The sequence below is a fragment of the Bacteroides sp. An51A genome, assembly GCF_002161565.1.
GTDB classification, from domain to species: Bacteria; Bacteroidota; Bacteroidia; order Bacteroidales; family Bacteroidaceae; genus Phocaeicola; species Phocaeicola intestinalis.
Window position 1 is genome coordinate 346029 of record NZ_NFIC01000003.1, and the last position, 115343, is coordinate 461371.

Consider the following 115343-nt stretch of genomic DNA (forward strand, 5'->3'; position numbering starts at 1 on the left):
TTCTTCGCTGCCTTTGTTTTTGGCGTATACTTGAATCATATAGACACCTGCGTTGCCTTTGATAGGTGCCGATACCTTTTCTACGTCGGTTTTCGAAGCGTAAGCACTGATGGCAGGTTCGCTGGCATGTGTAACAGAAATGTATGCCGGGGCATTGAACGTTACGTGTTTTACGCTGTCGCTTACGGCATCTTTCATTTCTTTTATTTGTGCCAGGCTGTTGAAGTCCTTCATTTGTCCCATCAATTGTTCGGCTTTCTTGTTGCGGATGATTTCGTTACGCAGCATGTTTGCTACTTTGTTGATGTTGACGTAACCTTTTTTGTTGATGGCTTCTACGCCTACCATAATCATGTGATCATTGTCTCCACATTCGTAAAGCGGAGAAACTTCGCCAGCTTTAGCGTTGAAAATCCATCTCAAGGCTTCCTGGGTAGAGTGGATGTTGCCTACGTAGTGTGCATCGCTGGTGAAATCGGAACGTGGAATTACTGTGTAACCGGCTTCTTCTGCGTTCTTTTTCATGTCTTCCAGCGTTGTGTTCTGTGCTACGAACTGGCTGAATTTGTTATAAGCATCATTGTATGTTTCTTTGCTGAATTCAACCGGGCATTTGATAACGGCTACATCATATTTCGGTTTCATAGCCTTTTTGCTCATTACCTGAAGAATCAGGTTGGCTTGTCCTACTTTCAGGTTCTTCAGTTCGTTTACCGGCTGGTTGATAAGTGTCTGGATGTACTTCAAGTTGTCAGCATCCAATGCAGCACCTTCCCAGCTCATGGCATTCACCCATGTAGCTTCGCCTGTCTGTCCGTATGCTTTTGCCACTTCTGCAAAGTCGGCACCTCCCTTGATAGCATTGAAAATGCTGTCTGCCAGTTCGGTACGTCTTGTTTCTGTGTCTGCCATTACCTGAATCTGACGGAATTGGATAGAGTCGGGAGCCGTAGTCTTGGCAAGAATCTTGAACGTGTTGTACGAGTCATCGCCCGCATTGTAATAAGGACCGTATACTTCGTTGACTGACGCAGAGTCAAGACGGGCTGCTACATCTTGTGGCAGTGAAGTCTTGTTGATGGCTACGCCTGTATAGTTGACGGTAGAACCGGTAGAGCGGACAAATGAAGCATAGTCTGTAGTGGTTTTGTCCAGTTGGTCTGTAAATTCGGTTACTTCCTTCAATACGGCACCGCGGTCTTCGGCAGAAGGTACTACATGTACATCGATGTACTGGATGTCACGGGTCTCGACCGGTTGTTTGTAAGATTCCTTCCGTTCGTTGTATAAGTTCTTGATTTCTTCATCGGATACGGTGATGGTAGAATCGCTGATGCTGGCATAAGGAACCCCAGCCAGAAGCAGGTCGCTTTGTTCGGTGCGTCCCTTGAAAGCATCTTCTGCTGCCACCGGGTTCGAAATCAAGGATTTTGCAATCAGATTCTGGTATTTGGATGCCAGCAAAGATTGTCTCAATGTCTTTTCTACAAATGTCCAGAAGTTACCCAGTTTTTGGTAATACTCTACATATTGTGCAGGCATTTGTGATGAGCCCAGGTTGGCATATTCTACCAGGAATTTTTTCAGCATATCCTTGTCGAATGCTCCTGTCTGTGGGTTACGGAACGGAGTCTGCATCAGCAGCGGGTTCGTACCTTCATCGATGACTGCCTGAAGTTCTTTATCGGTAACAGTCAGTCCCAGTTTCTCTGCTTCTCCTGCTATCAGCTGGTTGGTGACATAAGTGTTCCATACCTGGTCTTTGACGTTTGTCAGCTGGTCTTCGTTCAACGAGTTCAGCCCGTTGGTCAGCTTGATGACTTCGCTGAATTCATCTACCATTTTTTGATACTCTTGTGCGGAGAGTTTTTCTCCATTGACTTCTCCGACGTCTTGTCTTCCCTGATGCGGCTGGAGAACTTTCCATGCATCACCCGCAATGAAAGCGAATAAGGCAAGACCGATTACGATGACCAAAAGTGGTCCTTTGCTTCTAATTGATTGTAAAGTTGCCATTTAAAGTTATTATTTTGTTTATTGTTTTTCCTTTTAGCGCACGAAGATACAAAAAATGTACGTAGCAGTGTCGTTTTTCCTCAAAAAAAATGATGTTTTCCTTATGTTTGAGGCATAACTTTCAGTTTGACCAGCTCTATTTTCGTAGCTGTGACCTTGATTATCTTGAAATGAAAATGGTTGATGTTTACTATTTCATGAGGTTTGGGAAAGCTTTGGAATTCGTGGAGAATCAGCCCTCCGATGGTTTGGTATTCGTCGCTTTCGGGCAGGTTGAGTCCGAATTCCTCGTTTGCCTTTTCAATTTCAAGCCGTCCGGAGAAAATGTATTCGTTGTCACCGATGGCTTTGGCTATGGTAGATTTGGTATCATGTTCATCTTCAATGTCACCCAGGATTTCTTCTACCAGATCTTCCATGGATACAATACCTGATGTACCTCCGAACTCATCGACTACTACGGCAAGTGACCGTTTTTGCTGCATCAACAGTTTCATCAGTTTATGGGTACTCATCGATTCGGGTACGATAGGGATGCGGCGTATGTTTTTGTGCCAGTCGGTGAGAGGCTTGAACATTTCAGAGGAATGGATATAGCCTACGATATTGTCAATGCTTTCTTTATAGACGATGATTTTACTGATGCCATGCTCGATAAATGTTTCTTTTAGTTTTTCGAGTGGAGTATCGAGTTCTACAGCTATGATTTCGGTACGGGGAATCATGCAGTCGCGTACCTTGATATTCGTAAAGTCGAGGGCATTGCGGAACAGTTCGATTTCGGTGTTGATGTTCTCCGGGTCATTCGTGTCTTTCAAGCTGTTTTCAATAAATGTGTCGAGGTCGACTTTGGTGAATGCCTTTTCTTTTACTTTTTTATCGACTTTATGTCCGGATATGCGTAAAATGCCGGTGGAGAGTGATGCCACAAGCCAGCTGATGGGATACAGGATTATATAGAAGATGAAGGCGGGTACGGCAAAAAGTCGCAACATGTGTCCTGGAAACATCTTGAACAATGTTTTGGGGATAAATTCGATGGTGAGAATCATGATTGCCGTAGAGGTCAGGATTTCGATGATTATTATCCAGGCAGCAGGCAGGGATGTACGGGGGAATGCATATTGCCCGAACAATTGTGTCATCCCGATGCAGAACATTACCAACGAGAGGTTGTTTCCTACCAGCATGGTAGACACGAAGTGATTGGCATCGTGGTAAAATTTGGAAAGAATCTGTGCCGACAAGCTATTGTCTTTCCTCATCTCGAAGCGTAACTTGCTGGAGGAGAGGAAAGCTATTTCCGTCCCTGCGAAAAAGACGGAAAGTGTCATGCATATGATTAGGTTAATGATAAGGCTCGTCATGTCACTTAATTGGTTTTCGGTTGTTGGACGGTATCTGCCGGTGCTGTATCTTCTACGGTAAAGATACCGGTATTATTGAATATTTGGTATTCGGTCATTTGCTGATTCGATTCGAATCCGTATCCGGTTAGTATTTTGTCGGGCTGTTCGATCCGGATATAGCGGTCGGAATAGATTCGTTCTTTGCCTTGGTCCCAATACATCAGTTGGGTGTCGAATTTGTCGCCCCGTTGGCTACGTATATGTACATTGCCGCGAAGTTCCCATAATTTCTTGGGTTCGTAATAAAAAGCCGTATCTGCTTTGATGCTGGCGTCTATGTGGAACAGGGTATCGAACTTTTCCAGGTAAATGCCTTTCTGGAATGCCCAATACGGGGTGTCTATCCGGCTGTAAACAAGCCATTCGGCTGTAATGATTTTATAGCGTATCATTCCAGAGTCGGAGATGTAGGTGGTTACTCCGGTGGTGCGCATGTCTGGGATGGAGTCTCCTTTTCCTACAGCTTCTGCCAGATTTTCTTTTTTCCCGCATGAAGGCAGTAAGACAACCATTAAAATTGCCCATACGGCAATCGTCAGGCACAGCGGTATCATGTATTTCTTTTGGTTCGGTTTATGTTGTATCATGTCGGTTTATCTTAAGATTATGGTTTCGTTTATCCATCCGCCCAAAATGACGGCGTTGCCTTTCTTCAGTCCCAAGCCGGCAAGTGCTTTTTCGGTAGGGATATGTTTCTGGTAGGTATTGATGAGCTGGGTTGCTTCATCGGCTGTGCTTGTATCGACTGATTGGGCTTTTTGCAGCTTGTCGATTACGGCAAAGTAAGTGCATTGGTTCAGGGTAGCTTCTTTGCACCAGTTGGGGTTCGAAGCATACATTTGCGCAATCAATATGTACGGTTTACCTTCGTCTTTATCAAGGGATATGGATTTGAGTGCATATTGTTTTGCCCGTTTCCATTGTTTGTCTTGAAACAAGACTCTTGCCGCGCGATAGCAATATTCGGCTTTGTCCGCAGGATTGGGGGCCAGCATTGCCGCCTCGTCAAAGTAGGTTATGCTTTCTTCTATTTTGCCCCTTTGATAGCATAAGCGTCCACATTCTGCTGCAAGTCCAGCTGTAGGCGTTAAGGTATAGGCGGCTTCTGAAGCCGTCAGATATACTTCTTCACCCGTGCACTTCAGTTGTCTCAGGGTAGAAAGAACCAGATTGATATATGCCAGGTCGGTTCTATGCTGTTCTATTTTGGGGGCATATAGTTTTTGTAAGTCCTCACAGGTTACACATCTGCTCTCGATAAAGCGGGTGTCTATGTAGTCTTTTGTTATCGACCATAGATGTTGCTTCTGTGGGTCGTTTATGGTGCTTTCCAAACGGAAGCGGATGTAGCGGGATGCCTTCAGGTAGTCTTGGATAAACTGTTCGATGTGTCCGGCATTTGTTTTCAACTTTTGCAGCGACAGGTCCATGAGGTCTTCCAGCATATAATAAGTGGACTTCTCTTTTTCCATGCCGATGGCTTCTTGTTCTTTTCTGTATGCCTTGTCTATATTGATGTCGGTACCCGAGAACATGACATAGTCGTGTATCTTCATCCCCAAGACGAATCCGGGGGTAACCGGTGTATGGGTCAATGTGTTCAATGAATCCAGATATTGTATGTGCTGGTCATGTATATTCATCAATTCTGTCAAGTAATCCTCTTCCTTTGTTTCGTTATCCGAATCGGCAATCAGTGCACGCAGGATTTGGGTGCCATCGGTGTAGATATTGGGAGATGCCCAGGGGGCTTCGGTAAATACTGATTTCCATGGGCTGTAGGCTTGGGCAAAATCATTTTTTTGCAGATATGTTTTATACAGGGCAATATGCTGTATGCACCGGACACTATCTTCACCGTGTCCGAAGCGTGAACCATCTTCTATTCCTTTTTGTGCATTGGCTGAAAGGGAACAGAGGAGCCATATTACCAATAAACCTGCATACTTCATGGCATTGCGGATAACCGCTTCCTTAGTTGACTTTCCATTTCATGAACCAGCGTTCGTTGAAGGTCAGGCCCAACTTGATGACAAAGCGGTTCTCTGATAATACATTGGCAACTGAAGGCTGCACGCGTACATATTCTCCTGTCAGGCTTAAGACAGTCTTGTATTGAAATACATTGAGAGGGAATCCGAATCCGGCACTGACACTGTATTCGGAAGGACCTTCGAATTGGGGAAGCTTCAGGTAAGGAGTGGCATAATTGAAGCCTACGCGGTAACGTACCCGTGCCAAGTAGTTTCTTCCGATGGGGTTGGGCAGGTATTCGGCTCCTATCGCGATTTTGCTGCGGTCTTTATACATATCGGTCTGGTTGTTGTATTTTACCGAACCCCATTTTTGCAGGGTATAGTCGGCACCGATGGTCAGCCTGTTTTTATGCATATATGCCACACCGGCACCGAATGTGTGCGGAATGCCATACGAATCGTATATGTTCGTTTCGTTTGTTGTAGAATAATTCGAATTGTCGGTAACTTGAATGCCTCGCGTGTCGGTCGAGTTCAGGGTATGTCCCAGTTCGTACACCAAGCCCAGTGTCAGGTTGTCAGTCTTGTTGATCTTCTGGGTGTATTGCAAGCCAAAATTGGCCACATAGCTTTTTACCCTGACTTCGTTGTAGACAATGGTCTGGTCGCTGGTAGTGTTGAATCCTACACTGGACTGGTAATTGAGCGAGCCGTACATGTATCCGGCACTTGCTCCGATAGAAAGGTTATCCAGTATCTTGAATCCCAGCCCTGCGGTAATCTGTTGCAGACCTCCGTCGCCATAAAATGTATTGGTAGCCGTATAGCTTTCGCTTCCTTCTACAGGGGTAGTGGTCGAAAAGTTATATCCTACGTTCGAAAACGGAGTGAATCCGACGGCAATACCCAAGCGCTTGTGCAGGCGGAACTGCATGGCGATATAGTCAAAGCTGGAGTTCTTGGCATTGGAACTGATGCCGTTTTCCTTGTAGTTCGAACTTTTCAGGCTCATTCCCATATCGAACATGAACGAAAGAGAGTCGACCGAAGATATGGATGCCGGATTGGTCAGGTTGATGTGTTCGCTGTAACGCAGGCCGTAACCGATGCCTCCCATGGCTGCATTGTTGGCAAAACCGCGGTCGGACAAGTCGCCCAGGCCATATCGTGTATAAGGAGAGTTCGTGCTTGACTGGGCAGAGGCCGTCAACCAGCTTCCTATCATCAAGACGCTGAGTAGAAGTGCTTTATTTCTTAACATTATAATTCAATATTCTGTTTAAACCTTTCAATACTAAAAATCTGTCTGCAAAGATGATACTTTTTAAGTTTGTATCAAAAGAAAATTTATCTCCTCCGGTTAAAAAAACCAAAAGGTCAGGGTATTTTTTTTGCATCAGACGGATATAGCCCATGATTTCGAACTCGATGCCTTTGATGACACCTGCGCGGATTGCGGTTTCGGTACTGTAGCCGAACTCGGGCAGGTCGCCTCCTTTTTCTATCAGAGGAAGCTTGTCGCAACAAGCGTTCAAGGCTTTGAAGCGGGTATAGATGCCTGGCGAGATGTTTCCTCCCCAGTAGCATCCTTGTGCATCGATGAACTCATAGGTGAGTGCCGTACCCGCATCGACGACCAGCAGGTTCTTGTCCGGACATAGGTAATTGGCTCCTACTACCGCTGCCAGCCGGTCCATGCCCAGTGTTTTCGGGGTTTTATACATATTCCGGATAGGTACAGGGGTTTCGTACGTCAATTCCAGAATGGGCAGGTCTATCTTCTTCAGCTGCCTGCGTATCGTATTGCTGAGCGAGATGACAGATGCAATGATGATGTGTCCGATGGGGTATTTGTGGCATAGCATGGGAAGATAGTCCAGCGAATGGTTTGACCCGCGGAGCACTTCTACCATCTCTTCTTTGTCGAATACGGCAAGTTTGGCAACAGTGTTGCCTATGTCGATAACTAAGTTCACTTCTTTTCGTTTTTTGCGGTGCAAAGTAAATTAAAAAATGAATAGGTCACGCAATAAAACTCATAATTTCTTTCGAACATCTGAATTATTCCTTGTATTTTTGCATCCGGATTGAGACAGAAACGAATATAGAATGAAGAGGAAACTCATATACTTGCTCTTGGCGTTGCTTATAGTCGGGTTTGCCCGCGCAGCCAGCTTCAAGTCGGACAGCATACGGTTCAGCTTGCTTACCTGTGCGCCGGGAAGCGAAATTTATGCGCACTTCGGGCATACGGCTATCCGGTACGAGAACTACACGAGGAAGATTGACCTGGTATTCAATTACGGGATGTTCAATTTCCGTGAGCCGCATTTCGTGTGGCGTTTCGTGAAAGGAGAGACCGATTATCAGCTAGGTATTACACCTTATATATATTTTAGGGCTGAATATGCCATGCGTGGCTCTTCGGTGTATCAGCAAGTGCTGAACCTGACACAGGAGGAAAAGTTGAGGCTTCTGGGATTGCTCGAAGAGAATTACCGTCCTGAGAATCGGGTGTACCGGTATAATTATTTTTATGATAACTGTACCACCCGTGCCCGCGACCAGATAGAGAAAGCTATCGAAGGAAAAGTGGTGTATGCCGATTCCATCGTCGGAAAGACATTCCGTAGCATCATTCACGAGTTTACCTCCGAAGCTCTGTGGGACGAATTCGGTATCGACCTTTGCTTGGGTGTGGAGGCGGACCGGGAGATAGGAAAACGCCTGCAGATGTTTGCTCCTTTCTATATGTTGCATTATGCGGATAGTGCTTATATTGTGTCGTCCGCCGGAGTGAAGCGTCCGTTGGTGTCCGAAAAGACAACTATCGTCAATGTCGATCCTGAACCAGTGGAACCAGGTTTTCCTTTATCTCCGGTGGCGTGTGGTATCTTGTTCCTCATTGTTTGCATCGTGATGGGATGGGTACAATGGAAGCATCGGTGTGTGTGGTGGGGATGGGACGTAGTGTTGCTCTTGCTGCAGGGGCTGGCAGGGTGTATCGTCGCTTTCCTGTTTTTCTTCTCTACCCACCCCACGGTAGGCTCGAACTGGTTGCTCTGGTTGTTCAATCCGGTGCCGTTGTTCTACCTTCCATTCCTCGTTTTTCATGAGAAAAAAGGGCTGAAAGACCCTTATCATGTCATAAATATCGTGTATTTAACATTATTTATGGTGATTATCCCGATTTGTGGGCAAGAATTTAATTTAACAGTATTACCTTTGGCACTCGGTTTGCTGGTGAACTCCGTGAGCCGTATATTAGTTTGGAACAAAAAGTAATGAAAGAACGCATACTGACATCTTTAATCACCGTGATTGTACTGACCGGGCTGCAGGCACAGACCGCGTCACCCGTACCCCGTCTGGTAGTTGGCCTTACCATCGACCAGCTCCGTTCGGATTACATCGAGGCATTCTCTGCCTTGTATGGCGAGAAAGGCTTCAAACGGCTGATGAAAGAAGGGCGGGTGTATTGTAATGCGGAATACGACTTTATCAATATCGACCGCTCGTCGGCAGTGGCATCGGTTTACACGGGCACTACACCTTATTATAATGGCATTGTGGGCAACCGCTGGATGGACCGTAATACACTCCGGATGGTAAAGTGTGTAGACGATCCTGCCTATATGGGCATTTATACCTCCGAAAGCACTTCGCCCCAGCACTTGTTGGTATCTACCTTGTCGGATGAGCTGATGGTGGCATCGAACGGGGCTGCCGAAGTATATTCTATTGCTCCTACACGCGAAATGGCGATTCTTTCCGCCGGACATGCAGCAAAGTGTGCGCTTTGGCTGAATGATGAAACAGGTAAGTGGTGTGGTTCTACTTACTATGGTACGTTTCCCGACTGGGTGACTACCTATAATGACCAGGAAGGGCTTGATTTCCGTATCGGTAGTTTGACATGGGGACCTTATTTGCCAGTCACTTCGTACCGTTATGTGACATCTACCGCCAAGCAACTGACTTTCAAACACGATTTTTCGGATGAGCGGTCGGAAAAATACAGGAAGTTCAAGACCAGTCCGTATGTGAATGATGAGGTGAACCGTTTGGTAGATGCATGTCTGCTTCATACTCAGGTGGGAAAAGACAATATTCCCGACCTGCTCACCCTTTCGTATTATGCGGGCAACTATGCGCACAAGCCGAATACGGAATATGCAATGGAAATTCAGGATATGTATGTGCGCCTGGATCATTCCATCGGCGAATTGCTGGAACTGATAGACCGCAGGGTAGGGCTTGCCAATACGCTGTTCTTCATAACTTCGACGGGGTATGCGGATTCGGAACCTAAAGACCCTGAGCAATATCGTATCCCCAGCGGTGAATTTCACATCGAGCGTTGTGCCGCTTTGCTGAACATGTATTTGATGGCGATATACGGTCCCGGGCAATACGTGGAGACGTATTACGACCGTCAAATCTACTTGAACCATAAACTGATAGAAGACCGCAAGCTGAACCTGACGGAGATACTGAACTGTGCTTCTGATTTTATTGTGCAGATGAGTGGCGTGCGTACGGCATATTCTTCACAACGCCTGTTGTTGGGAGCATGGACTCCGCGTATCGATAAAATCCGCAATACATTCAATCCGAATTGTTCGGGAGATATTTACGTGGAGGTGATGCCCGGCTGGTCGGTTATCGATGAGGTTTCACATTCTACTCATGTAGTGCGGGATACGTATGCATCGGTTCCGCTTATTTTCATTGGTAACAACATCAAGCCGGAAATTCTGTATACTCCGGTAAAAGTAGCTACAATAGCTCCTACGGTAGCTCACTTCATGCGCATTCGGGCGCCTAATGCTGCGATGTCAGCCCCTCTTACAGGCATTCGCAAGTAATTTTGTATCAAGAAGCTTTTCGGATACATGGCGAATTGCTTATCTTTGCAACCGAATTAACAAAATCATTTTTAATAGAAATAATAAAAACAACAACATAAAATGGGATTTAATGAATTTATAAGTAAGATTTTCGGAAACAAGGCTACTCGTGACATGAAAGAGATTCAGCCGTGGGTAAACAAGGTAAAGGAAGTATATCCGGAAATCCAGAAGTTGACGAACGATGAGTTGCGTGCCAAGACAGAAGAATTGAAAAAGTATATCAAGGATTCTGCAATTGCAGAGACTCAGAAGATTGCAGACTTGAAAGCAACTATCGAAGCAACAGACATCGAAAAACGTGAGCCGATTTTCAATCAGATAGACAAGCTGGAGAAAGACGTGCTCGACAAATACGAAAAGGCATTGAATGATGTGTTGCCTACAGCTTTTGCGATTGTAAAAGATACGGCACGTCGTTTCGCCGAGAATGAAGAAATCGAGGTCACAGCTACCGAAATGGACCGCAATCTGGCTGCACAAGGACGTGATTTCGTACGGATAGAAGGTGAAAAGGCTGTCTGGAAGAATCATTGGATAGCTGGTGGTAATGAGATTACCTGGAATATGGTGCATTATGATGTACAGCTTTTCGGTGGTGTGGTATTGCATCAAGGCAAGATTGCCGAAATGGCAACAGGTGAAGGTAAGACTCTGGTGGCTACGCTTCCGGTATTCCTCAATGCTTTGACCGGAAACGGTGTGCATGTCGTAACCGTAAATGATTACTTGGCTAAGCGTGACTCGGAATGGATGGGGCCGCTTTATATGTTCCATGGTTTGAGCGTGGATTGCATTGACAAGCATCAGCCCAACTCGGAAGCCCGCCGCCGTGCTTATATGGCAGACATTACATTTGGTACCAATAACGAATTCGGCTTCGATTATTTGCGTGACAATATGGCAGTAAGCCCCAAAGACTTGGTACAGCGTCAGCATAATTATGCCATTGTCGATGAGGTCGACTCGGTCTTGATTGACGATGCACGTACGCCGCTGATTATTTCCGGTCCGGTGCCCAAAGGTGACGAGCAATTGTTCGAAGTGCTTCGCCCGTTGGTGGAAAGACTGGTAGAAGCACAGCGTAAACTGGCTACTCAGTATCTGGCAGATGCCAAGCGTCTGATAGCTTCGGACAAGAAAGAAGATCAGGAAGCCGGTTTCCTTGCCTTGTTCCGTAGCCATAAGGCGTTGCCGAAGAACAAGCCACTTATTAAGTTCTTGAGCGAACCGGGTATCAAGGCAGGCATGCTGAAGACCGAAGAAATCTATATGGAGCAGAACAACAAGCGTATGCCCGAGGCGGTAGAACCTTTGTATTTCGTAATTGACGAAAAACTGAAGAGCGTAGACTTGACCGATAAGGGTATCGACTTGATTACCGGAAAATCTCAAGATCCTACATTGTTTGTGTTGCCCGATATTGCAGCCCAACTTTCGGAACTGGAAAATGCTCCCGGATTGAGCGATGAAGAAAAGCTTGCCAAAAAAGATGAATTCATGACGAACTATGCCATCAAGGCAGAACGTGTACATACCATCAACCAGTTGCTGAAGGCATACACGATGTTCGAAAAAGATACCGATTACGTAGTCATGGACGGTCAGGTGAAGATTGTTGACGAACAGACCGGCCGTATTATGGAAGGACGTCGCTGGAGCGATGGCTTGCATCAGGCTGTAGAAGCCAAAGAAGGAGTGAAGGTGGAAGCTGCTACCCAGACTTTTGCAACGATTACACTCCAGAATTATTTCCGTATGTATCACAAGCTGGCAGGTATGACCGGTACAGCAGAAACCGAAGCGGGTGAATTCTGGGACATCTACAAACTGGATGTGGTAGTAATCCCGACCAACCGTCCGATTGCCCGTATTGATATGAATGACCGGGTGTATAAGACCAAGCGTGAAAAGTACAAGGCTGTTATCGAAGAAATCGAGAAGATGGTGCAGGCAGGCCGTCCGGTATTGGTAGGTACTACTTCGGTCGAAATCTCGGAAATGCTGAGCAAGATGCTTACCCTTCGTAAGATTCCTCACAACGTATTGAATGCGAAATTGCATCAGAAGGAAGCGGAAATTGTTGCAAAGGCAGGACAGAGCAGTACGGTGACCATTGCCACCAATATGGCAGGACGTGGTACCGATATCAAGCTGAGTCCGGAAGTGAAGGCGGCAGGCGGTTTGGCTATCATTGGTACAGAACGTCATGAATCACGTCGTGTAGACCGTCAGTTGCGTGGTCGTGCCGGACGTCAGGGAGACCCGGGTTCTTCTGTATTCTTCGTATCGTTGGAAGACAACCTGATGCGTCTGTTTGCTTCCGACCGTCTGGCTCATTGGATGGATAAGATGGGCTTTAAAGAAGGCGAGATGATAGAGCATAGCATGATATCGAAATCTATCGAACGTGCCCAGAAGAAGGTAGAAGAGAATAACTTCGGTATCCGTAAGCGTTTGTTGGAATACGATGATGTGATGAACAAGCAGCGTACCGTGGTTTATACGAAACGCCGTCACGCTTTGATGGGCGAACGTATCGGTATGGATATCGCAGATATGATTTGGGATCGTTGCTACAATGCAGTAGCTCAGCCGGCCTACGAAGATGCCAAGATGGAAATTCTTCAGACACTGGCAATGGAAACTCCGTTTACCAGCGATGATTTCCGCAACAAGAGCAAAGACGAACTTGCCGAACAGACTTTCCAAAGTGCGATGGACCTGTTCCGGCGCAAGACCGAACGTATGGCACAGATTGCCAATCCGGTAATCAAACAAGTGTATGAGAACCAGGGACAGGTTTATCAGAACATTTTGATTCCGATAACCGACGGTAAGCGTATGTATAACATTTCGGTGAATCTGAAAGAAGCTTACGAAACCGAAGGAAAGGCTATTGTCAAAGCTTTCGAAAAAGCGATATTATTACACGTGATTGATGATGCCTGGAAAGAGAATCTCCGTGAACTGGACGAATTGAAACATTCGGTACAGAATGCAAGCTATGAGCAAAAAGATCCGTTGTTGATTTTCAAACTCGAATCAGTCAATTTGTTTGATGCTATGGTGAACAAAATCAATAACAATACCATATCTGTATTGATGCGCGGACAGATTCCAGTACAAGAACCTCAGCAAGTGCGTCAGGCTGCTCCCGAACCTCAGCAACCCCGTCAGCAATACCGTGAGGAAAAGCAGGACTTGAATGATCCCGACCAACAGGAAGCTGCTGGAAAAGATACACGTGATGCTAAAAAAGAACCTTATCGTGCCGAAAAGACGGTAGGACGCAATGACCCTTGCCCTTGTGGAAGTGGTTTGAAATATAAGAACTGCCACGGACGGAACTTGTAAGTATTTCTATTGACATAATAACTTAAACATGCATTGCCGTAAAGATACGAAAGAGGATTGTTCCTCTTCGCATCTTTGCGGCAATGTTTTTTTAAAGGTCTGGCGGTTGTGTGTAGGTTTGTTGGGAAAATAGACACCTGTGGACCACTTGTACGGGTACTTGTGTGGTTTTGTGTTCAAAAATCCCTTTTTTCTTGTTGGGGCGAATGATAATTTTCTTTAAGTTTGCACATCATTATCATTTGATACCGTGAAGACATGAAAAGGATAGTATTGTTACTTGTGGGTTGGCTGGGAATATGCACTGCAGTTTTAGGGGGAGTTGATGTACGTTCGGAGCGATTGACCGTTGCTGAAGGTCTGGCGAATAATTCAGTACGTTGTATTTATCAGGATGGGAAAGGATTTATCTGGTTTGGTACGCTTGACGGACTTAACCGGTATGACGGTTTGTCTTTTCTGACATTCTTGCCTGAAAAGGAGATGAAGATTTCGCTTGCCGACCATCGTGTATACCGTTTGGCTGAAGATAAAAACGGCTTCTTATGGATACGTCATACCAACTCGTTATATAGTTGTTACGATTTGCGCAAAGGACAGGTAGTTGATTTTACCGGGTGTGGAGAATATTTGGATTCATACAGTTCTATTTATATTCCAGAGAAAGCAGACGAAGATGTTTGGCTATGGGGCACTCAGGACGGATGCCGTAGGGTTGTCTGTAAAGGAGGGTCATTGACTTCAGAATCTTTTAAGAAAGGTAAAGGTTTGGCATCGGATGATGTGAATCAGATTTACCCGGATGGAAAGGGAGGTGTATGGATTGCTACTGCTCACGGTTTATACCATTGGCTGGACGGAAAATTACTGACTATCGATTCTCGTTTGAATATCCGGTATATTTACCGGTATGAGGGAAAGGCATACTTTTTTGCTTCCGATGGTTCTATGTATGGGACAGATGCGGCAGGACAGATAAAACAGCTGGATCAGCTTGCCGCACATAAGTCTCTTCGTTTCAATGGTCAGGTATATTACCGAGATGAGTGGATGATTTATACATCGGCTGGTAATTTTTGTTTTAATTTCCGTCAAGGATGTTACGTAAAACCCAATCCCATGTTGGATATACGCAATGTGCAGATTCAGCAAGATAACAAGCATGATTTCTGGATTTATAACAATTCCGGGAAATTGCGCTATCTGCAGGTAGAAAGTGGGAAAGTATTGGAATTCCAGCTTATGACGAAAGAGGATTTGGATTACATTGATGAGGAACGTTATTCGATTGTACATGATTCGCGTGGCCTTTTATGGATTGCTACATACGGGAATGGTTTGTATGTATATGATTTGCAGCATGATGAGATGCAACATTTTACAACAGGTGAAAAGGATAACGGAGTCATAAGTTCTGATTATCTGCTATGTCTGATGGAAGACCGGTTGGGTAACATGTGGGTCAGTTCGGAGTTTACCGGGGTGGATAAATTGAACATAGTCAATACAGATGTAGCCAGGGTATATCCCAATGGAGAAGAGAAAATAAACCGTTCCAATGCTGTACGGTTTGTTTCTTGTCTCGATGGTTCCGATATCTATTTGGCAACACGTACAGGAGATGTGGTCGTTTATGATACTTTGCTGGCAGTAAAGAATGTATTGAAAGCCAATACCAATGTATATGCCATAGCCGAAGACAGGGAGGGCACGAAATGGTATGGCACGCGTGGAAAGGGAATCATTGTCGGTGAAGAGCGTTATATGCACCAACGGGACGATTCGACTTCACTCTCTTCCAATCAGATTTATAACTTGATGTGCGACAGTCGTGGAAGGATGTGGGTCGCTACTTTTGGAGGAGGATTGAATCTTGCTGTACGTAAAGAGGGGAAATACCAATTTCGCCGTTTTTTCCAGTCGGAGGCACAAAACCGGGTACGTATTTTGTGTGAAGACCGTGGAGGATGGATATGGATGGGGACAGACAAGGGTATCTATGTATTTCAGCCAGACGAGCTGATACGTAATCCGAATGCTTATTATCATTATGCATTGGAGAATGGCAGTCTGTACAGTAATGAGATACGGAGCATTGTTCTTGATTCGGAAGGATATGTCTGGATAGCTGAGACCGGAGCCGGATTTTCATATTGTGCGCCGGGTCAGGATTATGCCCGTTTGAAATTTGTGCATTGTGGAGTGACCGATGGTCTGGTAAACAATATGGTGCAGGATTTCGTAGAAGACCAGCAAGGCAATATGTGGATTTCTACAGAATACGGCATTTCTTGTTTCGACCGGCAGACGGGGATTTTTGAAAATCATTTCTTTTCTTCGAATGTATTGGGGAATATCTATTGTGAGAATTGCGGTATCCGTTTGCCTGACGGGCGGCTTGCTTTCGGCACGAACTATGGATTGAGTGTCATCAATCCGATATTGGTGTCTGAAGCCGGAAATGAAAGTGTCGTGACATTTACCGATTTGAAACTGAACGGAGTATCCGTACGTCCCGGTGATGATTCCTCTCCGCTGGAATTGGCTTTGCCTTATCTGTCCGAAATCAGGTTGGATTATAATCAGAATTCTTTTGTTGTCAATTTTTCTACCTTGGATTATGTACGGCCGGGCATACAAAAGTTCTGCTATATGTTGGAAGGATATGAAAAGGAATGGAGTATTCCTTCGCCATTAAATTTCGCAGCATATAAAAACCTTCGTCCCGGAACATATCGTTTGCATGTCAAGGCGAGCAATTCGCTGGGAGTGTGGAATGAAAAAGAATCGGTATTGAAGATTGTTGTAGTTCCTCCGTTTTGGCGTACAATATGGGCATACCTGATTTATATCCTTCTGTTGGGAGGGGCGTTGTATTTGACATATCGCATTTTGGCAAGGATGAATGCCTTGCGTAATCAGATTAAGGTGGAAGAGCAGCTGACAGAATACAAGCTGGTGTTCTTTACCAATATATCGCACGAGTTTCGTACACCGCTTACACTGATACAAAATGCGTTGGAGAAAATACATCTGTCTGGCAAGCTTCCCAAGGAGATAGCTTCTTCGGTACGGGTTATGGACAAGAGTACGATGCGTCTGTTACGGCTTATCAACCAACTCTTGGAGTTCCGGCGGATGCAGAACAACAAGCTCACTCTTTCATTGGAAAAAATAGATGTCATGGATTTCTTGCACGACTTGACTTTGAATTTTAAGGAAATGGCAGAATCCAAACGCATGAAATTCTGTTTCGAACCTTCGACGGACCATTATAATATGTATGTCGACAAGGAGAAGCTGGACAAAGTAGTTTATAATCTGTTGTCTAATGCCTTCAAATATACTCCTTCCGGTGGGACAATTATCCTGACGGCAAAGGTAGATGAGGCTGGCAACCGATTTATAGTCCAGGTGTCAGATACCGGAGTGGGTATACCGAAAGAAAAGCGTGAAGAACTGTTCAAACGTTTTGCCAAGAATCGTATCTCTGGAAGCAGTATGGGAATCGGTCTGCATCTGACTCATGAATTGGTCGTTGTTCACAAAGGGACAATCACTTATCGGGAGAATGCAGGGGGAAAGGGTTCGGTTTTCATCGTTTCTTTGCCATCGGATGCATCGGCATACGATGAAAAAGATTTCTTGATTCCTGATAACGTGATTTTGCGGGAAGAAGAAAAGACGGAGAAACAGCAGACGGAATTATTCTTGGAAAATGTTTCCGATGCATCACAAGAAGACTGCGAGGAAAAGGATGTCGAGATACCTGTTCCGCTGAATAAGCGTAAAGTACTGATTATCGAAGACGATACCGATGTGCGTGAATATTTGAAACGGGAGTTGAGTACTTATTTTGAAGTGGATGCTGAAGAAGATGGCATATCGGGGCTGAAGAAAGCTTTAGAATATGATGCAGACCTGATTATCAGTGATGTGATGATGCCTGGCTATTCTGGTTTCGAAGTGACAAGACGGTTGAAAGACAATTTCGAAACCAGTCATATACCCGTTATCTTGCTGACAGCATTAGGTACCGATGATAAGCATGTAGAAGGTATCGATTGCGGGGCAGATGCTTATATTACAAAACCATTTAGTCTGAAACTGCTGTTGGTAAGAGCCTTCCGTCTTATCGAACAGCGCGACAAGTTGCGCAAAAAGTTCTCGAACGACCCGACGATGCTTGGTTCGGCACTTTGCCGTACCGATAAAGACAAATTGTTTACCGAGCGTCTGACATTGATTGTAGAAAAACACATGGAGAACCCTCAACTGTCGGTAGACGACCTGGCGACAATGATGGGGGTAGGACGGTCGGTTTTCTACCGGAAAGTACGTGGCATAACCGGCTATTCGCCTAATGAATACTTGCGTGTCATGCGTATGAAGAAAGCGGCCGATTTGCTGGCACAGTCCGATGAGTTTACCATTGCCGAAGTGGCTCGTCAGGTAGGCATAAACGACCCGTTCTATTTCAGTAAATGCTTTAAGACCCAATTTGGTGTCACTCCTTCTGCTTATCAGAAGAGTGGGGGAGTGCTTCCGGGTAATGGTGATGCTGACAGAGAAGAAAATGCCTCCAAATAGGTTCATCAAATGTTGTTTTATAGTCAAAAGTAAGTGAAATGCGAATAATTCGTTTAAAAGTTGTATCTTTACGGCATGGAAATGCAGTTGTCGACATCAGAAATAGAAAATTTACGTAAACTTCAACGGAATCTAGCCGGAAGTTCCGACTATGCCCGTGTGACTTGCATTCTGATGTTGGGCATGGGCAATTCTCCTTCCTTCGTGGCTTCATGCCTTGGAATAGACGTTTCCACCGTATACCGTTACCGTTCCGCTTATTTGCACGGCGGTGCCGATGAACTTCTGGAAAACCGCCACAAAGGTTATTGGGGGCTTCTTGACAGCAGACAGTTGTCCGCCTTGCGCAAGGAACTTCGTGAGCATATCTATACGGATGCCAAGAGTGTGGCAGAGTGGATAAAGTCCACATTCGGCGTGGAGTACACGCCCCAGGGGGTTGTAGACCTGCTGAACCGCATTGGTTTCACCTATAAGAAGACATCGGAAGTCCCTTGCGAGGCTGATGCCTCCAAGCAGGCAGCCTTTGTCGGAGAACTTTCCGAAATCCTTTCCGGTATGCCGGAAGATGCCGTGGTTTATTATGCCGACGGTGTTCATCCGACCCACAACAGCCGTTCCACTTATGCGTGGATAGAGAAAGGCGAAAAGTTGGAACAACCGACCGTCAGCGGTCGTGACAGGGTGAACATCAACGGGTTGCTTAACGCGCATGACGTGACGGACGTGATAGCCCATGATTGCGAAAGCGTCAATGCCGAATCCACAAAAGAAGTTTATCAGGCGGCCTTGGACAGGCATCCGGAGGCCCCGTTCATCTATATCATTTCCGACAATGCCCGTTATTATCACAACAAAAAGCTCAAGGAATGGGTGGACGGGACAAAAATCAGGCAGATATTCCTGCCGCCCTACTCGCCGAACCTCAATCTGATTGAGAGGCTTTGGAAATTCCTCCGCAAGAAGGTCATCAATACCGGTTTCTACAGGACAAAAGAGAAATTCAGGCAGGCCGTTAAGGATTTCTTCGACAATATCGGAAACTATAAAGAAGAGTTGGAGTCACTTCTGACTCTTAAATTCCGTTTGTCTAATTCGCAAACCATTTCTTTTTGACTATAAATTCAATTACATTTGGGCTATCGAATGCTATAATATGGGTGTCGATGAATTTACGGATGCCAATAATACCATGCCGGCGTGGAATCATTATAGTCAGGACTTAAACTCTGCAGAAACGGGCGCTAATCAGCCCATGTGGGATAATATGTATGGTTTGATAGAACCTGCCAATATCTTAATAACCAATATTCCGCAATTTTATAGCCAGTCGAGTGCTACATATAACACTCGTTTGGGTGAAGCCTATTTCTTGAGAGGATATGCCTATTTTGAACTGGTAAAACAATTTGGCGGTGTACCTATCAAATTAAATCCTTCTACCTCGGTAGAAACAACATTTACCCGTAATAGCGAAGAAGAGGTTTATGCTCAAATTATATCCGATTTAGAACAAGCCTATAGCTTGTTACCGGAATCTCCTGAAGCAACCGGTCGTATTACGAAGTGGGCTGCTGCGCATTTCTTGGCTAAAGCACATTTGTTCCGTGCTTCGGAGTTATATAGTGACTGGAATGATAGTTATATAGCACAAGATTTGCAGGATGTCATTAAATATGGAACAGAGGTATGCAATGCTCATCCTTTATGTTCTAATTATGTAGATTTGTGGGATTATACAGAACCCAATGGGGCAAACGAAAAAGTAAGCGAAGTAATTTTGGCTGCACAATTTTCAAATGATGAATCTACATGGGGACGATATGGAAATCAGATGCACTTATATTATCCTTCAGTTTATCAGGACATGGCAGGAACAAAACGTGACATTTCAGGTGGACGTGAATTTTCTTACGTGAGTGCAACGGAATACACCATGCAGGTTTTCGACCGTGTGAATGATTCTCGTTTTTGGAAATCGTTTATTACTTGTTATGGCGCGAATGATACTTCCAGTGCTCCTACTTGGAGTAAAGGAGATATTCAATTCGGTTATGCTCCGGAAGGTGCTGTAGAAGGTGGCAAACGTTTTGTGGCAGGTGAAATAGGTATTAAATATATCGTAAATAATCCTGGTGATACCCGTTATACAAAATATGAAGAGTTGAATACAGAAACAGGTCTTACTGCCCCTGTAGAAGCAAAAATATTGAAGAATGGAAAGATTTCTGCTCCTCATACTTTTGTTCGCTATTATGCAGGACAAGCACAAAGCTGGAACTTGGATCCGCAAAATTCAACCGGAAACTATTATAGTATTGTACCTCACAAACGTTCTGTAGCGTTGTCTAAATTTAGAGATGGCTATCGTAACTCTGTTGCTTCTCAATTTGGAACACGTGATGCGATTATTGCTCGTTCTGCAGAAGATGTGTTGATGGTAGCTGAAGCGTATATTCGTCAAGGCGAGTCACAATATGCCAATGCTATTGAATGGATTAATAAGTTGCGCGACCGTGCTGCTTATCAAGCAGGTGAAGATAGAAGTGTGAATGTGGATGGTGGTCAGGCGTACAAAAATAATCCTTATTGCAGTGGAAAAGGTGGTGGATATTCTCCTGATGGTGCAATTTATAGTGAAGAAAATACGTATTACGAATCGAATAACTTGGAAGGTCAGGAAAATGTGTACAATGCACAGTCTTCTTTGGATAATATGCACCTGAACAGTGTCAGCGATATCTATAATTCGGAAGTAGACCAGCCGATTTACGATGCGTTGGGTTGCAGCAGCAATGCAGACAAGATGATGTGTTTCTTGCTGAACGAACGTACCCGCGAGCTTTGTGGTGAATTGTATCGTTGGGAAGACCTTGCCCGTACCATGACTTTGGATGCCCGTTGGCATGCATTTAATGACGGTGTAAGCCGTGGCATCGGTGAATTTGATCCGGCGAAACATTATTATCGTCCGATTCCACAATCGTTCTTGGACGGTATCACCAACGAAAATGGTGGTGCATTAAGCAATGAAGAAAAACAAGCTATGCAGAATCCGGGATATTAATTCCTGAATTAGATAATAAACTAACCTGAAAGAGGCGGGGACAGCAAAAGCGGTCTCCGCCTCTTTTGTGGTAGTACGCTCGGCATGAGCATTGTCTAACGGGTGTAAGTCCCGAGTGAGCCCTAATAGCGGGAATCACATAGCCCAAGGCAAGGGTGTCCATCGCGAGGTGGAATCTGAAGGAAGCCGGCGGCAAACATCTGGTCTAACGAACAGAAACTTCATACAAGGCATTTGACCGTGGGTAAGGTTTCTACACAAACCAAAGCCCGATAGCTATTCGGAACGGTCGGTGTAAATGAAGTAGGCATAAGATGGAAAGACAATGCCCTTATCCGAGGAGGTCTCACGGACGCATGGCGAAGACGTACCCATTCGATGTGCCCTGACGGAGTAAAGCTTGCCGTGAGAAGTCAGCAGAGGTTATAGTACCTAAGACACGTGTGTCTATGGGGAAGGACCGAATCGCGCAGTGCAATAGTAAATGACTGCTACCCTTGAGACTCTTTTGTAGTCAGATGTCCGAAAGGAGCTTCCCTACTCACCACGATAGGACGGAATCCGACAATAGAGTAGGAGTGACGCTAGTCCGAGGGATGGCTGAAAACAACTTGCCACACATCGTGAGATGAGAAAGCGCGAAACCGCCGTATGCGGAACCGCTTGTACGGTGGTGTGGGAGGTCGGTAAATGTGAAAGTAGGAGGCAAATGCCTTTCTATGATTAGCATTTACCTCCTACCCGATCGCTCGGCATGAGCATTGTCTAACGGGTGTAAGTCCCGAGTGAGCCCTAATAGCGGGAATCACATAGCCCAAGGCAAGGGTGTCCATCGCGAGGTGGAATCTGAAGGAAGCCGGCGGCAAACATCTGGTCTAACGAACAGAAACTTCATACAAGGCATTTGACCGTGGGTAAGGTTTCTACACAAACCAAAGCCCGATAGCTATTCGGAACGGTCGGTGTAAATGAAGTAGGCATAAGATGGAAAGACAATGCCCTTATCCGAGGAGGTCTCACGGACGCATGGCGAAGACGTACCCATTCGATGTGCCCTGACGGAGTAAAGCTTGCCGTGAGAAGTCAGCAGAGGTTATAGTACCTAAGACACGTGTGTCTATGGGGAAGGACCGAATCGCGCAGTGCAATAGTAAATGACTGCTACCCTTGAGACTCTTTTGTAGTCAGATGTCCGAAAGGAGCTTCCCTACTCACCACGATAGGACGGAATCCGACAATAGAGTAGGAGTGACGCTAGTCCGAGGGATGGCTGAAAACAACTTGCCACACATCGTGAGATGAGAAAGCGCGAAACCGCCGTATGCGGAACCGCTTGTACGGTGGTGTGGGAGGTCGGTAAATGTGAAAGTAGGAGGCAAATGCCTTTCTATGATTAGCATTTACCTCCTACCCGATTAAAAATCTATTCTTTTGTATAAATTTCTATGTCTTTCCATTTGTTTTATGCTTACTTTCGCCCATCATTTGGAACCAATTTTTTAACTCATTCAATAAAATCATGAAAACACAACTTTTCTTTTCTGCATTGCTTGTCGGGCTGGTCGTTACGGGTACAGCCTTTGCGCAAGATCCAAGAGAACGGAATTATTATTATGAAATTTTGAAACCCCAACATGAACCGAAGCCTTTGGTGGAAGGATTTGCCCAATCGAAAGTGAAGGAATGCCTGAACCGGGGATTGTCTGTAGCTCCGGCTGCAGACGGAAAAGGCATTTATCTGAGCTGGAGAATGCTTGAGACGGATAATGCGCAGGCTCGTTTTGATGTGTACCGTTCGGCTGACGGAAAAACCAAGAAGCTGAACCGGAAACCGATAGATGCTACTTGTGACTTTACCGACCGCTCTCCGGTGAAGGGAGAAGCGGTCTATTGGGTGACGTGTACTGCTGACGGCAAGGAGTCGGAAAAGGTGAAGGCGGATTTCAGTACCCTGCGCAATTACCGGTCGATTCGCTTGAACAGGCAGGTCAAAGCCGGTAAGGTAGGAGTTGCCGATTTGAACGGGGACGGTACATACGATTACATCATCCGCACACCGGAAACGAATGTCGACCCGGGTATGCCGGGTGACTTGACGGGGAAGACTTATCAGATAGAAGCCTATTTAAGTGACGGCACTTTTTTATGGTCGAAAGATTTAGGGCAAGGCATTGAACCGGGAATCTGGTATTCGCCTTACGTAGTCTATGACTTTAACGGAGACGGGAAAGCCGAAGTGGCATTGAAAACGGCTCCGGACAATGTGCAGAGAGATGAGAAAGGAAGAGTGGATTCGGGGGATGAATATTTGACGGTATTAGACGGCATGACGGGAGAGGAAATCGCTCATGTAGACTGGCCCAAACGGAATGACCGTTATGGCAATCTGGTGCGCAGGAACCGGAATCAGATCGGCATGGCTTTCCTGGACGGGAAGACTCCCTGTATCTTGGCATGCAGGGGAACGTATAAACTGATGACGGTAGAGGCGTGGCAACTTAACAAGGACAAGTTGGACCCGGTATGGAAATGGGACGGTGACGAGGAGAATCCGGTGGTCAGAAGCATGGGTTCGCACAATATGGTATGCGGTGATGTGGATGAAGACGGAAGGGAAGAAATCTTGTTGGGCTCGTGTATGCTGGACGATAACGGTACGCTGCTCTGGTCTGCCGGACTGGGACATCCCGATAAGGTTTATCTGACAGACATTCATCCGGAACGTCCGGGAATGGAAGTGTTCTTATGTCTGGAGCCTTGGCATGATAACGGAAGAGGTGTATGCATGGTAGACGCACGCAGCGGCGAGCCGGTGTGGAACATCGGGTATAAGACGTTTCATGTAGGCGACGGAATGGTGGCAGACATTGATGCATCGCATAAAGGACTGGAATGTTTCGCCAAAGAAGACCGGAAAGGCGGAAGTACCGACCAGTATCTGTTGGCTGCCGACGGGACGTATTTGAGCCGGAACAAGGATGTGCCTTCTTGCCGGAACTGGGCTTGGTGGGATGCCGATTTGCTCAGGGAAACTTTTGCAGGCGATGACAACCGTTGGGGAGCCAGCTCTTCTTCGAACGGAAAGGCGCTGAGCATTGTGAAGTGGAAAGGTGCGGAGCTTACCCACGGCATTGAGGGGGATATCCTGATGATTGCTGACTTGTATGGCGACTGGCGGGAAGAGATTGTAACGGCGCTGGATGGTGAAATCCGGATTTATACGACGAATATCCCGGCACGTGACCGGCGTGTGACATTGATGCAGGATCCTGTTTACAGAAGCTATATCGCACACCGTTCCATGGGGTATCCCCAGTCGCCTGTCCCTTCTTATTATTTAGGAGAATAATCATTAATCAGGTAGGAAATGAAACGTATCATATTGATTGGTATGGCTATATGCGCTGTTTGGGGATTAAAGGCTCAGAGCGCAGGAAGTATATCGGGACTTGATAAAGCCCATTTTGGTAAGTATTGGAAAGTGGAATCGGAGTCACCGGATTATGAAGTGTCGTTTTCGGGAGATACGTGTGAAATCCTTTCGCCTAAAGGATTGACCTTGTGGCGGAAAGAGAAGATGTGTGGAAATGTCGTAATCGAATACGACGCTTGTGTGGTGGACGAAGGGAAGCCGGGTGACCGTCTGAGTGACCTGAACTGTTTCTGGATGGCCTCCGATCCGCAAGCGAAGAACATCTGGCAATGTATGGACTGGCGCAAAGGGGAGTTCCTGAAGTGCTACTCGCTGCAGCTTTATTATTTGGGCTACGGAGGAAATTACAATTCTACGACCCGTTTCCGCAGGTATGACGGCAATCAGGCTGGGGTAACTGATGCGGCACAACGTCCGGGCATCTTGAAGGAGTATACCGATAAAGAGCATTTGCTTGTTCCTAACAAGTGGTATCACGTTAAGTTGGTGAATAAAGGCGACCGGGTACAATATTACATAGATGGTAAAAGGCTGGTGGATTATTGCGACCCCAATCCCTTGCGGGAAGGTTGGTTCGGCTTTCGCACCACCTTGTCGCGTACGCGGATTGCTAATTTCCGGTATATTTGTCGGGAGGATAAGGATACGGCGTGTTTGCATTGGGTAGGAGAAGTGCCTTCACAGGCTTGCGGGGTAAGTTTCGGTGTGCCTTTCCGTAAAGGGGAAGTACAGCCGGATATGCCTTTGCTTTTGCAGGATGCGGATGGGAAAGTGATTGCTTCTGATAGCTGGACTGCTGCTTATTGGCCTGACGGGTCGGTGAAGTGGGCAGGTATGGCGGCGGTAGTTCCCGGAGGTACAACATCTTTACAGGTCGTTCCGAAACGGAAGAGCCCCGAAAGTCCGGAGCTTTCCGCTTTGACTGTAGAGGAGACGCCGTCGGGTTGGAAAGTCTCTACGGGAGTGATAACAGCCTATGTTCCTCGTTCGGGCAGTTGCGTCATAGACAGTTTGCTATATGGTAAGACGAAAGTAGGAGGGGCTGCCGACTTAATCGCTTCTGTTCAGGACAAACCGTCGGGTGAAGGGTTGTCTGAATCGCATGTCACGCATTTTTCCAGCCGGTTGCAACGTGTGTCTGTAGAACGGGCAGGAAAGGTCCGTGCAACCTTGAAGTTGGAAGGGGTTCATCAGTCTGCCGGGCGTGAATGGCTTCCGTTTGTATTGCGCTTGTATTTTTATGCCGGAAGCGAGCAGGTCCGGATGGTACATTCGTTTGTGTTCGACGGAGAACAAGATAAGGATTTTATCCGTACGATAGGCGTACGCTTCCGTGTGCCAATGCGTGAGGCATTGTATAACCGGCACGTTGCCTTCGCTTGCGCGGAAGGAGGAGTATGGAGTGAACCGGTACAGCCTTTGGTGGGACGGCGTGTCTTGACATTAGGTGATGACAAAACGCTCCAGCAACAGCAAATGGAAGGAAAACGGATTCCTGAATACGAGCAATTCGATGAGAAAAACCGTGACTTGCTCGACCACTGGGCTGCATGGGATAATTTCCGCCTTTCTCAATTGACGGACAATGCGTTTTCTATCCGGAAACGGGCAGAGGCAGACCGTCCTTGGATTGGAACGTTTACCGGAACCCGTTCCGACGGATTTGTCTTTGCAGGTGATGTGAGTGGAGGTATCGGTGTCGGATTGCAGGATTTTTGGCAAGCATATCCGGCTTCGTTGGAGGTGCGGCAAGCCCGTTCGGATGAGGCTTCGCTAATTGTTTGGTTATGGAGTCCGGAAGCGGAAGCGATGGACTTGCGCCATTATGATAGCGTCGCTCATGATTTGAATGCCAGTTATGAAGATGTGCAGGCAGGAATGAGTACACCTTATGGCATTGCGCGTACGCATACCTTGACCTTGGTTCCGAAAGCGGCTTATCCGGGAAAGAAAGGCATCGCTGATATTGCTTGCCTGTTGGCTAAAGCGTCTCCCTTGCTGTGTACTCCTGAATATTTGCATGCTTGCCGGGCTTTTGGCATTTGGTCGTTGCCCGACCGTAGCAATCCGGCACGCAGCCGGGTAGAAGACCGGTTGGAAGCCTATATAAGTTTTTATCAAAAAGCGATAGAGCAACACAAATGGTATGGCTTTTGGAATTACGGCGACTTTATGCATGCATACGACCCGGTGCGTCATGAATGGCGGTATGATGTAGGAGGGTTTGCATGGGACAATACCGAACTGGCTTCTAATATGTGGCTTTGGTATAATTTCCTCCGTACCGGACGTTATGATATATGGAAGATGGCTGAGGCGATGACCCGCCATACTGCTGAAGTGGATGTGTATCACATCGGACCGAATGCAGGACTGGGAAGCCGTCACAATGTCAGCCACTGGGGATGTGGGGCAAAAGAGGCGCGTATCAGCCAAGCGGCGTGGAACCGTTTCTATTATTACTTGACAACAGACGAACGTAGCGGCGATTTGATGACGGAAGTAAAAGACGCAGACCAGAAACTTTATACGCTCGACCCGATGCGGTTGGCTGAGCCTCGAAGTAAATTCCCTTCTTCCGCTCCGGCACGCCTGCGCATCGGTCCGGACTGGCTGGCATACGCGGGCAATTGGATGACCGAGTGGGAACGTACGCGCGACCGGAAGTATTTGGATAAGATAGTGACGGGTATGAACAGCATTGCTTCGTTGCCCAATGGGTTGTTTACGGGAAACAAGGCGTTGGGATTCTATCCCGATACCGGTGTCATTACTTACGAGGGAGACCCGACGTTGAAGAACACCAACCATTTGATGACGATTATGGGTGGCTTTGAACTGATGAACGAAATGCAAGACATGATTGACGTTCCTGCATTCAATCAGGCTTGGCTGGAACATGCACGCGACTTTAAGTTGTATAATCATTTCCGTGTCAGTCGTTTGCAGGCATACGCGGCTTGGCATCTGTATGACCCCAAGCGGGCGGCTGAGGCTTGGAAAGACTTGTGGGGAAGGCTGGAACATACGCCCGCTCCTCCTATGACGGTAAGGAAAATCTTTCCTCCCGAAGTGCCTGCTCCGTTGGATGAATGCATGCCGATTAGTACCAATGATGCGGCATTGTGGAGCCTGGACGCCATTTATATGCAGGAAGTCATCCCGCAATAGGTATATTTTTCCTGCTTTTCAGGGTTGCATCCGGAAGGATGCAGCCTTTTGCGGTATGTTATGATTTGCTGTGTACGAATTTCTATATATAAATACAAAAATCCATAGGCAGAACTGATTTTATCCCTAATTTAGCGACGCATAATTTAACCGGACATTGATATCATGAAAATGAAGCGTTTTATTGTAGGCATCGTGTTGTTTGCCGTGGCAATGGGGATACAGGCAAGCGAACGGAAGAAGTATAATTTCAACAGCGACTGGCTGCTGAAGATTGGAGATATGGAACGGGCAGAGTCGCCCAAGTATGCGGATGGAGATTGGGAGAAGGTGACGCTTCCCCATGCGTTCAATGAAGACGAGGCTTTCCGCGTAAATATAAAAGACTTGACCGATACCATTGTGTGGTACCGCAAGCATTTCCGCCTTCCGGCAGAGGCAAAAGGGAGGAAGGTGTTTATCGAGTTTGAAGGGGCACGCCAGGGCATCGACCTGTATGTGAACGGGAAGCTGGTGGGACAGCACGAGAACGGGGTGATGGCTTTCGGATTCGATCTGACACCTTATATTCATTCGGGAGAAAATGTGATTGCCGCCCGTATTGACAACGACTGGGATTATGCGGAGCGGTCTACGGGCGTGAAGTACCAGTGGAGCGACCGCAATTTCAATGCCAACTACGGCGGTCTGCCCAAGAACGTATGGCTACACGTGACCGGAAAGGTTTATCAGACCCTTCCGCTTTATAGCAATCTGAAAACGACAGGAGTGTATGTCTATGCCGAAGATATCCGGGTACAATCGCGTAAAGCCGTTGTGCATGCCGAGTCGGAAGTGAAGAACGAGACAAAGAAGGCGCAGACGGTAGGTTATGAGGTAGAGCTGCTGGACCGTGACGGCAAGCTGGTGAAGCGTTTTTCGGGTAAAGAGCAGACGGTTCCGGCAGGCGGCACAGCAATATTGTCTGCTGAGGCGGAAGTGGGCGGACTGCACTTCTGGAGTTGGGGATACGGATATCTGTATACCGTGAAGACCGCTTTGGTAATTGATGGGAAGAAAACCGACGAGGTGGTGACGCGTACCGGATTCCGCAAGACCCGTTTTGCCGAAGGCAAGGTGTGGCTGAACGACCGGGTGATTCAGTTGAAAGGCTTTGCCCAGCGTACCAGCAACGAATGGCCTGCCGTGGGCATGTCGGTTCCGGCATGGCTGAGCGACTATAGCAACGGGCTGATGGTGGAAGGCAATGCCAACCTGGTGCGCTGGATGCATGTTACGCCCTGGAAACAGGACGTGGAGTCGTGCGACCGTGTGGGGCTGATTCAGGCGATGCCGGCAGGTGACGCTGAAAAAGACTGTACAGGCGTGCGTTGGGAACAGCGCAAGGCTGTGATGCGTGATGCCATTATTTATAACCGCAACAATCCGAGCATTCTTTTCTACGAGTGCGGCAACGAGTCCATCAGCCGTGAGCACATGCTCGAAATGAAAGCCATACGTGACCGGTACGATTATCATGGAGGCCGTGCCATCGGTTCGCGCGAGATGCTGGATATCCGTGATGCGGAATACGGGGGCGAAATGCTTTACATCAACAAGAGTGCGCACCATCCGATGTGGGCGATGGAGTATTGCCGCGACGAGGGATTGCGTAAGTATTGGGACAATTATTCGTATCCGTTCCATAAAGACGGTGAAGGGAATACGGCATATCATTCGGCTGCTACGGGCAAGACCCAGAAGCATGCCGATGCCAGTGTGTATAACCGCAACCAGGATTCGTTTGCTGTAGAGAATGTCATCCGCTGGTTCGATTATTGGCGCGAGCGTCCGGGGACGGGGCGGCGTGTCAGCTCAGGCGGTGCGAAAATCATCTTTTCGGATACGAATACCCATTTCCGCGGGGTGGAAAACTATCGCCGGAGCGGAGATACCGACCCGATGCGCATCCCGAAAGACTCGTACTATGCCCATCAGGTGATGTGGGACGGCTGGGTAGATACGGAACAGCCCCGTATCCATATCGTAGGGCACTGGAACTATGATGCCGGTACGGTAAAGCCGGTATATGTCGTTTCGAATACAGACAGTGTCGCCTTGCTGGTCAATGGAAAAGCGGTGGAAGGCGTTCACCGTGACTATCATTTCCTGTTTACCGCCGACAGTGTGGCTTTCGAGGCAGGAACCCTGGAGGCTATTGGATATAATGAAGGCAAGGAAGCGGTGCGTACCCGTCTGGAAACAGCAGGCGAACCGGCTGCAATCAAGCTGGCCGCCATTCAGAACCCGGACGGCTGGAAAGCCGACGGTGCCGATTTGGCTTTGGTGCAAGTGGAGGTGGTCGATGCACAGGGGCGCCGTTGCCCCTTGGCAAATGACTTGATTCATTTCACCTTGGATGGGCCTGCCGAATGGCGTGGAGGCATTGCGCAGGGACCGGACAATTATATCTTGTCGGAAGACTTGCCGGTGGAGTGTGGCGTGAACCGTGTGCTGTTGCGTTCGCACACCCGGTCCGGACGAATCGTGCTGAAAGCCGAAGCCAAGGGATTGCAGCCTGCCGAACTGGCACTTTCAACCGAAAGCATAGAAGTGGAAAATGGGTTGAGCACATATATACCGGGAGATTGTCTGGCAGGCAGGCTTACCCGTGGCGAAACGCCGGATACGCCTTCTTATCGTGACCGTGCTGTAGATGTGGCGGTTCTCTCTGCCCGGGCGGGAGCTCATACCGAAAAGGCAGGCAACAGTTTCGATGATAACGAATTGAGCGAGTGGCGGAATGACGGGAAAGCTTCTACCGCCTGGATTACTTACCGGTTGGAACGCATTGCGCGGATAGATGAAGTCTGCCTCAAGCTGACGGGCTGGCGCATGCGCAGCTATCCGTTGGAAATCTATGCCGGAGACACGTTGGTATGGAGCGGCGAAACCGATAAGAGCCTGGGTTATGTGCATCTGAATGTGAAGCCAGTGCCGGCTTCGGAGATAACCATCCGCCTGAAAGGCAGCAGTAAGGAAGACGATGCATTCGGCCAGATAGTCGAGGTTGCCGCACCGGTGGCGAACGAACTGGACTTGTTCAAGGCAAAGGGCGGTGCCGAGACCGGACATGAGCTTCGGATAGTGGAAATAGAATTTAAAGAACATCTGAACCGTTAAAGGACATAGCTCCTCTGGAGAAGATTATCCTCTTCAGAGAAGCTGTATATTTTTGTTAGGTAGGTTTTTATGAATAAAAGCGTATGAAGAAATTAGTATTGGCAGGGATGGCGGTATGCATGGCGTGGATAGCCTATGCGCAGCCTGCAGGCGAAGTGTCCGGACTGGACAAGAAGCTGTTTGACAAGTATTGGAAAGTAGAGTCGGAATCTCCGGATTATGAAGTTTCATTTTCGGGAGATACATGTGAAATTCTTTCGCCTAAAGGATTGACTTTATGGCGGAAAGAGAAGATGAGTGGAAATGTCGTAATCGAATATGATGCTTGTGTGGTGGACGAGGGGAAGCCGGGTGACCGTTTGAGTGACCTGAATTGTTTTTGGATGGCATCCGATCCGCAGGCAAAAGATATCTGGCAGCGTATGGACTGGCGTCAAGGGGAGTTCTTGAAGTGTTATTCGCTACAGCTTTATTACCTGGGCTATGGAGGCAATTACAATTCTACAACCCGTTTCCGACGGTACGATGGCAATCAGGCTGGGGTGAGCGATGCAGCCCAACGTCCGGGCATCCTGAAAGAATATACCGACCAGGCACATTTATTGAAAGCCAATAAATGGTACCATATCAGGCTCGTTAATAAAGGAAACCGGGTGCAATATTATATTGACGGAGAACGGTTGGTGGATTTTAACGATCCCCGTCCGTTGGCTGAAGGATGGTTTGGATTCCGTACAACTCTGTCACGGACCCGGATTACGAATTTCCGTTATTCTTACCAGTCGGCGCAGGAAACGGCACGGCTTCATTGGGTAGGTGATGTGCCTTCTCAAGCCAGTAGCGTCAGTTGGGGTGTACCTTTCCGCCAAGGGGAAGTGCAGCCCGGCACAACCTTGCGTTTACAGACCGATGATGGTAAGACAATTGCTTCCGATGTATGGACTACAGCCTATTGGCCCGATGGTTCGGTAAAGTGGGCGGGTATGGCAGCAGTAGTTCCGGGCAATACTTCCGGCTTGCAGGTAGTTCCGGTTTCTTCCAAAGAGGCAGATGCATCGGATACAGCTTTGCAGGTAGAAGAGAGTGTTCACGGAGTGAAGGTGTCTACAGGAGTTATTACCGCTTATATACCACGTTCGGGTGCTTTTTTTATTGACAGCTTATTTTATGGCAAGGTGAAAGTAGGCGGAAAGGCAGACTTGATAGCATCGGTACAAGATAAGCCTTCAGGAGAAGACTCGGACGAATTTCATGTCCATCGGTTCGCTACCAAACTTTGTCGGACGATGGTAGAACGGGTAGGCAATGTCCGTGCTACCATTAAGTTGGAAGGAATGCTTCGGAATGAAGAACGGGAATGGTTGCCTTTCGTTTTGCGCCTGTATTTCTATGCAGGTAGCGAGCAGATACGCATGGTACACTCTTTTGTATTCGATGGAGACCAGGATAAGGATTTTATCCGTTCGCTGGGTGTGCGTTTCAGTGTGCCCATGCGTGAGGAGCTATACAACCGTCACATTGCTTTTGCTTGTGCCGATGGGGGAGTATGGTCGGAGCCGGTACAGCCTTTGGTAGGAAGAAGGATATTGACTTTGGCAGGTAATGATACGTTGCAACAACAGCAGATGGAGGGCAAGCGGATTCCTGCTTATGAAGAGTTTGATGAAAAAAACCGTACCTTGATAGACCATTGGGCGGCATGGGATAATTACCGTTTGTCTCAACTCAGTGACAATGCTTTTTCTATCCGCAAAAGGGCATTGGCAGACCGTCCGTGGATAGGCACCTTTACTGGTACACGTGCAGAGGGATATGCTTTTGCTGGTGATGTTAGCGGAGGACTTGGTGTATGCCTGCAAGATTTCTGGCAGGCTTATCCGGCTTCGCTAGAAGTACAGCATGCCCGTTCTTCCGAGGCATCGCTGATAGCATGGTTGTGGAGTCCGGAAGCCGAAGCCATGGACTTGCGGCATTACGATAAGGTGGCACATGATTTGAACGCCAGTTATGAAGATGTACAGGAGGGGATGAGTACTCCTTACGGCATAGCCCGTACGCATACGCTTACACTGGTTCTGCAACCGGCTTACCCGGGAAAGAAGGGCATAGCTGACAAGGCACATCTGTTGGCACAAGCTGCTCCGTTGCTTTGTACGCCAGAATATCTGCACGCTTGCCGGGCTTTCGGTATTTGGTCGTTGCCTGACAGGAGCACGCCGGCACGCAGCATGGTAGAAGACCGCCTGGAGTCTTATCTTCGTTTTTATCACCATGCCATCGAGCAGCACAAATGGTATGGCTTCTGGAATTATGGCGACTTTATGCATGCTTATGATGCGGTCCGCCATACGTGGCGTTACGATGTGGGCGGTTTTGCATGGGATAATACCGAACTGGCCTCCAATATGTGGTTGTGGTATAGTTTCCTGCGTACAGGCAAGTATGATATATGGAAGATGGCTGAGGCAATGACTCGTCATACAACCGAAGTGGATGTGTATCACATCGGTCCGAATGCTGGATTGGGAAGCCGTCATAATGTCAGCCATTGGGGATGTGGAGCCAAAGAAGCACGTATTAGCCAGGCTGCATGGAACCGTTTTTATTATTATCTGACAACCGATGAACGGAGCGGTGATCTGATGAGTGAAGTAAAAGATACCGAGCAGAAACTTTATACTCTCGACCCGATGCGGTTGGCTGAGCCGCGCAGCAAGTTCCCTTGTTCGGCTCCGGCACGTTTGCGCATTGGTCCCGACTGGCTGGCTTATGCAGGCAATTGGATGACAGAGTGGGAACGGACCCGTAACGTGGCCTATCGGGATAAGATTGTGACGGGTATGAAAAGCATTGCTTCGCTCCCTAACGGTATGTTTACCGGTAACAAAGCATTGGGCTTCGACCCCGCTACCGGAGTTATTACGTACGAAGGAGACCCGACGCTGAAAAACACCAATCACTTGATGACCATTATGGGAGGTTTCGAAATTATGAACGAGATGCAGGACATGATTGAGATACCTGAGTTTAACCGGGTATGGCTGGAGCATGCGCGCGACTTTAAGCAGTATAATCATTTCCGTATTTGCCGGCTGACAGCATACGCTGCCTGGCACCTGTATGACCCGAAGCTGGCTGCTGAGGCATGGGAGGACCTGTGGAGCAGGAAGAAACAAAAGCTTTCCCCAGTGCTGGAAATCAAGAGAATGGCACCTCCCGAAGCTCCTGTTCCGCTGGATGAAGATACCTCCATCAGTACCAACGATGCAGCTTCGTGGAGCCTGGATGCTATTTATATGCAGGAGGTGATTCCGCAATAACTAAGAAACTGTTCACATAAATTCAAAACAGTTTCTGAGAGATACAAGGTGTCCCAGTTTCTGAAACCGATACAAAAAATATTGGCTTCTGACTTCCAGTCCGCCTGGCGGGCGATAATGTCTCTAACTCTTTTTTAACTCCAGATTGGCATAAATAAACAATAAATGCATTATGAAAAAAAGAAACTTGATTTTGACTTGTCTGTGTGCCTTACCCTTTGTGGCGGTGATGGCTACAGAGCGTATCTACGAAAGGGTGCCGGTGGAAGCACCTTTCCCGATGGATTCGGTCACGTTGTGTTCATTTCCCGAAAAAGATTTTGTGATAACGCGGTATGGGGCTGTAGAGGGAGGAGAGAAGATAAATACCCGTGCTATAGCAAAGGCAATAGAAGCATGTAACCGTGCCGGAGGGGGCAGGGTAGTAGTGCCTGAGGGGGAATGGCTGACAGGTCCTATTCATTTAAAAAGTAATGTCAACCTGCATTTGCAGGAAGGTGCGGTATTGCGTTTTAGTGACAATCCAGCCGATTATCTTCCGGCGGTGATGACTTCGTGGGAAGGGCTGGAGTGTTATAATTATTCTCCCTTGGTATATGCTTTCGGGTGTGAAAATGTAGCTATTACGGGGAGCGGTACACTGGCACCCAAGATGGATACGTGGCGGGTATGGTTCAAGCGTCCGCAGGCTCACCTGCATGCATTGGCACAGCTGTATTCCATGGGCTCTACGGATGTACCGGTAGAGCAACGTCAAATGGCACAGGGTGAAAATAACCTGCGTCCGCACCTGATTCATTTCAACCGTTGTAACCATGTGTTGCTGGACGGGTTCAAGATCCGGCAAAGCCCATTTTGGACCATTCACCTGTATCTGTGCAACAGCGGTGTGGTGCGTAACCTCGATGTTCAGGCACACGGACATAACAATGATGGTATCGACTTCGAGATGAGCCGTAATTTTCTGGTAGAACATTGTACCTTCGACCAGGGAGATGATGCCGTGGTCATCAAGTCGGGACGTAATCAGGATGCCTGGCGCCTGCATACTCCATGCGAGAATATTGTGGTCCGTCATTGTGCCATCCGCAAAGGGCATGTGCTGCTAGGTATCGGAAGCGAGATGTCGGGTGGAGTGCGGAATATTTACATGCACGATTGCACAGTGCCCGAAAAGGTGCTCAGGCTGTTCTTCTTGAAAACCAATCACCGCAGAGGAGGCTTTATTGAAAACATCTACCTGGAAAACATTGAGGCGGGCGATATGTTGCGTGCTTTCGAAATAGATACCGATGTGCTTTACCAGTGGAAAGACCTGGTGCCCACGTATGAGCGGAAGCTGACCCGTATACGGGGAATTTATATGAAAAACGTGCATTGTAAGTCGGCGGATGCCATCTACGAATTGAAAGGTGAGGCCGAAGAGCCTATCCGGGATGTCTTTATCGAGCAAGTAAAAGTAGACACCGTGCGCCAGTTCGTCAACCGGATACATCATGTGGAAGGATTGCACGAGAATGGTGTCTCTTACGATGTGTTGTTGCGGAAATAATTGAGCCTTGCCACGCAACTATATGCGTGGAGGTGTGATAATAGTTGCAGGGCATGGGGCATACAGGTGCGTCGGATGTTCGATTGATAATCTGATGTTCGTATAGCAGATTGCCTGGAGAACGATATCCCGGTGTACAGACAAAAGTAAACCTCCTCATCCGTCGGTACACCGGGATTTGTTGCCGTTTGGGATATCCGGGAACTTGGATGTACACGATTTTATAGGATTTTGCATGATTATCTATGTAGAGGATGGTATATTTTTCCTAATTTTGAAAATAAAAAACACGTATGAAAAGACAAATGCTGCAAAGCGTCATGGCGTGCCTGCTGGGGATAGCGGGTATGTCTGTATCTGCCCAAAATCAAGTGGCAGCTCCGATGAAAGATGTCAATCAGGTGACCGACCTTACCTTGGACAGCTTGAACAAGGCAAATACCGTGCGTCCCGTTGCCGGGTCCAGCCGGAAGGGAGACAATCCGGTATTGTTTCTTGTGGGAAACTCGACTATGCGTACCGGTACTTTGGGTAATGGGAATAACGGCCAGTGGGGCTGGGGGTATTTTGCCCACGAGTATTTTGATGAAAACAAGATTACGGTAGAGAACCATGCCTTGGGTGGAACCAGTAGCCGTACCTTTTATACCAAGTTGTGGAAAGACGTATTGAAAGGTGTGCGTAAAGGTGACTGGGTCATTATCGAACTGGGGCATAATGACAATGGTCCGTACGATAGCGGGCGTGCCCGTGCATCAATTCCGGGCATAGGGAAGGACACACTGAATGTGACTATCAAGGAAACTGGTGAAAAAGAAACTGTTTATACCTATGGTGAGTACATGCGCCGGTTTATCCGTGAGACGAAAGCGAAGGGTGCCCATCCCATCTTGTTCTCACTTACTCCGCGCAATGCGTGGGAAGATGCCGACAGTACCATTATTACGCGTGTAAATAAGACTTTCGGGTTGTGGGCAAAACAGGTGGCAAAGAAAGAGCACGTACCCTTTATCGACCTGAACGAAATATCTGCCCGTAAGTTTGAGAAGTTCGGTAAGGAAAAGGTGAAGACGATGTTCTATCTGGACCGTATTCATACCAGCACCTTCGGGGCACGCGTAAACGCAGCGTCTGCTGCCGAAGGTATCCGTGCCTGCAAAGGACTGGAGCTTGCCAAGTATTTGAAACCGGTAGAAAAAGATACGGTGACAGGTGCAAGCCGTAAGGAAGGATGTCCGGTATTGTTTACCGTAGGCGACAGCACGGTGCGCAATCAAGATGAGGATCCCGATGGACAATGGGGTTGGGGAAGCGTGATTGCTGAATTGTTCGACTTAGACCGTATTACGGTAGAAAATTGTGCCAAAGCCGGGCGCAGTGCACGTACATATCTGGAAGAAGGACGCTGGGACAAGGTGTACAATGCTCTCCAACCCGGTGATTTCGTCTTGATTCAGTTCGGACATAACGATGCAGGTGACATTCATACCGGAAAGGCACGTGCCGAACTGCCTGGAGCTGGCGATGAAAGTAAGGTTTTCTTGATGGAAGCTACCAAGCAATATAATGTAGTTTATACCTTCGGGTGGTATCTCCGTAAGTTTATCATGGATGCCAAGGAGAAAGGAGCCATCCCGGTTGTGTTGAGCCATACGCCCCGTAATATGTGGGATAATGGAAAAATCCAAAGCAATGCTTCTTCATTCGGTAAATGGACCCGTGAGGCAGCTGAAAGAGCCGGTGCCTATTTCATTGACCTGAATAAGATAACGGGAGATAAATTGCAAAAGTTAGGTTACGAAAAAGGATTGAAAGAAGTGATGCCTTATTTCTGTAAAGACCATACGCACACTTCGCTTAAAGGTGCGCGCCTGAATGCGAAGAGCATAGCCGAGGGGTTACAACAGACTGATTGTGCATTGAAAGAATACTTGAAATGATTAATAATTAACAATTAATAATGGTGTGTTTCACCACAGAGAATACAGAGGCACACAGAGTCTTTTTAATTTACAATTTGACAATTTCCTATTTTGATATGAAACGTATTTCGTCAATCGGGAAATAGTAAATATATAATTCTTCTGTGTGACTCTGTGTCTTCTGTGGTGAGGAGCCTTAAAAACGAAGAACCATGAAAAGAGAAGCTTTTAAGATGTATTTGAAGCCTGGATGTGAGGCTGAGTATGAAAAACGCCATGCTGCCATTTGGCCCGAAATGAAAGAATTGCTGGCGAAAAACGGTGTGTTCGATTATTCCATTTACTGGGATAAGGAAACTAATATTCTTTTTGCGTTTCAGAAGACGGAAGGTGAAGCTGGTTCGCAAGATTTGGGCGCACAGGAAATTGTGCAGAAATGGTGGGACTATATGGCAGATATTATGGAAGTGAATCCGGATAATTCGCCTGTATCTGTGCCTTTGAAGGAAGTCTTCCACATGGACTGATTCAATGAAAAATGAAGAACGAAGAATAAAGAATAGGTTTGTGGCTTATTTTTTATTCTTCGTCCTTCATTTTTTATTCCTCATTGAAAATAGGTTCCTCGGTCTGCTGTGGGGTGCGGTAAAACAATACGGCACTGTCATTGGAACGGGGATGTTGCTGTTTCAGCAAGCAAATCATTTCGGCACCAGCCCATATAACCGGTCCATATCCGTGAGCGGCATACACATTAACCGGCCGGTAATAATAGAATGCCGGGTCAAATCCCATACCGGTACCTACGCATACTCCTTCTACTTCACCTTTTTCGTTAATGGCAGATGATACGGCGTGCCATCCCAGTTGTACTACCGGTCCGTAAGCCATGGCATCAATCCAGCCTTTATTGATGGCATGTGCCATGCAATATACATAGAGGGCAGTAGCGGATGTTTCCAGATACGAATCGTTGCGGTCGAGTAGTTGATGCCAGAATCCGTCTTTGCTTTGGCAGGCGGCAAGTCCGCGTACATGGGCACGGAGCAGATTCAGAATGTCTTCGCGTCCTTCGTAGTTTTCGGGCAGGACGTCAAGCACTTCACACATTGTCAGAATTGCCCATCCATTGGCACGTCCCCAGTGGAATGCCGGATGGTCTGTCATGCCTTCTACCCAGCCGTGGCGGAACAAGCCTTTTTCGGATACGAACATACGGTCGGCAAACTGGCGGATTTGTTTGACTGCTTCATCATAATATGTCTGGCGTTTGCTTTCATCATAGCTTCCCATGAGTGCAACGGCAGGGATACCCATGAACATATCGTCCAGCCATACGCTATTGTGATAAGGACGGTTGCGGGCAAAGGTTCCATCGTCCAGCCTGTATTCCTTGTTGATGATAAAGTCGAAATAATTGTCAATCAAGTCATCTACGGGCAGCTTGGCACCTTTCAGCTGCGCTTTGAGCATGGCGGCACATACGGCTCCTGCGTCATCCAGTGCCTTGGGCATTAAGATTTGGCGCATCTGTGGGTCGATGTCCCCTTCTTTTTCGTATGCTTTCCGGAAGTAAGGTGCCACTTCGGCAAGAAACCTGAACCGTTCGTATACATAGTCTTGATAAGCTTTGTCGCCGGTTGCCTCGTAAGCAGCTTGCATGGCGGAATAAGTTACTCCCCATTCGTAGCTGGCAAGACGGAAGGCTCCGCGTTCCAGTTGGGCATGTCGGTCTATCCGTGCATAGTCGGTGATGCGTTCGCCTGTGCGGCTATCTGTCACGTGGGTGGGCGTGTTTCCTTGCAGGTAACGTAAAACGCGGTCCATGTCCTGTTTGATATCATCGGCGGAGACGACTCCATAGCCTACCCGATAGGCGGGTTTGAGCAGGTGTAAAGGAGTGTTTGAATCATTGACCGGTTGCCCGTTTTCTTGTGCCGAGGCAATGCCTCCCAGGAAGAGGCATGCCAGTAATGCGGTGTTTCGTGTAAATGCGTTCATGTTTTTCTATGTTTTATTTTGAATGATCGAAGTCAAATCCTCTGAATATGCCTTTTTTCAAATCAGGACCGATGTAGAAACCAGGTTGTGTCGGTTGGTTATAAGCTACATTTTCGGTAGCGATGCTGATACGGTATATCGGGTCTTCTGTAAACGGATGGAAACGGTAAGACGTGGGTATTGTCGTGACATAGAGCCGTAAGGATTTGTTGTCGGTGGTACGGAGCAATACTTCTTCGCGCCAGTCTCCTATGATGTCTCCTTGCAGGCAGGGGGTAGACTTGGTACCGTTGTTCGAATCGCATCCATCGAAAGTTGCGATGATGTTACAGCGTTTGTTTTCCCAGTCGTACTTACTGATTCGATTCTTGTCCAGTAGTTCGCGTAGCAGATCACCGTCCCACCATACAGCCATGTTATAGGATAGTCCGGGAACACGTCCAGGAACCACTGTCTCTCCTTTGAAGTTCCGGATGCCGCCTGATGCCAGCGACCACATTTCCACACCATAGTTTGTGGGGTCGATGTCGGCTGCCATACAACGTCCTACATCTGATTTGTCTGGTATCTGGAACAGGATTTCGCCTGTAGCTGCATCGCGGAAAGTAGAACCGTCTTTGCGGTTTTCGTGACATGCCCATACTTGTAGTCTGGGATTTGACGGATCGAACTGTGTCAGGTGCAAGGCATCGCCGTGTCCCAAATGGGTAGAGTACAGTCCTTTTCCATCATGGTCGATGGTGCATGAGCCATAAATGATTTCATCGCATCCATCTCCGTCCACATCGGCTACCCGCAGGTTGTGGTTCCCTTGTCCGGAGTAATCATCCCAGCCGGGTTGGTAACTGTCGAACATCCAGCGTTGCTTCAGTTCCTTTCCATCCCAGTCGAAAGCAGTCAGTGTGACGCGTGTGTAATAGCCGCGGCACATCACTACGCTGGGGTGCTTTCCGTCCAGATAAGCGATACATGCCAGATAGCGGTCGCTCCGGTTGGCACGTGTATCGCCCCAGTCTTGCAGGTTGCCTCGGGCAGGAACGTAATCGATGGTTTTCAAAGCCTCGCCAGTCAGTCCGCTGAATACAGTGAGGTATTCGTTTCCGGTCAGGATACGTCCCTGATTGCGGGGAGGTGCACCTGCATTCCGTTTGCTTCGAGGGTCATTGGGCGAGAAATCGCCTCCTCGTGGGGCTTGTGGGTCACCCGGTTCGCGGTAGTCCGCATTGGCATTGCCTATCACATTCCCTTTTCCGTCTATCGTTCCGTCAGAAGTCTTCATTACCACTTCAGCACGTCCGTCACCATTCAGGTCGTACACCATGAATTGGGTATAGTGTGCACCGGCACGGATGTTCTTGCCCAAGTCTATGCGCCACAGCTTTTCGCCCGTCAGGCGGTAGCAATCGAAATAGACATTACCCGTGTATCCGTCATGTGCATTGTCATGTGCATTTGATGGATCCCATTTCAAGATAATTTCGTAGTTTCCGTCTCCGTCTACATCGCCGATGGAAGCATCGTTCGGACTATAAGTGTAAGTATCTCCGGTTGGAGTCACTCCGTCGGCAGGATGGTCGAGCGGGATGTTGATGTAGCCTGCAGGTGCATTTGCCGGCAGGGTATACGAGCTGCCTTCTGCTTCTTTTCCATTGACGAGAGGCTTTACGGTATAGACAGCTGCCTGCTTTCCTTGATACGAATCGGTATAGAATGTACCTGTTCCAGCTGGAACGGTGGCTATCTTTGTTCCGTTGCGATACAGATTGAAAGCTGTTTCGATGGGGTCGGAAGACAAGTATCTCCATGATAGAGCTACCTGATTGACATTTTGACGGATGGCCACTACACCACGTCCCAGTTTTTCGCGTTGCATGTGTTCGAAATCGTAACGAGGCTGTGCCGTTCCTGCCATGCAGGTACAACAGAGGGCTATCGGCAGCAGCCATTTGTTTTGTGTTTTCATGTCTTTGTTTGTGTTATTGGTTTTTAATTAAATGACGATTATTGATTTATTTTCTTTCCGTTTACCCGGATATTTTCGTAATGGATGTTTTCTGCATCACCGGTTACGAACAGCGGACGTTCGTCGGGTTGTTCGAAGTGGAAGCTGACTTGGTCGAAAAAAATGTCGCGTGCATGACGGATGTAAAATCCTTTTGCCGGAACAGTACCGAACATCCAAGGTTCAGGGTAGGCTTTTTCGGCTTCGGGTACAGGGTTGACTGCGTCTGCTTGAGTATATCCTCCTTTATAATAAAGGTGTATATCGCTTAGGCTTACGTCTTCGATAATGGCACCGGGTACTCCGCTAATAATGGAAGCATAGCGTGAGTCGATGTTGTAAGCATTGACATGGCTGATGCGGATGCGTTTCATACTCCCTACAGGCGTCCCTTCAGGACTCCGCATCCGTGCTCCCAGGCGTAAGAAAATGCCGGCATTGACAATGTTGCGCAAAGTGATGTTGCTGATAACAATGTCTTCCAAACTACCTCCGTCTACACTTTCTAAAGCCAGTCCCCGGTAATGTTCGAAGATACAATTGGTAATGGCTATGTTCTTGAATCCTCCGCTTGATTCGGTTCCTATCTTGATGCGGCCTGTACGGTAGCCATGGTCGGGAGCTTGAGGCTCGTCCAATTGCCACGAAGCATCCAGCATCGAACCGCGGTCGTAGCCACTGACATAGCAGTCGGAGATGGTGACGTTTTCGGTATCTCTGAAAGTGCCCAAGGCATACGAAGCCTTCAGTACGATGGCATCATCCCAAGGGGTATTGACACTACAAGCCAGGATGCGTACGTTCCGACAGCAGTCTATATCGAATCCATCGCGGTTTGTATCCACTTTCAGGTTGGTGATGGTCAGGTTGTCCACCCCGGTAGCCAGCAGGGCGAAATGTCCGCACTGGAACATATTCAGGTCTTTTAAGGTTACATTCTTGCAGTCTTTCAGGCTGATAGCCTTGTTGCCTACACCGTCCAGCCGGCTTTCTTCACGTGTCAGCCCTTTGCCGTAGATGGTACCGGGACCGCTGATGGTAATGTCTTCCAGTCCGATGCCCCAGATGAGCGAGTTTTGCCAATGGCTGTGTCCGAAGTCTTGATATGTATCATGGCTGTTTGGCTCGGCTGAGTCGTATTTTCCGGTCGGTGTCGGGAAAGCTCCTATGAGTGTGGCTCCTTGTTCCAAGTATAAATGGATATGGCTTGCCAGCCGGATGGAATAACAGGCATATTCGCCTGCCGGTACATAGACTGTTCCTCCTCCTCCGGAAGCAGCTTTTCGGATAGCACGGTTGATGGCTTCGGAATCGATATGAGTTCCGTCTCCAGTGGCTCCGAAATCTTTTACATTGTAAATGGCGGCAGACAGGTGGCTGCAGCCTAGCAGGGCAAACAGAATGTGAATCAGTATTTTCATGGTCGGTGTTTTAAAGATTGTACAAGTTCGGGTAGCATGTAATAGGCGTAGTCAGCCTGTCGGTTCGGTTTGTAGAGGCAGAAGTATACGGTTTCTCCCTGCGGAATATAGCTTGTACCGCAAAATACGGGCGCATCTGTCTTTTTCCCAGACGTGAAAAGTGTCATCGGCGTTTCTTGCTGGTTCCCGTCGCACAGGCGGACTTCGATATGTGGAGGTACGAGTGCTTGAGTCACCCGCAGATGCATTATTTTTCCATGATAGACGGTTATTTGGTGACCTTCTATATTAAATATATTGTCGCGGCAGGTTTCCGGAGCGATATCGGTGGAAGGGGTGGGCGAATCGAAACCTCCCAATGCCCATACCAGCCTGACGCTGTCGGGCAAAGAATGGTTCGTTACTTCCAGGATGAAGCCTTGCGTGTCTTTCAGAAGGATGTGCCGGATGATGAGGCTCTCTTTCATCAGTGTATCGTTTGTTTTTAGCCATCTGTCTTGTCCGTTTCCGGTTATGCCCAGTCTTAATGTCCCCGACCCGTCGGTCATCGGATAGCTGCCAGCATACTGTGCTTTGGCAGGCAGGACATGGCAAACTATGAAGCAGATGACTGCCCAAATGTATTTCTTCATAATTGGTCAATATTTGATGTTGTCTATGTGTTTGTAGTGCAAAAGTAGTGTTTTCCAGCATACAGCTACATGGAATATTATACAGAAACCTTGATATTTGTGCAAAAAGAAAGGGAGGGTATGGAAAGCGCGGAAAATCTTCTTAGTTTTGTATTGTTTTTTAGTTGATGAGGCGATAAGGTTTTCAGATACCTTAAAATATAATGAATGTCCGCAATTAGCCAATTCGACTGAGTTGAAAATGCAGTAGTACTGCGTTTGCCGATGCAGTATATATTCGTAGGCGGATGCAGTATATATTCAACCGCGAATGCAGTATATATTCAACTGCGGATGCAGTATATATTCATTTTTTAGGGGTATGTATTGGATGAATGCGGACATTCATTAAAATATTATTAAGGACCTGTTAGTTCCTATGTTTGTAATGTGCTAGCAAAATAGCATAAAGCCAAGAGAATTATTAAATTTGTAAATGAAAGAAATAACTTAATAAAACCTATGACTTTATGCGTAAACAAAGTAACACATTAAATTTTGAAGGACAAAATATTTACGTAGGAATTGATGTGCATCTGAAGAGTTGGACAGTAAGTATTCTGAGCGGGCATCTCCACCACAAGACATTCGTTCAGCCCCCGAGTCCGGAAGCCCTGTCCTCTTATCTTCACGCGCATTTTCCCAACGGGAATTATCTGTCAGCCTATGAAGCGGGTTTCAGTGGCTTTTGGGCGCATTATAAATTGGTTGAAATGGGAATACAGAATATAGTGGTTAATCCGGCGGATGTCTCCACCAGCCAGAAGGAACGTCTTCAGAAGACGGATGCAGTGGACAGCAGGAAAATAGCCAGGTCTCTGCGTAACAATGAACTGACAGCCATCCATGTCCCTTGCAGGGAGACATTGGAGGTCCGTACCCTTTTGCGCAGCCGTGACGCCCTTGTCCGTGACCTGGCAAGAATGAAACAGCGCGTCAAGGCATTCCTGTATTATTATGGGATTGACTATCCTAAAGAATTCCAGCACAGCGGCACCCACTGGTCACGCGCTTTCATGAACTGGCTGCGTAACGGCATCCGCATGGATACGGAGGAAGGGGGTGCCGGTCTTTCCCTTTTGCTGGATTCCGTAGAGTCACAGCGCAGGCTTCTTCTGGAAGCGACACGGAAGCTGAGGGCGCTTTCCCGTTCAGACGGATATGCCACCGACTACGAACTGCTACGTTCCGTCCCGGGCATAGGCATGATAACGGCTTTGTCTTTACTCGCCGAACTGGAAGATATACGGCGTTTCGCCAATTCGGACAGGCTTGCGGGGTATATCGGCCTTGTCCCCACTTCCCACTCCACGGGTGAGAAAGACAATAAGGGGGAGATGACCTTCCGGGGGCAAATGCAGTTAAGAAGCAAACTGATAGAATGCGCATGGTTCGCAGCCCGGATTGACCCGGCCTTGAACATGGCTTTTTCAAAGCTGACACGGCGGATGGAGCCTAACAAGGCCATTGTGCGGATAGCCCGAAAACTGTTGAACCGGATCTTTTATGTCTTGAAATATAAAAGGAGATATAAGAATGAGACAGTTGAATGACACGATGGACAACAACTATATGAATGACCGCTGACAGTTTCTTGCAGCCATCAGGTCTGCTTTCTTTAGAATGCGGCATTTTACTTTAATAGGACTGAAAAGGAACATGTGACCGGGAACTTCCCGGTTCACTGATAGAAGGTTGTCCATATAATAAGTTCCGGCAAGGAAAACGGCAGGTTTTCTTAGCCATGTAGCGATATCCGTAACACAAAGGGACAGGACCGATGTCCCATCCCTCAACAATGTTACGGCGTAACGCAGGGAGTCTATTGCTGGCAAGTTGCTCCTCAGCAGAGCTTGCGTCCTCTTCAACTCCTTGATTACAAAGCTAATGAAAACCTTTAATAAAATAAAAAAATTCTCTGGATATTTGGATTACAACATAGAAGAAACTGTTTTTGAATTTATCGTGCGATGATTTGGTTACCCAAAGCACACACGAAAACGAATACATCAAGCCAGGAAAAATTTTTGTAGAAATTCAAAACAATTTCTTAGTTCATCATCTTGTGGATTTGTCTACTCATGTTTAAATTATATTGCGATGAAAAAACAATGGATTGCTTTGCTGCTGGGGAGTGTTTTGTCGGTGAACGGCATTTGTGCCCAAAAGCAGTGGTTTGACGAAAAAGACCTGACTCTGACAGGGGCTTATTATTATCCCGAACACTGGGACGAAAGCCAGTGGGAACGAGACTTGAAACGAATGCACGAATTGGGATTCGAGTTTACGCACTTTGCCGAATTTGCCTGGGCGCAGCTGGAACCCGAAGAAGGTATCTACGATTTCAGCTGGTTGGACAAGGCAGTGGAACTGGCTGCCAAGTACGACCTGAAAGTCATTATGTGTACATCTACTGCCACTCCACCCGTATGGCTCAGCCGGAAATATCCGGAAATACTCGTCCGGAACGAAGATGGTACTATCCTCGACCATGGTGCCCGTCAACATGCCTCTTTCGCCTCGCCTTTGTACCGTAAGCTGGCTGCACGCATGATAGAAGCTCTGGCGCAGCATTATGGCGATGACCCGCGTATCATAGGCTGGCAACTGGATAACGAACCAAATGTGCAGTTTGACTACAACAAGCAGGCCGAACTGGGGTTCCGCGATTTCCTGCGCCAGAAATACCATGATGATATCACTGCGCTGAACCGCGCCTGGGGAACTGCTTTCTGGAGCGAGGTATATGCGTCATTCGATGAAATTACTCTCCCCAAGATGGCACAGATGTTTATGAATGCCCATCAGATACTGGACTACAAGCGCTACGCTGCACACGTGACTAACGACTTCCTCGACGAGCAGTGTCGCCTTATCAAACAGTATGCACATGACCAGTGGGTTACCACTAATTATATTCCCGATTACGACCGAGGAATTATCGGTGGAAGCAGGCAGCTTGATTTCGTAAGCTATACACGCTATATGGTATATGGCGATAATGAAGGAATCGGACGTCGGGGCTACCGGGTTGGAAACCCCTTGCGTATTGCTATGGCAAACGATTACGTACGTCCGATAAACGGCACTTATGGAGTAATGGAACTCCAGCCCGGACAAGTCAACTGGGGAAGTATTAACCCACAGCCGCTTCCCGGAGCTGTCCGTCTGTGGTTGTGGAGTGTTTTTGCCGGTGGCTCCGACTTTATCTGTACTTATCGTTACCGGCAACCTCTTTATGGCACCGAGCAGTATCATTATGGAATTGTAGGTACTGACGGTGTGACATTGACTCCCGGAGGTCACGAATATGCACAATTCATACAAGAGATAAAGACTCTGCGAAAAGAAGCCGCACCTCTCGACCATAAACCGGAAGCCTATCTGAAGCGCACTACTGCCGTGCTTTGGAATCCGGAAAATTATTGGAGTATGGACCGCCAGAAGCAAAACCGTACCTGGGATACTTTCCATCATCTGAATCATTATTACAGGGCATTGAAGGCGTATGGTGCACCGGTAGACTTCATTTCCGAAGAAAAAGACTTTACCCAATATCCTGTGATGATTGTTCCGGCATACGAACTTGCCGATACTGCGTTAGTCGGCCGTTGGATGAAATATGTAGAGCAGGGAGGTAATTTGGTGCTGACATGCCGTACAGGACAGAAAGACCGTTTCGGACGTTTTCCCGAAGCTCCTTTCGGTGCCATGTTGGATAAACTGACAGGAAACCGGATTGATTTTTATGACCTTTTGTTGCCCGACATACCTGGAAAGGTCTCAATGGATGGAACAGATTATCTATGGAATACATGGGGTGAAATTCTTGTCCCTGGCAAAGAAAATGAAGTATGGGCGACTTACAAAGATGAGTTTTATGATGGAAGGCCAGCCGTTACTTTTCGTCGTTTAGGTAAGGGAACAGTTACATATATCGGTGTTGACACGCGTGATGGCAAGCTGGAACGCCGTATATTAGACAAACTTTATGCCCGTTTACAAATCCCTGTACTCGACCTTCCTTATGGGATTACTCTTGAATACCGTAATGGATTCGGTATCGTTTTAAACTATAGCGACCGTCCTTACCATTTCAATCTTCCAGATGATAGCAAAGTGATGATAGGGACACCTGATATTCCTACAGCAGGTGTTTTAGTATTTAAGTCACAAATGAAAAGTAGTGAATGATAACTGATGGATATACAATCGGTTTATTAGGTATTGTTCATGAAAATCTATAATTAAGCTGTTTTGAATTTATCGCTCAAAGTAAATGCATCAAGCAAAAATACTTTTTGTAGAAATTCAGAAGCTGTTTTGAATTTATCGTGCGATGATTTGGGATGAGTTTTTGTGGCATTTCCGCTTCTGTGATGAGGAAGATAGCGGGCTATCTGACGAAGAACAGGAGCGGAAAGGACCAAAAAATCGCCCAAAGCACACACGAAAACGGATACATCAAGCCAAGAAAAACTTTTTGGAGAAATTCAAAACAGCTTCTCAAAACAGCTTAAAAACTTATCCCCAATCAGCACACGATAAATTCAAAACAGTTTCTCAGTTTCCGTCCGGTTTCTCTATTTCGGTGAATGGGCTGTCATCCCATTGGAAACTGTCTGGATTATCAGGATGAGCTGGGTCAAAAGGCTGATAGTCTTTCAGACAGGCAGCGAATGGAAGGTTCAGCCCACGGATTCCTTCTACTATACAGCGAGCTATTTCGTAGGCTCCGTAAGGGTTGAAGTGGGTATTATCGGCAAGTTCGCGAGTCTGTCCCGGGTAAGTGCCTGCAGGATAATGTACAAAGGCTTTCTTCGAGGTTTCTACTCCCAGTGCTTCATACAGTGTGCGGGTCATGTCGTGCAGTTCGATGACTGGTACCTGTTCGCGCTGTGCCACCCAGCGCATGGCATCGGGATAGTCTTCGTGGGTTTCAAGTATCTTGCCGTTTTCATCGAATGAGCGGCGTTGGGTCGGGGTAACGAAGACCGGAGTGCCTCCTTTGAGACGTACTTCATCGATGAAAGTCTTCAGCTGGGTGGCAAAGAAGTAATAGGCTCCCTTGCCGGGTCCTTTCAGTTTCTGGTCGTTATGTCCGAATTCGATGAACATGTAGTCGCCTGGTTTCATTTGCGTGAGAGCTTTCTTCAGGCGTCCTGCCTTGATGAAGGTATCGGCACGTTCGCCACTTTCGGCATAGTTGGCAAAACATACGCGGTCGTTGAAGAAAGCGGGAATCATCTGTCCCCAACTTGCCCACGGTTCGTTGTCTTGGTCTACTACGGTAGAATTTCCGGCAAGGAAAACTGTAGGGACATTGTCTGCCCGTTCTATTTTTATGTTTGCTACGCAAGGGGCGCTGCCATTAAATTCCAGCGTGAGTTTGTCATCCCAGTTCAACTTGTTTTTTTCGCGTAGTTTGATACGTACTTTTTCCTCTCCGTCAATAACCGTATTACGTTTGTTGATAACGAATGTAAAGGTCTTGAATTCTCCTTTGCGGGTAGGGATTCTGTTCAGGAACAAGCGGCGCGATTCACCTCTTACGGTGGTGAGTCCTGCTTTTTTCTTGCTTCCTAGGGTGACGGTGATGCGATAATTACCATCGGGTACGTCAACCGAGAAGAAGAATGGCTGGTCCGATTTTCTATCAGGGGCAGGAATGAGGTCATAGCCGAAGTGTCCTTCTCCTGGATATAGTGAATCGGGGGTAATGTAGTTGGTTGTGCTTCCTTTATCCGCTTTGTTGGGAGCAAAGGTAAAGTCGTAGGTTTGTGCCGATAGGCCTGCAGCCGGAATCCATCCGGCTATCAGCAGGCTGAATAGAATGTTTGGTTTCATCTTATTCATAGGTGTTTTCGAGTTAGAGTTTATCATAGTTTACAGGAATCAGTTTTACGCAGCTGTTCAGTCCCGCAGGCATGGGTTGCAAGTGGCTGTAGTCTCCTTTTTCGTAGTTCAGCTTTACCATGTTTATTTCCTTGAAGATGCGCCATTGTTCACCTTTGCGGTCCATGTCGGCAATGCGGTTGCTCGGTAGGTTGGTTACCTCTACTTCGAGGGTATTCTTGCCGGGTTTCAGCCATTTTCCTATTTTCAGGCGGAAGGGTACGGCCCATACAGTTCCTGCTTCGTGTCCGTTGATGCGTACACGTGCACTTTCCCTCACGTCGCCCAAGTCAAGAATCCAGTCGTCTGCTTTCAGCTGGGGCATGTCGATAGTTACTGTATAGCGTGCAGTTCCCATATTGATAGTGGCATTGGGATGGTCTATTTCTGTCCACGACATGGGGGTGTCGATGTCGAATTCGCCTTCGATGCTGGGATGGCTTTCAGTGAATGCCAGTTTCCATCCATGGTCCAGGCTAAGGCTGTATGCTTGTTCGGAGCCGTATTTCCATGCGGATTGTCCTTCCGGTTTTTCCCGGAATGTCTGTACGATGAGGCTTTCGCCCGATTTCAGTTGCAGGCGCACTTGTAGCTTACCATCTTTCGTACGTGTCTGTGCCATGCCTTTTTCACCGGTCATAGGGTCGAAGAGCATGGCTGCGGTATCGGCTACATTAAGCGTTGCCCATCCGTTTACGTCTTGTTTTTGCAGACAGGATACAAAGTAATGGTGTCCGTCGGGATTGGTCCGTCGGATGAACTGTAAGCCATAGCGTGTTTTTATTTCTTCTGCTGGTGTGCCGGTGGCATCGAGTACCTGATGGTAGTCAGAACCAATGATAATCCGTCCTTTGCCGAAGTCGAAGCATTGTGTCTTGTCGAAGGAATCAGCTTGGGGAAGGTCGGCACAGACAGCTGAAAAGGCTTTGCGGTTCTGTCTCAGTTGGCTGTAGCCCGGAACGTCTTCGGGGTATTGTTCGACAAATGCCACAGTGGCTCCTTCTCGTGCCAGACTTATCAGTTTTTTAAGGGTAGTGGCAGGCATCAGGCGTGCGGCTGGCACTACCAGTGCTTTGTATCGGGTTCCTCCGCTGGTTACCAGCTGCCCGTCTTCGTACCGGGTGGTACGTACGAATGCATCCGAGATATAGTCTACGTCATATCCGCCTTGGATGATGGTCTGGATGGTTTTGATGAATTTGGGGGCATATTGGTCCATCTTATGGATATCAAATGCTACCATACGTCCTGGCAGGTCGTTCCACATATCATAGATAGGAAGATATACCAGGAAATCATTGTCGGGTTGTCCCATTTGCAGGAAAGACTGGCAACGGGTGATGTAGTTAAAGAATGCCGGTGCATCGCGCCAGATGGAATTGGTGGGCGACATATTGACAGTGGCATAGAACAGCCATCCGGGCCATGCTGCTTCTTGAGGCGAGTATGGCGTGCCGTGAAAGAACATGTGGTTTACGCCAGATACGAACATCAGGTCCATGTCGGGTTTGCATTGTGACAGGGAAGTGCGGAAGTGGTCGGTAAGCCACGTGAAAGTTTCCGAAGAAGTATAAGGCTTTCCGGAGATATGTGCAGCCGACGAAGCATACTTCAGCATGGAAATGTCGGAAAAATTGGGGCGTGTCAGTGAGTCACGGCGTAATCCTTTGATGTGGAAGTCGGTCAGTCCGAAGCCTTCGCACTCAGGTATGTCTACCGATGCGTATGTATCAATCAGGTTGGCGGGTGAACCGTGTGCCTGGTTTCGGGTGGTGCTTCCGTGTCCATGTGCCCATTTGGTCCATTGGGTTGTAAAGTTGTCTATCAGCATTTCGCTTACGGTTTCCCTATAATCGGACAGGATACGTCTGCTGGTTTCCGGACGTGTTTCATCCAGAAATTCGGGAAAATGTTCTTCCAGCTGGTATCCTCTCCGTTTTGCAAATTCTTCCAGCAGTCCAGGTGTCCAGTCGGCACCATATACTTCGTAAGAATCATTGAAGAAGGAACGTGGCCAGTCGGTCTGGCTTTTCTTGAAAGCTTGGTCGAATTTGGCAAAGTAATTTTTTACAGCTTTCGGATTCAGGTGGTCCATTACATACCCCTCTCCTCCGGGTGCGGCACGTTTCACTTTTTGCAGGGTCTTTCCTTCGAACAAGGCTATCAGTTGCCATTCCCCTGCGGGTGCTTTCCATATCAGTTTTCCTTCGTTTACTTTCGAAGTCAGGTCGAGGCATTTGCCTTTCCCGTCGTATGCCATCAGCCGGCTTAGTTTGGCAATACCTTCCTGCCGTTTTTTCTCTTTCGGGTCAGTGATGCATATATCCAATGATACATCTTTTCCTCCGTTTATCAGATAAGATTCGAAGATGGCTTTGGTGGCAGCTTCTCCGATAGTGACTTCGGGTCCTCCGAAAGGCCAGCCTGTACCGGTATTCATGTCGATGCTGATACCGTTTTTTTGAGCTTCAGCTTCGGTATATTCAAGCATTTCCATCCATTTGGGCGAGAGAAAATCGATGTCATTCTGTTCGTTTCCTTGTACACCGTAGATGGGAGTGATTTCCAGGCTGCCCAGTCCTGCTGTGCCGTATTTTTTCAGATTATACGAAAGATTCTTTTGGTCGACGGCACTACCCAACCACCACCACCGGCTACCCGGCCGGGCTTCAGGTTTCACTTCCGGCCAGTCTTGGGCCTGTGCCGTACTGCCCAAAAACAGTAGTGTCCATAGCATGTTGTACTTTTTCATGTGTTTTCAGTGTTATCGAATGATTATATGGAAGCAAATGTAAGGCGTTTTTGCTGATATTTCCATATAGAAAAGTACATATTCATGGATTATTGTACAGATTGTTGTCTGGTAGTTGGTGGTATGGCATCTTTCTTTTTACTTTTCGCGTAAAACCAGATTATAGAGTCTGTTTCGAATTTGTCGTGCGCTGATTTGGAATGAGTATTTGAATTTAGTTTCACTTCCGTGATGAGGAAAGATGCAGGACAGGACAAAAAGAAACACCACAGAAAACACTTGTCTATCCGAAATAGGCAAGGCTTCCTGTGGTGAATCAGCTCAACACACTTTTAATCCAATCCTGAAAAACAAGTATATTCCTATTGAAAAATCCGGTTATATATCACACATGCAGGTGCATGCATTGTTTTTTACTGTTTATTGTAACTTATATATTTCACTTCCTGCCAACAGGAAACACCCTGTACCGAAATCATCAAAATCGGGTTTGCTGTCGTAGGTTACGGGTTGTCCGTCTTTCGGTTCTTTGCCAGTTCCCTGTACGTATCCTAAATATCCGTTGGGATGCACAGCGTCTTTCACCATGGCATTCCAGGCTTTCAGTACGATGGGCAGGTATTCGTTCCGGTCAAGCAATCCTGTACGGATACCCCATGCCATGCCATATACGAAGAGCGAAGTACCAGTCAGTTCTTTGCCTCCGAAATGAGTAGGGTCGTGCAAGCTGACGTTCCAGAATCCGTCTTCACGCTGGCAAGCCTTGAGTGCTTTGCTCATGGTGAGGAAATCGTTGATGTAATCCTGCCGGTGGGTCTCGTCAGCAGGAATCTCATTTAATATACGTACATAGGTAGCATATATCCATCCGTTTCCACGACTCCAGTAGCAGTCCTCGCCGTTTGGTTCCTTGTAGGGAGGGTCAAAGTCTGCATCTCTCCACCACAGACCGTCTTTAAGGTTGAACATGCCATTGTCACCCAACCGATTGCGGGTATATTCATACATCTGCCACATCTTGTCGAAATATTTTTGTTCGCCGGTCAGTTTGCCCATCTTGGCAAATCCGGGCATTCCCATCTGTATGGCGTCAATCCATGTCCATTCGTTGATTTGCGGCGTATTGAGCAGCATGTTCAGGTTGGCCTTGGCATGACGTAACACTTTTGGGTCGGGACAGAGGTTATACATATCTATATATACTTGCGTGCAAGCATAGTTGTCGGCATGACGTGTCCATGTTTCACCACGCACCATGTTCCAGTCATGAAATTCTCCCCACTGATAGGTGTAGTTGTAATATCTGTCATCGGGATAGATGGAATAGAGTGCCATCAGTCCTTCATAATATACGGCACGTGTCCAGATGTTGCTAGGCCGCATCTTGTTCACGTAGCTGGGCTGGCGACAGTCGGGATTGTTTTTCATGTAGAAATCGTTTACCTTGATCAGTGTTTTCAGCGTTTCTTTCTGGTCGGGTATTTCCTGTGCTTTCAGCATGCCAATACCTCCCAAGAAGAGCGCCAATGCTGCAATAAATAATTTTTTCATGGTTCTTTATATTGATTAAATAAATATTTCCTGAGCAAAAGTACGGATTATTCTGTACTGAAAAAATGGAAAATAATACAGATTCCTTTGTTTTTATCCATATTTGGGTAAATTTTGTCTGCGGGGGAAAGTAATTTGTACAATTACACTTGGTTTCTGTATGATTTTCTATTTCAAATATTGTTTGGTTCGTTTATCTTTGCGACATGACAATTGATTGGTATATCCAGAAACTGTTTTGAAAACGAATACATTAAGACGCGAAAACTTTTTGGAGAGATTCAAAACAGTTTCTCAATTTAAAAAAGTATAGGTAATATGAATAAAATGTGGACAAAGTGGTTGGCTTTTGCTTGGGTAGCGATGTGTGCTTTGCATCTCTCGGCAAAAGATGTGTTTCCCGATGGTACTCCGGTGCCCGACTGGTTCCGTCAGACGGAAATTGTGAATTTGCAGGATTTGGGTAAAAGTTATCGCATTACAGATTATGGAGTGGTAAACGATAGTACAGTCTTGCAGACAGAGAAGATACAGGCAGTTATCGACAAGGCGTCGCAGGATGGGGGCGGAGTGATTTATATCCCGAAAGGAACGTTTTTGAGCGGTTCACTTTTCTTTAAGCCCAATACACACCTGTATATAGAAAAAGGTGGAACTTTGAAGGGAAGTGATGATATCAGCCACTTTGCTGTTATTGATACACGTATGGAAGGGCAGAACCTGAAATATTTTGCAGCTTTGGTCAATGCCATCGGGGTGGATGGCTTTACCATTTCGGGTGAAGGACGTATTAACGGAAATGGTCTGCGTTATTGGAAATCTTTTTGGTTGCGCCGGCAAGTGAATCCGAAATGCACCAACTTGGAAGAGTTGCGCCCACGTCTGGTATATATCGCCGATTCAAGAGATGTGCAGCTCTCGGGTGTGCGTCTGGAGAACTCTCCTTTTTGGACTACCCATCTTTACCGTTGCGAGAATGTCAAGTTGCTGAACCTTTCAATTTTCGCCCCTTACGAACCGGTGAAGGCGCCCAGTTCGGATGCCATTGATATTGATGTCTGCACCAATGTGTTGGTGAAGAATTGCTATATGTCGGTCAACGATGATGCCATTGCCTTGAAAGGTGGAAAGGGGCCATGGGCTGACCAGGATAAGAAAAACAATGGTTCGAACCGTAACATTATCATAGAAGATTGCGTGTATGGGTTTTGCCATAGTGCATTGACTTGCGGAAGTGAATCCATCCATGACCATAACATCGTGCTTCGTCGTTGCCGGCTGGACAATGCAAAGCGCTTGCTTTGGTTGAAGATGCGTCCCGATACGCCCCAGAACTACGAATATATTACGGTAGAAAATATCACCGGTACGGTTTCCAGCTTTCTTTATGCAAAACCATGGACCCAATTCTTCGATCTGCAAGGGCGGAAGGATATACCTTATTCATATTCTAGCCACGTGACGATGCGGAATATTACGATGGAATGTGAGGTGGTGTTTGATGTGGCAAAAGCGAAAGACCAATATAAATTGTCCGATTTTATGTTCGAAAACTTAAACTTGACTGTAACAAAGAAGCCCGAAATACAGAAAGATTGTGTAGAAGGGTTTACTTTGAAGAATGTGACGATAAACGGTAAGAAAGTGGAATAAGGATTTCGTTTACATTTATTGAAGGTGCATTGGAACAAAAGATGTTTCTGTTTGTAGTCTTTTGTCCCGATGCACCTTTTTGCACCTTTTTGTATAAAGAAACGGCAAATTTCTTAGACTATGTTTGGACTATTGTAAAATTTTATATACATTTGCATCAGGCTCTTACATTTACAACGTTGTATGAAGGATGTTCCCTCAGACAAGTGGTAAGTGAAAACTGCCTACACCGTGTGGAGAGTAGCATTTTTAGAAAAGGTGTACTACGAAAACGGGTATGAGTGGAAAAAGGGAGTCGGAAGACATATTGAAGGCGTTTACTTGACGCTTTGTTTGAGACGTTCCGGAATCTAGCAAATTTACGAGTCAAGGTCTTGAACTTAGCAACGGTAGATGCTCCGGGTGTGATTTGTATCACAGCCCTTGGTGTATCCTGCCAGCCCGAACTGTATCTGTTCGGGCGTAAGGGGTCTTATATAAAATAAGGTGTGCCAAGGCTGGTGTATATATTCATATCGGCGTGGGCTCTGACGTTGTCTGTTCAACTTTGATGGGCAGTGCTAGAGCCTCGGAGCGTAGGACGGACAACAGACGGGCTTACGCTTTTTTTGTATAGGATTTATTCTCTATTTTAGTTATAAACTTAAACTTGTAATGCTTATGAAACACATTCGTTCTTGGATTCAGATGTACAAGTTACAAGGAATCATGTCTTGGTTGCTGTTGCTTTTGGCGGCATCGTGTTCCGATTCGGAGAAAGAATTGGAAGAACCTGTTCCTCCTGAACCTGTAGCGGCAAGTATAACGCTTTCCGAAGGTACAGATAAGCAGCCGCTTGTCGAATCGGCCGGAGGTACATTCTCTATTAATTTCACTGCTACTGCCGCATGGACAGCTTCCATCGGAAATTCGCGTGCGGATAGTTGGATAAGCGTTTCGCCGGCATCGGGTGAAGCGGGGGAAAAGAGTGTTACGATAACTGTCGCTTCCAATGAAAGTACGGATGAACGTTCGGCTTCAGTGTTTTTGACCTGTGGCGAAGAGCAGGAGACTATTGTGGTAACTCAAAAACAGAAAGACGCGCTTATCCTTTCGCAGCAGGTGTATGAACTTCCAGATGTAGAAAGTGTCATCGAACTGGAGGTGCAGGCTAATGTGTCGTATGAAACCAGTATATCTGTGGACTGGATAGAACCGGTAACATCACGTAGCTTGACGAAAGAAACATTGACATTCCGGGTAGCGGCGAACGAATCAACAGAGCAGCGTTCGGGTACTATTACGGTAAAAAGCGGTGAACTGGAAGAAACCGTAAACGTCTATCAGGCTGGCAAGGCAGAAGAACCGGTATTGCTTCTGTCCGATGAGGTGCTGAATGTGGGGGCAGAAGGTGGAACGGTCGACGTGCAAGTGCAGTCGAATGTCGCCTATACCTATCGCGCTGAAGCAGAATATGATTGGATTGCAGAACCGGCATCGCGGGCCGTGTCTACACATACCATCCATTTAGAAGTACAACCTAATGAAACGTATGATTCGCGTGAGGCACGTTTTATCTTTACCGATGAGACAGCAACACTTACCGATACCTTGGTGGTTCGTCAGGCAGCTGCTGGTGGTTTGATTGTTTCCGCCTCCCGTGTTGATTTGGCGGCAGAAGATACTGGTTTCTCGTTAGAATTACAGACGAATGTAGATTATACAGTTTCCATTGATGCCGATTGGCTGGAGCAGGTGACAAGCCGAGGATTGAAAACCGAGACTTTAACGTTCAGTTGCGGACAGAATTATAGTACTGCTTCTCGCGAGGCGGTTATCCGGTTGGATAGTGAGATAGGCGAACAGGAAGTCAAGGTGGTTCAGGCTGGTAGGATAGAGGACGTTGGAGACCATGACTTTATGAATGTTTCTCCTCCTTCCTTGTCTTTGGCTTCAGATGCAGCTTCCTTTACTATTTCCGTCAGTACGAATGTGGATTATCAAGTGGCAAGCAATGTGGATTGGATTACTGCCACGGTAAGTGGTACGACCAATGCTTCTTCTGTTACCTTTGATGTCAAGGCAAATGAAGGTGCAACGGCTCGTGAAGGCATTATCACATTTACGTCGTCAGATGGAAGCATGGTGCGGACAGTAACTGTGACGCAGGCTGGAAAAGAAATACCCCAATTGGATATTTCGCCTGCCATGTTTACGTTGACTTCCGAAGAGGCTTCTATCGAGGTGGCTGTAGAGGCAAATGTGAAATATACCGTATCGAGCAGTGCTGTTTGGCTGGTCAGTCCTGTAAGCGGCTTGACCGAATCCAACTCTTTGGCTTTTGATGTAGCCGCCAATGAAGAAACATCTGTCCGTGAGGCGACTTTGACGTTTACCTCAGAAGACGGTAGCATCACCCGTACCGTTACGGTGACGCAGGCAGGAAAAGAAGCCGTTTCTTTGAGTGTTTCTCCTACTTCATTTAATTTGTCTAATGAAGCCACCTCTGTCAACGTATCAATAGAGGCTAATACGAAATATACAGTGTCAAGCAGTGCTGTTTGGCTGGTCAGTCCTGTAAGCGGTTTGACCGAATCCAACTCTTTGACTTTTGATGTAGCCGCCAATGAAGAAACATCTGTCCGTGAGGCGACTTTGACGTTTACCTCAGAAGACGGCAGCATCACCCGTACCGTTACGGTGACGCAGGCAGGCGAAGAACTTTACTTGAACGTGACACCTCTACGTATAGATGCTTCGGCAGAAGGAGGAACGTATCCGTTGACTATCAGTACTAATGCCGGTGAACCGAATGTAAACCTGAATGGCAATGCTTGGATGAGCCTGCAAAACGGCAATATTGTCATTGCAGCCAATGCAGACCGTGCCGAAAGGAAAGGCAACATCACCGTTACGGCTGGAGAATTGAGCCGGACCATTGAAGTGGTTCAGGCTGGCAAGCAACCATCTACCGCTGGTGGACAGATAGAAGACTTTACCGAGAATGAAGAAAATTGGTAAGAATATAAAAAAGAATCGTTATGAAATATACATATATAACCCTTTGCTTAAGTTTGCTCTTGCTTTCTTTGGCAGGATGCAAACAAGATGAGATGCAATCGTTGCGCCAATCGGATACCCGGTTGACATCGGTAAAAGCCACTACTTCGGCGGCTGTGAAAAGCCGTACCCAATTGTCGGGCAATGCTGTGATATGGGAACAATCGGACGCAATCGGTATTTTCAGTAATACAACTGCCGAAGCCGTGCGTTATGATTTGACGGAAATACAAGGCGATGAGGCCCGTTTCGAAAGCGAAACGGGTGTGAGTGGGGAAGAGTTTTATGCTTTTTATCCTTATAGTGCGCAGAGTGCTGTAGACGGTACCAAGATTTCTTATCGCTTGACCGATGGGCAAGATTATCGTGCAGGAAGTTTCGATACAGGCGATTGCCCGATGGTAGCGAAAAGCACGAACAGTGATTTCCGTTTCTTGCAGACCTGCGGCATCATCCGTTTGCGTCTCACCGGAACCATGGCTGTTTCTGCTATCCGGCTTCAGGGAAATAACGGGGAAGCGTTAGCTGGGGACGGAACCATTGATGTAGCTTCCGATGCTCCTGTGTTTACCATCGATGGAAACGGGGATAAACAGACCACGATACAGTTGCGCACTTCTGCCAATGTGCAGTTGTCCGAATTGAGTGTAACGGAGTTTTATTTTGTCGTAGCTCCCCAAACCTTGACGCAAGGCATTACAGTGGATATAACCGGAACGATAAACGGTAAGGAGCAGACCATTCGTAAGCAGACTCAAAAGTCGATAACCGTAACTCGTTCCGTCATTTCCAGCTTTGCGGCAGTAGATACCGATGCGGAACTGGAACCGGAAGGACCGACAGACCGTGATATTCTCATTGCGCTGTATGATGCAACCAATGGGGACAACTGGACGAACAATACCAACTGGTGTACGAATGCTCCTTTGTCGGAATGGTATGGAGTGACATTGGATTACAGCCAAGAGAGAGTACAGTATATCCATTTGTCTTATAACAATCTGGTGGGTAGCATTCCGGAAGAAATAGGCAATCTGACCGAACTGTATACATTGGATTTGAGTGGCAATACGCTGACGGGAGAGATTCCATCGTCTATAGGCAATATGCACATTCTCGGTTATTTGTTCCTGAACAATAACCAATTGACGGGAAGTATTCCGCAGGAGATAGGCAACTTGAGCGATTTAAGGGCATGTTATATCTATGAGAATCAGTTGATGGGGAACATCCCTTCGGAGTTTGGCAATCTCATCAATTTGGAATATTGCTATTTGTTTGGCAACCAGCTGACGGGAGAAGTACCTGAAACGTTAAGCAGGCTGACCAAGTTGCAAACGATGGATTTCTCATACAATATGCTGGGAGGAGATGTGCCGGAAGCTGTTACCGCTACCGATTGGTGGCAAATAAACGGGTATAGATGTATCGAGCAAAACGAACCGGGAGGCTTTACTTTTGAAACTCTTAATCTTTATATACCAGATTTTACGGCAACAGATAATCGGGGCAATACCATCCGTACGATAGATATTGTATCCAGTCATAAAGTTACCTTGTATTATGTATGGGCTACGTGGTGTGGATACAGTAAAGCGTTTCATCCGGTGATGTCGGAGTTGTATCAACGTTATAAGAACCATTCGTTAGAGATTATTGGTATTTGTACTGACGGTATGGACAATCCGGCAGACGCGGACAATTACATTGAAAGCAATGATATGGAATGGCCCACGTTGATGGAAAATCCGGAAGGCGGCATTCCTTATTCAGGATTCCCTACGGTTATCGCTTTCGATGAAACGGGTAAGATGATTTTCCATAGCAGTTTTACCTCTCGTGATGAGTTGCCGGAATTCTTGAAAGGCATATTGGGCGAAGGTGATGCACCTTATGAATCCACCGACTTCTCGGCGGACAGAAAGGCGTACACTCTGCAAACGGCTTCCGAAGGAAACGGCATCAATGTCGTGCTGATGGGTGATGCTTTCTCAGACAGACAGATTGCCGACGGAACGTATGAAAAAGTAATGCAGCAAGCAGCAGATGCGTTTTTCAGCGAAGAGCCTTATGCTTCGTTCAGAGATATGTTTAATGTGTATTATGTAAATGCCGTATCCAAGAACGAAGGCTATGTTGATGGTGGTGAAACAATATTCTCTGGTACGTTTGGAGGAGGTACCCATGTTATGGGAAATGATGAGTTGTGCATGAAATACGCTCAAACCGCTTTTAATTTTACAAATGAACAGATGCAAGATGTATTGATTGTGGTGATGATGAATTCTACTGCGTATGCAGGCACATGTTATATGTATTATAATACTGGTTATACAAGTGATTATGGAAGAGGTACATCGGTTGCCTATTTCCCGATAGGTACAAGTTATGAAGATTTAGCCACTATACTGCATCATGAAGCTGGAGGACATGGTTTTGCTAAGTTGAATGATGAATATGCTTACGAGTATATGGGCATGATTCCGGCAAATGAAATACGTGACGAACAAAATATGCGGGAAAATTATGGCTGGGGTAAAAATACCGATTATATTTCCGACCCTGCCCGGGTATATTGGAGCAAATTCATAGCTGATTCACGGTATGCCAGTGAGAATATCGGTGTTTATGAAGGAGCTTGTACGTATTGGACTGGTGCATATCGTCCTACCGAAAACAGCATCATGAATGATAATACTGGAGGATTCAATGCTCCTTCGCGTGAAGCCATTTATTACCGTATCCATAAATTGGCGTATGGAGAAAGTTGGACATACGATTATGAGGAATTTGTAAATTGGGACTTGAACCAACGTGCGAGAAGCCGTGTTTCTGTGGTTCCACAAAAGAAATATCCACCAACGGCTCCACCGGTTATTATCAAAGCCCGTTGGGAAAACGGCAGATTTGTGTATGAATAAAAAGTAGATGCACTATAAATAAGAAGACGCACAACGATGTTTGGGTTGTGCGTCTTCTTGTTTGCGGTTATATTGATTGTGTAAAGATGTCCTTTATTTGCCTAATAATCCTCTAAGCTCCTTGTCGAAATCCGAATCAATGGGTTGTGTGCGGTTAAATATATCATACTCGCTTTCGGCTTTTGCTTTTGCCTGTGCAGCGGATATGCGTCCTTTGTCGGGCAATATTTTATAGTCATTGAATGTCAGGAATTTGTCTACACTTGCGGCAAACTGGTTCATTGTGAACGTATTTTGACGTTCAATCAAGTTTTCTATGTAATCGAAATAAGAAGTAACCGTGCGTTCTAATTGCCGGATTTGTTTCTCGTCCAGATAGTTCTTCGCTACGGATACATCCGATTTGAGTATTCGCCCATTGGGAGAATTTTTCCATGTCGTAAGTCCCATGTGTTCTTTCGTGTGGTCTGCTTTTGAGTAGATGATTTCAGCAGCCGTTTGTCCGGTAATAGCATAATGAAAGCGGTTTTGCATCGTGGCGTAAAACTCTTTTGTTGTGGGAGAATTGCGGTCATAGTCGGTACTGCATTCGGCATAGATGTCCGTAATTTGTTGCCAAATGCGGCGTTCGCTTGCCCGGATAGAACGTACCCTTTCAAGCAATTCGCGGAAGTAGTCTTTCCCAAACACAGCCGTTCCTTGTTTCAATCTGTCATCATCCAATACGAAACCTTTGCGGATATACTCGTTGAGTATCTTTGTAGCCCATTGGCGGAAACGGGTCGCTTTAGCGGAATTTACACGATAACCCACGGAGATAATCATATCAAGATTGTAGAAGTCAACCAACTCTTTAACTTCCCCTCTTATGCCTCTGTTTACGACAGTTGCAATTTTTGCAACTGTCGTATCGGGAGATAATTCGCCGTCTTTGTATATGTTGGATATGTGACGGCTGATACCTGATTTGTTAATATCGAAAAGTTGCGCCATAGCCTTTTGGGTGCACCAAATCGTTTCGTCCTTGATGATGACCTGCACTTTGCCTTCTTCATCGGGCATATTGTAAAGTAGGAACTGTATCTCGTTTGCCATGAGTAGGATTAATTTATGATTTTGTATGATGATTACTCGTAACAAAATTACGAATATTTTCTGTACTTTGGATGTATTCAGTTAGAAAAGTGGAAAATATGAGCTATGCAATCATGTATAGAAAAATAAATCCTCCCGAAAGGCATTTGTGCTGTAGATGCTTTCGGGAGGATTGCTTTTAAAATGCTACTTTATTTATAGATAAATTCGGGGTATTGATAACCTGAATAATAATTAGGCTCAGGATATTTTTGAGAATCTAGTTCCCCCCATGATAGAAAATTACGTTTGTAGTTTTCCTCTTGAGTAGAGATATATACTTTTTTTACAAAACTTCCCATAAATTGGAGATGTTCTATAGAATTACTTATACCTGAGATATCCACGATTTCCATTTGATGTTCATAATCGCAGAATAATTTTTGAAGACTCTTTAATTTTGAAACATCTAAAATCTTTAATGGATTATCGGAACAAGATAGGTATGTTAGGTTGTCTAAATTTGGAAATTCTAAATCTGTAAATAGATTATTATCACAATGAATCTCTGTAATTTCTTGGTTATTTGAGAAATCCAATTCTTTGAGTTGATTATAGTCACAGTTTAGATATTGTAATCGAGGTAGTATTGAAATATCTAAATTAGACAGTTGGTTATTACTGCATACTAAACTAGTAAGATTCCTTACATTAGAAAAATCTATGTTGCTGAGTTGGTTGTCACTGCAACTAAGATTTTCCAATTTATCAGAATTAATATTCAAGATTTTCAATTTGTTATAGCCACACCAAAGTAAGTTGACATTTGGGGATGTAGACAAATCTAACTTCGTAAGTTGGTTATATTTACATTCTATTCGCTCCAATTTTTCAGTTCCAGTAAGATCTAAATTTTCCAGTTGTTCATTATTGTTACATGTCAATTTCGTTAAGTTTTTAGATTTGGCTATCGTTAAATCTTTTAATAGGAGATTATCATAACATTTGACTTCTTCTAGACTTTCCAACTCTGAAAAATCTAATTGCGTAGCTTGAATGCGACTACACAATATATAATTGAGTTTATGTAATCCTTTAACATTTAAAGAGGCTATTTGGTCAGTAACTATTAATGTTTCCAAATTTGTGAGTTCTGTTATGTCTAAATCGGTTAATTGATAAGAACCTATGGACAGACTTCTTAATGTTGTTAATCCTGACAAATCAAAATTTTCAACATTATTCAAGGTTAACTGGTCTAAATTTGTTAGCCCACTCATATTTATAGAAAAAGGAGTTACAGAGGGACCTTGCATTCCTGCCTCTAAATATCTCAATAAAGGCAAGTTTGAAAGTGTTATATTTGTCAATTTATTTTCTCCTAAAACCAAATAATCAAGATTTGTCAAGTCTGCCAAATAAGCTTCCCCCGTCAAGTTATTATTTAGCAAAGAAATATTCTGGACTTTTCCTTCATGATCTAAACGTATTCCATACCAAGTATCCAGTGGTTTATCTGAACACCAATTCTCATTATTTGTCCAATTATCTCCTCCTGTAGAATTATAAAATTCTATTAGGATGTCTCGTTCTGATTTTTGAGGTGCAATATTAATGTTTATCGCTTGTTGTTTCAGTGATATGTCATATTTCTTGATAACGGAATTTAAGAACGGAGAGATAACAATAGGATAAACAGCATACGACACTTCTTGTTTTAATTCCTTGAAGGCCGCTTTCACAGGCTTTACTTCTTCAATCGGTGTTTCACCTCCCATCAATTCTCCTTCTACATCACCACTATACGGTATTGGGTCGGAAACTTCCAATACTTCACCTGTTTCTTCATCTTCGATGGCGTATGCAATTTCTACATCTTCCATCAATGTAGGTCCTTGCACTTCTGTTTCAATATCAGCGGTATAGGTGGGTTCCGGTGCTACTTCGGTAGTTTCTTCAGGGGTAACTTTTGCTTCCGGCTTTTTGATATTGGGAAACAAAGGAACTTCTCTTTTGAATAGTGTGGCTTCGAAAAGAGTTATTCCTCCTTCCAGTTTTTTATCACCGGGGGCAATCAGTGAAGCATCTACTGCAAGTGTACCATTGATAGTAAGTGATGATGTGAATTTTGCGTTAGATAGAACTTGCTCTAATACATCTGCATTTTCATTGCTGTTTATTTCTACTTGTCCTCCTATATTCATTCCGGCTTCAGCACCTATGCTTAGCTTCATATCATCCCGATTGTATAATCTTCCATCAAAACCAACAGCAAAACCGCCAAAAATATTTCCTTCCAATGCAAATCTACCGTCTATGGCACCATCCAGCTTCCAAGGTGATTTATTATCACCGCCCTGGCCTCTTTCACTTGATCCTGTTACCCATTGACCATTGACATAATCGGCACCGCTATAAGTCTTATATTTTGTACTATACCCTAATTCAGCGACCATTTCACCATTTAATCTGGCTACCATAGTGGTAGTTAAGACAGGAGTGATTTGAATAATTCCATTCGCTAAAGGGATATTTCTTAATCTAACTTCAGTTAGGGGAATTTCCAATTCTCCGTCTTCCTCATTATGTGGGAATGTACCATTTACGACAACATGAGCACCTGCCTCAAAAGCATTTTGTAGAACGACACCAGCCCGTTGTATATTGTCTTTTTTGTCCAGCGAAACATTAAAACTGAAAATAACTCCATAATTAGCGTTCATTGAAATGGAATAAGACTCATCATTAGCTGTATATCCATGTTCTTTGCCAAAATTAAGTTCAATATCAAATGCATGTGTTTTACCATCGTCAGCTCGCGATTGTACAGCCATTTCCGGTTCCAATATTACGGTCTCATTAACATACAATTCATCAAACGCTTCGCTTAACGAAGCAACTTCCGTCTCTACCATATAACTTCCATCACCGTTTTCTTTTATACTTGATACCTTTCCCAAGAAACCGTCAGGGAAGTCATCAGAAACTTTTGCAAATATAATCTCACCTATCTCAGGCACATCTTCTTCCGCAATGCCGCTTTCATAAATCAAAGTAGTATTATCATCGGGCGATACGCTGATATGTTCTGCCATATCCTCGGTAATTTCGGTGGTATTCTCGCTCAACACATATTGCGCACCCGTCTGCGCATCCAGTATCGGCATGTCAATCATCACGGCACGGCTGACGGTTATGTCCGAAATGGTCTTGGTGAAATAAGGCTCTGTGCTGTCTTTGGCATAGAGAGATACGCTCAATTGCGGATATTCGCCTACGGGCAAGGGAACGAAGAAAGTACGGAAACCGGTACCTGTGGTCAGGCTTCCTAACGTATAAACAATCTCCTTACTTCCGTTGGCGGTAATGGACAAGGTAGCTTCTTCCGCTTGAATATCCGTTACCGTGGCTTGTCCGGCAAGATAAGGCGCATCGGTTTCAGCCGATGAGGCTATCACAAAACGGTCTGCTTCTTCGGGCACATTGTTAATGGTGATACGGAGCAAGCCGGTCAGGTGTTTGAAGGTGAATGTACCGTCTGTATTCTTTACACCCAACATCGGGGCATTGCTGTTGCCTGTATAGGTATATTCCGACGGGAGGTTCAGCGTAAGGGCATTGCCTGATAAGGTGGCATCTTCCTGATACGGATAATACGCCTGCTCCATGCTTTCCTCTTCGGGGAAATTTCCACGGAAAGTTGCCGTACCTCCATTATCGGTAGCAGACTGGTAAGCGAATTTCACATTCCGGCTGCTTGTGCCAAACACACCGATGGCATCGGTTTCGGTCCAAGTGACTTGTCCTTCTTCGCTTACCGCGGTGCGCGATAAGTCATTATGTTCTATGGTTGCGGTCAACGAGCGGTTTCCATCTATGGCTTTCAGCCCGAAACCGTCTTCTTCGCTACACCCCGTAAGCATTGCCAATGCAGAGAGGGCTATATAATAAAAGGTATGTTTTTTCATGATGCTTGTTGTTTTAGGTGATTATTCGTCCCATGTTCCTTCTTCCACTTTATAATCTTCCGTGTTGCCGTTGGCGTTTATGTCTTTGGGTGCATCGGTAAAGGTCAGGAGGGTGGTAATGGTTTTCTCCTTATTGAATAAGAGTACGATGACTTCCGAGCCTTTTACACTTTCGGTATATGTAGGTTTTACGGTAATTTTTCCTTCCGATAAAGTCAGTTCCAAATTGCCTTTCGAAACAAATGCCCTGACTTGCGTGTCGGCATCGGCTCCGGTTATGGTATAAGACAGGGTTACTCCATCTTCATCGAGCGGGATGTTTTCGGTCTGGCTGAAACTGATGCCAAACGCTTTGGCTTTCGGAAGGTTGATGATGGTGCCGTCGCTCAATACTAAAATGACCTTTTCACTGTCTTGCGTGACACTTTGGAAGAACGAGTCGCCATCACTTCCCGGGGTACCCGGCATGCCGTCTGCGCCATCTTCTCCGTCTTTACCTACAGCCTGTACCGGATTGCCTGTGCTATCGGTTATTTGCGTATAGGTGTTTCCTCCGTCGTAGCTCACCGTCCAAAAGCCTTCATCGTCTATGCTTAAAAGTGGAGTGACACCAGACGCTCCGGTTACGGGCAGCTTGTTGCCCGCTTCATCGGTCAGCCAGTCAACGGTTTCGCCTTTGGTCAAGGTCCAATAATACACACCGTTTTCTTGAGCAATGCCGACAATGGGAGCATCTTTTCCATCGGCACCATCACTGCCGGGAGTCCCAGGCACACCGGTTGAGCCGTCGGTTCCATCCGTTCCGTCCTTGCCTACAGCCTGCACCGGATTGCCTGCGCCATCGGTTATCTGCGCATACGTCTTTCCTCCGTCGTAGCTCACCGTCCAGTACCCCTTGTCATCGATACTTAACAGCGGCGTGATGCCAGCCGTTCCGGTTACGGGAAGTTTGTTGCCGGCATTATCGGTCAGCCAATCAGTCTTTCCACCGGCAGTCAATGTCCAATAAACGGTGCCGTTTTCTTCGGCGGTTCCGATAACGGGAGCGTCTGCCCCGTCTTTTCCGTTACGGAGCGAAACGGAAGTGCCATCAGTAAAGTGAAGGATATAGCCGTCCGCACTTTCTTCCACGTCAGCAATGCCGATTTGCTGGTCCAGCGAACGGATAATGTCTTGTAGGGAAACGATGTCCTCGTTCATGCGGTTCACTTGCCCTTCGAGAGCCGTGATGCGGTCTTTCAAGTCGTTTACGTCAGCTTTCAATGCGCTGTCGTCATACTCACATGCCGTGATGCACAAAGCTATCAGCGGCATAAGCAGCCATGCCTTGGGTTTCATAGATTATAAAGGATGCCTGCAAGTCCTCCGAAGTCGGCGATAAGGATAAACAAAAAGAAAGGCGTGAGGACTTGTCCGCATTCATCAAGATAGAGCATCGCCAAACGCTTCATAAGAAATGAATGAAAGAAACAATACTCACGCCGTTACGCTATGCGACAAGATACAACATGGGCTCTATCCTCTACATATACAAACAGAATGAGCGTCATATTGTCTTCATCCTTCTTATGGTTGAAATTGGCGATTTCTATCTTAGGATAAAGCAAAAACGCTTTCTATATGTCTGTCCGGTCTTTTCGCAGACCATGACACTGCAAAGATAACGTTTTTGTTCAATATGACGCTCTGTTTGTTGAGTATTATTTCTCCAAAAGTAAATATTTTTTGCTGTGTGGGCAAATTTAACAGATATATGGCACGCAGATGGCACTGATTTAATAGTTTCTCACAGGTTCCTTCAGTTGTAAATTATCTGTGTTCGTCTGTTATATCAGTGTTATCTGCGTGCCATTTTATATTTCGGGCACACCCTCTTATGAAATGATTTTATTTGCGTGTAAGCCTGAATCAAAATAGCGTTGGATTCAGTATTGTGTTTATTTGCAAAATGCGCAGTTCTTTCATTTATTCAGCTCCAATGTAGATTCCCCTTTGCGTTCCGCCCGCAATAATTTGCGTTCCGTGCGGCGGTCTACGGTTTCCTCGAATGTTGTTCCTTGGCGGAGGTCTTTAAAGGCGTCGCTGGGTGTCCAGTGAACCCGCAGCTCTTTGATGTGTTCGTCCGGACGGAAAGCCTCCATGCTTTCTGCGCCTTCGCAATCCAGTGTGACATAAAATTCGCCAAGCTGGTCCAATTCTACGCGATAGCCTTCTTTCAGCAGGTTTGCCGTAGCTTCTGCTAACATGTCGGCTATGGCGAGGAAATCGCCTACGCTATATGCGCAACCATGTTGTTTTATGTACTTTGCCACCTCTTCCAGCGACATTTTCTTTATACTCTGCGCCGAAGCGAAAGCCCGTTTCGGAAGTTCCGGATTACCCGGTTTGCCACGCATTACTAAGCTGTATTTTATCATAATCAGTTTGATTTAATGTTCAACGTATCTGTCTCTCCGCAAGGGACATATCTGCGATGCTTGCACGATTAGTAATCGTATGGCTGTACAATTATTAATCGTCTGTTTGTACGATTACTAATCGTACCGGCAATGCAGCTATATTGACTATGCGGTGCAGCTATGTGCCTGCCGTTTCCCTGTTGCTTGCGTCAACCGTCGTAAAGATATAAAAAAACCGGTACTCCATGTAGAGTATCGGTTTTTTATGTAGTACGCTCGGCATGAGCATTGTCTAACGGGTGTAAGTCCCGAGTGAGCCCTAATAGCGGGAATCACATAGCCCAAGGCAAGGGTGTCCATCGCGAGGTGGAATCTGAAGGAAGCCGGCGGCAAACATCTGGTCTAACGAACAGAAACTTCATACAAGGCATTTGACCGTGGGTAAGGTTTCTACACAAACCAAAGCCCGATAGCTATTCGGAACGGTCGGTGTAAATGAAGTAGGCATAAGATGGAAAGACAATGCCCTTATCCGAGGAGGTCTCACGGACGCATGGCGAAGACGTACCCATTCGATGTGCCCTGACGGAGTAAAGCTTGCCGTGAGAAGTCAGCAGAGGTTATAGTACCTAAGACACGTGTGTCTATGGGGAAGGACCGAATCGCGCAGTGCAATAGTAAATGACTGCTACCCTTGAGACTCTTTTGTAGTCAGATGTCCGAAAGGAGCTTCCCTACTCACCACGATAGGACGGAATCCGACAATAGAGTAGGAGTGACGCTAGTCCGAGGGATGGCTGAAAACAACTTGCCACACATCGTGAGATGAGAAAGCGCGAAACCGCCGTATGCGGAACCGCTTGTACGGTGGTGTGGGAGGTCGGTAAATGTGAAAGTAGGAGGCAAATGCCTTTCTATGATTAGCATTTACCTCCTACCCGATCGCTCGGCATGAGCATTGTCTAACGGGTGTAAGTCCCGAGTGAGCCCTAATAGCGGGAATCACATAGCCCAAGGCAAGGGTGTCCATCGCGAGGTGGAATCTGAAGGAAGCCGGCGGCAAACATCTGGTCTAACGAACAGAAACTTCATACAAGGCATTTGACCGTGGGTAAGGTTTCTACACAAACCAAAGCCCGATAGCTATTCGGAACGGTCGGTGTAAATGAAGTAGGCATAAGATGGAAAGACAATGCCCTTATCCGAGGAGGTCTCACGGACGCATGGCGAAGACGTACCCATTCGATGTGCCCTGACGGAGTAAAGCTTGCCGTGAGAAGTCAGCAGAGGTTATAGTACCTAAGACACGTGTGTCTATGGGGAAGGACCGAATCGCGCAGTGCAATAGTAAATGACTGCTACCCTTGAGACTCTTTTGTAGTCAGATGTCCGAAAGGAGCTTCCCTACTCACCACGATAGGACGGAATCCGACAATAGAGTAGGAGTGACGCTAGTCCGAGGGATGGCTGAAAACAACTTGCCACACATCGTGAGATGAGAAAGCGCGAAACCGCCGTATGCGGAACCGCTTGTACGGTGGTGTGGGAGGTCGGTAAATGTGAAAGTAGGAGGCAAATGCCTTTCTATGATTAGCATTTACCTCCTACCCGATAGGAAACAATCGAATCCGAATTATAAGTTTGTACGTTTTTCCTGGATTCTGGCTTTCTTACCGGTAAGTTTGCGCAAGTAGTACAATTTAGCACGACGCACTTTACCAATCTTGTTGACAGTAATGCTGTCGATAGCCGGAGACTCCAAGGGGAAAATACGTTCTACACCTACTGTACCAGACATTTTACGTACGGTGAAGCGTTTCTTTTCGCCGTGTCCACAGATTTTGATAACTACACCACGATACATCTGAATACGTTCCTTGTTACCTTCGACGATACGGTATGCTACTGTAACCGTGTCACCTGCTTTGAATGAAGGATGCTGTTTGCCAGTAGCAAATGCTTCTTCTGCAATTTTAATTAAATCCATCTTGTTTTTTGAAATTAAATTGTTTATCGTACCCAACGCAACATACCAAGTAACTCTTCTTGACAGCGATTGCGCGGAAGCGGTGCAAAGTAAGTGATTTTTTGCGACATGGCAAAGCCTTTTCGCTTTATTTTGAAGGAAAATTTGGGCATCGTCGGCTTTTTTTCTAACTTTGACTGGAAATAAACAGACAATCAATATGAAAAAAAGATTATGTTATGGCATGTATGTGGTAGCCCTAGCTTTAACGGCATGTAGTTCAGGCTATTCGCTGGTGTCGGTAGAAGGAGAAAGGGTACCTGTGACAAAAGCATACGATGTGGAGCAAGATATGAAAGCGTGGCGTATGTTGCAGCCTTACCAGGAGGGTGTGGATAGCATCATGAAGCCGGTAATCGGCCATGCGGCACGGAAGTTGGAAGTTTACCGTCCCGAATCGCCTTTGTCGAATCTGTTAGCAGACGTGTTGCGTACGGCGGCGGAAGTTAAAACCGGTATGCCGGCAGATGTGGGCGTGATGAACATGGGAGGCATACGCAGTCTGCTGAATGAAGGGGAGGTAACGGTTGCATCGGTTTATGAAATCACTCCGTTCGAAAACCATTTGGTGGTAGTGACATTGAAAGGGAAAGACTTGCAGGAACTGTTCAGGCAGATGGCTGGGGTACATGGAGAAGGACTAAGTGGAGCAAGGCTTGTCATATCGGAATCGGGCAATCTGCTGAGTGCGAAAGTCGGTGGAAAGGACATTGACCCGGAAAAGGACTATCAGGTAGCTACCATTGACTATTTGGCCGAAGGGAATGATCACTTGTCAGCCTTTAAAGAAGCTGTGGGTAAGCTTGAACCGGAAAATGCTGTTTTGCGGGATTTGTTCATCGATTATGTGAAAAAGATGGAAGCTTTGGGCAAGTGTGTTGATGCGAAGGTGGAAGGGCGGATTGTTGAACAATAATACAGATTAAGCAATGAAAAAATTGTGTCTTATTTCTTTATGGGTATGTTTGCTTGTGGTTACAGCAGCAGCCCAGTCAACCAAGGAGATTTATTTATTTCATACCAATGACATGCATAGTCGTATTGAGCCTTTTCCTGAAAATTACCAGGATACCTTGCTGGCAGGGAAAGCCGGTATGGTGCGACGTGCTACTTTTATCAGCCAGCAGCGTGAAATCCATCCTGATTTGTTGCTTTTCGATTGTGGGGATTTCTCGCAAGGTACACCTTATTTTAATATATATAAGGGAGAAGTGGAAATCAGCATGATGAACGAGATGCGTTATGATGCTGGTACTATCGGGAACCATGAGTTCGATTTCGGTTTGGAGAATATGGCGCGTTTGTTCAGGTTGGCAGAGTTTCCCATTGTATGTGCCAATTATGATGTGACGGGTACTGTGCTGGAAGGTTTGGTGAAAGAGTATGTTGTGTTGCATCGGGATGGCATTAAGATTGGAGTGTTCGGGTTGGGCGCGCAACTGGAAGGTTTGGTGGCAAAAGCATCGTATGGTGATGTGAAGTTTGAGGATCCTGTCTCTGAAGCACAACGGATTGCTGACCTGCTGAAAATGCAGGAGAAGTGTGATTTGGTGATTTGTCTTTCTCATTTGGGTTGGAAAGGAGAGCCTTATTCGGATGTGGAACTGATAGAGAATACGTGCAATATCGATGTAGTATTGGGCGGACATTCGCATTCTTATTTTGAGAAACCTGAATATTATAAGAATCTGGATGGCGTGGAAGTGCCTTTGCAACAAATGGGAAAGCATGCCGCTTTTATAGGAAAAATGGTGTTGACTTTGCAAAAGAACTGAGATGAGAAAGGCGGTCGTTTTATATATATGCTTGTTGTTGTCTGTCTGGGTAGAGGCTCACACGATGCCTTCGGTATTGAGCCAGGTGAAAGATACGGCAGCGTGCCGCAGATGGGTAGAAAGCCGGTTGTCGGAGATGACATTGAAACAGAAAATCGGACAGCTGTTTATCCATACGGTAGATCCTGTTACAGCTCCGCGCAACAAAGCCCAGATACGGAAAGCGATTGAGGAATATGGATTAGGTGGATTGTTGTTTGCCAAGGGGCGGATAGACCAGCAGGTGCAATTGACTAACTTGGCACAGCAATGGAGCCGGATCCCTTTGCTGATTACTTTTGATGGTGAATGGGGATTGGCTATGCGTCTGAAAGATACGCCCGAATTTCCCAAAAACCGGATATTGGGATGTGTTCAGGATGATTCGTTGATTTATCGTTATGGGAGAGAGGTGGCACGTCAGTTGCGTGAAATAGGGGTGCAGGTTAATTTCGCTCCTGTGGCGGATGTGGATAATAATCCGGGAAATCCAGTCATCAATACCCGTTCTTTCGGGAGTAACCCCAAAGAAGTGGCACGGAAAGTTATTGCTTATGCACGCGGTTTGGAAGATGGAGGTGTGTTGGCTGTCTGCAAGCATTTTCCCGGACATGGTGATACGGATGTCGATTCGCATAAGGCATTGCCAGTGCTTCCTTTTGACCGTGCCCGTATGGATTCTATTGAGTTGTATCCATTTCGTAGGGCGATAGATGCGGGAGTAAGTGGTATGATGGTCGGGCATCTGCAAGTTCCTGAATTGGAGGAGAAGCCGGCTTCTATTTCTTCCGATATTATAACCACTATGTTGCAGGATGAGTTTCATTTCTCCGGACTAGTCTTTACCGATGCGCTCGAAATGCGAGGTATCCGTCAGGCGGACGATGTGTGTGCACAGGCACTTTTGGCCGGAAACGATTTGTTGTTGGCTCCACGTAATTTAAAGCGGGAAATGACTGGAGTAATGAATGCTATAAAGAAAGGCCTGCTTACCGAAGAGGTGATTACCGAGAAATGCCGGAAGGTACTTACCTTTAAATATGCATTGGGTCTAAGTCAGCGCCCGGTGGTGGATGAAAAAGATTTGAAGTCTCGTATACGCATTCCTGAAACAGACAGCTTGCTGCTGGCATTGGATAAAGCAGCTGTTACAGTACTGAAGGACTCGCTGGAAATGCTTCCGTTGGAATTGGCTTTGTCAGGTAATGTCTTGTTGAGCATTTCTCCTTCGATAGTCGATTCTTATCCTTTTTACAACGGATTGCAGGAATCGATAACAATCAATTGGGTACATGCACGTGTGGATTCGTTGCAGTCCATTCGTAAGCGGCTTCGCACGGCACAGCAGGTTATCGTGGCATTGCATCAGAAAGATTATGAATCTTATGTGCCGTTTCTTCAGGAATTGGCAGCCGATAAACCACTGGTGGTCGTTTCTTTTGTTCCTCAGGAGGATTTGAAGACTATGCTTCCTGTCTTGCAGCATGCTTCGGCCGTTGTTCAGGCACATGTCGGAACAGAAGCAGTTCAACGTTATGTAGCAAAGGTCATGACAGGCAGAGACAAGGTGACAGGACGTTTGTCGGTAGGTATTCCCGGCTGGTGTCAAGCAGGTGTAGGCATAACAATAGACCCTGATTGCCCCTATTTGTATACACCTGAAGATTTTGGTATGGATTCGCGTATATTGGCACGTATTGATACAATAGCCCAGGAAGGGATTGATGCGCAGGCTTATCCCGGATGTCATGTGCTGATATTGAAGGATGGATATCCTGTCTATAATAAATGCTTCGGAACATTTACCTACGATGGTTCGCGCAAGGTGAAAGAAAATGATTTATATGATTTGGCTTCTTTGAGTAAAGTGACCGGTACATTGTTGGCTGTAATGAAATTGTATGACGAAGGTAAATTCGGGTTGACCGATCGGGTGAGCCAGTATTTGCCAATGTTGGAAGATACACGGAAATCGCGTATTACTGTCCAGGATTTGTTGTTTCACGAATCTGGTTTGCCTGCTTACTGGGCTTTCTATAAGGAAGCTATTGATTCGAAGTCATGTAAAGGAGGTTTGTTTCGTAAAAAGTATGACCGGTATCACACGTTGCAAGTAGATGAAAACCTGTATGCCTGTACCGGGTTCGTTTATAAAAAAGAATGGGTTTCTTCTGTACGCACAGGGAAGTATGTGTTGCCTTTGTCCGACAGCTTGTATTTGAATGCTGATTTTCGGAAAGAGATAAACCGGCAATTGGCAGATATACCTTTGAAAAGACATTCTTACCGGTATAGTTGTTTGAACTTTATGTTGCTGAAAGAGTTAGTGGAATCTGTTGCAGGCGTTGCATTGGATGTGTATTTGGATAGTGTATTCTATAAGCCGATGGGTTTGGTGCATACGGCATACAATCCTTTGCATCGGTTTGATAAATCGCAGATTGTGCCTACTGCGGCTGAAGACTTTTTGCGTAGAACAGAACTGCAAGGGTATGTAAATGATGAGATTGCAGCTTTCATGGGAGGAGTTTCAGGTAATGCCGGACTTTTTTCGACGGCACATGATGTAGGAGCTGTCTTTCAAATGCTGTTGGATCGGGGAGTGTATGGAGGGCATCGTTACCTGAGTAGGGCTACATGCGACTTATTCATTACCTTACAGTCGGAAGAGAGCAGGAGAGGACTGGGGTTCGACAAGCCTGATACCGGGCATCCAGAGCATAGCCCGTGTGCGGCTGAAGCTCCGCAAGGGGTTTTTGGGCATACAGGCTTTACTGGTACTTGTGCTTGGGCAGATCCGGAAAACGATTTGGTCTTTGTTTTCTTGAGCAACCGCACTTATCCGCGTGCATTCAATCATAAGAATCTGACTAAGCTGAATATACGTACACGTATGCAACAAGCAATGTATCAGTCTATAAAGCGGTGATTCTATTTAGACTATGTACAAATTAATCAAATATTGCTATGTAGACGTTACAACTTCACATAAAAAAGTTACCTTTGCATTATCAAATTAGTACTAATAATAACTTTTAACTTTTACAACAATGGCTTACGTAATTAGTGACGATTGTATCGCTTGCGGTACTTGTATCGATGAATGCCCGGTTGGCGCAATCTCTGAAGGTGACAAATATTCTATCAACCCGGATATGTGTACAGAATGCGGTACTTGCGCAGATGTATGTCCTTCTGAAGCAATCCACCAAGGATAATCGATAAATCGTCGGTTTTAAAATTTATAGAGGATGTTCTCTTTTTGGAGTGCATCCTCTTTTGTAGTACGCTCGGCATGAGCATTGTCTAACGGGTGTAAGTCCCGAGTGAGCCCTAATAGCGGGAATCACATAGCCCAAGGCAAGGGTGTCCATCGCGAGGTGGAATCTGAAGGAAGCCGGCGGCAAACATCTGGTCTAACGAACAGAAACTTCATACAAGGCATTTGACCGTGGGTAAGGTTTCTACACAAACCAAAGCCCGATAGCTATTCGGAACGGTCGGTGTAAATGAAGTAGGCATAAGATGGAAAGACAATGCCCTTATCCGAGGAGGTCTCACGGACGCATGGCGAAGACGTACCCATTCGATGTGCCCTGACGGAGTAAAGCTTGCCGTGAGAAGTCAGCAGAGGTTATAGTACCTAAGACACGTGTGTCTATGGGGAAGGACCGAATCGCGCAGTGCAATAGTAAATGACTGCTACCCTTGAGACTCTTTTGTAGTCAGATGTCCGAAAGGAGCTTCCCTACTCACCACGATAGGACGGAATCCGACAATAGAGTAGGAGTGACGCTAGTCCGAGGGATGGCTGAAAACAACTTGCCACACATCGTGAGATGAGAAAGCGCGAAACCGCCGTATGCGGAACCGCTTGTACGGTGGTGTGGGAGGTCGGTAAATGTGAAAGTAGGAGGCAAATGCCTTTCTATGATTAGCATTTACCTCCTACCCGATTTTGGGTCAGGCTTCAAACATCCGGCTTCTCGATAATAGACATGAGCCTATGATACCTGCCTGGCTTTTCAGTTTTGACAAAATGATTTCTGAATCGCGGCTCATCAGGCTAAGTGTGTATTTTCGTACGGTGGTAATGATGGGCTGTAACAGAAATTCGCCTGCATTCGACATTTCCCCTCCAATGATAACTGTATCAGGATTGAAAATATTGATAAGGTTACCGATATGCACCCCCAGTTGTTGTCCGATTTCTTCTACCAGTTCAATGGCAAGTAAGTCTTCTTTGCCTATGGCATTGAATATATCATCCAAGGTAATGTCTTCGATGGACTTTTCAGACAGGACAATCGAAGTCTCGCCTGCTTTCAGGTGTTCGATGAATTTGCGGTAGAGAGCCGAACAGGAATTTTCAGTTTCCAGGCATCCCTTTTTGCCGCAATGGCAGATAATCTGGTTGTCATACCCATAGGTGTGGCCGAATTCGCCCGAGAACCCAGACTTGCCTTTGTATAATTTCCCGTCTATCAGAATACCCATGCCCAGTCCCCAGTCTATATTGATAAAAAGAGCATTGCGCGAACCTTTTAGAGCTCCTTTGATATATTCGCCATACAACATGGCGCGGCTATCGTTCTCGATAGAAACTTCGATGTGTATACGTTCTGTCAATATTTCTGCTAAAGGGCGTTCGCCGAAGTTGAAGAAACTGTGACTGTATCCCAGTTCTGGATTCACCCGTCCGCACAGAGCTACATTGATGTGTATAATCCGCTCTTTACTGATGCTGAGTCCATCAATAAAGGTTTCAATGTGTCGGCAGATTTTGTCAATGCATGCCATTGTGTCTTGCCGTTCGATATGGATACCCATTTGTAGTTTCAGTAAATCACCTTTGAAGTTGATGAGACCGATATGCAGGCTGTTCCACGTTATGGATACGCCGATAAAATAGGCCGAATCAGGGTTTAGTCCATAAAGAATTGGATGTCTTCCACCGCTCGTTTCCAATTTCCCATATTCATCAATGTAGCCTTGTTCATGCATTTCGTCTATTACTTTTGTTACAGTAGGAATGCTTAAGTCCATGTCTTTGGCTAGGTCGGTAATGGTCGAATTTTCATTATATATTAAATAGGTAATGATATGCTTTTTCATAATAGCACTTTTCGAACCTTTTTGGATGTCTGCTAATAGCTGTTCTTTCATAAGCGGTGTTTTTAAAAATGGAAATCCGGTTAATTAAAAATTTAAAAAACAATCGATAATTACTTTGTATAATGATTGTTTTATTCATAATTCCCAATATCTTTGCAGTGGTTTAACATGCAAAGTGGATTCTTGTTACAAATATATTAATTAAATCTGGAAAAACTATGAGAGTTATTATCGAATCAGATTATCGGTCTCTTTCTGAATGGGCTGCCAACTATGTGGCAAAACGGATAAACGAGTTCCAGCCATCTTCCGAACGTCCTTTTGTATTGGGCTTGCCTACGGGCTCTTCCCCATTGGGCATGTATAAGGCGCTGATTGAACTGAACCGAGAGGGAAAGGTGTCTTTCCGCAATGTGGTGACTTTCAATATGGATGAATACGTGGGTCTTCCCGAATCGCATCCGGAAAGCTACCATTCGTTTATGTTCAACAACTTTTTCAACCATATTGACATTCCGAAGGAAAACATCCATATCCTGAACGGGAACGCTTCCGACTTGGAGGTTGAGTGCGGGAATTATGAAAAGCAGATTGCTTCGTATGGGGGCATCGACCTGTTTGTGGGCGGCATCGGTCCTGACGGCCACATCGCGTTCAACGAGCCGGGTTCTTCCCTGACTTCGCGTACCCGTGTGAAGACGCTGACCACCGATACGATTGTGGCAAATTCGCGTTTCTTCGATAACGATGTGGACAAGGTCCCCAAGACTGCGCTGACCGTAGGGGTGGGCACGGTAATGGACGCCAAAGAGGTACTGATCCTTTGCAACGGGCACAATAAGGCGCGTGCCTTGCATCATGCCGTTGAAGGAAGCGTAACGCAGATGTGGACCATCAGTGCCTTGCAGATGCACCGCCACGGCATCATCGTATGCGATGAGGCGGCTACGGACGAACTGAAAGTGGGCACATACCGCTATTTCAAGGACATCGAGCGCAACAACCTGTAATCCATTGTTAATTGTTAATTATTAATTATAAATTATAGCCATGAGAACCAATTTGAGTTCGCAGATATCCCTTAACAGGGTGTCTACCCGATATTACAAGCCGGAGAATACGATTGACCGCTCCGTGCTGACCCGTTTTGAAAAAATCCCTACCAACATCTATGAAACAGTAGACGAAGGCGTGAAGTGCATTGCCGATGAGGTTATCCGCAAGATACAGGAACGCCAGCATGACGGCAAGTTCTGTACATTGGCTTTGGGCACGGGGGCTTCGCTCCGTCCGCTTTACGCCGAACTGGTGCGCCGCCATAAGGAAGAAGGCGTCAGCTTCCGTAATGCGGTGATATTTAATCTGTATGAATACTATCCTTTATCAGAGCAGGGGAGCAGCAGCATCGGCCAGCTGAATGAGCTTTTCCTGAACCAGGTGGACATCGACCGGCAGAACGTGTTTACTCCGGACGGCACGATTCCGCAGGATGCGGTCATAGACCATTGCCTGCTGTATGAACAGCGCATCAAGACCTACGGCGGACTGGACATCGTCCTGATGGGCATCGGCAGGGAAGGGAATGTCGCCATGAACGAGCCCGGCTCTACGGCGGCTTCCATTACGCGCCTGATATTTGTGGACAGTACTTCCCGTTCGGAAGCGGCGCATAATCTGGGCGTGGACAACCTGCCTCCTTGTTCCATTACGATGGGCATCAATACGATTATGGAAGCCCGCCGTGTGTATCTGCTTGCCTGGGGTGATGACAAGACCGATATTATCAAGCAGGCGGTAGAGGATAAGATTTCGGATACGCTTCCCGCTTCTTACCTCCAGATGCACCAGAATGCGACCGTCTGCATCGACTTGCCCGCTGCTTCACACCTGACGCGCATCCAGCGCCCGTGGCTGGTGACTAGCTGCGAATGGAACGACAAGCTGATCCGGAGTGCCATCGTATGGCTTTGCCTTTTGACCGGAAAACCGATTCTGAAGCTGACCAACAAGGATTATAACGAGAACGGCTTGAGCGAGCTGCTGGTGCTTTACGGCTCTGCCTATAATGTGAACATCAAGATATTCAACGACCTTCAGCATACCATCACCGGCTGGCCCGGCGGCAAGCCCAATGCGGATGACACCTACCGTCCGGAGCGTGCCAAGCCGTTCCCCAAGCGTGTGGTCGTCTTCTCTCCGCATCCCGATGACGATGTGATATCCATGGGCGGTACCATCCGCCGTCTGGTGCAGCAGGGTCACGACGTGCATGTGGCATACGAGACTTCGGGCAATATTGCCGTAGGCGATGAGGAGGTGGTACGCTTCATGCACTTCATCAACGGTTTCAACCAGCTTTTTGATGAGAATCAGAACGAGACCATCCGCAAGATGTATGCCGACATCAAGCAGTTCCTGCTTCAGAAGAAGGAAGGCGACATCGACACGCGTGACATCCTGACCATAAAGGGGTTGATACGTAGGGGAGAGGCACGCACGGCATGCACGTATAACCGCATCCCGCTGGACCATGTGCATTTCCTCGACCTTCCTTTCTACGAGACGGGGCGCATCGAGAAGAACCCCATTAGCGAGACGGATGTGCAAATCGTCCAGAAGCTGTTGCAGGAGGTGCAGCCTCACCAGATTTATGTAGCCGGCGACCTTGCCGACCCCCATGGCACGCACCGTGTCTGCACCGATGCCGTACTGGCAGCTATTGACGAGGAAAAGAATGCCGGTGCCGCATGGTTGAAGGATTGCCGCATCTGGATGTACCGCGGGGCATGGGCGGAATGGGAAATCGAGAACATCGAGATGGCTGTGCCGTTCAGTCCCGAAGAGCTTCGTGCGAAACGGAATTCCATCCTGAAGCACCAGTCTCAGATGGAGAGTGCCCCGTTCCTGGGCAATGACGAGCGCCTCTTCTGGCAACGCAGCGAAGACCGCAACCGTGGCACAGCTTCGCTTTACGACAAATTGGGGCTTGCCTGCTACGAGGCGATGGAGGCTTTTGTAGAGTATAAGCCGTTGTAACGAAACAATAAGAGAAGAAATCGGGACGCAAGGATACCGTAAATAGAAATGAATGTCCTTTAGCCAATATATACCCCTGAAAAATGAATATATACTGCATTCGCGGTTGAATATATACTGCATCCGCCTACGAATATATCTTCATCGGCAAACGCAGTACTACTGCGTTTGCAACTCAAACGGATTGGCTAATTACGGACATTTATTAAATAGAAAAGTGTCCTTGTACCCGATTTTTTTATTCCACAAACTCTGAATGTCTTATCCGTTTTTCCCAGAAAAACAGTACCTTTGCATGCAAATATAAATAGTTTCATAAAGCGATATGGAAAAGGAAAGTTTGATTAAAAGGTATTTGGTTTTTATTTTAGGTCTGTATTTCTTGGCAATGGGAATCGTATTGATTGTGCATTCGGCATTAGGAACCACCCCCATTTCCAGTACCAATTACGTGTTGAGTCTGAATACTCCGCTTACCTTGGGAACATGGACATTTATCACCAATATGCTGATGGTACTGATTCAGCTTTGGCTTATCCGGGGTAGGTACGGTACGCGCAAAGATGTGGTAGAAATCTTGCTTCAGATACCCTTGTCGTTCGTATTTTCTGCATTTATTGATTTGAACATGTGGCTTACTTCAGAGTTGCATACTACGGGTTACCTGATGTCAATAGGAGTTTTGTTGACGGGATGTCTGGTTCAGTCGGTAGGTGTGGTGTTCGAAATCAAGCCTAAGGTAGCGATGATGAGTGCTGAAGGAACAGTGAAATATCTTTCTCGCCGTTTGCATAAGGAATTCGGTAATGTAAAGGTTGGTTTCGATGTAACGTTGGTTCTGATAGCCGTGCTTCTTTCGTTAGGTTTTACTCGAAGTATTGAAGGAGTACGTGAAGGCTCGGTTGTAGCAGCACTTATTACTGGTTATATTGTGAATTTCTTGAATCATAAAATCATGACCCGCAAGATGCTTTACCGGCTGATGCCAGTACGTATTTTGCATAAATAAACAGCTGAGTGTTGGAGGTGTGTCTGTTTGTCTTGACACACCTTTTGGGGGCAGAACAGTATCAATACAGTTTCTTTATCAGGTCGCTTCTCCCTATCCGTTTCAGTTCGGCAATGATTTTGCGCCGTTCTTCAGGCTTATACCAGAAGAAGAACATACGTTGCGCCAACTTTTCTTTCTGTGTTTTTGCCGAGAAAACGGGTTCCAGTGTGTATGGATGCACACCTGTGTACCAGGCTTCTGTTGCGACAGTCATGGGAGTAGGTGTAAAGTCTTGTACCTGTTCTAAATGAAAGTCCAGCTTTTTAGTGATGACGGCAAGTTCGGCCATGTCCTCTTCTGTACATCCGGGATGACTGCTGATGAAATAGGGAATAATCTGTTGGCGCAGGTTCAATTCACGGTTCAGGCGGTCGAAGATTCGTTTGAATTCATAGAATTGTTCGAACGGAGGTTTGCGCATGATGTCCAATACCCGTGGGCTTGTATGTTCAGGAGCTACTTTCAGCCGTCCGCTTACATGACGTACGATGAGTTCGCGCGTATACTGTGCTGCACTCCGATTTACTTCAGGGTCTTTGCTTTGATGTAATAACAGGTCGTAGCGCACTCCGCTTCCGATGAAACTCTTTTTGATGCCGGGCAAGGCATCCACGCTGTGATAGATGTCCAGTAGCGGGCGATGGTCGGTATTCAGGTTCGGACAAATTTTCGGGTGCACACACGAAGGGCGTTTGCACTTGTGACACAACTTTTCATCTTTGCCATGCATGGCATACATGTTGGCAGATGGTCCGCCCAAATCGCTTAGGTAACCTTTGAAGTCGGGCATTTCTGTAATTGCTTTTACTTCTTTCAGAATGCTTTCCTTGCTTCGGCTCACGATGAATTTTCCTTGGTGTGCCGATATGGTACAGAATGCGCAGCCTCCGAAACATCCCCGGTGGATATTGACCGAGAATTTAATCATATCGTATGCAGGGATGCGCTTGCCTTTGTATTTCGGATGAGGCAAGCGTGTATAAGGAAGGTCGAACGAATAGTCCAGTTCTTTTTGGCTCATGGGTGGATAAGGTGGATTTACGACTACTACCTTATCGCCTGTTTCCTGCCAAATACGCAATGCTTCATATTTGTTCGATTCTTCTTCGATGTGGCGGAAGTTCTGCGCCTGTTTACGTTTGTCGGCAAGGCATTCTTCATGCGAGAAGAGGTGCAGGTCTGTTTCTTCTGCTGCAAAACTTTTCCGGTCGGCCAGATAAGCCGTTTGTGGAATGTCGGTGGGTAGTGGCGTGCCGCATGTTTTCATGCGCCGGCACAGTTCGGTTATGGGCTTTTCGCCCATGCCGTATATCAGCAGATTGGCACCTGAAGTTATCAGGATAGAAGGGCATACTTTATCTTGCCAATAGTCGTAATGCGTCAGGCGGCGCAGGGATGCTTCGATACCTCCCAGCACGACGGGTACATCCGGATACAGTTCTTTCAGGATGCGTGTATATACTATGCTCGGATATTCCGGCCGCATGTCGTGTCTTCCGTCGGGGGTATAGGCATCTTCGCTCCGCAACCGTTTGTTGGCAGTATATTTGTTTACCATGCTGTCCATACTTCCGGCGCTTATACCGAAGAACAGGCGTGGGCGCCCCAGCTTTTTGAAGTCACGCAGGTCGTCACGCCAGTTAGGTTGGGGCACAATGGCTACTTTCAGTCCCTCTGCTTCCAGAATACGCCCGATGACGGCAGCACCGAACGAAGGATGGTCGATATACGCGTCTCCGCTGAATAAGATGACATCCAGTTCGTTCCAGCCTCTCAGTTCCACTTCTTTTTTTGTCGTAGGTAGCCAGTCTGTCAGTTGATAGGTTTTGTTTGTCATTGGGAGATTTCAGGGTTTGAGGTTTTCATCATAAGGAGGACACAGAAAGACTCTCTTTTTGTTTATCTGTTTATCTCCGTGCCCTCCGTGTGAATGTAGAAATTCAAAACAGTTTCTCAGTTCAGAGGTTCGTTCAGCAGTTCGGGGCTAAGGCTGCCTTCCTGCTCACGTTGCCATTTGATGTACAGCTGGATAAGCTGATACAGGCCAAATGCTTTCATGTTGTTGTGATAAATCACATCAATGCACAGGTCGAGCAGGTCTTTGCAATTACCTTCAGAAGAAACGATGAGCGAACGCACGTTCAGTTTCAGTTTGTCCAGAACCGATTCGTCTACAATGCCGTTGCTGTCTATCAGGTGTTGGAACAAGGCATATTTTTCAATGGTTTTCAGGTGTTCTTCTGATATTTCCATAGTCCGTGTGCCGGACGGGTTTGCTTGAATTGTAAACATGATATTTGTCGTTTTTGAGGTTAATGTAAAGCAAAGATAACCGTTTTTTCTTATTCTGTGTATTCTTGAGCGGATTTTTTCACATATACATGGTGAGGCGTACGTCTCCTGATGCCGATAAGACGTGTTTTTCACCTGTTTACCCCCAATCAGCACGTAGAATATTTTAATGAATTCCGCATCTTGCCAATTAACTTGTAGGGAAGGGTTTGCCTGCCCGAATACATCCACGCAGGCGCATACGGGCGGGCGGACACCGTCCCTACATTGGCTCATTGCGGTATTCATATTGTAATTTACTCTTTACTATTTTGATATTATACCATGCGCGGTATGAATTTGTGCATTTTCTTGAACATTTCGCACCGCTTTTGTAGAGACGATGTGCACATCGTCTCTGCTACGTGGCATATACAAAATGCACATTTTCATACCGCGCAAAGGACCAAAAAATCACCCAAAGCACACACGGAAACGGATACATCAAGCCAAGAAAAACTTTTTGGAGAAATTCAAAACAGCTTCTTCTATGTTGTAATCCAAATATCCAGAGAATTTTTTTATTTTATTAAAGGTTTTCATTAGCTTTGTAATCAAGGAGTTGAAGAGGACGCAAGCTCTGCTGAGGAGCAACTTGCCAGCAATAGACTCCCTGCGTTACGCCGTAACATTGTTGAGGGATGGGACATCGGTCCTGTCCCTTTGTGTTACGGATATCGCTACATGGCTAAGAAAACCTGCCGTTTTCCTTGCCGGAACTTATTATATGGACAACCTTCTATCAGTGAACCGGGAAGTTCCCGGTCACATGTTCCTTTTCAGTCCTATTAAAGTAAAATGCCGCATTCTAAAGAAAGCAGACCTGATGGCTGCAAGAAACTGTCAGCGGTCATTCATATAGTTGTTGTCCATCGTGTCATTCAACTGTCTCATTCTTATATCTCCTTTTATATTTCAAGACATAAAAGATCCGGTTCAACAGTTTTCGGGCTATCCGCACAATGGCCTTGTTAGGCTCCATCCGCCGTGTCAGCTTTGAAAAAGCCATGTTCAAGGCCGGGTCAATCCGGGCTGCGAACCATGCGCATTCTATCAGTTTGCTTCTTAACTGCATTTGCCCCCGGAAGGTCATCTCCCCCTTATTGTCTTTCTCACCCGTGGAGTGGGAAGTGGGGACAAGGCCGATATACCCCGCAAGCCTGTCCGAATTGGCGAAACGCCGTATATCTTCCAGTTCGGCGAGTAAAGACAAAGCCGTTATCATGCCTATGCCCGGGACGGAACGTAGCAGTTCGTAGTCGGTGGCATATCCGTCTGAACGGGAAAGCGCCCTCAGCTTCCGTGTCGCTTCCAGAAGAAGCCTGCGCTGTGACTCTACGGAATCCAGCAAAAGGGAAAGACCGGCACCCCCTTCCTCCGTATCCATGCGGATGCCGTTACGCAGCCAGTTCATGAAAGCGCGTGACCAGTGGGTGCCGCTGTGCTGGAATTCTTTAGGATAGTCAATCCCATAATAATACAGGAATGCCTTGACGCGCTGTTTCATTCTTGCCAGGTCACGGACAAGGGCGTCACGGCTGCGCAAAAGGGTACGGACCTCCAATGTCTCCCTGCAAGGGACATGGATGGCTGTCAGTTCATTGTTACGCAGAGACCTGGCTATTTTCCTGCTGTCCACTGCATCCGTCTTCTGAAGACGTTCCTTCTGGCTGGTGGAGACATCCGCCGGATTAACCACTATATTCTGTATTCCCATTTCAACCAATTTATAATGCGCCCAAAAGCCACTGAAACCCGCTTCATAGGCTGACAGATAATTCCCGTTGGGAAAATGCGCGTGAAGATAAGAGGACAGGGCTTCCGGACTCGGGGGCTGAACGAATGTCTTGTGGTGGAGATGCCCGCTCAGAATACTTACTGTCCAACTCTTCAGATGCACATCAATTCCTACGTAAATATTTTGTCCTTCAAAATTTAATGTGTTACTTTGTTTACGCATAAAGTCATAGGTTTTATTAAGTTATTTCTTTCATTTACAAATTTAATAATTCTCTTGGCTTTATGCTATTTTGCTAGCACATTACAAACATAGGAACTAAGAATACAACAGAAGATGTGCAAACCGGTGATTTGCAGCTTCGCAGGTATCAATGAAAAACAATAATAACATAAAAATTAGCAAAAGATGAAAAAGAATATATTGAAAATCACGTTTGCAGCCGCTTTGGCTGTAGTCGCAGGTGTAACGGCTTATCAGGCGCAGAATAAAGAAATGATGTCAGACTTGGCTCTTGCCAATGTGGAAGCGTTGGCAAGGGATGAAAATACAGGAGGGGATCATGGAAATGAAGAGACCTTTAAAAAAGGTTATATGGCTTCTACATACAAACTGTATATACCTGAATTCCATATGTATACGGAAATGCCCTGTTGTAAATATACTGCGAATAAATATAGTGCTTGTTCTGCGATGGATGTTTGTCCTTAATAGTATAGGAGATTTTGTGAAGAATATTTATATCGAACGCATGATTCGGCTGTAGGATTATGCGTTCTGTGATATTAATTTCAATATGAGAGTAAACAAGATGAAGTATGTGTATGTGATTTTAGTATTTTTGCTTTGTGGATGTTCCCGTTCTTTCCGTTCGGACAGTGAATCATGCAAGGTTTCGGTCGATGTGGATTTTTCGGTTGTGGAAGAATGTCTTTCATTGGCTGATATTGTGTCGGCTAAGCAGATTATTCCTTTGTCTCTTCCCAAGGGCGAGGTGATAGGCAGGCCGGTTCAGGTCTGTACATCCGACAGCTGCCTGTTCGTTTACGACCAGCTTCAGCAGGCTATTTACCGTTTTACGAAAGACGGTACTTTTCTTAATAAGATTCATCGGCAAGGGCAAGGTCCCGGCGAATATACTACGGTTACCCGTCTGATGGTCGGCAGTCATCCCGAAGCCTTGTATGTATATGATAAGGTGGCGGGGAAAATTCATGTATATACTTTTGCCGGTGATTTTCTTCGTACGATTACGACTGAATATATGGCTAATCATATAACGTTGTTGCCCGACGGCAGTTTCCTTTGTTTTACACCGGATTTCATTTATAATGGTCCGTGCGGCCTTTGGCGGATGTCTGCTGATGGTAAAAGATGCTGTTGGAATATAAGGAAAAGTATCCGGTAGTCTCTGCCTATTGGAACCGGTTTTATACCATATCTTCTCAAACGGTTGGCATTGCGTGTCCGGCTACTGACCGGTATCTGCATTACGATTGCAAGGCGGATTCAGTGAGTATGGAATTGCAAATCAATTCCCGGCAGCATACTACTTTCCAGTTCGTAGCAGTTCAGTCCTCGCTCAGTCCCTTGCAGCCAGGACTGCAGTCCTACCCTATATAGGACTGTAGTCCTATTCCGCTGGGACAGCAGTCCTGACTGTAAGGGACTTTTCATGCAGTCGGCTTCTGCGGACGAACAAAGGAAGTAATCCATGAATTGATACTTCATCCGTCTACGGATATATACTTCATTGGCAGATGCAGTACTACTTCAGACAATCTTTCCGCCGTTGAGGATAATCTGCATAATTTAGATGCGTTTGCTCTGAAAAAGAAGATAAGTAGTTTTGTCTTTTGAATGGTATTTTATAATTTTGCGCGTGAATAATTTTTTTATAAAATAGCCAATTAAATATGAAATACGCTCTAGTAACAGGTGGCTCAAGAGGGATAGGACGGGCGGTTTGTCTGACACTGTCGCAAATGGGTATACCGGTTCTGATTAATTATCAGTCTAATGATACAGCAGCCCGTGAGGTTTTAGATACGGTTGTTTCCCGTGGTGGAAGCGCAGAGTTACTGAAGTTTGATGTCGGAAACGAGCAGGAAGTCTCTGCGGCTTTGGATGCATGGGAACAAAACCATCCGGATGATTATATAGCATACCTTATTAATAATGCAGGCATACGGCGGGATAACCTGATGTTTATGATGCCTGAACAGGACTGGCATGATGTCATCAATACTTCGCTGAACGGTTTTTATTACGTGACACGGAAATTGTTGCCTAAAATGCTGATGAGAAAACACGGAGGGCATATTGTCAACATGGCTTCTCTGTCGGGACTGAAAGGTATGCCTGGACAGACAAATTACAGTGCAGCAAAAGCGGCGTTGATAGGTGCGACCAAAGCTTTGGCACAAGAAGTTGCCAGTCGGAATGTGACGGTTAATGCCGTTGCTCCTGGGTTCATCGAAAGCGATATGACCAAAGATTTGCCTGTTGAAGACCTGAAGAAGATGGTTCCGATGAATCGTTTCGGCAAGCCGGAAGAAGTGGCAGCATTGGTCGGATTCTTGTGCTCGGATGCAGCCGGTTATATTACAGGCGAGGTGATTTCGATAAACGGTGGTTTGTATACTTAGTGCATAGGGCTTATGAATAAGAGAGTAGTAGTTACCGGTATCGGTGCATGGACGTGCATCGGTACAGATATAGATACTATCAAGTGTTCTTTGTATGAAGGAAAATCGGGTATAGGTATTGATAAAGCCCGTATCGCTTATGGATTCAGGTCGCCTCTGACGGGAATCGTAGAAAAGCCCCAATTGAAAGGATTGCTTGACCGCCGTCAGCGGGCTTGCCTGTCGGAAGAAGCCGAATATGCATATATGGCAGCCCGTGAGGCTTTCCGGATGGCAGGTGTAGACAGCTCTTATTTGGCAGGCAATGAGGTGGGCTGTATTTTCGGAAACGATTCTACAGCAGAGGCCGTCATCAAAGGTTATCAGATTATGGCGGAAAAACACGACTCCGAACTGGTCGGTTCCGGGTCTATTTTCCAGTCGATGAATTCTACGGTCAATATGAATTTGTGCTCTATCTTTGGCTTGCGTGGCATCAACTTTACGGTAAGTGCCGCTTGTGCTAGCGGCAGTCATTCGATAGGTCTGGGCTATATGCTGATTAAGCAGGGATTGCAGGACATGATTCTGTGCGGTGGAGCACAGGAAGTCAATATGTACGGAATGTCCTCGTTCGATGCTATCCGTACTTTTTCGATGCGGACAGATGAGCCGGACAAGGCTTCCCGCCCTTTCGACCGTGACCGTGACGGTTTGATACCAAGTGGTGGTGCAGCGGCTCTTGTACTTGAAGAGTATGAACATGCCAAGGCGCGGGGGGCAGAGATTTTATGTGAAGTATGCGGCTATGGCTTTTCCAGCAATGGTGGAGGTATCTCTCAGCCTAGTGATGAAGGGTCGGCACTTGCCATGATGCGGGCAATGAAGGATGCTGCGATTGAGGCAGACGATGTAGATTACATCAATGCCCATGCAACCTCTACACCGCGTGGTGACATGGTAGAGGCGATGGCTTTATCCCGTCTGTTCGACAAGAAACATGCATGGATATCCAGTACGAAGTCGATGACCGGGCATGAATGCTGGATGGCAGGTGCAAGCGAGCTGGTTTATTCGATTGTCATGATGCAGAATAATTTTGTGGCTCCTAACATTAATTTCATGAATCCGGACGAATATTCGGAGAAGTTGCATTTGGCTACAAAGACTATAGATATGGAGTTGGATGTTATATTAAGCAATTCTTTTGGCTTTGGAGGAACAAATTCGGCATTGGTTATTAAGAAGTTAAACAAATAAATATTTTTGAATGATGAAGAAGGTTATTTTGTCCCTTGTGTTTGTACTGGGAAGCTTATTTTATGTGGGAGCTCAAGAAAAAACAATATTGGATGTAAGCCAAGCACAGGTAGTTAATCTGGTTGTCGATTTTTCGAATGCTTCTATACATAACATGGATGAAAATGCTTTTTCAACCTATGAGCCGAGTTATGCCAAAGGAAAGAATGAAGTGATTGCTAAATTGGTTGAAGAATTTAACGATGAGGAAAAAGTAGGTTTTATATTGGGCAATTTCCCAAAAGCTGACTATACGGTTAAGGTAAATGTCGTGTCAGTCAGCAGGAAAGGTGACATGCTCAGCAATGCTGAGATTTTAGACATCGACGGGAATGTGATTGCTACGATTTCAGACATAAAAGGAGATGGAGGTACCTTTGGCTCTAACATGAACCTGATGGGTGACGGGTGTAAGTCTACCGGTGAAGCGTTGGCCAAACGTATGGCAAAGATGATAAAGGTTGAAAAGAAAAAAGCGAAACAATGATACATTTATTTCCTGCATTGGAAGAACGGTACACGAAGGAACATTTATCGGCACGCGAAGCACAACGCTTGGCAGAGTTTATTGCGTGGGGACCTGTGGTATTCCAAGTTGCTAGGATTATGCTTAAATGGGGCATCCTGGATCTGATAAGAGATTCTGGAGAAGGTCTTACACTTGAAGAAATCGTGAAGAAGACGAAACAGTCAGAGTATGCAGTCAAGTGTTTGCTGGAAGCTTCGTTGAGCATAGGTATTCTGTTGGTCGATGTGCAGGCCGAACGTTATACATTGAGCAAGACTGGTTGGTTTCTGATAAACGATCCGGCTACCCGGGTTAATATCGATTTTAATCAGGATGTGAATTATGAAGGGTGGTTTCATCTGGAAGCATCCTTGAAAGAGGGAAAGCCCGTGGGACTGAAACATTTCGGCGGTTGGCCTACTATTTATGAAGGTCTTTCGGAGTTGCCGGAGCAGGTGCAGCGTTCATGGTTTGCATTTGACCATTTTTACAGTGATGCCTCTTTCCCTGAAGCTTTGCAGATTGTGTTTAAGAAGCATCAGACACGCTCGTTGTATGATGTAGGTGGAAATACGGGCAAATGGGCTTTACAATGTGTGCATTTTGATAAAGAGGTCGAGGTGACTGTTCTGGATTTGCCGCAGCAGATAGAGATGATGAAAAAACAGATAATGCCTGATGCAGAAGCCAGACGGATAAAGGGATTCGGCATGAACCTTTTGGATAAAAACAGTGCGTTCCCCCGTCGGGAAGGTGGTGTGGATGCAATATGGATGTCTCAGTTTCTGGATTGTTTTTCTATGGATGAAATCGTCAGCATTCTTTTACGCGCCAGGGAAGTGATGTCGGGTCAAACCCGGTTATACATCATGGAGACACTTTGGGACCGTCAGCATTTCGAACCGGCTGCTTTTTGTCTTACGATGACTTCGCTCTATTTTGCTGCTTTAGCAAACGGGAACAGCAAAATGTATCATACGAATGATTTGTCAGAATGTATCGGTAAGGCAGGATTGGAAATAGAGGAAATATTCGATGGCTTGGGCCAGGGACATAGTATTTTAGTTTGTAAATTGAAACAATAATAATTAAAGAAATATGAGCAGAAAAGAAATAGAACAAAAAGTAAAAGCGTTGATGGTAGACGAACTGGAAATAGAAGAGGATAAGATTTTTCCTGAAGCCAGTCTGAAAGATGATATGGGTATTGACAGTTTGGACTACGTGGACATTGTCGTTATTATAGACCGGGTGTTTGGTTTTAAGATAAAGCCCGAAGACATGACAGGGGTGAAGACTTATGGCCAATTCTGTGATTACATCGAAAGCAAGTTAAACTGTCAGTAATTTTTGTTATTGTATTGCAATGGAGAAGCAATGGGCAGGTACGACATACGGGAATAACTGGATGCATCGATGGCTGATTAGGATGTTGCGTTATATTGATGTAAGAGTGTTCTATGTTTTTACGGCACTTTTTGTTATACCGGTATGTTTGATACTGAACCCAAGCCGCAAGATTATTTTCCATTATATGCGTAAGCGTATGCAGTTCGGCTGTCTGCGCTCGGCGTGGTATACCTATCTGAACCATTGCCTTTTCGCCCAAGTAGTCATCGATAAGTTTGCCATGTATGCAGGAAAAAGGTTTGAAGTGAAGGTGGTTGGTTATGATGCTTATCTCCGTTTGCTTGAAAAGCCCGATGCGTTCGTACAGTTGAGTTCTCATATCGGGAATTATGAAATTGCCGGTTATTCTTTGAAGGCAGACAAGAAAGCGTTCAATGCTTTGGTTTATTGGGGGGAAAAGGAATCGGTAATGAAGAACCGGATGTTCCTGTTCAAGGATACACATATCCGTATGATACCTGTATCTCCGGATATGTCACATCTGTTCGATATCAATGCAGCCCTATCAAAAGGGGAAGTGGTAAGCATACCGGCAGACCGAATCTGGGGGTCGCCTAAAAAACTGGTGAAGTGTTTCTTGGGTGGGGAAGCTTCATTTCCCTATGGACCTTTCAGCATAGCGACGATGCGTTCGCTGGACGTTGTGGCTGTAAACGTGATGAAGACTGCTGCAAAGCAATATACGATTTATATTACTCCTTTATTATATAATAAAGAGGCAAACGGCAAGGCTCGGATAGAAGAACTTTCTGATGCTTATGTGAAAGAACTGGAGAAAATGCTTGGCCTGTATCCGACACAATGGTATAATTATTTTGATTTTTGGCATGAATGAAGATGAATGAATTTGATTTTTATAACCCATCAGACGAATTTATGCGTAGTATCCGTCTGAGCGAACTTTTACCGCAGCAGCCTCCGTTTGTAATGATTGATTGCCTGACTCATTACGAAAAAGATAAAGTGGTTAGTGAGACTACAATCCGGGAAACAAATATTTATGTGGAACATGGAGTGATGCAAGGTTATGGACTTATTGAGAACATCGCCCAGACTTGTGCCGCACGTATTGGGTATATCAATAAATACATTCTGAAGCAGGGCATCCAAATCGGTTATATCGGTTCACTGAAGAATCTTACTATTGAATCGCTGCCTCATACGGGCGATGTGATAACGACAGAGGTTACGGTTCAAGATGAAATTCTGGGAATGATTTTGGCAAAGGCTATTATCCGAAAAGGCAATCAGCTCCTTGTAAATGCTGATTTGAAGATTGCTTTAAAAAGTTAGCTGGTATGGTATTGACGGAAAAAGTAGGAATAAAGGTCAGGTTTAGCGAAGTGGATATGATGAAGGTTGTCTGGCATGGTTCGTATGCTAAGTATCTGGAAGATGCACGTGAGGCTTTCGGGGAAAAATACGGACTTACTTATGAAGGATATCTGGAGCATGCATGTTATGCGCCTATTGTGGACATGCAAATCCAGTACCGCAAACCTCTTAGGTATGGAAGCAAGGCTTATGTAAGCATATCTTACCAGCCTACAGAAGCAGCCAAGATTATCTTTCATTACGAAATCAGGGATTATGAGGATGATTCATTGTATTGCCGGGCCACTACCGTACAAGTTTTTATGGATATGGATTATCAACTCTTGTTTAGTAATCCTGATTTTTTTGAAGAATGGAAGCGCAAATGGCAACATTAGTAGCACATAATATCATATCGCCACTTGGCTTTACGAGTGAGATGAATTATCATGCAATCAAGTGTGGCAATTCTTCGTTGCGTCTTTGCGAAAAAGCATTCGGTACCTCATTGTCGGTAACGGCGTCTGTCTTTGATGAGGAAATGCGGGAACAGCTTCTGGTTGAAGGATTTACTTGGTTTGAATCTCTTGTTATCCATTCGGTCCGGAAGGCGATTGCTGACATCGGTATGGATGTATCGGGTAAAGAGGTATGTTTTGTGTTGAGTACCACGAAAGCGAATGTCGAATCGTTGGACACTATCTCGGATGAACAAGTTTTGCCAGGAAGAACGGCTGAGAAGATTGCCCGTTATTTGGGTTTTGTCAATGAACCTCTTGTGGTATGTAATGCCTGTATCTCGGGTGTCTCTGCTTTGATTGCTGCTTCGCGGCTGATTGATGCTGGTTTTTATCGTCATGTGGTGGTATGTGGTTGCGATGTGTTGGGAAAATTCATTGTTTCCGGATTTGAGTCTTTAAAAGCACTTTCTCCGGATGAATGCAGACCGTTTGACGAAGAACGCATCGGACTTAATTTGGGCGAGGCAGCTGCTACTGTCGTTTTGTCGGCAAGCAAGGGGAAATGGCATATCTGCAGAGGGGCGGTATGTAATGATGCATATCATATCAGTACTCCCTCGCCGAAAGGGATTGGTTCGGGGATGGCACTTGCAAAGGTGCTTGGCAATGAAAAAGAAGAGTTGGCTTTTATCAATCTGCATGGTACGGCAACTCTGTATAATGACCAGATGGAATGGAAAGCGCTTGAACGCTCTCACCTTACGGACGTTCCGGCAAATGCATTGAAAGGTTATTTTGGGCATACTATGGGGGCTGCTGGTGTAATGGAATGTATTATTTCGATGTTATCGGCAGATGATGGTGTTATCTTAGGTACCAGAGGTTTTCATGCTTCCGGTGTCTCAGGGGTTATCAATATGTCTTCCCATAACCGTAGTTCCGATAAAAACGCTTTTGTCAAACTCATTTCTGGATTCGGAGGGTGCAATGCAGCCGTTTTCTTTACTGGTAAGGCGGAAGAAGATAACCGTGTGTTACATCTTCCGGATTATACGACAATAAACAAAGTTATTCTATCTTCGCAGGAAATATGGATAAATGAAAACCGGCTGCCGATGGTGGAAAGAGGGAAAAACCTGATAGTGGAACTGTATAAGCGCAGCATGGGAGACTACCCACGTTTTTATAAGATGGATGGTTTGTCTCGGTTAGGGCTGGTCGCTGCAGAACTGTTGTTCCAATCGGTACCGGATTTTGACAGCTATGAACAGACTGCCATTGTCCTGTTCAACCACAGTTCGTCTCTTTGTGCGGATAAGAAATACCTTGCATCTATCAGCGGGGAGAATAATTTTTTCCCAAGCCCCAGTGCTTTTGTCTATACTTTGCCCAATATAGTCAACGGGGAAATAGCGTTACGGCATGGTATGCATAGTGAAACATCGTTTTATATTTTGCCAGAGCGGGATGAAAAAATGATGGGGCAACTGGTAAGTTCAACTTTGGCTGATGAAAATCTCTCTTATTGCTTAACCGGCTGGCTGGAATATATGGGAGAGGATGATTTTATAGCTGATATTAGATTGATTAAAAAAGTAAATTGAAAATAAGACACTATGGAAGATTTGGTATTGAAACTTAAAGAACAGATTATTGAAGCATTAAATTTAGAAGGAGTATCTCCTGAAGATATAGATGTCAAAGCACCGCTTTTCGGTGATGAAGGTCTGGGGCTCGATTCGATTGATGCCCTGGAGATTATTGTGCTGTTGGAAAAGAACTATGGTATCCGTTTGTCTAATGCAGCAGAAGGAAAGGCTATTTTTACCAGTATAGAGCATATAGCGGATTATGTAAAAGAACACCGCACTAAATAAGTGATTGTGAAACAACGTATAGCGATAACAGGCAGTGGCATCATTTGTGCGATAGGTACAGATAAGAAAACTGTATCTGATGCGCTGGTAGCCCGTAAGAGTGGTATCCAGGGCATGAAGTATCTTCCTTCGTGTCATAAAGACCTGCTGGTAGGAGAAGTAAAGCAATCGGATGAAGAGCTGAAAATATCATTGGGCATACGGGCTGACAAGATTGTCAGCCGTACGGTCTTGCTGGGAGCCTATGCGGTGCGTCAGGCTTTGGATGATGCCGGTCTGAAGCTTCCATATTTGAAAACCAGGCGTGTCTGCTTTATTTCCGGTACTACCGTGGGAGGGATGGATGTGACAGAACGTTTTTATCATTCTATCCTGGCCGATGATACCTATTTGGATTATCTGGATGCATTTGATTGCGGTAAATCTTCGGTGGATATTGCAGAACTTGCAGGGCTTGATGCGGATACCTGTACTGTCTCTACGGCTTGTTCTTCAGCATTGAATGCAATTATTCTTGGAACGAGAATGCTGTTGGCTGGCGAAGCAGACCTTATTGTTGCTGGCGGGGCTGAATCTCTTTCCCTGTTTCATTTGAATGGGTTTAAGAGTCTGATGATTTTGTCATCTGAACCATGTCGTCCTTTTGATGCTTCCCGTTCAGGATTGAATTTGGGTGAAGGTGCTGCCTATGTCGTGCTGGAGCGTTTTGAGGATGCTGTTGCCCGTCATGCTGAAGTTTCGGCTTTCATAGCCGGATATGGTAACCGTTGTGATGCTTTTCATCAAACAGCCACATCTGAAAATGGAGAAGGTGCATATTTGGCTATGCAGGATGCCTTATGTATGGCGGGAATAGATTATACGCAGGTTGATTATATAAATGCTCATGGTACCGGGACTTTGAATAATGACCAAAGCGAATCGGTCGCTTTAAAGCGTTTGTTTGGCGGAAATATTCCACCGGTATCAAGTACCAAATCGTTTACCGGACATACGACGAGTGCATCAGGAGCGATAGAGACTGTTATTTCCTTGATAGCTATGCGGAATCATTATATTCCTGTTAATCTTGGCTGGCAGACAGCAGATGCCAATTGTATTGTTCCCTTTATGGGTAATGGGCAATGCCGGTTGCAGTATGTGCTATGTAATTCTTTTGGTTTTGGAGGCAATGATACATCGTTATTGTTATCACAGCAGGAAAGTGAATTACCGTTGTCTGACAGTAAAGTGGAGGCTGAAATTCTTTCCGGGTATGAATTAAAGGATTTGGATGAACTGAAACTGTTGAAGCAGTTTATTCCGCCTATTGAGCAAAGGCGTATGGACTTATTGACCAAAGCGGCTATGTACACTTCTTTGAAAGTACTTTCGGAAATGGATATATCTTCGCCGGATGCCATTATTGTAGCGACTTCGCATGGAATGCTTGCCAACAGTGAAAAGATTCTGCGAGGCATTGATACTTTGGGTGAAGATAGTGTCAGCCCTACGCTTTTTATGCAAAGTACACATAATACCCTGGCCGGAATCCTGGCTGTACGTTTGAAATGTCATGGTTATAACATGACGTATGTGCAAGGTGAGGATTCTTTGCGGTGGGCAATAGCGGATGCACGGATGCTTATAACTGAAGGCAAGGCTAAGGTGGTGCTTGTAGGATGTCATGATGAATGTACCGGACAATATGCTTCGTTCCTTAAACGTGCCGGGAAAAAGGAATTGCCATGCATCAGTTCAAAGAGTTTGGTTATAGTGAAAAAAGATAATAAGTAGACAGCTATGAATTTCGGACTTTTCCCTTTGGCGGTTATTCAGAGTATCTTGCTTACGTTAGGGCAAGTTACCTTGAAGTTTGGATTGATGAGAATGGAGCCTTTCGGCTGGACCAGATCATTTTGGATTTCGGTCTTTGCCAATTGGCAATTTGCTTTGAGCGGCATTTGTTTTGGTGCAGCCAGTTTGCTTTGGATGTATATTCTTAAACATTATCCGTTAAGTTCATCTTATCCATTGGTGAGTTTAAGCTATGTCTTCGGGCTGTTGGCTGCAATGGTCTTTTTTCAGGAAGAAGTAGACTTCTATAAATGGTTAGGAGTGTCTTTAATTGTGTTAGGTTGTTTTATTATAGCGAATTAGTTAAATTTTATACTCTATGAATAGATTCTTGTTATGGCTCGTATGCTGTTTGTCGCCACTTGCTTTTTGGGGTCAGGAGATATCCAAAGACGCGATAATTAAAGAGATAAGTAGGTCTGCTGCAACCATTAAAACCATGCAGTGTGATTTCGTTCAGACCAAACGCATGAAGATGTTGGGCAGTGAATTGGTATCAAAAGGAAGAATGAGCTGTTCGCAGCCGGATAAATTGAGGTGGGAATATCTTTCGCCTTATACCTATACGTTTGTTTTATACAAGAATAAGGTGATGATGAAGAAAGGGGAGCGTACAGACGTCATTGATGTAAACAGTAATCGGATGTTTAAGGAAATTGCAGCCATTATGTTGAACAGTGTACTTGGGAATTGTTTCTCGGACAAGAGTTTTGAAGTGGATGCTAAACAGGAAAACGGACAGTATGTAGCGACATTGTTACCGATGAAAAAAGAAATGAAGATGATGTTCTCGCGTATTGTGCTTCATTATGATAAAGTGCAATCCATGGTTCGTGAGGTAGAACTGTATGAAAAAAACGGTGACAATACTACGATTACACTGACTCATGTACGTAAGAATGAACCTATTGATGAAAAAATATATGATGTTGAATAGCCTGAAGTCTAGGATTGTTATTCTTGTCTTATGCTTTGGGGCTGTGTGCCAATGGGCAGCAGGACAGTCGTTCCCGGAAAAGGAAGGTGAACGTGTATATTATGATTTTTCGATGCGCAGGTCGGATATGGAGTTGAGTGGTATCTGTATCTTGCTTTGCAGTGGAGATACGGTGAAGGCAAGTATTGTAAATAATTTCGGAGCTACATTGATTGATTATTCTTATGATACGAAAAAGTCGAAAATAAAATTGCATTATGTTTTTGAAAAGCTGAACAAATGGTATATACGGCGTGTGTTGAAGCGGAATTTGAAGAAGATAATGTTAGCGATGCGTTCTGGAGAAAGTTCATATAAGGATGTAAGGCATAAACTGAGTTATACTTTTATTTTAAACCATGATATTGAGAAATAATTTATATACGGTTATCCGTAAAGAGGAAACATCTGGAGGCATTTCGTATGTTATCCGGTTGAATCCTGACCATTTTATATATGAGGCACATTTTCCTGGCGAACCTGTGACTCCGGGGGTATGTATCTTGCAGCTGGCTCAAGAGTTGCTTGCACTGGAAATAAATGAACACTTGGAGCTGAAGAAAATAAAAAATGCAAAGTTTACTGCGGTGATTTCACCAGACCAGTTGACGGAATTAACAGTAGCCTTTCCTTCGATAGAAATCGGTAAGGAAGAAGTTGCATGCCAGTGTGTGATAAGTAACATACAGCTTGATTTGGTTTATGCTAAGTTGTCTATCATTTGTCGGAAGCATGAGAGATACGAATTATAACCAACTTGACGAATTATGCGACCGTGGCATTTGCATAATCATACCTACTTATAATAATGAAAAGACTATCGTGGAGGTGGTGCAACGGGCTATGGAGCAATGCCGTGATGTGATTGTCGTCAATGATGGCAGCACGGATGCCACTACGGAATTGCTTCATGCCGTAAAGGGTATTACCCTTGTTGAATATGATAACAATAAAGGCAAGGGAAAAGCTTTGCAGCTAGGCTTTAGGAAAGCTCTTGAAATGGGTTTTTCGTATGCCATTACATTGGATGCCGACAACCAGCATTATCCGGAAGATATACCTGTGTTGCTTGAAGCCAATAAGAAATATCCGGGTTGCTTTGTTTTAGGGCGGAGGAATTTGTCTGGGGTAGAACGTTCTTTCGGAAGTAAGTTTGCAAATGTTTTCAGCAATTTCTGGTTTTGTGTGCAGACATTGCAGTATGTTCCGGATACCCAGACCGGTTATCGGTTATATCCCTTGCACAAACTTTACGGAATCAATGGGCTGACATCACGTTACGAGGCAGAACTGGAGTTGCTGGTCTTTGGAGCCTGGCGTGGTGTGAAAATTGTATCGGTTCCGGTGCGTGTCTATTATCCTCCTCGCGAAGAACGGGTGAGTCATTTTAGGCCAGGTAAGGACTTTTTTCGGATTTCGGTCTTGAATACGTTTTTGTGCCTGTTGGCTTTGGTATATGGATGGCCTTTAGCTGCATGGAGAGGATTAAGGATATTGGTTAGTACGCTCTTAGCCTTGTTGTTCTTCTTGGTAGGAACATTACTGGTGATTACTCCATTTTCGTTGTGTTATGTGGCTTTATCTAAAGTCGTAAAGTTGGATTTCAGTGCGATTCGTAAGCTTCTTCATGTATTTGGTTCTTTAACAGTCAGAATGCTTCCACTCATAGGGGTAAAGACGCGCATCATGAACCAATCTTTTGAAGATTTTTCAAAACCTGCCATGATAATCTGCAATCATCAAAGCCATTTGGATTTGATGTTGCAGTTGAGCCTGACATCTAAGATTGTATTTCTGACTAATGATTGGGTTTGGAAAAGTCGTTATTTTGGTTATGTCATACGCCATGCCGAATATTACCCTATATCGGCTGGTATTGATGTGATTCTGCCTAAATTGAAGACATTGGTAGAGCGTGGCTATTGTATTTCTGTCTTTCCGGAAGGAACCCGTTCGCCGGACGGGCAAATCGGCAGGTTTCACAAGGGGGCTTTCTATATAGCCGAGCAATTGAAGCTTGATATTCTTCCACTGGTAATTTATGGTGCAAACAGGGTATTGCCTAAAAAAGGAAAATATATGCGGACCGGCAATATTCTTTTCTCTATCGGTGAACGGATTAGTCCCGTAAAACAAAGGGAAATAGCTGAATCCATTTTGCAGAGAGCAAAACTGTTCAGGCAGTTTTATGTAAATTCTTACCATAAGATTTGTAATAAATACGATCAGAATGCTTAACAAGGAGGTGATTGTTATTGGTGCCGGACTTGGCGGACTTTTTTCGGCTGCGTTGCTTTCGAAAGAAGGCATGAAAGTGACTGTTATTGAAAAAAACAGGAAGCCGGGTGGGGGAATGCAAAGTTACAACCGTAAAGGTGCTGTGTTTGATACCGATATGCATGTGATAACAAGCATGTTTGAAGGGGGGAGCGTATACAGGTTGTGCCGCTACCTGGGTATTTTGAATGATATTTGTATTGAAAATGTCGCTGATGGCATTTCTGATAAAATATATGTGGCAGAAGACAATTCTGTGTATAACATATCGGCAGGAAGGGAGGGATTCATGCAGTCTTTGTTGCATTATTTCCCTGATGAGGAGCACGACATCTGTGCATATGTAAAGGCATTGGATGCAATAACCGATGAGATGGATTTATTCTTGTTGCGTAATTCCAGACAAAACGTATTTGTACAGAATGCAGACTTTTTTATGCCGGTCGACCAATTTATATCCAAGTATATCCATAACCTGAAATTGCGTCGCCTTCTGGCATACATGAATGTGCTTTATGCTGGAGATTGCCGTGTAACTCCTGCTTATCTTCATGCCGTGATAGCTGTTCTGTTGCAAAAAGGGGTCAGCCGGTTCAAAGGAGGAACATACCGTTTTGTTGAAGTCTTGGTTCGTTTTATTCAGGCACATGGGGGTACGGTTATAACAGGTGAAGGGGTTTCCGACATCATTGTGGAAAGAGATAAAGTGAAGTATGTGAAGACAGATGCCGGCCGTGTCCTGTCTGCCGATGTATATATTTCATCTATACATCCGGCTGTTTTATTGGACTTGTTGTCTGATAGATTTGCAGTATCAAAATCTTATTATGCTCAATTGCAAGGAACAGAAGATTCATGTTCTGCATTTATTCTCAATATCAAACTCAAGAAAGATTCGTTTCCTTATATGCGTTATTCCAGTTACTACTTTGAGAGTTATGAGAGTGTATGGAGTGCCAACCGCAAAGGGGCTATCACGAAATTTATGTTCTTGACTCCCCCGGTGCAGGATCAGGGAGAATATGCGCATACTTTATGCATTACGGTTCCTATGGACTGGAATGAGGTGGTTGCTTGGGAAAACTCAACGATTGGGAAACGCAGTAAAAGTTATTATGAGTGGAAAGATAAGGTAGCTGAAACGGTTTTGAGCAAAATGGAAAGATTGTTTCCTTTTTTTAGAGAAGTTATCGCATTGGTAGATACGGCTTCGCCTCTTACGATTCGTGACCATACAGGAGTACGGCATGGGGCTATGTGCGGATATAAGAAAGATGTAAATAATTTTATTACTTCTCATTTGCCCGTCCGTACGCGATTATCCAATCTGTTATTGACAGGTCAGAATGTGAATATCCATGGTTTTTGTGGAGTAATCTTGACTTCGTTGCAAACTTGTGAGGAAATTTTGGGAACTAATTATATAATAGAGAAATTGCATGTTGAAGGTTAAATTGTTCATACTTGCACTGGCATTTTCCATTAAAGGCTTGTCGCAGATAAATATTTGGGAAGGTACGGCTTGTCATGCAAATGTTATATTGACTCCTTATCTTTCGCCGGGAACGGATAATCCAGCAGTAGTTATTTTACCGGGAGGCAGTTATTTTTGGCATGCCGATGTAACAGAAGGCAGAGATGTGGCATTGTGGCTGCAAAAGAACGGTATATCTGCATTTGTCTTAAAATATCGGACAGCCAAGGTACCGGCATTCCTTTTCCGGTATCGGTATATCTTTAGAGGGAACCGTTATCCGGACCCACAAAATGACTTACGGCAAGCTTTGCGTCTGATTAGGGAGAATGCAGCACAATATGGCATAGATGTAAAACAATTGGGGGTTATGGGATTTTCAGCCGGCGGACATCTGGCAATGTCGCCCGTGGTTTTGTTTCCCAAATCGGAATGGCCGGCTTTCATTGCTTCTGTCTATCCTGTAGTTACGATGTATGCTCCTTATGTCCATAAGCGTTCCCGTCGTGCATTGTTGGGAGACAATCGGATATGCAACCGTGTATTGTGTGATTCATTATCTTTGGAACGGCATGTTCCTGTTGATTGTCCTCCAGTCTTTTTAGTCAATTGTAAAGACGATCCTACCGTTGATTATCATAATTCCGTATTGCTGGATTCGGCTTTATCAGCTAATCATGTGCCACACCTGTATTTGCAGTATGAAACAGGAGGGCATGGATTTGGTGCATCCTCAACCAAAGGAACGGCTGAGAGCCGGGCTTGGAAAAAGGAGTTTTTAAATTGGATGAATAGTTTATTAAAATCTAAGTCAATAGCAAGATGATACGTTTTGTAATCCGATTATACGATTATATGGCTGCACATAAAAGGTTGTGTGTATTGTCTTTTGTTGCCGTTACGTTTGTTTTCCTTGTTTCGTTGGTACGTTTGGATTACAAAGAAGACATATCGGCTTTTCTTCCTGTCAGTGGAAGTGAGAAGGAAGCTCTTTCGGTTTATCAGGATATTTCGGGAGCCAATCGGATTATTGCCGTGTTCGAAAATCAATGTGACTCTGGTAGCATCTCAGCTTCTCCAGAATCGGTTATTGAGGCTATAAAAGATTATGAATCAATCATCCGGGAAACGGATACCCTGCATTGGGTATGTGGTCTGACTACTCAGGTTGATTTGGAAAAATATAATGAGTTGACTAGTTATATTTATGCTCATATTCCATATTTCCTGACGTCAAAAGATTACGTCCGGCTGGATAGTTTGTTGAATACGGAGGGATTTATAAGCAGCCAGTTGGCTTTGGATAAGGAAATGCTGATGTTCCCGTCGTCTTCTCTTGTTTCGGAAAATATTTCACGTGACCCGTTGCATCTGTTTACACCTGTTTTGCAGTCATTGCAGACAATGAACGGAACGGCTTCTTTTGAAACTTATGATGGTTATATCTTTACGCCGGAAATGAATAAGGCTGTCGTGATGATGTATTCTCCGTTTGGGAATAGTGAAACGCAACACAATGCACTCCTGGTGGATTATCTGTCATCTGTGGCTGATTCGCTGAAGATTTTACACCCCACGGTGAAGGTTCATCATACCGGTGGCCCCGTTATTGCTGTTGGTAATGCGAAACAGATAAAAAGTGATAGCCTTTTGTCGGCATCCATGGCCATCATTTTGATTCTTGTATTGCTTTTATATGCGTTGAAACGGTTTTATCACTTGTTTCTGATAGCCGTGTCTATTTTGTGGGGTTGGGTTTTTGCCATGGGGATGCTGTCGTTTATTTATAAGGACATATCTCTGATTGTGGTAGGGATATCCAGTATTATATTGGGTATAGCCATTAACTATCCCCTTCATCTGATTGCCCATTTATCAGCAACAACCAGTATCCGGAGCGCATTGCGTGAAGTTGCTGCTCCATTGATTATTGGCAATGTTACGACGGTAGGTGCCTTTTTGGCATTGATTCCTTTGGATGCTGTTGCATTGCGTGACTTAGGACTTTTCAGTACTTTCCTTTTAATAGGCACTATCTTGTTTGTAATCATGTATTTGCCTCATGTCCTCCGTAATAAGGTGCGTGTGAAGGAGGATTCCGGTGAGAAAGCTGCTGAGGCACCTTTTGAATGGGCTGGCAAGTTGTCGTTTAAGGGGAGTCCGTTGGTCTTGCTGGTATTATTGGTGCTGACCCTTGTATTGGGGTATTTCAGTCTGTCGACACGTTTTGATGCTAATCTGGCAAATATCAATTATATGACAGAAGAGCAGCGGAAAGATATGCAGTATTTCCAACAGCTGGCATCTGATGAGGATAACGATTTGGAATCGGTATATGTGGTTTCGAAAGGTTCTTCTTTCGATGAGGCTTTATCTTTCCATTCTGCCATACAAGACTCTTTGGCAAGTTTGGTGCACCCTGCAAAAGGTGAACGTTTATATTCCTGTACACGTTTCTTTTGTTCGAAGGATGAACAGTTGGAGCGTTTGTCTTTGTGGCATCAATTTATAGATACTCATCGGAACAAGCTTTTCGATGAGTTCAGAGAGGCGTGTAGCCAGGAAGGTTTTGTTGAAGAGGCGTTTGTGCCGTATTTTGATATTTTATGTGCTGATTATGCGGGAACCTTGCCGGATAAAGCCGGTTTATTAAAGCATATTTCGGATTCGTATATCAGTATAGACAGTATATCCGGCACTTACAAGGTCGTTGATGTCCTGTCGGTTGATAAAGAGCGTGTGCATGCTATTGAAGAACAGGTATCAGACTGGGAAAATGCTCATTATTTCAGTTTTGACATCCAAGGCATGAACAGTGCTTTGGCCAATCATTTGTCTGATAATTTCAACTATATCGGTTGGGCTTGCGGTATGATTGTCTTTTTGTTTTTATGGTTTTCGTTCGGCAGGATTGAATTGGCATTGCTGGCTTTTTTACCGATGGCTGTCAGTTGGATTTGGATTTTGGGTATTATGGGCATTTTCGATATCCATTTTAATATTGTCAATATCATCCTTGCCACATTTATATTCGGACAAGGAGACGATTATACCATTTTTATTACAGAGGGATGTTGTTATGAATATGCTTACCGCAAGAAACTGTTGGCTTCTTACAAGAGTTCCATCATTCTTTCCGCACTGATTATGTTTATAGGTATAGGTACGTTGATATTTGCGAAACATCCTGCATTGCATAGTCTGGCAGAGGTGACAATTATCGGTATGTTTTCGGTGGTGCTTATGGCGTTTGCATTACCTCCGATTGTTTTCAATTGGATGGTAAGGCAAAAAGGTACTTACCGGCGTCGTCCGCTCACTCTTTCTGCTTTGGCAAGAACCTGGTTTTGTGGAATGTGGTGGTTGTGTCAATTGTTGGTCGGTTATCTGGCAGGAGGATTGCTTTTCTTATTCGTCAGGAGAAAAGTTCGGAGGCAAAGGGTGCTGAACCGGTTTGTAAGCTGGGTACACCGCATAGACCAGCATTTAATACCTGGGGTGCGTTATTCGCTGCGTAATCCTTACCGGGAAGATTTCGGCAAGCCTGCTATTATCATCTGCAACCATCAATCTCTGCTTGATCCGATGTGCTTGATGGCATTAAGTCCTAAGATACTTATCGTTGCCAATACGCATTCCAGTCATAATCCTGTTATTCGATTTATGTTCAGCTGGTTGGGCTTCTATACGATAGACCAGAACAATTTTAGGGCATGGCAAGACAGTTCTTTGCAACGTGATATCCATGTATTCCGCCATTATGTGGAACAAGGCTATAGCATAGCTGTATTTCCAGAAGGCATACGGAATGCGAAGTCTTCGATTTTGCGTTATCATAAGGGGGCTTTCTATCTGGCGCACGAACTAGGCATTGACATATTGCCGGTCATTATCCATGGGATGAATAACATCATGCCGCTGTATAGTTTTACCGCTCATCCGGGCAGGCTTACCGTTTGCATAGAGCAACGCATTACCTTATCGGATGCATTACGGGGAGAAACCTATGCGGAAACGACAAGATTGGTACACCGCTTTTTCATTGAAAGATACGAGCATTTATGCAAAGAACTGGAAACCTCTTCTTATTATAAGAACCTGGTGCTGGAAAGATACATGTACAAGGGAACGGACGTATTTAGGATGGTAAAGGCAAATATGAGGAAATATGGCAATTATGCCCAATGGGTGGATAATTTGCCTTTGGGTGTAAAGACTGTATATGTCAAGCATAGCGGTTGGGGGGAATTTCCTTTGTTGTTGGCATTGGTCAATCCCAATATTTCGGTTGTAGCGTTTGAGTCGAATGAAGAAAAAAGGACTTTGGCGTATTATAGTGCAGACGGAATTGTTTCAAATTTGTTATATACAGATAATTTGTCTATCTTTGAGAACGCAAAGGATGAACCGCAATCAGTGGTTTATGATGCAAATAATCTGATGGTCTGATGTATATGAGAATTTGTTTCTTTATAGGGATAGTCTTTTTCTGCAGCTTGAGGATGATGGGGCAGGTAGAAGGGATTGTAATTCATCCCGACCATTCTGTGACCTTTACTTTTAAAGCTTCTCATGCAAGGATTGTCCAGATAGCCGGGTCTATGTTTGCCCAGCGTAATAGGATTAAAACTCCTATCGGTTCTTTCTCGAAAGAATCAAAGAAGAAAATGAAACGGGAAGGAGACTTCTGGACCTATACGACCGCTCCTTTGCCTTCCGAATTTTATACCTACCGCTATTTCGTGGATGAAGATACGATTTACCTGGATAGGAACAATCCGAACCGGGTGAGGGATATTGATAAAGAATTCAATTATTTTATCATTGGGGGAGGCATTGCCGATAATTATGCTACCCGGAATGTCAGGCACGGTACATTGCATCATGTATGGTATCCGTCTGAACTCAATGGGATGAAAAAGCGGCGCATGACCATATACCTTCCGGCGGCTTATAGCTCGGGTAAGTCGTCTTATCCAGTTTTGTATTTGCTGCATGGTTCGGGGGGTGATGAAGATTCTTGGACAGCTTGCGGAAGGGCTATGCAGATATTGGACAATCTGATAAGCCAAGGGCTTTGCCGGCCAATGATTGTAGTGATGCCTAACGGGAATGTCACATTGGCCGCTGCGCCTGGAAGCGATCCGGCTCATCCGGATGTCCAGCCTGATGCCAATAACGTGGCATCGATGTTCGGGAAGTTTGAAAAATCTTTTGTAAAAGAAATCGTCGGTTATGTAGATGCCCATTACCGGACAATAAAGAACAAGGATGGGCGTGCCATAGCAGGTTTGTCGTTGGGAGGATTGCATACGCTGTATATTTCGTTGAACAATCCGGAGGTGTTTGATTATATCGGCCTGTTTTCAGCACAGACCACCAATGCGTTGAATAATAAAAGGATTCAGGGCATGAGGGGCATCAATGATGCTTGGAACGACCTTAAAAGTATTTTGCCTTTTATCGGGAACCGAGGTTTGGATAAAAAGATATCTTCGTTGACGGAAGGTGCCAATAACGGCGATTTAGCAATCTATGAACACATGCAGGAAAAAATGGAACGTTTGTTTGCTGATCCTCCGGCACTTTATTATATTGCCGTGGGAAAGGATGATTTTACAAAGAAATTGAATGATGATTTGCGCGAATTGCTGGATGCAAATGCTTATCCCTATGTTTACCATGAGACGGATGGTGGGCATACATGGGAAAACTGGCGCAAATATCTGGTTGATTTTTTACCAAAACTATTTAAATAAATAGGATATGAAAGAGCGTATTCGGACATTGCTTGAAGCAGAACTCCCGATTGTGGATTTTGATTCAGAATTTTTATTTAGCGAGTTGGATTCTTTAGGTGTAGTTACCATATTGATGATTCTTTCTCAAGAGTTTGGTATAGAGTTGGAATCCCGTGATGCCACACCTAAAAACTTCAGGTCGCTGGATACGTTGGTAGAACTGGTTGAGCGTAAACTGTCGGAGAAACATGACAAAGCTTGACGATTATTTGATACGCCATGCAGAGGAAAGGCCGGAGCATGATGCTTTGGTCTGTGGAACTGAATGTATTAGCTACGCTCGGTTATACGAACGTGTAAGGGAAGAAGCGGCGATATGGGCGTCTGTAAGCGGAAAGGCCGTTGTTGTCCGGGCTACTCAGTCGGTTGGTTTCATTGTGACTTATTTGGCGGTCCACTTGGCGGGCAAAACCGTTGTACCGTTAGAGAATGATATACCAGACGTCCGTATGGAACATATTGAACAGCAGGTAAGGGACAATGATATTCCGGAGGATGTCGCTGATATCCTTTTTACTACGGGTACTACCGGTGAGCAAAAAGGAGTGATGATTAGTCATCGTGCCATTGTGTCGAATGCAGAAAATCTTATCGGGTCACAGGGGTACACCGATGAGACCGTATTCGTAATCAGCGGTCCTCTGAACCATATCGGAAGCCTTTCTAAAATTTGGCCTGTCATCATGCTGGGTGGAACTATTATTATTACCGAAGGCATGAAAAACATGGATGCTTTTTTATCCGCATTCGAGTATCCGTCTTTCAGGCTTGCATCTTTTTTGGTTCCGGCAAGTTTGCGTATGCTGATTCAGTTTGCTTCCGGAAAATTAAGTGCTTTGGCAGGTAAGATAGATTTTATCGAAACCGGAGCGGCACCGATGTCTCAATGTGACATGTTGGTTTTGCGTGAATTGTTGCCGCATACCAGGCTTTATAATACCTATGCCTCGACAGAAACGGGTATTGTTTCTACGTATGATTATTCATGCAACGAGTGCATTGCAGGATGTTTGGGATATCCCATGAAGCATGCTTCGGTTTTTATAACGGAAGCAGGTTCGGTGGCATGTAAAGGGCCTATGCTCATGACGGGTTACATAGGCGAACCGGCTCTTACACATTCTGTTTTGCATGAAGAGGTGTTATATACGTCAGATTTAGGTTTTATCGATTCCAAGGGACGTCTGAACCTTCAGGGGCGCATGGATGATGTGATAAATATCGGCGGTTATAAAATTTCTCCTGTCGAAGTGGAAAATCAGGTTTTGGCATATCCTGGTATAAAAGAATGCATTTGTATCTGTGCGGAGCATCCGGTTATCGGGCAAGTATTGAAGCTTCTTTATGTAATAGACGAAACTCCGGATTTTAGCCAGAAACAATTGGTTAAATTCCTGAAGAGTAATTTGGAGGCGCATAAACTTCCTTTCCTTTATGAACGGGTAGACAAAATAGAAAGAACCTATAATGGAAAGATTAACCGGAATTATTATAGGATATGAATGAACAGTCTGTCTTAATGGAGAAGTGATACTTTTTAATGAATACCGCATTTCACCCAGCCCCTACATGGCTACTGGGTTAAATGCGGACTTCACATACACCTGGTGCGGCGCGCGTCCTTCGATGCCGATAAGGTGTGCCTCCGTCCATTTGTTCAGGTCGTGCCAGGCGGTGGTCTTGGAATGGTTGGTGATTTGTTCGGTCAGCTTTTCGAACGTAACCGTCCCTTTCGACACGATTTTAGGGTAAAGGCGTGGTGTGGTGTCTTCCGCATTGGCAGAAGGCACAGGCAAGAAATCATAAAGAGCATCCATGATAATATGATACATTAAGGTTTATAATCTGTTTCCGGCAATATCTGTTTTACGTTCCACGGCGCGGAATGTACATTCCATGGGCTGGAATATACGTTCCAAAGCGTGGAATATACGTTCCAGCCCATGGAACATAAAATCGAAACGTCTGTAAACATAATACAATCCAAGCGCGAAAGCAAATTCCTGTCAAAAAATGGAAACCGGCGATGTATTAATTGATAAATATGCTATGGAATAAATGAAATTTATTCGTATCTTTGGACATATAAAACTGATTTCAGTAAACGGATAACTATTAAAAGCCATGACTTACCAATTTAAAATTCAGATTAAAGGTATCACCAAACCGCCTGTATGGAGGCGGGTATTGGTACCGGACTCTTTTACTTTCCAGCAATTCCATTTTGTAATCCAAGAAGCCTTTGGGTGGGAAAACGCGCATTTGTATTCTTTTTCCGACAAAGCTTACGGCGGTTCTTTCTATATATCCGAACCGGATGAGATGGATGCTTTCTCTTTCGCTCCAAGAAAAGATGCAAGTAAGTTGAAATTGCGTACTTTTTTGGGAAAAGATTCCTCGAAAAGTCTGGTTTATTGGTATGATTTCGGGGATGACTGGATACATACGATCAAATTGGAGGCCGTATCCGATGAGGCTCTCTTGCATGCCCGTTGTCTGGCAGGTAAGGGAACTTGTCCTCCGGAAGATTGTGGCGGTGTGCCCGGCTATGAATATATGAAGGGATTGTTGGAAGAAGACCCGGAATCAGAAGAAGCTCAAGAAATGCGTGAATGGCTGGGGCTGGAAGACGATGAGACTTGGGATGCCAATTACTTTAATCTTGAAGCAACGAACCTGTATTTGTCTCAGTTATAAGGGTGACATAACGTATCAAGTCCCGGCACAAAAGCATGATGCCTTGTGCCGGGACTTGCTGTATTGACTCCGTTTTAGGGAATTATCTGATTTCCTTAATCGCTTCTACCAGGCGTGTGAAATCGGATGGGAATACATCGCCGATGTTTCCGATGCGGAAGGTATCAGCTTGAGAGATTTTACCCGGATAGATGACAAAGTCTTTCGCTTTCAGCTTCTGATAGAAATCCTTGAAATTGAAGTCTGCCGAGGGATAATAGAATGAGGTGATGACAGGCGATTGTGCTTCATCGGGCAGCAGGGTACGGAATCCCAGTGAGCGCATGCCTTCTACCAGTGTACGGTGGTTTTCACTATAACGGGCATGACGTGCGGCGATGCCTCCTTCCGCCTTCAGTTCGTTCAGGGCTTGCATGAAGGCACGTACTACATGGGTAGGCGAGGTGAATCGCCATTTGCCGTGTCTTTTTTCCATGGTTTCCCATTGGTCGTAGAGGTCGAGCGAGAGCGAACGTGCTACGCCTTTGCATTGCTCCAGGAGCGAACGGCGTGCCAAGATGAATCCGAATCCGGGAACGCCCTGGATGCATTTGTTGGCAGAACTAATCATGAAGTCGATGCCTAATTGCGCCATATCGATGGGTACTCCCCCGAAGCTGCTCATGGCATCTACTATCAACACTTTATCGTGGCGTTTTACAACCTCGGCGATGGCTTCCAGCGGATTGAGCACACCCGTAGTGGTTTCGCAATGTACTACCGATACATGCGTCACTTCGGGATGTTCGTTCAAGTATGCGTCTACTTGTGTCGGGTCTACCTGCTGAGTTTCTTCGAACTTCATCAGGTGATAGTTCAGGTGATAATAATCGGCTATTACCCCCATGCGTTTGCCGTATGCACCGTTGGCGGCAACCAGCAGATGGTCTTCGGGGCGGACTACTGAGCCTAAGGTAGCTTCTACGCAGAAGCTTCCGCTTCCTTGCATCAATACGGCGGTATATTCTTCAGGGCGGCTGCTTGCCAATTCTACCAGTTCTTTGCGGATTACTTCCACAATGCCTACGTTATAGTCTTCGTCCCACGTGCACCAGTCGCTCATCATGGCTTCTTTTACGGTTTCACTTGTGGTTAACGGTCCGGGGGTCAATAATAAATACGGTCTCATGTTGTATATAGGTTGATGTTGATATTTAGTTTATTTTTTAGGAGTTAAGAAGTTAAGGAGTTATCACTCCGCTTTGCTCCGTTAGAAGTTAAGCCAATAGTAAGTCAAAGAACCGTATACACAGAGGTATTGGCTTAACTTCTTAACTCCTTTAATTAAAAGGTGTATTATCGGTTATTCGTTGTTCATGCGTGCGTTAATGGCATTGATCAGGGCAGGAAGTTCCTTGATGGAATCCACTACATAGTGTGCTCCGGCGGCATACATGCGGTATCTTACTTCGAGCATACGTGCCTTCAGTTCTTCTTCGGGCATGTTTTGCACTTCTTCTTCGGTCAGTCCCAGCTCGTTGCTTCCCAAGATGACTCCCACGCTCCATACGCCGGCGTTCACGCCTTCCTTGATGTCGGAAATCGTATCTCCGTATTTCAATACCGAGAAGCGGGAAGGAATGGCGAGGTCGCACATATTCTTATAAATCATATAAGGTGCAGGGCGTCCGGCGGGCAGGTTGTCCGAGGTGACGCAATTGTCTACCTTGTATCCTTGCTCGGCGGCGGAAGGGATGACGATGTCCATCATCTCTTGGGTATATCCTGTGGTGGAGCCTATCAGGATGCCCATGCCACGCAGGGTGTCGATGGTTTCCACTACATGCGCTATCGGACCCGAATAGTTGCGCAGGGTGCTGAATAGCAGACGTTGGAATTCGGCGTAGCAGGATTGGATATCATTCTCGTTATAGTCGCGTCCGTATTTTTCGCGGAACGCCTGGCTTACGTGGTCGATACGGAACAGGGCACGGATTTCTTCAATCTTGGTCAGCCCCATGTGGGCACGTGTTTCGGCGGCGCTCACTTCGAGTCCCAGGCTTCGGAAGCTTTCGATGAAAGCCGATACCGGTGCAAAACATCCATAATCTACGGCGGTTCCCGCCCAGTCTAAAATCACACATTCAATCTTTTTCATATAGCAGAAGTTGTTAAGTAGATATTATTTTCTTTTTCATTCTTTCTTGTTTCAGGTTGTTCCGCCTTTTCGGGCAGGGGGCCTTGCTTGCGCTTCCGGGCATAAATCATGTAGATTAGCGAGGCGATGAAGGAAAGGCAGCATGCCACTCCGATGAACAGGCTCATGTGGTTGTAGAAGGATGCCCAGTCGATGTGAGAGGCGCAGAATTCCTTGAAGAGCAACAAGCCGAGTGTGCCTAAATAGCCTACGAAATCGATGGTAATGATGAAGAACCCCACGTTTCCCTTTATCTTGAAGCAGGCGATGAAGCGTTCGAAGAAGATGGTCTGGAAGCTCAGGTAAGCGATGTCCAGGCAAAGGCTTTGAAGGAAGAGCCAGATGGTGGTGGGGATATGCTCGTTTCCTTCGGTCGCCCCTAAGAACGCCAAGGTTCCCATACCGAATGTAGAGAGTATCAATAACATGCAAAGCACCTTCAGGTGATTGTAGGTTGTGGCGAGCAAGGCGAATACAGCCAGCAGGACAAAGGTCGCTATCGAGTCGATTTGCGCGAATGCCCACGAAGAGATGGTCTGTACATCGATGATGCATACGATAAAGTCTTCCTTGATGTCGCGTTGTACGGTGAGCAGGAGGTTGGCTCCGAAAAGCAGGATGAGCAGGGGCATGAACCGGCGGAACAATGCCCAGCGCTGGTGCCCGTTCAGTGTGACGCGTTCCGAACGCGAAGCGATGTCGGCTTCCGTAGGTCTGGGGAAGCGGGTCATCATCCATCCGGTGAAGCAGAGCAGGGGAAAAGCCGCGGCTCCGATGAGGGCAGGCATCCAGAACTCGCTCACGTGAAGCTGGTTGAGCGCATAAAGGCCTAACGATTTCGCCACGCCCGAACTGAGTGCCATGCTTACGCCCATGATGCTGGCAAGAATGTCGGTGGTGCGCCGCCCTTCGAGGAAACTGAATATCACTCCCCACATGCAGCCCAGCGAAAGCCCGTTGAAGTAGAGCGCCACTATATTATAAGGTATAGGGAGCACGCCGAAAGCGATGAGCGAGATTTCGGACAAAGCCGCCGAGCCGATGATGAACTTCAGGCGTCCTTCGGGCCTTAATTCGGAAATGTATTTGATGCCTAATAACTTTGCGCTTACATAACCCAGCAATTGGATGATGCTGACGGCTATCTTGTAGTCCATCCCGTACACTTGTAGCCCTTCGAATTCTGCCGCCGTGAAAGGCTTGCGCAGGGCATAGACCAGGGAATAGGAAAACAGGGCTGTGCCTCCTGCCCAAAGCACGAAGAGCCAGTCGGGCATCGGCTTTTTGTTTCCGGGTATGGTTTGTGTTTGAGTTCTCATGTTTCTGTTCTCGTTTTGATTCCGGTGCAAAAGTAGGGCCTTGCCGTCAAGGGAAAAATGAATAAAGCAGGAATCATATTCGTGTAACAATTCAGAAACATTCCTGAAACGGTTCTTTTACAAAATAGACATCACACTGACATGGAAATGAAACCGGTTTGTAATATGAGGAAGCGTTACAATTGTTACAATTACAATTAATTGAAAATCGTTTTCATGTAAGCCAACCGATGAAGCGAACTTCTTCTTAAAATTATATATTATATATATTATATAATATATATAATATATAATTTCTATGTTGTGTAAGTCTTCCCTCATTGGAATCTGGAATCGCCTTGTTGAAATACACTTTTGTAATTGTCATTTGTAACAATTGTAACGCTTCGTGTCTTCCAAACTTGCATATACAGGCACATGCCGGTGCAGCTATATGCATCGGGCAACGCAACTATCTGCATGATTCGGGGCGGATATTTGAAGAATTTTGATTAACTTCGTGCCCAAACCCTGTTTTTATTATGGAGGAATTGAAAGAAATATACGACCGCATGACATTCTTGCGCCAGAAAGGCGTCAAGATGAAGGACATGGCGGAACGGGCAGGCTTTTCGCCCAGCGTCTTGTCGGCTATTTATTCGACGGTGCTTCCCGCTTATTTCAAGAACCGCGAGAAAGGGATGGGCGAGGAAGAGGCGTTGAACAATGCGCTGGTGTGGGTGAACAATGTGTCGAAAAAGAAATTGCTCGGTTCGCTTGCCCGATTGAAAGACTCTTTGTTCTCCACGGATTATCAGGCAAAGGCGGTTCCGGAAGATGCCCGATGTCCGTTTCTCGTACAGTTGGAAAACAATGTGCAGGAGACGATGGGGCGTGTGTTCAACTTCAGCGGCATTTACATCAGCTATAGCATTTCGTCTGGGAGCCGGAGCCTGAAGATTGAACCCT

Annotated in this window: 77 protein-coding genes and 1 pseudogene (2 of these 78 cut by a window edge); 52 read left to right on the forward strand and 26 right to left on the reverse strand. The window is 45.7% G+C overall.

Going from position 1 to position 115343, the window contains the following annotated elements; genetic code table 11:
* The 6 genes from B5G04_RS07770 to B5G04_RS07795 all read right to left on the reverse strand — a co-directional run.
* Window positions 1–2016 carry the 5' portion of a peptidylprolyl isomerase gene (locus tag B5G04_RS07770; protein WP_087211000.1) on the reverse strand. 120 nt of this gene lie to the left of the window's left edge, so the window shows 2016 of its 2136 coding nt (coding positions 1–2016); its start codon is at window positions 2014–2016; its stop codon lies beyond the left edge, outside the window.
* Between the two features lie 101 nt (window positions 2017–2117).
* Entirely contained in the window at window positions 2118–3383 is a 1266-nt protein-coding gene (locus tag B5G04_RS07775; protein WP_087210997.1) for a hemolysin family protein, read from the reverse strand.
* A gap of 5 nt (window positions 3384–3388) precedes the next feature.
* On the reverse strand, window positions 3389–4012 hold the full coding sequence (lptC, locus tag B5G04_RS07780) for an LPS export ABC transporter periplasmic protein LptC (RefSeq protein ID WP_022039040.1): 624 nt from the start codon (window positions 4010–4012) through the stop codon (window positions 3389–3391).
* Window positions 4013–4018: 6 nt separating this feature from the next.
* Entirely contained in the window at window positions 4019–5377 is a 1359-nt protein-coding gene (locus tag B5G04_RS07785; RefSeq protein ID WP_022039039.1) for a hypothetical protein, read from the reverse strand.
* A gap of 22 nt (window positions 5378–5399) precedes the next feature.
* Window positions 5400–6662, reverse strand: a complete 1263-nt coding sequence (locus B5G04_RS07790) for a hypothetical protein (protein WP_087249426.1) — start codon at window positions 6660–6662, stop codon at window positions 5400–5402.
* Complete coding sequence (locus B5G04_RS07795; protein WP_022039037.1) at window positions 6649–7377, reverse strand: type III pantothenate kinase; 729 nt, start codon at window positions 7375–7377, stop codon at window positions 6649–6651. Before B5G04_RS07795 ends, B5G04_RS07790 begins: the two co-directional genes overlap by 14 nt.
* 133 nt (window positions 7378–7510) lie before the next feature.
* Here B5G04_RS07795 and B5G04_RS07800 point away from each other — a divergent pair, with 133 nt between their 5' ends.
* The 13 genes and pseudogenes from B5G04_RS07800 to rhaM all read left to right on the forward strand — a co-directional run bounded on the left by B5G04_RS07800 (window position 7511) and on the right by rhaM (window position 38412).
* Complete coding sequence (locus tag B5G04_RS07800) at window positions 7511–8686, forward strand: DUF4105 domain-containing protein (protein ID WP_087249428.1); 1176 nt, start codon at window positions 7511–7513, stop codon at window positions 8684–8686.
* Complete coding sequence (locus tag B5G04_RS07805; RefSeq protein WP_087249430.1) at window positions 8686–10269, forward strand: alkaline phosphatase family protein; 1584 nt, start codon at window positions 8686–8688, stop codon at window positions 10267–10269. The genes B5G04_RS07800 and B5G04_RS07805 overlap by 1 nt, the downstream gene beginning before the upstream one ends.
* Before the next feature lie 102 nt (window positions 10270–10371).
* Window positions 10372–13668, forward strand: a complete 3297-nt coding sequence (gene secA / locus B5G04_RS07810) for a preprotein translocase subunit SecA (protein ID WP_087396590.1) — start codon at window positions 10372–10374, stop codon at window positions 13666–13668.
* Between the two features lie 258 nt (window positions 13669–13926).
* Window positions 13927–18258 (forward strand): two-component regulator propeller domain-containing protein, encoded by a 4332-nt coding sequence (locus B5G04_RS07815; protein WP_087396593.1) that lies wholly within the window; start codon window positions 13927–13929, stop codon window positions 18256–18258.
* A 75-nt stretch (window positions 18259–18333) separates the two neighbouring features.
* Complete coding sequence (locus B5G04_RS07820; RefSeq protein WP_087213269.1) at window positions 18334–19374, forward strand: IS630 family transposase; 1041 nt, start codon at window positions 18334–18336, stop codon at window positions 19372–19374.
* Window position 19375: 1 nt separating this feature from the next.
* Window positions 19376–21325, forward strand: a pseudogene (locus B5G04_RS07825) (RagB/SusD family nutrient uptake outer membrane protein); the annotation flags it as partial.
* Window positions 21326–22844: 1519 nt separating this feature from the next.
* Window positions 22845–24674, forward strand: a complete 1830-nt coding sequence (locus B5G04_RS07835; RefSeq protein WP_087396594.1) for a silent information regulator protein Sir2 — start codon at window positions 22845–22847, stop codon at window positions 24672–24674.
* 18 nt (window positions 24675–24692) lie between these two features.
* A complete protein-coding gene (locus B5G04_RS07840; protein ID WP_087396597.1) occupies window positions 24693–27929 on the forward strand; it encodes a DUF6250 domain-containing protein in 3237 nt (1078 codons plus the stop codon).
* 165 nt (window positions 27930–28094) lie between these two features.
* A complete protein-coding gene (locus B5G04_RS07845) occupies window positions 28095–31091 on the forward strand; it encodes a sugar-binding domain-containing protein (protein ID WP_087396599.1) in 2997 nt (998 codons plus the stop codon).
* A gap of 83 nt (window positions 31092–31174) precedes the next feature.
* Complete coding sequence (locus B5G04_RS07850) at window positions 31175–34411, forward strand: DUF6250 domain-containing protein (RefSeq protein WP_087396601.1); 3237 nt, start codon at window positions 31175–31177, stop codon at window positions 34409–34411.
* 229 nt (window positions 34412–34640) lie between these two features.
* A complete protein-coding gene (locus tag B5G04_RS07855) occupies window positions 34641–35963 on the forward strand; it encodes a glycoside hydrolase family 28 protein (RefSeq protein ID WP_225226445.1) in 1323 nt (440 codons plus the stop codon).
* A gap of 293 nt (window positions 35964–36256) precedes the next feature.
* A complete protein-coding gene (locus B5G04_RS07860; protein ID WP_022039942.1) occupies window positions 36257–37903 on the forward strand; it encodes a rhamnogalacturonan acetylesterase in 1647 nt (548 codons plus the stop codon).
* A 194-nt stretch (window positions 37904–38097) separates the two neighbouring features.
* Complete coding sequence (rhaM, locus tag B5G04_RS07865) at window positions 38098–38412, forward strand: L-rhamnose mutarotase (protein WP_022039940.1); 315 nt, start codon at window positions 38098–38100, stop codon at window positions 38410–38412.
* 73 nt (window positions 38413–38485) lie between these two features.
* Here the strand turns inward: rhaM and B5G04_RS07870 are convergent, their stop codons facing one another.
* From B5G04_RS07870 to B5G04_RS07885, 4 genes are all read right to left on the reverse strand, one after another.
* Complete coding sequence (locus B5G04_RS07870) at window positions 38486–39886, reverse strand: glycoside hydrolase family 88 protein (RefSeq protein WP_087209608.1); 1401 nt, start codon at window positions 39884–39886, stop codon at window positions 38486–38488.
* Between the two features lie 13 nt (window positions 39887–39899).
* On the reverse strand, window positions 39900–41798 hold the full coding sequence (locus tag B5G04_RS07875) for a rhamnogalacturonan lyase (RefSeq protein ID WP_087396729.1): 1899 nt from the start codon (window positions 41796–41798) through the stop codon (window positions 39900–39902).
* A gap of 89 nt (window positions 41799–41887) precedes the next feature.
* The gene (locus tag B5G04_RS07880) at window positions 41888–43309 is read right to left on the reverse strand and encodes a glycoside hydrolase family 28 protein (protein ID WP_087396603.1); all 1422 of its coding nucleotides are present in this window, start codon (window positions 43307–43309) and stop codon (window positions 41888–41890) included.
* A complete protein-coding gene (locus tag B5G04_RS07885; RefSeq protein ID WP_087396605.1) occupies window positions 43306–43941 on the reverse strand; it encodes a DUF4450 domain-containing protein in 636 nt (211 codons plus the stop codon). The genes B5G04_RS07880 and B5G04_RS07885 overlap by 4 nt, the downstream gene beginning before the upstream one ends.
* 509 nt (window positions 43942–44450) lie before the next feature.
* Here B5G04_RS07885 and B5G04_RS07890 point away from each other — a divergent pair.
* The 3 genes from B5G04_RS07890 (at window position 44451) to B5G04_RS19755 (ending at window position 48619) form a co-directional block, all read left to right on the forward strand.
* Window positions 44451–45533: an IS110 family transposase gene (locus B5G04_RS07890; protein ID WP_087396607.1), complete on the forward strand. Its 1083-nt coding sequence runs from the start codon at window positions 44451–44453 to the stop codon at window positions 45531–45533.
* A gap of 547 nt (window positions 45534–46080) precedes the next feature.
* Complete coding sequence (locus B5G04_RS07895; RefSeq protein WP_022039935.1) at window positions 46081–48174, forward strand: beta-galactosidase; 2094 nt, start codon at window positions 46081–46083, stop codon at window positions 48172–48174.
* Between the two features lie 145 nt (window positions 48175–48319).
* On the forward strand, window positions 48320–48619 hold the full coding sequence (locus B5G04_RS19755) for a hypothetical protein (RefSeq protein ID WP_158100072.1): 300 nt from the start codon (window positions 48320–48322) through the stop codon (window positions 48617–48619).
* Here B5G04_RS19755 and B5G04_RS07900 read toward each other — a convergent pair.
* The 3 genes from B5G04_RS07900 to B5G04_RS07910 all read right to left on the reverse strand — a co-directional run bounded on the left by B5G04_RS07900 (window position 48544) and on the right by B5G04_RS07910 (window position 54178).
* Window positions 48544–49827, reverse strand: a complete 1284-nt coding sequence (locus tag B5G04_RS07900; RefSeq protein ID WP_087396731.1) for a rhamnogalacturonan acetylesterase — start codon at window positions 49825–49827, stop codon at window positions 48544–48546. The two genes, B5G04_RS19755 and B5G04_RS07900, sit on opposite strands and share 76 nt — an antisense overlap.
* A 22-nt stretch (window positions 49828–49849) precedes the next feature.
* The gene (locus tag B5G04_RS07905) at window positions 49850–52627 is read right to left on the reverse strand and encodes a glycosyl hydrolase (protein ID WP_087396610.1); all 2778 of its coding nucleotides are present in this window, start codon (window positions 52625–52627) and stop codon (window positions 49850–49852) included.
* A 420-nt stretch (window positions 52628–53047) separates the two neighbouring features.
* The gene (locus B5G04_RS07910) at window positions 53048–54178 is read right to left on the reverse strand and encodes a glycoside hydrolase family 88 protein (protein WP_087396612.1); all 1131 of its coding nucleotides are present in this window, start codon (window positions 54176–54178) and stop codon (window positions 53048–53050) included.
* Window positions 54179–54505: 327 nt separating this feature from the next.
* On the opposite strand from B5G04_RS07910, the gene B5G04_RS07915 reads away from it, so the two are divergent.
* The 3 genes from B5G04_RS07915 (at window position 54506) to B5G04_RS07925 (ending at window position 61791) form a co-directional block, all read left to right on the forward strand.
* Entirely contained in the window at window positions 54506–55831 is a 1326-nt protein-coding gene (locus B5G04_RS07915; RefSeq protein ID WP_204247005.1) for a glycosyl hydrolase family 28 protein, read from the forward strand.
* 660 nt (window positions 55832–56491) lie between these two features.
* Window positions 56492–58831, forward strand: coding sequence for a BACON domain-containing carbohydrate-binding protein (locus B5G04_RS07920; RefSeq protein WP_158100073.1), 2340 nt, complete (start codon window positions 56492–56494; stop codon window positions 58829–58831).
* A gap of 20 nt (window positions 58832–58851) precedes the next feature.
* Window positions 58852–61791, forward strand: a complete 2940-nt coding sequence (locus tag B5G04_RS07925; protein WP_087396617.1) for a M64 family metallopeptidase — start codon at window positions 58852–58854, stop codon at window positions 61789–61791.
* 93 nt (window positions 61792–61884) lie between these two features.
* Here the strand turns inward: B5G04_RS07925 and B5G04_RS07930 are convergent, their stop codons facing one another.
* The 5 genes from B5G04_RS07930 to rplS form a co-directional block, all read right to left on the reverse strand.
* Entirely contained in the window at window positions 61885–62886 is a 1002-nt protein-coding gene (locus tag B5G04_RS07930) for a virulence RhuM family protein (protein WP_087396618.1), read from the reverse strand.
* A 191-nt stretch (window positions 62887–63077) separates the two neighbouring features.
* On the reverse strand, window positions 63078–66833 hold the full coding sequence (locus B5G04_RS07935) for a hypothetical protein (protein ID WP_087396620.1): 3756 nt from the start codon (window positions 66831–66833) through the stop codon (window positions 63078–63080).
* Window positions 66834–66854: 21 nt separating this feature from the next.
* Window positions 66855–68171 (reverse strand): PL29 family lyase N-terminal domain-containing protein, encoded by a 1317-nt coding sequence (locus B5G04_RS07940; RefSeq protein WP_087396622.1) that lies wholly within the window; start codon window positions 68169–68171, stop codon window positions 66855–66857.
* A 623-nt stretch (window positions 68172–68794) separates the two neighbouring features.
* Window positions 68795–69250 carry a hypothetical protein gene (locus tag B5G04_RS07950; protein ID WP_087396627.1) on the reverse strand — a complete coding sequence of 152 codons (456 nt, stop codon included), beginning with the start codon at window positions 69248–69250 and terminating at the stop codon, window positions 68795–68797.
* A gap of 1615 nt (window positions 69251–70865) precedes the next feature.
* Window positions 70866–71219: a 50S ribosomal protein L19 gene (rplS, locus tag B5G04_RS07960; protein ID WP_022040246.1), complete on the reverse strand. Its 354-nt coding sequence runs from the start codon at window positions 71217–71219 to the stop codon at window positions 70866–70868.
* A gap of 199 nt (window positions 71220–71418) precedes the next feature.
* On the opposite strand from rplS, the gene B5G04_RS07965 reads away from it, so the two are divergent.
* From B5G04_RS07965 to B5G04_RS07980, 4 genes are all read left to right on the forward strand, one after another.
* Entirely contained in the window at window positions 71419–72174 is a 756-nt protein-coding gene (locus tag B5G04_RS07965; protein WP_087249448.1) for a 5'-nucleotidase, read from the forward strand.
* 13 nt (window positions 72175–72187) lie between these two features.
* Complete coding sequence (locus B5G04_RS07970) at window positions 72188–73033, forward strand: metallophosphatase (protein ID WP_087396629.1); 846 nt, start codon at window positions 72188–72190, stop codon at window positions 73031–73033.
* Between the two features lies 1 nt (window position 73034).
* Window positions 73035–76001: a glycoside hydrolase family 3 N-terminal domain-containing protein gene (locus B5G04_RS07975; protein ID WP_087396631.1), complete on the forward strand. Its 2967-nt coding sequence runs from the start codon at window positions 73035–73037 to the stop codon at window positions 75999–76001.
* 121 nt (window positions 76002–76122) lie between these two features.
* Complete coding sequence (locus B5G04_RS07980; protein WP_013618916.1) at window positions 76123–76290, forward strand: 4Fe-4S binding protein; 168 nt, start codon at window positions 76123–76125, stop codon at window positions 76288–76290.
* Between the two features lie 745 nt (window positions 76291–77035).
* Here the strand turns inward: B5G04_RS07980 and B5G04_RS07985 are convergent.
* A complete protein-coding gene (locus B5G04_RS07985; RefSeq protein WP_022040241.1) occupies window positions 77036–78238 on the reverse strand; it encodes an ROK family transcriptional regulator in 1203 nt (400 codons plus the stop codon).
* A gap of 167 nt (window positions 78239–78405) precedes the next feature.
* On the opposite strand from B5G04_RS07985, the gene nagB reads away from it, so the two are divergent.
* From nagB to B5G04_RS08000, 3 genes are all read left to right on the forward strand, one after another.
* Window positions 78406–79197 carry a glucosamine-6-phosphate deaminase gene (gene nagB / locus B5G04_RS07990; protein ID WP_087396632.1) on the forward strand — a complete coding sequence of 264 codons (792 nt, stop codon included), beginning with the start codon at window positions 78406–78408 and terminating at the stop codon, window positions 79195–79197.
* Between the two features lie 40 nt (window positions 79198–79237).
* The gene (locus tag B5G04_RS07995) at window positions 79238–81223 is read left to right on the forward strand and encodes a glucosamine-6-phosphate deaminase (protein WP_087396634.1); all 1986 of its coding nucleotides are present in this window, start codon (window positions 79238–79240) and stop codon (window positions 81221–81223) included.
* 325 nt (window positions 81224–81548) lie between these two features.
* Entirely contained in the window at window positions 81549–82232 is a 684-nt protein-coding gene (locus B5G04_RS08000) for a DUF6198 family protein (RefSeq protein ID WP_087210190.1), read from the forward strand.
* 61 nt (window positions 82233–82293) lie between these two features.
* On the opposite strand, the gene B5G04_RS08005 is transcribed toward B5G04_RS08000, so the two are convergent.
* The 3 genes from B5G04_RS08005 to B5G04_RS08015 all read right to left on the reverse strand — a co-directional run bounded on the left by B5G04_RS08005 (window position 82294) and on the right by B5G04_RS08015 (window position 86565).
* Window positions 82294–84111, reverse strand: a complete 1818-nt coding sequence (locus tag B5G04_RS08005; protein WP_087248198.1) for a YgiQ family radical SAM protein — start codon at window positions 84109–84111, stop codon at window positions 82294–82296.
* A gap of 116 nt (window positions 84112–84227) precedes the next feature.
* Window positions 84228–84566, reverse strand: a complete 339-nt coding sequence (locus B5G04_RS08010; RefSeq protein ID WP_022040324.1) for a hypothetical protein — start codon at window positions 84564–84566, stop codon at window positions 84228–84230.
* A gap of 916 nt (window positions 84567–85482) precedes the next feature.
* Window positions 85483–86565, reverse strand: coding sequence for an IS110 family transposase (locus tag B5G04_RS08015; RefSeq protein WP_087396607.1), 1083 nt, complete (start codon window positions 86563–86565; stop codon window positions 85483–85485).
* 186 nt (window positions 86566–86751) lie between these two features.
* Between B5G04_RS08015 and B5G04_RS08020 the strand changes: the two genes are divergently transcribed.
* The 24 genes from B5G04_RS08020 (at window position 86752) to B5G04_RS08140 (ending at window position 109705) form a co-directional block, all read left to right on the forward strand.
* Window positions 86752–87054 (forward strand): NVEALA domain-containing protein, encoded by a 303-nt coding sequence (locus B5G04_RS08020; RefSeq protein WP_087248196.1) that lies wholly within the window; start codon window positions 86752–86754, stop codon window positions 87052–87054.
* A gap of 85 nt (window positions 87055–87139) precedes the next feature.
* Window positions 87140–87751 carry a 6-bladed beta-propeller gene (locus B5G04_RS08025; RefSeq protein WP_087248194.1) on the forward strand — a complete coding sequence of 204 codons (612 nt, stop codon included), beginning with the start codon at window positions 87140–87142 and terminating at the stop codon, window positions 87749–87751.
* 508 nt (window positions 87752–88259) lie between these two features.
* Window positions 88260–88991 carry a 3-oxoacyl-ACP reductase FabG gene (gene fabG, locus B5G04_RS08035; RefSeq protein ID WP_022040322.1) on the forward strand — a complete coding sequence of 244 codons (732 nt, stop codon included), beginning with the start codon at window positions 88260–88262 and terminating at the stop codon, window positions 88989–88991.
* Window positions 88992–89003: 12 nt separating this feature from the next.
* The gene (locus B5G04_RS08040) at window positions 89004–90230 is read left to right on the forward strand and encodes a beta-ketoacyl-[acyl-carrier-protein] synthase family protein (protein ID WP_022040321.1); all 1227 of its coding nucleotides are present in this window, start codon (window positions 89004–89006) and stop codon (window positions 90228–90230) included.
* 10 nt (window positions 90231–90240) lie between these two features.
* Complete coding sequence (locus B5G04_RS08045; protein ID WP_087210174.1) at window positions 90241–90756, forward strand: hypothetical protein; 516 nt, start codon at window positions 90241–90243, stop codon at window positions 90754–90756.
* Window positions 90756–91862 (forward strand): methyltransferase, encoded by a 1107-nt coding sequence (locus B5G04_RS08050; protein WP_087248210.1) that lies wholly within the window; start codon window positions 90756–90758, stop codon window positions 91860–91862. Before B5G04_RS08045 ends, B5G04_RS08050 begins: the two co-directional genes overlap by 1 nt.
* Window positions 91863–91875: 13 nt before the next feature.
* Window positions 91876–92124 carry a phosphopantetheine-binding protein gene (locus B5G04_RS08055; protein WP_022040318.1) on the forward strand — a complete coding sequence of 83 codons (249 nt, stop codon included), beginning with the start codon at window positions 91876–91878 and terminating at the stop codon, window positions 92122–92124.
* A gap of 19 nt (window positions 92125–92143) precedes the next feature.
* Window positions 92144–93022: a lipid A biosynthesis acyltransferase gene (locus tag B5G04_RS08060; protein WP_225226431.1), complete on the forward strand. Its 879-nt coding sequence runs from the start codon at window positions 92144–92146 to the stop codon at window positions 93020–93022.
* 2 nt (window positions 93023–93024) lie between these two features.
* A complete protein-coding gene (locus B5G04_RS08065; RefSeq protein WP_087210196.1) occupies window positions 93025–93480 on the forward strand; it encodes a pseudouridylate synthase in 456 nt (151 codons plus the stop codon).
* Window positions 93481–93485: 5 nt separating this feature from the next.
* Window positions 93486–93899: an acyl-CoA thioesterase gene (locus B5G04_RS08070; RefSeq protein WP_087396637.1), complete on the forward strand. Its 414-nt coding sequence runs from the start codon at window positions 93486–93488 to the stop codon at window positions 93897–93899.
* Complete coding sequence (locus B5G04_RS08075) at window positions 93875–95566, forward strand: beta-ketoacyl synthase N-terminal-like domain-containing protein (RefSeq protein ID WP_239414054.1); 1692 nt, start codon at window positions 93875–93877, stop codon at window positions 95564–95566. The genes B5G04_RS08070 and B5G04_RS08075 overlap by 25 nt, the downstream gene beginning before the upstream one ends.
* A 12-nt stretch (window positions 95567–95578) precedes the next feature.
* Window positions 95579–95839 (forward strand): phosphopantetheine-binding protein, encoded by a 261-nt coding sequence (locus B5G04_RS08080; RefSeq protein ID WP_022040313.1) that lies wholly within the window; start codon window positions 95579–95581, stop codon window positions 95837–95839.
* A gap of 6 nt (window positions 95840–95845) precedes the next feature.
* Window positions 95846–97615: a beta-ketoacyl synthase N-terminal-like domain-containing protein gene (locus tag B5G04_RS08085; protein ID WP_087396735.1), complete on the forward strand. Its 1770-nt coding sequence runs from the start codon at window positions 95846–95848 to the stop codon at window positions 97613–97615.
* 6 nt (window positions 97616–97621) lie between these two features.
* Window positions 97622–97978, forward strand: a complete 357-nt coding sequence (locus tag B5G04_RS08090) for an EamA family transporter (RefSeq protein WP_022040311.1) — start codon at window positions 97622–97624, stop codon at window positions 97976–97978.
* Between the two features lie 16 nt (window positions 97979–97994).
* Window positions 97995–98612: an outer membrane lipoprotein carrier protein LolA gene (locus B5G04_RS08095; RefSeq protein ID WP_087248188.1), complete on the forward strand. Its 618-nt coding sequence runs from the start codon at window positions 97995–97997 to the stop codon at window positions 98610–98612.
* Window positions 98599–99027, forward strand: a complete 429-nt coding sequence (locus B5G04_RS08100) for a hypothetical protein (RefSeq protein ID WP_087406383.1) — start codon at window positions 98599–98601, stop codon at window positions 99025–99027. Before B5G04_RS08095 ends, B5G04_RS08100 begins: the two co-directional genes overlap by 14 nt.
* Window positions 99011–99403 carry a 3-hydroxymyristoyl/3-hydroxydecanoyl-ACP dehydratase gene (locus tag B5G04_RS08105; RefSeq protein WP_022040308.1) on the forward strand — a complete coding sequence of 131 codons (393 nt, stop codon included), beginning with the start codon at window positions 99011–99013 and terminating at the stop codon, window positions 99401–99403. Before B5G04_RS08100 ends, B5G04_RS08105 begins: the two co-directional genes overlap by 17 nt.
* The gene (locus B5G04_RS08110) at window positions 99384–100889 is read left to right on the forward strand and encodes a glycosyltransferase (protein WP_087396641.1); all 1506 of its coding nucleotides are present in this window, start codon (window positions 99384–99386) and stop codon (window positions 100887–100889) included. Before B5G04_RS08105 ends, B5G04_RS08110 begins: the two co-directional genes overlap by 20 nt.
* Window positions 100882–102381, forward strand: a complete 1500-nt coding sequence (locus B5G04_RS08115; protein WP_022040306.1) for an NAD(P)/FAD-dependent oxidoreductase — start codon at window positions 100882–100884, stop codon at window positions 102379–102381. Before B5G04_RS08110 ends, B5G04_RS08115 begins: the two co-directional genes overlap by 8 nt.
* A complete protein-coding gene (locus B5G04_RS08120; RefSeq protein ID WP_087396643.1) occupies window positions 102368–103228 on the forward strand; it encodes an alpha/beta hydrolase in 861 nt (286 codons plus the stop codon). Before B5G04_RS08115 ends, B5G04_RS08120 begins: the two co-directional genes overlap by 14 nt.
* Window positions 103225–106851, forward strand: coding sequence for a 1-acyl-sn-glycerol-3-phosphate acyltransferase (locus tag B5G04_RS08125; RefSeq protein WP_087396646.1), 3627 nt, complete (start codon window positions 103225–103227; stop codon window positions 106849–106851). The genes B5G04_RS08120 and B5G04_RS08125 overlap by 4 nt, the downstream gene beginning before the upstream one ends.
* 218 nt (window positions 106852–107069) lie before the next feature.
* The gene (locus B5G04_RS08130) at window positions 107070–108161 is read left to right on the forward strand and encodes an alpha/beta hydrolase-fold protein (RefSeq protein WP_158098074.1); all 1092 of its coding nucleotides are present in this window, start codon (window positions 107070–107072) and stop codon (window positions 108159–108161) included.
* 7 nt (window positions 108162–108168) lie between these two features.
* On the forward strand, window positions 108169–108405 hold the full coding sequence (locus tag B5G04_RS08135; protein ID WP_022040301.1) for an acyl carrier protein: 237 nt from the start codon (window positions 108169–108171) through the stop codon (window positions 108403–108405).
* Entirely contained in the window at window positions 108392–109705 is a 1314-nt protein-coding gene (locus tag B5G04_RS08140; protein WP_087396649.1) for a class I adenylate-forming enzyme family protein, read from the forward strand. Before B5G04_RS08135 ends, B5G04_RS08140 begins: the two co-directional genes overlap by 14 nt.
* A 63-nt stretch (window positions 109706–109768) precedes the next feature.
* Here B5G04_RS08140 and B5G04_RS08145 read toward each other — a convergent pair whose 3' ends face one another.
* Complete coding sequence (locus B5G04_RS08145; RefSeq protein ID WP_087396737.1) at window positions 109769–110020, reverse strand: hypothetical protein; 252 nt, start codon at window positions 110018–110020, stop codon at window positions 109769–109771.
* A gap of 307 nt (window positions 110021–110327) precedes the next feature.
* Between B5G04_RS08145 and B5G04_RS08150 the strand changes: the two genes are divergently transcribed.
* A complete protein-coding gene (locus B5G04_RS08150) occupies window positions 110328–110900 on the forward strand; it encodes a plasmid pRiA4b ORF-3 family protein (protein WP_087396652.1) in 573 nt (190 codons plus the stop codon).
* An 82-nt stretch (window positions 110901–110982) separates the two neighbouring features.
* Here the strand turns inward: B5G04_RS08150 and phnW are convergent, their stop codons facing one another.
* From phnW to B5G04_RS08165, 3 genes are all read right to left on the reverse strand, one after another.
* Window positions 110983–112068 carry a 2-aminoethylphosphonate--pyruvate transaminase gene (gene phnW, locus B5G04_RS08155; protein ID WP_087396655.1) on the reverse strand — a complete coding sequence of 362 codons (1086 nt, stop codon included), beginning with the start codon at window positions 112066–112068 and terminating at the stop codon, window positions 110983–110985.
* A 174-nt stretch (window positions 112069–112242) separates the two neighbouring features.
* The gene (gene phnX, locus B5G04_RS08160) at window positions 112243–113037 is read right to left on the reverse strand and encodes a phosphonoacetaldehyde hydrolase (protein WP_087396658.1); all 795 of its coding nucleotides are present in this window, start codon (window positions 113035–113037) and stop codon (window positions 112243–112245) included.
* Window positions 113034–114395 carry a DUF5690 family protein gene (locus B5G04_RS08165; protein WP_087396661.1) on the reverse strand — a complete coding sequence of 454 codons (1362 nt, stop codon included), beginning with the start codon at window positions 114393–114395 and terminating at the stop codon, window positions 113034–113036. Before B5G04_RS08165 ends, phnX begins: the two co-directional genes overlap by 4 nt.
* Window positions 114396–114916: 521 nt before the next feature.
* Here B5G04_RS08165 and B5G04_RS08170 point away from each other — a divergent pair.
* Window positions 114917–115343, forward strand: partial view of a hypothetical protein gene (locus B5G04_RS08170; protein WP_022040291.1) — the beginning only. It continues 461 nt past the right edge of the window; the window shows 427 of its 888 coding nt (coding positions 1–427); its start codon is at window positions 114917–114919; its stop codon lies off the right edge, out of view.

Excerpts from the sequence above, each read along its gene's own strand:
- phnW (WP_087396655.1), bottom strand. The coding sequence starts at position 112,068 with ATGAGACCGTATTTATTATTGACCCCCGGACCGTTAACCACAAGTGAA.
- B5G04_RS07870 (WP_087209608.1), bottom strand. The coding sequence starts at position 39,886 with ATGAACGCATTTACACGAAACACCGCATTACTGGCATGCCTCTTCCTG.
- B5G04_RS08120 (WP_087396643.1), top strand. The coding sequence starts at position 102,368 with ATGTTGAAGGTTAAATTGTTCATACTTGCACTGGCATTTTCCATTAAA.
- B5G04_RS08130 (WP_158098074.1), top strand. The coding sequence starts at position 107,070 with ATGAAACGGGAAGGAGACTTCTGGACCTATACGACCGCTCCTTTGCCT.
- B5G04_RS08065 (WP_087210196.1), top strand. The coding sequence starts at position 93,025 with ATGAATGAATTTGATTTTTATAACCCATCAGACGAATTTATGCGTAGT.
- B5G04_RS07975 (WP_087396631.1), top strand. The coding sequence starts at position 73,035 with ATGAGAAAGGCGGTCGTTTTATATATATGCTTGTTGTTGTCTGTCTGG.
- B5G04_RS08060 (WP_225226431.1), top strand. The coding sequence starts at position 92,144 with ATGGAGAAGCAATGGGCAGGTACGACATACGGGAATAACTGGATGCAT.
- B5G04_RS08115 (WP_022040306.1), top strand. The coding sequence starts at position 100,882 with ATGCTTAACAAGGAGGTGATTGTTATTGGTGCCGGACTTGGCGGACTT.
- B5G04_RS08045 (WP_087210174.1), top strand. The coding sequence starts at position 90,241 with ATGATGAAGAAGGTTATTTTGTCCCTTGTGTTTGTACTGGGAAGCTTA.
- B5G04_RS08095 (WP_087248188.1), top strand. The coding sequence starts at position 97,995 with ATGAATAGATTCTTGTTATGGCTCGTATGCTGTTTGTCGCCACTTGCT.
- secA (WP_087396590.1), top strand. The coding sequence starts at position 10,372 with ATGGGATTTAATGAATTTATAAGTAAGATTTTCGGAAACAAGGCTACT.
- B5G04_RS08015 (WP_087396607.1), bottom strand. The coding sequence starts at position 86,565 with ATGCGTAAACAAAGTAACACATTAAATTTTGAAGGACAAAATATTTAC.
- B5G04_RS07985 (WP_022040241.1), bottom strand. The coding sequence starts at position 78,238 with ATGAAAGAACAGCTATTAGCAGACATCCAAAAAGGTTCGAAAAGTGCT.
- B5G04_RS08075 (WP_239414054.1), top strand. The coding sequence starts at position 93,875 with ATGGAAGCGCAAATGGCAACATTAGTAGCACATAATATCATATCGCCA.
- B5G04_RS07855 (WP_225226445.1), top strand. The coding sequence starts at position 34,641 with ATGGCTACAGAGCGTATCTACGAAAGGGTGCCGGTGGAAGCACCTTTC.
- B5G04_RS07950 (WP_087396627.1), bottom strand. The coding sequence starts at position 69,250 with ATGATAAAATACAGCTTAGTAATGCGTGGCAAACCGGGTAATCCGGAA.
- B5G04_RS07840 (WP_087396597.1), top strand. The coding sequence starts at position 24,693 with ATGAAACGTATCATATTGATTGGTATGGCTATATGCGCTGTTTGGGGA.
- B5G04_RS08020 (WP_087248196.1), top strand. The coding sequence starts at position 86,752 with ATGAAAAAGAATATATTGAAAATCACGTTTGCAGCCGCTTTGGCTGTA.
- B5G04_RS07910 (WP_087396612.1), bottom strand. The coding sequence starts at position 54,178 with ATGAAAAAATTATTTATTGCAGCATTGGCGCTCTTCTTGGGAGGTATT.
- B5G04_RS08165 (WP_087396661.1), bottom strand. The coding sequence starts at position 114,395 with ATGAGAACTCAAACACAAACCATACCCGGAAACAAAAAGCCGATGCCC.
- B5G04_RS07850 (WP_087396601.1), top strand. The coding sequence starts at position 31,175 with ATGAAGAAATTAGTATTGGCAGGGATGGCGGTATGCATGGCGTGGATA.
- B5G04_RS08150 (WP_087396652.1), top strand. The coding sequence starts at position 110,328 with ATGACTTACCAATTTAAAATTCAGATTAAAGGTATCACCAAACCGCCT.
- B5G04_RS08100 (WP_087406383.1), top strand. The coding sequence starts at position 98,599 with ATGATGTTGAATAGCCTGAAGTCTAGGATTGTTATTCTTGTCTTATGC.
- lptC (WP_022039040.1), bottom strand. The coding sequence starts at position 4,012 with ATGATACAACATAAACCGAACCAAAAGAAATACATGATACCGCTGTGC.
- B5G04_RS08010 (WP_022040324.1), bottom strand. The coding sequence starts at position 84,566 with ATGTTTACAATTCAAGCAAACCCGTCCGGCACACGGACTATGGAAATA.
- B5G04_RS07970 (WP_087396629.1), top strand. The coding sequence starts at position 72,188 with ATGAAAAAATTGTGTCTTATTTCTTTATGGGTATGTTTGCTTGTGGTT.
- B5G04_RS07890 (WP_087396607.1), top strand. The coding sequence starts at position 44,451 with ATGCGTAAACAAAGTAACACATTAAATTTTGAAGGACAAAATATTTAC.
- B5G04_RS07785 (WP_022039039.1), bottom strand. The coding sequence starts at position 5,377 with ATGAAGTATGCAGGTTTATTGGTAATATGGCTCCTCTGTTCCCTTTCA.
- B5G04_RS07885 (WP_087396605.1), bottom strand. The coding sequence starts at position 43,941 with ATGAAGAAATACATTTGGGCAGTCATCTGCTTCATAGTTTGCCATGTC.
- B5G04_RS07940 (WP_087396622.1), bottom strand. The coding sequence starts at position 68,171 with ATGAAACCCAAGGCATGGCTGCTTATGCCGCTGATAGCTTTGTGCATC.
- B5G04_RS08000 (WP_087210190.1), top strand. The coding sequence starts at position 81,549 with ATGGAAAAGGAAAGTTTGATTAAAAGGTATTTGGTTTTTATTTTAGGT.
- B5G04_RS07915 (WP_204247005.1), top strand. The coding sequence starts at position 54,506 with ATGTGGACAAAGTGGTTGGCTTTTGCTTGGGTAGCGATGTGTGCTTTG.
- B5G04_RS07845 (WP_087396599.1), top strand. The coding sequence starts at position 28,095 with ATGAAAATGAAGCGTTTTATTGTAGGCATCGTGTTGTTTGCCGTGGCA.
- B5G04_RS07905 (WP_087396610.1), bottom strand. The coding sequence starts at position 52,627 with ATGAAAAAGTACAACATGCTATGGACACTACTGTTTTTGGGCAGTACG.
- B5G04_RS07805 (WP_087249430.1), top strand. The coding sequence starts at position 8,686 with ATGAAAGAACGCATACTGACATCTTTAATCACCGTGATTGTACTGACC.
- B5G04_RS07775 (WP_087210997.1), bottom strand. The coding sequence starts at position 3,383 with ATGACGAGCCTTATCATTAACCTAATCATATGCATGACACTTTCCGTC.
- B5G04_RS08135 (WP_022040301.1), top strand. The coding sequence starts at position 108,169 with ATGAAAGAGCGTATTCGGACATTGCTTGAAGCAGAACTCCCGATTGTG.
- B5G04_RS08145 (WP_087396737.1), bottom strand. The coding sequence starts at position 110,020 with ATGGATGCTCTTTATGATTTCTTGCCTGTGCCTTCTGCCAATGCGGAA.
- B5G04_RS08040 (WP_022040321.1), top strand. The coding sequence starts at position 89,004 with ATGAATAAGAGAGTAGTAGTTACCGGTATCGGTGCATGGACGTGCATC.
- nagB (WP_087396632.1), top strand. The coding sequence starts at position 78,406 with ATGAGAGTTATTATCGAATCAGATTATCGGTCTCTTTCTGAATGGGCT.
- B5G04_RS07935 (WP_087396620.1), bottom strand. The coding sequence starts at position 66,833 with ATGAAAAAACATACCTTTTATTATATAGCCCTCTCTGCATTGGCAATG.
- B5G04_RS07790 (WP_087249426.1), bottom strand. The coding sequence starts at position 6,662 with ATGTTAAGAAATAAAGCACTTCTACTCAGCGTCTTGATGATAGGAAGC.
- B5G04_RS07860 (WP_022039942.1), top strand. The coding sequence starts at position 36,257 with ATGAAAAGACAAATGCTGCAAAGCGTCATGGCGTGCCTGCTGGGGATA.
- B5G04_RS07875 (WP_087396729.1), bottom strand. The coding sequence starts at position 41,798 with ATGGCAGGAACGGCACAGCCTCGTTACGATTTCGAACACATGCAACGC.
- B5G04_RS08110 (WP_087396641.1), top strand. The coding sequence starts at position 99,384 with ATGAGAGATACGAATTATAACCAACTTGACGAATTATGCGACCGTGGC.
- B5G04_RS07925 (WP_087396617.1), top strand. The coding sequence starts at position 58,852 with ATGAAATATACATATATAACCCTTTGCTTAAGTTTGCTCTTGCTTTCT.
- B5G04_RS08055 (WP_022040318.1), top strand. The coding sequence starts at position 91,876 with ATGAGCAGAAAAGAAATAGAACAAAAAGTAAAAGCGTTGATGGTAGAC.
- B5G04_RS07835 (WP_087396594.1), top strand. The coding sequence starts at position 22,845 with ATGAAAACACAACTTTTCTTTTCTGCATTGCTTGTCGGGCTGGTCGTT.
- B5G04_RS07995 (WP_087396634.1), top strand. The coding sequence starts at position 79,238 with ATGAGAACCAATTTGAGTTCGCAGATATCCCTTAACAGGGTGTCTACC.
- B5G04_RS08005 (WP_087248198.1), bottom strand. The coding sequence starts at position 84,111 with ATGACAAACAAAACCTATCAACTGACAGACTGGCTACCTACGACAAAA.
- B5G04_RS07930 (WP_087396618.1), bottom strand. The coding sequence starts at position 62,886 with ATGGCAAACGAGATACAGTTCCTACTTTACAATATGCCCGATGAAGAA.
- B5G04_RS07980 (WP_013618916.1), top strand. The coding sequence starts at position 76,123 with ATGGCTTACGTAATTAGTGACGATTGTATCGCTTGCGGTACTTGTATC.
- fabG (WP_022040322.1), top strand. The coding sequence starts at position 88,260 with ATGAAATACGCTCTAGTAACAGGTGGCTCAAGAGGGATAGGACGGGCG.
- B5G04_RS07895 (WP_022039935.1), top strand. The coding sequence starts at position 46,081 with ATGAAAAAACAATGGATTGCTTTGCTGCTGGGGAGTGTTTTGTCGGTG.
- B5G04_RS19755 (WP_158100072.1), top strand. The coding sequence starts at position 48,320 with ATGATTTGGGATGAGTTTTTGTGGCATTTCCGCTTCTGTGATGAGGAA.
- B5G04_RS08080 (WP_022040313.1), top strand. The coding sequence starts at position 95,579 with ATGGAAGATTTGGTATTGAAACTTAAAGAACAGATTATTGAAGCATTA.
- B5G04_RS08070 (WP_087396637.1), top strand. The coding sequence starts at position 93,486 with ATGGTATTGACGGAAAAAGTAGGAATAAAGGTCAGGTTTAGCGAAGTG.
- rplS (WP_022040246.1), bottom strand. The coding sequence starts at position 71,219 with ATGGATTTAATTAAAATTGCAGAAGAAGCATTTGCTACTGGCAAACAG.
- B5G04_RS08125 (WP_087396646.1), top strand. The coding sequence starts at position 103,225 with ATGATACGTTTTGTAATCCGATTATACGATTATATGGCTGCACATAAA.
- phnX (WP_087396658.1), bottom strand. The coding sequence starts at position 113,037 with ATGAAAAAGATTGAATGTGTGATTTTAGACTGGGCGGGAACCGCCGTA.
- B5G04_RS08140 (WP_087396649.1), top strand. The coding sequence starts at position 108,392 with ATGACAAAGCTTGACGATTATTTGATACGCCATGCAGAGGAAAGGCCG.
- B5G04_RS07965 (WP_087249448.1), top strand. The coding sequence starts at position 71,419 with ATGAAAAAAAGATTATGTTATGGCATGTATGTGGTAGCCCTAGCTTTA.
- B5G04_RS08105 (WP_022040308.1), top strand. The coding sequence starts at position 99,011 with ATGATATTGAGAAATAATTTATATACGGTTATCCGTAAAGAGGAAACA.
- B5G04_RS08090 (WP_022040311.1), top strand. The coding sequence starts at position 97,622 with ATGAATTTCGGACTTTTCCCTTTGGCGGTTATTCAGAGTATCTTGCTT.
- B5G04_RS07900 (WP_087396731.1), bottom strand. The coding sequence starts at position 49,827 with ATGAAACCAAACATTCTATTCAGCCTGCTGATAGCCGGATGGATTCCG.
- B5G04_RS07920 (WP_158100073.1), top strand. The coding sequence starts at position 56,492 with ATGAAACACATTCGTTCTTGGATTCAGATGTACAAGTTACAAGGAATC.
- rhaM (WP_022039940.1), top strand. The coding sequence starts at position 38,098 with ATGAAAAGAGAAGCTTTTAAGATGTATTTGAAGCCTGGATGTGAGGCT.
- B5G04_RS07815 (WP_087396593.1), top strand. The coding sequence starts at position 13,927 with ATGAAAAGGATAGTATTGTTACTTGTGGGTTGGCTGGGAATATGCACT.
- B5G04_RS07800 (WP_087249428.1), top strand. The coding sequence starts at position 7,511 with ATGAAGAGGAAACTCATATACTTGCTCTTGGCGTTGCTTATAGTCGGG.
- B5G04_RS07820 (WP_087213269.1), top strand. The coding sequence starts at position 18,334 with ATGGAAATGCAGTTGTCGACATCAGAAATAGAAAATTTACGTAAACTT.
- B5G04_RS08025 (WP_087248194.1), top strand. The coding sequence starts at position 87,140 with ATGAGAGTAAACAAGATGAAGTATGTGTATGTGATTTTAGTATTTTTG.
- B5G04_RS07880 (WP_087396603.1), bottom strand. The coding sequence starts at position 43,309 with ATGAAAATACTGATTCACATTCTGTTTGCCCTGCTAGGCTGCAGCCAC.